The sequence below is a fragment of the Bradyrhizobium semiaridum genome (assembly GCF_020329505.1).
Taxonomy (GTDB): Bacteria; Pseudomonadota; Alphaproteobacteria; order Rhizobiales; family Xanthobacteraceae; genus Bradyrhizobium; species Bradyrhizobium semiaridum.
In genome coordinates this window covers 1-107,613 of sequence record NZ_JAGKJJ010000022.1, presented here as the reverse complement: position 1 = coordinate 107,613, position 107,613 = coordinate 1, and the positions used below count along the sequence as shown (strand labels likewise).

Annotated in this window: 93 protein-coding genes; 58 read left to right on the top strand and 35 right to left on the bottom strand. The window is 65.5% G+C overall.

Features of this window, described 5'->3' with window-relative positions; all coding sequences use genetic code 11:
* Positions 1 to 2,280 (bottom strand): glycogen/starch/alpha-glucan phosphorylase (locus J6500_RS23305; protein WP_225715035.1); only part of this gene is annotated, 2,280 nt, incomplete at its 3' end.
* Positions 2,281 to 2,568: 288 nt separating this feature from the next.
* Here J6500_RS23305 and J6500_RS23300 point away from each other — a divergent pair.
* Entirely contained in the window at positions 2,569 to 2,802 is a 234-nt protein-coding gene (locus J6500_RS23300) for a hypothetical protein (protein ID WP_225715034.1), read from the top strand.
* 267 nt (positions 2,803 to 3,069) lie between these two features.
* Here J6500_RS23300 and J6500_RS23295 read toward each other — a convergent pair whose 3' ends face one another.
* Positions 3,070 to 3,363, bottom strand: coding sequence for a GIY-YIG nuclease family protein (locus J6500_RS23295; protein ID WP_225715033.1), 294 nt, complete (start codon positions 3,361 to 3,363; stop codon positions 3,070 to 3,072).
* A 194-nt stretch (positions 3,364 to 3,557) separates the two neighbouring features.
* On the opposite strand from J6500_RS23295, the gene J6500_RS23290 reads away from it, so the two are divergent.
* A complete protein-coding gene (locus tag J6500_RS23290; protein ID WP_225715032.1) occupies positions 3,558 to 3,989 on the top strand; it encodes a hypothetical protein in 432 nt (143 codons plus the stop codon).
* Here J6500_RS23290 and J6500_RS23285 read toward each other — a convergent pair whose 3' ends face one another.
* Complete coding sequence (locus J6500_RS23285) at positions 3,990 to 4,760, bottom strand: DUF2865 domain-containing protein (RefSeq protein ID WP_225715031.1); 771 nt, start codon at positions 4,758 to 4,760, stop codon at positions 3,990 to 3,992. It abuts the gene before it with no gap.
* A 580-nt stretch (positions 4,761 to 5,340) separates the two neighbouring features.
* Positions 5,341 to 5,904, bottom strand: coding sequence for an orotate phosphoribosyltransferase (pyrE, locus tag J6500_RS23280; RefSeq protein ID WP_225715030.1), 564 nt, complete (start codon positions 5,902 to 5,904; stop codon positions 5,341 to 5,343).
* Between the two features lie 212 nt (positions 5,905 to 6,116).
* On the opposite strand from pyrE, the gene J6500_RS23275 reads away from it, so the two are divergent.
* Together J6500_RS23275 and dapD are read left to right on the top strand one after the other, a co-directional pair.
* A complete protein-coding gene (locus J6500_RS23275; RefSeq protein WP_225715029.1) occupies positions 6,117 to 6,743 on the top strand; it encodes a glutathione S-transferase family protein in 627 nt (208 codons plus the stop codon).
* 263 nt (positions 6,744 to 7,006) lie between these two features.
* Positions 7,007 to 7,978 carry a 2,3,4,5-tetrahydropyridine-2,6-dicarboxylate N-succinyltransferase gene (gene dapD, locus J6500_RS23270; RefSeq protein ID WP_225715028.1) on the top strand — a complete coding sequence of 324 codons (972 nt, stop codon included), beginning with the start codon at positions 7,007 to 7,009 and terminating at the stop codon, positions 7,976 to 7,978.
* A gap of 52 nt (positions 7,979 to 8,030) precedes the next feature.
* On the opposite strand, the gene J6500_RS23265 is transcribed toward dapD, so the two are convergent.
* The 6 genes from J6500_RS23265 to J6500_RS23240 form a co-directional block, all read right to left on the bottom strand.
* Positions 8,031 to 8,666 carry a LysE family translocator gene (locus tag J6500_RS23265; RefSeq protein ID WP_225715027.1) on the bottom strand — a complete coding sequence of 212 codons (636 nt, stop codon included), beginning with the start codon at positions 8,664 to 8,666 and terminating at the stop codon, positions 8,031 to 8,033.
* 255 nt (positions 8,667 to 8,921) lie between these two features.
* Positions 8,922 to 11,972, bottom strand: coding sequence for a DNA polymerase I (gene polA / locus J6500_RS23260; RefSeq protein WP_225715026.1), 3,051 nt, complete (start codon positions 11,970 to 11,972; stop codon positions 8,922 to 8,924).
* A gap of 217 nt (positions 11,973 to 12,189) precedes the next feature.
* Positions 12,190 to 12,927 carry a response regulator gene (locus J6500_RS23255; RefSeq protein WP_225715025.1) on the bottom strand — a complete coding sequence of 246 codons (738 nt, stop codon included), beginning with the start codon at positions 12,925 to 12,927 and terminating at the stop codon, positions 12,190 to 12,192.
* Entirely contained in the window at positions 12,924 to 14,672 is a 1,749-nt protein-coding gene (locus J6500_RS23250) for an ATP-binding response regulator (protein WP_225715024.1), read from the bottom strand. The genes J6500_RS23255 and J6500_RS23250 overlap by 4 nt, the downstream gene beginning before the upstream one ends.
* Complete coding sequence (locus J6500_RS23245; protein ID WP_225715039.1) at positions 14,642 to 16,645, bottom strand: sensor histidine kinase; 2,004 nt, start codon at positions 16,643 to 16,645, stop codon at positions 14,642 to 14,644. The genes J6500_RS23250 and J6500_RS23245 overlap by 31 nt, the downstream gene beginning before the upstream one ends.
* Positions 16,646 to 16,742: 97 nt before the next feature.
* Positions 16,743 to 17,702, bottom strand: coding sequence for a TRAP transporter substrate-binding protein (locus J6500_RS23240; protein WP_225715038.1), 960 nt, complete (start codon positions 17,700 to 17,702; stop codon positions 16,743 to 16,745).
* Positions 17,703 to 17,914: 212 nt separating this feature from the next.
* Here J6500_RS23240 and ugpB point away from each other — a divergent pair, with 212 nt between their 5' ends.
* From ugpB to J6500_RS23190, 10 genes are all read left to right on the top strand, one after another.
* On the top strand, positions 17,915 to 19,234 hold the full coding sequence (gene ugpB, locus J6500_RS23235; RefSeq protein ID WP_225715023.1) for a sn-glycerol-3-phosphate ABC transporter substrate-binding protein UgpB: 1,320 nt from the start codon (positions 17,915 to 17,917) through the stop codon (positions 19,232 to 19,234).
* 416 nt (positions 19,235 to 19,650) lie between these two features.
* Positions 19,651 to 20,601, top strand: a complete 951-nt coding sequence (locus tag J6500_RS23230) for an aminoglycoside phosphotransferase family protein (RefSeq protein WP_225715022.1) — start codon at positions 19,651 to 19,653, stop codon at positions 20,599 to 20,601.
* Positions 20,602 to 20,845: 244 nt separating this feature from the next.
* Positions 20,846 to 22,468, top strand: a complete 1,623-nt coding sequence (locus J6500_RS23225) for an ABC transporter substrate-binding protein (RefSeq protein ID WP_225715021.1) — start codon at positions 20,846 to 20,848, stop codon at positions 22,466 to 22,468.
* Between the two features lie 113 nt (positions 22,469 to 22,581).
* Positions 22,582 to 23,595, top strand: a complete 1,014-nt coding sequence (locus J6500_RS23220; RefSeq protein WP_225715020.1) for an ABC transporter permease — start codon at positions 22,582 to 22,584, stop codon at positions 23,593 to 23,595.
* A 56-nt stretch (positions 23,596 to 23,651) separates the two neighbouring features.
* Entirely contained in the window at positions 23,652 to 24,551 is a 900-nt protein-coding gene (locus J6500_RS23215) for an ABC transporter permease (protein ID WP_225715019.1), read from the top strand.
* A 295-nt stretch (positions 24,552 to 24,846) separates the two neighbouring features.
* Complete coding sequence (locus J6500_RS23210) at positions 24,847 to 26,640, top strand: dipeptide ABC transporter ATP-binding protein (RefSeq protein ID WP_225715018.1); 1,794 nt, start codon at positions 24,847 to 24,849, stop codon at positions 26,638 to 26,640.
* A gap of 74 nt (positions 26,641 to 26,714) precedes the next feature.
* The gene (locus tag J6500_RS23205) at positions 26,715 to 26,894 is read left to right on the top strand and encodes a DUF4089 domain-containing protein (protein WP_225715017.1); all 180 of its coding nucleotides are present in this window, start codon (positions 26,715 to 26,717) and stop codon (positions 26,892 to 26,894) included.
* Positions 26,895 to 26,901: 7 nt separating this feature from the next.
* Positions 26,902 to 28,299, top strand: a complete 1,398-nt coding sequence (locus J6500_RS23200) for an AtzE family amidohydrolase (protein ID WP_225715016.1) — start codon at positions 26,902 to 26,904, stop codon at positions 28,297 to 28,299.
* Between the two features lie 2 nt (positions 28,300 to 28,301).
* Entirely contained in the window at positions 28,302 to 28,694 is a 393-nt protein-coding gene (gene hpxZ, locus J6500_RS23195) for an oxalurate catabolism protein HpxZ (protein WP_225715015.1), read from the top strand.
* 15 nt (positions 28,695 to 28,709) lie between these two features.
* Complete coding sequence (locus J6500_RS23190; protein WP_225715014.1) at positions 28,710 to 29,447, top strand: GntR family transcriptional regulator; 738 nt, start codon at positions 28,710 to 28,712, stop codon at positions 29,445 to 29,447.
* Between the two features lie 161 nt (positions 29,448 to 29,608).
* Here J6500_RS23190 and atzF read toward each other — a convergent pair whose 3' ends face one another.
* Positions 29,609 to 31,396 (bottom strand): allophanate hydrolase, encoded by a 1,788-nt coding sequence (atzF, locus tag J6500_RS23185; protein ID WP_225715013.1) that lies wholly within the window; start codon positions 31,394 to 31,396, stop codon positions 29,609 to 29,611.
* Between the two features lie 341 nt (positions 31,397 to 31,737).
* Here atzF and J6500_RS23180 point away from each other — a divergent pair, with 341 nt between their 5' ends.
* Positions 31,738 to 33,666 (top strand): feruloyl-CoA synthase, encoded by a 1,929-nt coding sequence (locus J6500_RS23180; RefSeq protein WP_225715012.1) that lies wholly within the window; start codon positions 31,738 to 31,740, stop codon positions 33,664 to 33,666.
* 458 nt (positions 33,667 to 34,124) lie between these two features.
* Here J6500_RS23180 and J6500_RS23175 read toward each other — a convergent pair whose 3' ends face one another.
* Positions 34,125 to 34,649: a MarR family winged helix-turn-helix transcriptional regulator gene (locus J6500_RS23175; RefSeq protein WP_225715011.1), complete on the bottom strand. Its 525-nt coding sequence runs from the start codon at positions 34,647 to 34,649 to the stop codon at positions 34,125 to 34,127.
* 82 nt (positions 34,650 to 34,731) lie between these two features.
* Between J6500_RS23175 and J6500_RS23170 the strand changes: the two genes are divergently transcribed.
* Both J6500_RS23170 and J6500_RS23165 read left to right on the top strand, forming a co-directional pair.
* Positions 34,732 to 35,934 (top strand): cytochrome P450, encoded by a 1,203-nt coding sequence (locus tag J6500_RS23170; RefSeq protein WP_225715010.1) that lies wholly within the window; start codon positions 34,732 to 34,734, stop codon positions 35,932 to 35,934.
* Positions 35,935 to 35,993: 59 nt separating this feature from the next.
* Positions 35,994 to 37,205, top strand: a complete 1,212-nt coding sequence (locus J6500_RS23165; protein WP_225715009.1) for an ABC transporter substrate-binding protein — start codon at positions 35,994 to 35,996, stop codon at positions 37,203 to 37,205.
* Positions 37,206 to 37,362: 157 nt separating this feature from the next.
* Here the strand turns inward: J6500_RS23165 and J6500_RS23160 are convergent, their stop codons facing one another.
* Positions 37,363 to 38,637: an NAD(P)/FAD-dependent oxidoreductase gene (locus tag J6500_RS23160; RefSeq protein WP_225715008.1), complete on the bottom strand. Its 1,275-nt coding sequence runs from the start codon at positions 38,635 to 38,637 to the stop codon at positions 37,363 to 37,365.
* Positions 38,638 to 38,670: 33 nt separating this feature from the next.
* Between J6500_RS23160 and J6500_RS23155 the strand changes: the two genes are divergently transcribed.
* Together J6500_RS23155 and J6500_RS23150 are read left to right on the top strand one after the other, a co-directional pair.
* The gene (locus J6500_RS23155) at positions 38,671 to 38,994 is read left to right on the top strand and encodes a hypothetical protein (RefSeq protein WP_225715007.1); all 324 of its coding nucleotides are present in this window, start codon (positions 38,671 to 38,673) and stop codon (positions 38,992 to 38,994) included.
* A 20-nt stretch (positions 38,995 to 39,014) separates the two neighbouring features.
* Positions 39,015 to 39,899, top strand: coding sequence for a sigma-70 family RNA polymerase sigma factor (locus tag J6500_RS23150; RefSeq protein WP_225715006.1), 885 nt, complete (start codon positions 39,015 to 39,017; stop codon positions 39,897 to 39,899).
* A gap of 79 nt (positions 39,900 to 39,978) precedes the next feature.
* On the opposite strand, the gene J6500_RS23145 is transcribed toward J6500_RS23150, so the two are convergent.
* Together J6500_RS23145 and J6500_RS23140 are read right to left on the bottom strand one after the other, a co-directional pair.
* Entirely contained in the window at positions 39,979 to 40,572 is a 594-nt protein-coding gene (locus J6500_RS23145) for a hypothetical protein (RefSeq protein WP_225715005.1), read from the bottom strand.
* A gap of 78 nt (positions 40,573 to 40,650) precedes the next feature.
* Positions 40,651 to 41,361 (bottom strand): GntR family transcriptional regulator, encoded by a 711-nt coding sequence (locus tag J6500_RS23140; protein ID WP_225715004.1) that lies wholly within the window; start codon positions 41,359 to 41,361, stop codon positions 40,651 to 40,653.
* Between the two features lie 119 nt (positions 41,362 to 41,480).
* On the opposite strand from J6500_RS23140, the gene J6500_RS23135 reads away from it, so the two are divergent.
* The 8 genes from J6500_RS23135 (at position 41,481) to J6500_RS23100 (ending at position 49,230) form a co-directional block, all read left to right on the top strand.
* Positions 41,481 to 42,608: a cupin domain-containing protein gene (locus tag J6500_RS23135; protein ID WP_225715003.1), complete on the top strand. Its 1,128-nt coding sequence runs from the start codon at positions 41,481 to 41,483 to the stop codon at positions 42,606 to 42,608.
* Between the two features lie 13 nt (positions 42,609 to 42,621).
* On the top strand, positions 42,622 to 43,533 hold the full coding sequence (locus tag J6500_RS23130; protein ID WP_225715002.1) for a fumarylacetoacetate hydrolase family protein: 912 nt from the start codon (positions 42,622 to 42,624) through the stop codon (positions 43,531 to 43,533).
* A gap of 11 nt (positions 43,534 to 43,544) precedes the next feature.
* On the top strand, positions 43,545 to 44,213 hold the full coding sequence (locus J6500_RS23125; protein WP_225715001.1) for a flavin reductase family protein: 669 nt from the start codon (positions 43,545 to 43,547) through the stop codon (positions 44,211 to 44,213).
* A 275-nt stretch (positions 44,214 to 44,488) separates the two neighbouring features.
* On the top strand, positions 44,489 to 45,661 hold the full coding sequence (locus tag J6500_RS23120; protein ID WP_225715000.1) for an ABC transporter substrate-binding protein: 1,173 nt from the start codon (positions 44,489 to 44,491) through the stop codon (positions 45,659 to 45,661).
* A gap of 223 nt (positions 45,662 to 45,884) precedes the next feature.
* On the top strand, positions 45,885 to 46,802 hold the full coding sequence (locus J6500_RS23115) for a branched-chain amino acid ABC transporter permease (RefSeq protein ID WP_225714999.1): 918 nt from the start codon (positions 45,885 to 45,887) through the stop codon (positions 46,800 to 46,802).
* Between the two features lie 2 nt (positions 46,803 to 46,804).
* Positions 46,805 to 47,749, top strand: a complete 945-nt coding sequence (locus J6500_RS23110; protein ID WP_376707847.1) for a branched-chain amino acid ABC transporter permease — start codon at positions 46,805 to 46,807, stop codon at positions 47,747 to 47,749.
* Positions 47,742 to 48,509, top strand: a complete 768-nt coding sequence (locus J6500_RS23105; protein WP_225714997.1) for an ABC transporter ATP-binding protein — start codon at positions 47,742 to 47,744, stop codon at positions 48,507 to 48,509. The genes J6500_RS23110 and J6500_RS23105 overlap by 8 nt, the downstream gene beginning before the upstream one ends.
* Positions 48,502 to 49,230, top strand: coding sequence for an ABC transporter ATP-binding protein (locus J6500_RS23100; protein WP_225714996.1), 729 nt, complete (start codon positions 48,502 to 48,504; stop codon positions 49,228 to 49,230). Before J6500_RS23105 ends, J6500_RS23100 begins: the two co-directional genes overlap by 8 nt.
* A 282-nt stretch (positions 49,231 to 49,512) precedes the next feature.
* Here J6500_RS23100 and J6500_RS23095 read toward each other — a convergent pair whose 3' ends face one another.
* Both J6500_RS23095 and J6500_RS23090 read right to left on the bottom strand, forming a co-directional pair.
* Positions 49,513 to 50,949: a glutamine synthetase family protein gene (locus J6500_RS23095; RefSeq protein ID WP_225714995.1), complete on the bottom strand. Its 1,437-nt coding sequence runs from the start codon at positions 50,947 to 50,949 to the stop codon at positions 49,513 to 49,515.
* A 184-nt stretch (positions 50,950 to 51,133) separates the two neighbouring features.
* Positions 51,134 to 52,492: an aromatic ring-hydroxylating dioxygenase subunit alpha gene (locus tag J6500_RS23090; protein WP_225714994.1), complete on the bottom strand. Its 1,359-nt coding sequence runs from the start codon at positions 52,490 to 52,492 to the stop codon at positions 51,134 to 51,136.
* Between the two features lie 110 nt (positions 52,493 to 52,602).
* Here J6500_RS23090 and J6500_RS23085 point away from each other — a divergent pair, with 110 nt between their 5' ends.
* Positions 52,603 to 53,388: an IclR family transcriptional regulator domain-containing protein gene (locus tag J6500_RS23085; RefSeq protein ID WP_225714993.1), complete on the top strand. Its 786-nt coding sequence runs from the start codon at positions 52,603 to 52,605 to the stop codon at positions 53,386 to 53,388.
* A gap of 113 nt (positions 53,389 to 53,501) precedes the next feature.
* On the opposite strand, the gene J6500_RS23080 is transcribed toward J6500_RS23085, so the two are convergent.
* Positions 53,502 to 54,410 (bottom strand): helix-turn-helix transcriptional regulator, encoded by a 909-nt coding sequence (locus tag J6500_RS23080; RefSeq protein ID WP_225714992.1) that lies wholly within the window; start codon positions 54,408 to 54,410, stop codon positions 53,502 to 53,504.
* A 135-nt stretch (positions 54,411 to 54,545) separates the two neighbouring features.
* Between J6500_RS23080 and J6500_RS23075 the strand changes: the two genes are divergently transcribed.
* From J6500_RS23075 to boxB, 4 genes are all read left to right on the top strand, one after another.
* Positions 54,546 to 56,093: a benzoate-CoA ligase family protein gene (locus J6500_RS23075; protein ID WP_225714991.1), complete on the top strand. Its 1,548-nt coding sequence runs from the start codon at positions 54,546 to 54,548 to the stop codon at positions 56,091 to 56,093.
* Positions 56,094 to 56,255: 162 nt separating this feature from the next.
* The gene (locus J6500_RS23070) at positions 56,256 to 57,065 is read left to right on the top strand and encodes an alpha/beta fold hydrolase (RefSeq protein ID WP_225714990.1); all 810 of its coding nucleotides are present in this window, start codon (positions 56,256 to 56,258) and stop codon (positions 57,063 to 57,065) included.
* Positions 57,066 to 57,217: 152 nt separating this feature from the next.
* The gene (gene boxC / locus J6500_RS23065; RefSeq protein WP_225714989.1) at positions 57,218 to 58,906 is read left to right on the top strand and encodes a 2,3-epoxybenzoyl-CoA dihydrolase; all 1,689 of its coding nucleotides are present in this window, start codon (positions 57,218 to 57,220) and stop codon (positions 58,904 to 58,906) included.
* Between the two features lie 96 nt (positions 58,907 to 59,002).
* Positions 59,003 to 60,454, top strand: coding sequence for a benzoyl-CoA 2,3-epoxidase subunit BoxB (gene boxB / locus J6500_RS23060; protein ID WP_225714988.1), 1,452 nt, complete (start codon positions 59,003 to 59,005; stop codon positions 60,452 to 60,454).
* A 269-nt stretch (positions 60,455 to 60,723) separates the two neighbouring features.
* Here the strand turns inward: boxB and J6500_RS23055 are convergent, their stop codons facing one another.
* A complete protein-coding gene (locus tag J6500_RS23055) occupies positions 60,724 to 61,524 on the bottom strand; it encodes an SDR family NAD(P)-dependent oxidoreductase (protein ID WP_225714987.1) in 801 nt (266 codons plus the stop codon).
* 193 nt (positions 61,525 to 61,717) lie between these two features.
* Positions 61,718 to 62,776, bottom strand: coding sequence for a polysaccharide deacetylase family protein (locus tag J6500_RS23050; protein ID WP_225714986.1), 1,059 nt, complete (start codon positions 62,774 to 62,776; stop codon positions 61,718 to 61,720).
* A 168-nt stretch (positions 62,777 to 62,944) separates the two neighbouring features.
* Between J6500_RS23050 and J6500_RS23045 the strand changes: the two genes are divergently transcribed.
* The 10 genes from J6500_RS23045 (at position 62,945) to phoB (ending at position 73,011) form a co-directional block, all read left to right on the top strand.
* On the top strand, positions 62,945 to 64,342 hold the full coding sequence (locus tag J6500_RS23045) for an OmpA family protein (protein ID WP_225714985.1): 1,398 nt from the start codon (positions 62,945 to 62,947) through the stop codon (positions 64,340 to 64,342).
* The gene (locus J6500_RS23040) at positions 64,342 to 64,638 is read left to right on the top strand and encodes a hypothetical protein (RefSeq protein ID WP_225714984.1); all 297 of its coding nucleotides are present in this window, start codon (positions 64,342 to 64,344) and stop codon (positions 64,636 to 64,638) included. The genes J6500_RS23045 and J6500_RS23040 overlap by 1 nt, the downstream gene beginning before the upstream one ends.
* Before the next feature lie 297 nt (positions 64,639 to 64,935).
* A complete protein-coding gene (locus J6500_RS23035) occupies positions 64,936 to 65,991 on the top strand; it encodes a lysylphosphatidylglycerol synthase domain-containing protein (RefSeq protein WP_225714983.1) in 1,056 nt (351 codons plus the stop codon).
* An 82-nt stretch (positions 65,992 to 66,073) separates the two neighbouring features.
* On the top strand, positions 66,074 to 67,378 hold the full coding sequence (locus tag J6500_RS23030; protein WP_225714982.1) for an ATP-binding protein: 1,305 nt from the start codon (positions 66,074 to 66,076) through the stop codon (positions 67,376 to 67,378).
* Positions 67,379 to 67,514: 136 nt separating this feature from the next.
* Positions 67,515 to 68,525 carry a phosphate ABC transporter substrate-binding protein PstS gene (gene pstS, locus J6500_RS23025; RefSeq protein WP_225714981.1) on the top strand — a complete coding sequence of 337 codons (1,011 nt, stop codon included), beginning with the start codon at positions 67,515 to 67,517 and terminating at the stop codon, positions 68,523 to 68,525.
* A 224-nt stretch (positions 68,526 to 68,749) separates the two neighbouring features.
* Positions 68,750 to 69,739, top strand: coding sequence for a phosphate ABC transporter permease subunit PstC (gene pstC, locus J6500_RS23020; RefSeq protein ID WP_225714980.1), 990 nt, complete (start codon positions 68,750 to 68,752; stop codon positions 69,737 to 69,739).
* A gap of 4 nt (positions 69,740 to 69,743) precedes the next feature.
* Complete coding sequence (gene pstA, locus J6500_RS23015) at positions 69,744 to 70,589, top strand: phosphate ABC transporter permease PstA (protein ID WP_225714979.1); 846 nt, start codon at positions 69,744 to 69,746, stop codon at positions 70,587 to 70,589.
* On the top strand, positions 70,586 to 71,404 hold the full coding sequence (pstB, locus tag J6500_RS23010) for a phosphate ABC transporter ATP-binding protein PstB (RefSeq protein WP_139480341.1): 819 nt from the start codon (positions 70,586 to 70,588) through the stop codon (positions 71,402 to 71,404). The genes pstA and pstB overlap by 4 nt, the downstream gene beginning before the upstream one ends.
* Positions 71,405 to 71,468: 64 nt before the next feature.
* On the top strand, positions 71,469 to 72,185 hold the full coding sequence (gene phoU, locus J6500_RS23005; protein ID WP_225714978.1) for a phosphate signaling complex protein PhoU: 717 nt from the start codon (positions 71,469 to 71,471) through the stop codon (positions 72,183 to 72,185).
* A 115-nt stretch (positions 72,186 to 72,300) separates the two neighbouring features.
* Positions 72,301 to 73,011 carry a phosphate regulon transcriptional regulator PhoB gene (phoB, locus tag J6500_RS23000; RefSeq protein ID WP_139480339.1) on the top strand — a complete coding sequence of 237 codons (711 nt, stop codon included), beginning with the start codon at positions 72,301 to 72,303 and terminating at the stop codon, positions 73,009 to 73,011.
* An 80-nt stretch (positions 73,012 to 73,091) separates the two neighbouring features.
* On the opposite strand, the gene J6500_RS22995 is transcribed toward phoB, so the two are convergent.
* Entirely contained in the window at positions 73,092 to 73,604 is a 513-nt protein-coding gene (locus J6500_RS22995) for a GcrA family cell cycle regulator (protein WP_225714977.1), read from the bottom strand.
* Between the two features lie 483 nt (positions 73,605 to 74,087).
* On the opposite strand from J6500_RS22995, the gene J6500_RS22990 reads away from it, so the two are divergent.
* The 3 genes from J6500_RS22990 to J6500_RS22980 all read left to right on the top strand — a co-directional run bounded on the left by J6500_RS22990 (position 74,088) and on the right by J6500_RS22980 (position 77,403).
* The gene (locus J6500_RS22990) at positions 74,088 to 75,293 is read left to right on the top strand and encodes an aspartate aminotransferase family protein (RefSeq protein ID WP_225714976.1); all 1,206 of its coding nucleotides are present in this window, start codon (positions 74,088 to 74,090) and stop codon (positions 75,291 to 75,293) included.
* Positions 75,293 to 76,219, top strand: a complete 927-nt coding sequence (gene argF, locus J6500_RS22985; RefSeq protein WP_225714975.1) for an ornithine carbamoyltransferase — start codon at positions 75,293 to 75,295, stop codon at positions 76,217 to 76,219. The genes J6500_RS22990 and argF overlap by 1 nt, the downstream gene beginning before the upstream one ends.
* Before the next feature lie 182 nt (positions 76,220 to 76,401).
* Entirely contained in the window at positions 76,402 to 77,403 is a 1,002-nt protein-coding gene (locus tag J6500_RS22980) for an Hsp33 family molecular chaperone (protein WP_225714974.1), read from the top strand.
* 131 nt (positions 77,404 to 77,534) lie between these two features.
* On the opposite strand, the gene apaG is transcribed toward J6500_RS22980, so the two are convergent.
* Complete coding sequence (gene apaG, locus J6500_RS22975; RefSeq protein WP_225715037.1) at positions 77,535 to 77,933, bottom strand: Co2+/Mg2+ efflux facilitator ApaG/CorD; 399 nt, start codon at positions 77,931 to 77,933, stop codon at positions 77,535 to 77,537.
* A gap of 287 nt (positions 77,934 to 78,220) precedes the next feature.
* Here apaG and J6500_RS22970 point away from each other — a divergent pair, with 287 nt between their 5' ends.
* The 11 genes from J6500_RS22970 (at position 78,221) to J6500_RS22920 (ending at position 90,190) form a co-directional block, all read left to right on the top strand.
* Entirely contained in the window at positions 78,221 to 79,480 is a 1,260-nt protein-coding gene (locus J6500_RS22970; RefSeq protein ID WP_225714973.1) for an OpgC domain-containing protein, read from the top strand.
* Positions 79,477 to 80,253: an SGNH/GDSL hydrolase family protein gene (locus tag J6500_RS22965; protein WP_225714972.1), complete on the top strand. Its 777-nt coding sequence runs from the start codon at positions 79,477 to 79,479 to the stop codon at positions 80,251 to 80,253. Before J6500_RS22970 ends, J6500_RS22965 begins: the two co-directional genes overlap by 4 nt.
* A gap of 178 nt (positions 80,254 to 80,431) precedes the next feature.
* Positions 80,432 to 81,448 carry an SGNH/GDSL hydrolase family protein gene (locus J6500_RS22960; RefSeq protein ID WP_225714971.1) on the top strand — a complete coding sequence of 339 codons (1,017 nt, stop codon included), beginning with the start codon at positions 80,432 to 80,434 and terminating at the stop codon, positions 81,446 to 81,448.
* Between the two features lie 247 nt (positions 81,449 to 81,695).
* Complete coding sequence (glpK, locus tag J6500_RS22955) at positions 81,696 to 83,198, top strand: glycerol kinase GlpK (protein ID WP_225714970.1); 1,503 nt, start codon at positions 81,696 to 81,698, stop codon at positions 83,196 to 83,198.
* 7 nt (positions 83,199 to 83,205) lie between these two features.
* Positions 83,206 to 83,799: a GNAT family N-acetyltransferase gene (locus J6500_RS22950; protein WP_225714969.1), complete on the top strand. Its 594-nt coding sequence runs from the start codon at positions 83,206 to 83,208 to the stop codon at positions 83,797 to 83,799.
* 180 nt (positions 83,800 to 83,979) lie between these two features.
* Positions 83,980 to 84,606 (top strand): glutathione S-transferase family protein, encoded by a 627-nt coding sequence (locus J6500_RS22945; RefSeq protein ID WP_225714968.1) that lies wholly within the window; start codon positions 83,980 to 83,982, stop codon positions 84,604 to 84,606.
* 359 nt (positions 84,607 to 84,965) lie between these two features.
* Entirely contained in the window at positions 84,966 to 85,754 is a 789-nt protein-coding gene (locus tag J6500_RS22940) for a crotonase/enoyl-CoA hydratase family protein (protein WP_225714967.1), read from the top strand.
* Positions 85,751 to 87,625, top strand: a complete 1,875-nt coding sequence (locus tag J6500_RS22935) for a feruloyl-CoA synthase (protein WP_225714966.1) — start codon at positions 85,751 to 85,753, stop codon at positions 87,623 to 87,625. Before J6500_RS22940 ends, J6500_RS22935 begins: the two co-directional genes overlap by 4 nt.
* 20 nt (positions 87,626 to 87,645) lie before the next feature.
* Positions 87,646 to 88,407, top strand: coding sequence for an SDR family NAD(P)-dependent oxidoreductase (locus tag J6500_RS22930; protein WP_225714965.1), 762 nt, complete (start codon positions 87,646 to 87,648; stop codon positions 88,405 to 88,407).
* Positions 88,408 to 88,512: 105 nt separating this feature from the next.
* Entirely contained in the window at positions 88,513 to 88,932 is a 420-nt protein-coding gene (locus tag J6500_RS22925) for an acyl-CoA thioesterase (RefSeq protein WP_225714964.1), read from the top strand.
* Between the two features lie 106 nt (positions 88,933 to 89,038).
* On the top strand, positions 89,039 to 90,190 hold the full coding sequence (locus tag J6500_RS22920) for an ABC transporter substrate-binding protein (protein ID WP_225714963.1): 1,152 nt from the start codon (positions 89,039 to 89,041) through the stop codon (positions 90,188 to 90,190).
* A gap of 121 nt (positions 90,191 to 90,311) precedes the next feature.
* Here J6500_RS22920 and J6500_RS22915 read toward each other — a convergent pair whose 3' ends face one another.
* From J6500_RS22915 to J6500_RS22905, 3 genes are read right to left on the bottom strand one after another with little or no spacing between them, the layout of a single operon-like run.
* Positions 90,312 to 91,043, bottom strand: coding sequence for an ABC transporter ATP-binding protein (locus J6500_RS22915; protein ID WP_225714962.1), 732 nt, complete (start codon positions 91,041 to 91,043; stop codon positions 90,312 to 90,314).
* A complete protein-coding gene (locus J6500_RS22910; protein WP_225714961.1) occupies positions 91,040 to 92,809 on the bottom strand; it encodes a branched-chain amino acid ABC transporter ATP-binding protein/permease in 1,770 nt (589 codons plus the stop codon). The genes J6500_RS22915 and J6500_RS22910 overlap by 4 nt, the downstream gene beginning before the upstream one ends.
* A 5-nt stretch (positions 92,810 to 92,814) precedes the next feature.
* Positions 92,815 to 93,855: a branched-chain amino acid ABC transporter permease gene (locus J6500_RS22905; protein ID WP_225714960.1), complete on the bottom strand. Its 1,041-nt coding sequence runs from the start codon at positions 93,853 to 93,855 to the stop codon at positions 92,815 to 92,817.
* 181 nt (positions 93,856 to 94,036) lie between these two features.
* On the opposite strand from J6500_RS22905, the gene J6500_RS22900 reads away from it, so the two are divergent.
* The gene (locus J6500_RS22900; protein ID WP_225714959.1) at positions 94,037 to 94,555 is read left to right on the top strand and encodes a MarR family winged helix-turn-helix transcriptional regulator; all 519 of its coding nucleotides are present in this window, start codon (positions 94,037 to 94,039) and stop codon (positions 94,553 to 94,555) included.
* Positions 94,556 to 94,665: 110 nt separating this feature from the next.
* Here the strand turns inward: J6500_RS22900 and J6500_RS22895 are convergent, their stop codons facing one another.
* The 10 genes from J6500_RS22895 to J6500_RS22850 all read right to left on the bottom strand — a co-directional run bounded on the left by J6500_RS22895 (position 94,666) and on the right by J6500_RS22850 (position 105,964).
* Positions 94,666 to 95,949, bottom strand: a complete 1,284-nt coding sequence (locus J6500_RS22895; RefSeq protein WP_225714958.1) for a glycerate kinase type-2 family protein — start codon at positions 95,947 to 95,949, stop codon at positions 94,666 to 94,668.
* A 130-nt stretch (positions 95,950 to 96,079) separates the two neighbouring features.
* A complete protein-coding gene (locus tag J6500_RS22890) occupies positions 96,080 to 97,312 on the bottom strand; it encodes an ABC transporter substrate-binding protein (protein WP_225714957.1) in 1,233 nt (410 codons plus the stop codon).
* Between the two features lie 202 nt (positions 97,313 to 97,514).
* Positions 97,515 to 98,741, bottom strand: a complete 1,227-nt coding sequence (locus J6500_RS22885; protein ID WP_225714956.1) for an ABC transporter substrate-binding protein — start codon at positions 98,739 to 98,741, stop codon at positions 97,515 to 97,517.
* 262 nt (positions 98,742 to 99,003) lie between these two features.
* On the bottom strand, positions 99,004 to 100,230 hold the full coding sequence (locus tag J6500_RS22880; protein ID WP_225714955.1) for an ABC transporter substrate-binding protein: 1,227 nt from the start codon (positions 100,228 to 100,230) through the stop codon (positions 99,004 to 99,006).
* Between the two features lie 121 nt (positions 100,231 to 100,351).
* Positions 100,352 to 101,581: an ABC transporter substrate-binding protein gene (locus J6500_RS22875; RefSeq protein ID WP_225714954.1), complete on the bottom strand. Its 1,230-nt coding sequence runs from the start codon at positions 101,579 to 101,581 to the stop codon at positions 100,352 to 100,354.
* 29 nt (positions 101,582 to 101,610) lie between these two features.
* Entirely contained in the window at positions 101,611 to 102,627 is a 1,017-nt protein-coding gene (locus tag J6500_RS22870; RefSeq protein WP_225714953.1) for a branched-chain amino acid ABC transporter permease, read from the bottom strand.
* 2 nt (positions 102,628 to 102,629) lie between these two features.
* Complete coding sequence (locus J6500_RS22865) at positions 102,630 to 103,508, bottom strand: branched-chain amino acid ABC transporter permease (RefSeq protein WP_225714952.1); 879 nt, start codon at positions 103,506 to 103,508, stop codon at positions 102,630 to 102,632.
* 12 nt (positions 103,509 to 103,520) lie between these two features.
* Complete coding sequence (locus tag J6500_RS22860; protein WP_225714951.1) at positions 103,521 to 104,234, bottom strand: ABC transporter ATP-binding protein; 714 nt, start codon at positions 104,232 to 104,234, stop codon at positions 103,521 to 103,523.
* Positions 104,231 to 105,028 (bottom strand): ABC transporter ATP-binding protein, encoded by a 798-nt coding sequence (locus J6500_RS22855; protein ID WP_225714950.1) that lies wholly within the window; start codon positions 105,026 to 105,028, stop codon positions 104,231 to 104,233. The genes J6500_RS22860 and J6500_RS22855 overlap by 4 nt, the downstream gene beginning before the upstream one ends.
* 72 nt (positions 105,029 to 105,100) lie before the next feature.
* Positions 105,101 to 105,964 (bottom strand): IclR family transcriptional regulator, encoded by an 864-nt coding sequence (locus tag J6500_RS22850; protein WP_225715036.1) that lies wholly within the window; start codon positions 105,962 to 105,964, stop codon positions 105,101 to 105,103.
* 184 nt (positions 105,965 to 106,148) lie between these two features.
* Here J6500_RS22850 and J6500_RS22845 point away from each other — a divergent pair.
* On the top strand, positions 106,149 to 107,613 hold a 1,465-nt coding region (locus J6500_RS22845; protein WP_225714949.1), incomplete at its 3' end, for a 3-hydroxyacyl-CoA dehydrogenase NAD-binding domain-containing protein.

Sequence of the window (107,613 nt, the reverse complement as noted above, 5' to 3'; positions counted from 1 at the left end):
GCGCAGCGCGTGGCCGATGGAGGCGAAGCGGGCGGGATCGCCGGGCGAGAACTCGCCGCTTTCGATGGCGCGGATCGCGCGCTCCAGCCGCGGCGATTTGCGGATGACGTCGCTGGCATCCAGCCCCTGCTTGCGGCGGACCATGACGTCGCCGGCCTCGAGGCCGAAGATCGCGATGTTCTCGGGGCCGACGGCATCGCGGATTTCGATATTGGCGCCGTCGAGCGTGCCGATGGTCAGCGCGCCGTTGAGCGCGAGCTTCATATTACCGGTGCCGGAGGCCTCCATGCCGGCGGTCGAGATCTGCTCGGAGAGATCGGCGGCCGGGATGATCACCTCGGCAAGGCTGACATTGTAGTCGGCCAGGAAGGCGATCTTCAGCTTGCCATTGAGGGAAGCATCGTTGTTGACGATCTCGGCGACGTCGCTGATCAGCTTGATGATCAGCTTGGCATAGCGATAGCTCGCCGCCGCCTTGCCGGCAAAGATCTTCACGCGAGGCACCCAGTCGCGTTGCGGCTCTTGCTTCATCGCGTGGTAGAGCGCGATCGTCTCCAGGATGTTGAGCAGCTGCCGCTTGTATTCGTGGATGCGCTTGATCTGCACGTCGAACAGCGCCGACGGATCGACCTTGATGTTGTTGCGCTCGCCGATCAGCCGCGCCAGCGCCAGCTTGTTGTGGTGCTTGACGTCGCGGAAACGCTTCTGGAATTCGAGGTCGCTCGAATGGGCCTCGAGCCGCTCGAGCTGCGAGAAATCGTCGAGCACGGCCTCGCCGCAGACCTCCCGCAGCAGCGCGGTGAGGCGCGGATTGGCCAGCATCAGCCAGCGCCGGAAGGTGATGCCGTTGGTCTTGTTGGTGATGCGTCCGGGATAGAGATGATGCAGGTCGTGGAACACGGTCTCCTTCATCAGGTCGGAATGCATCGCCGAGACGCCGTTGATGCGGTGCGAGCCGACGAAGGCGAGCTGGCCCATCCGCACCCGGCGGCCGCTTTTCTCGTCGATCAGCGAGACCGAGGCGCGATATTCGATGTCGCCGGGGAAGCGTTCCTCGGCGAGCGCGAGATGCGCGACGTTGATGCGGTAGATGATCTCGAGATGCCGCGGCAGCAGCCGCTCGAACAATTCGACCGGCCAGGTCTCCAGCGCTTCCGGCAGCAGCGTGTGGTTGGTGTAGGACAGCGTCGCGACCGTGATCTTCCAGGCCTCGTCCCAGCGGTAGGAGTGCAGGTCAACTAGGATGCGCATCAGCTCGGTGACGGCGAGGCTCGGATGGGTGTCGTTGAGCTGCACCGCGGCCTTCTGCGCCAGGTTGCGCAGGCCGCCGTCGGAGGAGAGGTGCCGCTTCACCAGGTCCTGCAGCGAGGCCGAGACGAAGAAATATTCCTGGCGCAGCCGCAGTTCGCGGCCGGCGGCGCTCTCGTCGTTCGGATAGAGGAATTTGCAGATCGCTTCGGCGCGCGCCTGCTCGGCGCTGGCCGAGACGTAGTCGCCGGTGTTGAAGACGTCGAGCCTGAGCGGATCGGGCGCATGCGCCGACCACAGCCGCAGCGCATTGACGTGCTGGCCGCGCCAGCCGACGATCGGCGTGTCGTAGGCCATCGCCTCGACGGTCTCCGCCGGATGCCAGGTGGCGCGGTCGCGGCCGCGGTCGTCGACATGCTCGACATGGCCGCCGAAATGGACGTTGTAGACCACCTCGGGCCGCTGGAATTCCCAGGGGTTGCCGAAGGCGAGCCACTCGTCCGGATATTCCTGCTGCCAGCCCTGATTCATGATCTGGCGGAACAGGCCGAAATCGTAGCGGATGCCGTAGCCGGTCGCGGGGATCGCGAGCGTCGCCATGCTCTCCATGAAGCAGGCTGCGAGCCGTCCGAGGCCGCCATTGCCGAGCGCGGCATCCGGCTCGCATTTGCGCAGGTCGGAGAGGTCGACGCCGAGATCGCCGAGCGCGGCCTCGAACACCGGCAGCAGCCCCATATTGTTCAGCGCGTCGGTGAACAGGCGGCCGATCAGGAACTCGAGCGAGAGATAATAGACGCGCTTGGCGCCGGCGTCGTAGCTCTGCTTCTCCGCCGTCAGCCAGTGATGCACGATGCGGTCGCGTAGCGCGAGCGCTGCCGCCTTGTACCAGTCGCGCCGCGTCGCCACCGTCGCGTCCTTGCCGATCGCGAGCCTGAGCTTGGCGAGGATCGCGCTCTTGATCTCGCTCAGCGCCAGTTCGTCGATCGGCTGGTTCGATGCCGGGTATTTTGATTGGTCTTGCAACGCGCCCATCCTGCCATTCGGACTATTGGACCATGATGCGAGCCACCTCGCTGCATCACAGTCTCATCTGCTTGTTCGGGCACGATCCCAAAACCGGTTCCCACGTTTCCGGCCCAACGCCCATCGCAATGATACGCGCCTTGCACCACAATCGAAACCGCCGAAAGCCGTCATGCACCGCGCTGCCGTGATTTTATGCAAGGACCGGGCCGATTTGCGGGCGTTCGGATCTGCCGCCAGCGGTGCTACTATCGCCGCGAAAGGCGGGAATTACGTCTATTTGGCGGAGGATGCGTGATGAGATTGCTGATCGAGATCGCTGCCGCAACATTGCTCGTCGTCTGCATCACCGCAACCAGCGCCGCACAGGCGGCCGGCAAGCTCGGCCGCAGCGCCGACGGCCTGAGCTGCGGCTTCAGCGTGCCGCAGAACGCCACCCCAGCCGCGCGCTGCGCCGCCATCAAGCGGCAATGCGGCGGCAAATTCCACGCCAGCGCCTGCGGCGACAAACTGCTGTCGGCTGCGAACTAGCTCGCCGCGCATTGATTCCGACCGCCGGTAGTTCCCGGCGGGAACACCGTGGTGATACGGATTCCCAGAACTTAACAACTGCTTTACGAACGATCTGCCAGGCATGGGGCAGGGCACATTTCATTCCCAAAGCCATTTTGCATCGGGCCGCTGACATCACTCAGCGGCCCGTATTGCTTTTGGGGGATGAGTGCTGTTGAAGCATTGTTGGGCGGGTCCCGCAGATTCGTCGCCCCGGCGAAAGGCCGGGGCCCATAACCACAGCTGTCAGAGAAGGGGCGAGAGGTCGGCCCACTCTGGATTGTCTTGTTCAATCAGGCGGATTTTCCAGTCACGGCGCCACTCCTTCAACGCCTTTTCGCGCGCAATCGCCTCCTGCGGAGACGCATATTCCTCCACATAAACCAGCCGCGTGACACCGTATTTTTTGACGAATTGCGAGCCTCGCCCCGAGCGATGGAGCGCAAGCCGATTGCCAATGTCATTGCAGACGCCGACGTAGAGTGTTCCGTGGCGACGGCTCGCGAGAATATAGACGTAGTACGTCTTGGGGGCATTCATCGCTGGGCGCCTGTCGCGCAAGACAATCTGAAGTGGTGGTTATGGGTCCCGGCCTTCGCCGGGACGACGGTGATAAAGCATCATAAACCAATCGGAACGAATTAAGAACACTTTAGCAAGCCTTTGATATATCATTGTGATTCGGTGCGCTCGCCGACGCAATATCTATGGCCTTCCCTCTCCGCGAGGACTACATGTCCACCATCGCCTTCGATCAGTTCGCCCTCACCCGGATTGCCGATTTCGCCCGCTCGCTGACACGGCTGCATCAGGCGTCGCGGCGGCAGGCGATCGACGATGACCAGATCGACCGCGAGTTCAACGCGGTCTGCATGTCGATCTGGGGTTACACCACGGATGATTTCAGCGACGAGCTGTTCTCGCTGGAGGATCACGCCTGGCTCGATTCGCTCGACGAGGCGCACGCGCGCATTTTCGCCGCCGAGCAGGGCTACGATCTTGTCGACGATCACGGCATGCTGACGGACTGGTGGGGCTATTGCTGGATGATCCTTGCCGAGAAGCGCGGCATCCTCAATCCGGAGAACCGTGCCGCCGCGCGCGCCGCGATCGAGGACAAGTATCTGGCCGCGCCGAACGTGATCGGCGTGATCGTCGGACGTTGATCAGTTCACTTCGGCCCGCTTGGCGGGCTTCGGCGCCGACGCCTTCGGAACCGCCGTGGTGTGGCTTGCCGGCGCGACGTCGCTTCGCGTCTCCGGCAGCGGCGCGTCGCCCGCGATCTCCGCGGTGACGGGCGCGACCTTCATCTCCCCGAGCCGCGCGCGGAGCTCCGACGTCAGTCCCGGATAGGAGGCGACCGGCGTGAAGTCGAACGCCTGGTCGTTGCCGAGACGGATGCCGGTATAGGCGACGAGGCCGTCGGTGGTGGCGATCACGTCGCCGGCACGCAGCGAGGTGTCGAGCGCAAGATCGACCGGCGCGAGGCCGGCCGGATCGCGGCCATTGCAGGTGCAGTCGGCGCGCAGCGCCTTGCGATAGGCGTAGGCGTTCTCGCCGTCGGCATAGCGCTCACCGGTGTTCGACGCGGCGCCGTCGATATTGCTGCCATAATAGACCTTGGTCGGGCTCGCCGGGCAGAACGCCTGGCACATCTGCACCGGCGTGGCGTTGCCGCGCATGGTCAGCGGAAAATATTTGCCGTCGCAGCTGCGCACGCAGAACGCCGGGCCGGAGCCGGCGACACGCGGCGCCGAGATCGGCGCGGACGGCCGCTCCTGTCGTTCCGGCTGGTTGAGGCCGAACGGATCGGCGAAGAAATTGGCTTGCGGCGGGGCCTGCCGTGATTGCTGCTTCTGCGCGCCACCGAAGAAGAAATCGAACAGCCCTTCGGCCGAGACCGGCGCGGGCGCGAGCATCGCGGAACCCGCAAGCATTGCGGCAACATGCACCGTGCGGCGCCGTATGCGCCGATGCCAGAACTCTGTACGCAACGCCAACTCCACCCGACGCATCACACGCCGCGGCGACACGATGCCCCGGCCGATTCACCGTAATGCAGGATGGTAAACGAGCGATTGATTAGGTGTGGTCAAGCGAGGAAGACGAAGCGAGCGTACTCGCTTCCCTTCACCTCGCCCCCGCTTGCGGGGAGAGGTCGGAACGCATCGCAAGATGCGTTCCGGGTGAGGGGGTACAGGTCTCACCACGTGCAGAACTCGCGGAGAGAGCCCCTCACCCCAACCCTCTCCCCGTAAGAGCCAGGGCAATCGCATATGAAGGGCGCTGGATGAGCGGCTGGCTCGCTTCGCCTCTCCCGCTTGCGGGGGAGGCCGGATCGCATCGCAGATGAGATCCGGGTGGGGGCTATTTCCACAGTATGATTCGTGGAGAGACCCCCACCCCAACCCTCCGCCGCAAGCGGGAGAGGGAGCCGTCCGCCGATGCTGGCGCCACCAGAGTTTTCATATGCGATTGCGCTGCCGTAAGAGCGGGGCGAGGGAGAACTAAGACCGCCTAGCCCTTCAAAAACTCGCCCGCCTTGTACAGCGCGCGGAACGGCAGGCCGGCCTCGGCGAACGTCTCCGTCGCGCCTTCCTCGCGGTCGATCATGGTGAAGACCAGCGCGATCTCGCCGCCGGCCTCGCGCACCGCCTCCACCGCCTTGAGCGCCGAGCCGCCGGTCGTGGTGACGTCCTCGACGATCACGATGCGCTTGCCGGCGAGCGTCTCGCCCTTGGCGAGGCCTTCGACCGCGAGCCGCGCGCCGTGCTCCTTCGGCTTCTTGCGCACGAAGAACGCCGCGATCGGGTGGCCCTTCAGCCAGGACAGTTGCGCGATCGCGCCGGCCAGCGGCACCGCGCCCATCTCGAGCCCGCCGACGAAATCGAGCTTGTCGTCCTTCAGCGCCTCATAGGTGAGCTCGGCGAGCAGGGCGGCGCCCTCGGGATCGAGCATCGTCGGTTTCAGGTTGAAATAGAAATCGCTCTTGCGCCCCGACGCCAATGTGATTTCGCCGCGGCCGAACGAGCGCTTGCGGATGATCTCGGCGAGGCGGGCACGGGAGGCTGATTTGGACAAGGCGCTTTCCTTGGGGGTTCGAGACGGGCGGCAATCTATCGATGCCCCCAACGACATTCCAGCGCGGAAATCCGGCCGTCAACAGCGCCCGCGCCGTGATTCCGGCGGGCGAGCTTGCGGAAAGTGCGGCTTGTGCGGCCGCCCCGATGCCCTTAAGCAGGCGCCCAACGCCTGGTCAAGCATTTGGCCAAGCACTTGGAGGGGATCAGGAAATGACCATCGAGCTGCACACCTGGAACACGCCGAACGGCCGCAAGATCTCGGTGGCGCTGGAGGAGATGGGGCTGTCCTACAAGGTGATCCCGGTGAACATCTCGAAGGGCGAACAGATGGCGCCTGCCTTCCTCGCGATCAGCCCGAACAACAAGATCCCGGCGATCGTCGATCCCGACGGCCCCGGCGGCAAGCCGGTCAGCATCTTCGAATCCGGCGCGATCCTGCTCTATCTCGGTGAGAAGACCGGCAAGTTCCTGCCGAAGCCGCTGGCCGAGCGGATTCCCGTCTATGAATGGCTGATGTGGCAGATGGGCGGCTTCGGTCCGATGCCCGGCCAGGTGCACCACTTCATCGCGCTGGAGAACGAGCAGGACCGTGCCTACGGCCTGAAGCGCTACATGGCGGAGACGCGTCGGCTGTACGGCGTGCTGGATCGCCGCCTCGCAGAACGCGAATTCGTCGCCGGCGAACTCTCGGTGGCCGATTTCGCCATTCTCGGCTGGGCCTGGCGCCATCCGCGCCACAAGGTGGATCTCGCCGACTTCCCCAACGTCAAGCGGTGGTACGACGCGCTGATGGCCCGCCCGGCGACGAAGCGCGGCATGGAAGCAAAGCTTGATTGACGGGCGTTCTCTTCCCTTCTCCCCTTGTGGGAGAAGGCGGCGCGAAGCGCCGGATGAGGGATACGCCTCCGCAGATGAACTCGCGGAGAGATACCCCTCACCCGGCTTCGATGCTTTGCATCGAAGCCACCCCCTCCCACATTCGCCTTCGCCTGAGGGCTTCGGCGGACAAGAGGGGAGAGGGTTTGAGCGTGCAAGTGTTGCCAGTTCCTGGCTAACTCGCGTATGCACCATGTGCAGGATCGAAAAGGTGAGAAATTGAGATGACGATGGAGCTGAAGGGCGCGAGCGGCGAGGGGTTTGCGACGATTGCCGCCGACGGCCGCGTGCTGGATTCCTGGTTTCTTCAGCTGCGTCTGGTCGAGGGCGCAGGCAAATCGGCAACGGCGCGGCTGACGAAGGACGAGACCACCGGATCGCTGGGCGAGTCGGCGGACGGATATGCGCGACACGACGATATTCGCAATGTCGACATCGTTGCGGTCCGGACGGAAATCGCCTCGCTTGCATCTGCGCCGGCTGACGTGCACGACGCATATCTTCGCCTCCATCTGCTGAGCCACCGGCTCGTCCAGCCGAATTGCCTGAACCTTGATGGAATTTTCGGCCTGTTGCCCAACGTCGCCTGGACGACCTTCGGTCCCTGTGAACCCTCTCGTGTCGCTGAAGCGCGAATGGCAGCGCGCAAGCGTGCCGTCGCATTCGAGGTGACCGGCGTGGACAAGTTTCCGCGCATGACCGACTACGTGACGCATGCGGATGTGAGAATTGCCGATGCGGATCGCGTCAGGCTCGGCGCGCATTTGGCGCCGGGCACGACCGTGATGCATGAAGGCTTCTGCAATTTCAATGCAGGCACGCTCGGCCCCTGCATGGTCGAGGGACGGATCAGCGCCGGCGTGGTTGTGGCAAGTGGCAGCGACATCGGCGGCGGCGCGTCGATCATGGGCACGCTGTCCGGAGGAGGCAAAGAGCGGATCACGGTCGGTGAGCGCTGTCTGATCGGAGCCAACGCCGGTATCGGCATTTCGCTGGGTGACGACTGCATCGTCGAAGCCGGCTGTTACATCACGGCAGGCGCGCGCATCCTTTTGCAGGATGGCCGCGTGCTGAAAGCCAAGGAGCTTTCAGGCCAGAAGGGCCTTCTGTTCCGTCGCAATTCCCAGAGCGGCGCGCTCGAGGCCATCAGACGCGCAGCAAGCTGGGACGGCCTCAACGCGCAACTTCACGGCTAGGCGGAAGTCGCCGTCGCCGCCGCATGACGGCGCCGGCTCATAGGCGCACGGCCTAGGCGCGTCGCGCCTCGAGCGCCATCTTCACCGCCAGCCCCGCCAGCACGGTACCCATCAGCCAGCGCTGCACCAGCAGCCAGCTCGGGCGGGTGCCGAGGAACAGCGCGATCGAGCCGGCGGCGAGCGCGATCATCGCATTGACACTGACGCTGATCGCGATCTGGATCGAGCCGAGCGCGAGCGACTGCGTCAGCACGCTGCCGCCGGCGGGATCGATGAACTGCGGCAGCAGCGCAAGATAGAGCATCGCGATCTTCGGGTTGAGCAGATTGGTGACGAAGCCCATCGCGAACAGCTTGCGCGGACCGTCGACCTTGAGCGTCTTGACCTGGAACGGCGAGCGGCCGCCGGGCTTCAGCGCCTGCCATGCCAGCCACAGCAGATAGGCCGCGCCGGCGAAGCGCAGCGCGTCGTAGGCATACGGAATCGCGAACAGCAGCGCGGTGATGCCGAACGCCGCGCACAGCATGTAGAACACGAAGCCGAGCGCCACGCCGCCGAGCGAAACGATCCCCGCCGCCGGTCCCTGCGTGATCGAGCGCGAGATCAGATAGATCATGTTCGGCCCCGGCGTCAGCACCATGCCGAGCGACACGAGGGCAAAGCCGAGCAAAGCGGATGTGTGGGGCATGACGGATCTCGCGAGGGGATGCACGCATGTTTAGCGTGTGAACCGGCGCGCGGCCATGTTTGAATTGTTCTCGGAGCAATGTAGCTGCTACGGCGGTGGAAGGGCTTCCTCGCCCCGCTCTAGCGGGGAGAGGGTGGGTGAGGGGCTCTCTCCGCAGGAATGGTAAGAGTGAGTTCGCGGAGGTTTCCCCTCACCGGATCGCATCTGCGATGCGACCCGACCTCTCCCCGCAGGCGGGGAGAGGTGAAGCAAGCCTTAATGCGCCTCGTCCCAATTGGTCGCCGCGCGCGCGTCGACCTGCAGCGGCAGCGACAGGATCACGGCGGGGAACGGGGCGTCCTGCATCACCTTCTGCACCACCGGCAAGGTCGCCGCGACTTCATCGTCCGGCACCTCGAAGATCAGCTCGTCATGCACCTGCAGCAGCATCTGGGCCGAGAGCTTCTTCTCGGCGAGCGCGTCCTCGACGCGGATCATGGCGCGGCGGATGATGTCGGCGGCGGTGCCTTGCAGGCGGGCGTTGATCGCGGCGCGTTCGTTGAAGGCGCGCACCGAGGCGTTGGAGGCCTTGATGTCCGGATAGTACATCTTTCGGCCGAACAGCGTGGTGACGTAGCCGTTCCTGCGGCAGGCATCCTTGGTCTCGTCCATATAGGCGCGGATGCCGGGGAAGCGCTCGAAGTATTTCTTGATGTAGGCCGAGGCTTCCTCGCGGGCGATGCCGAGCTGGTTGGCGAGGCCGAACGCCGAGATGCCGTAGATGATGCCGAAGTTGATCGCTTTCGCCCGGCGCCGCACCTCGCTCGGCATGTCCTTGATCGGCACGCCGAACATTTCGGAGGCCGTCATCGCGTGGATGTCGAGTCCATCGCGGAACGCCTGGCGCAGCACCGGCACGTCGGCGATCTCGGCGAGCAGCCGCAGCTCGATCTGCGAGTAGTCCGCCGACACCAGCTTGTGACCCGGCGTCGCGATGAAGGCGCGGCGGATTTTCCGGCCGTCCTCGGTGCGGACCGGGATGTTCTGCAAATTCGGCTCGTTCGACGACAGCCGGCCCGTCGTGGTCGCGGCCAGCGCGTAGGTCGTATGCACGCGATGGGTCTGCGGGTTGACGTAGGTCGGCAGCGCATCGGTGTAGGTCGATTTCAGCTTGGAGACCTGGCGCCACTCCAGAATCCGCTTCGGGAATTCGTGGCCCTGCTCGGCGAGATCGTCCAGCACCTGGGCGGTGGTCGACCACGCGCCGGTCTTGGTCTTGGTGCCGCCGGGCAATCCCATCTTGCCGAAGATGATGTCGCCGATCTGCTTGGGGCTGCCGACATTGACCGGCTCGCCGGCGATCTCCTGAATCTCGGCCTCGACCCGCGCCGCGGTCTGGGCGAATTCGCCCGACAGCCGCGACAGCACCTGACGGTCGATCGAAATGCCGCGCCGTTCCATCCGCGCCAGCACCGCGACCAGCGGCCGCTCCAGCGTCTCGTAGACCGTCAGCATCCGCTCGGAGACGAGGCGCGGCTTCAGCACGCGCCACAGCCGCAGAATCACGTCGGCGCTTTCGGCGGCGTATTCTGTGGCCTTGTCGATCGTGACCTGATCAAAGGTCAGCTTGCCCTTGCCGCTGCCGACGAGACCGCCATAGCTGACGACGGCATGGCCGAACCAGCGCTCGGCGAGCTGCTCCAGCGCATGCGAGCCGCGGCCGGCGTCGAGCGCATAGGACATCAGCTGAGCATCGTCGGTGTTGGCAAGGGTGATGCCGTGCTGCGCCAGCAGCACCGCGGTGAATTTGGTGTTGAAGCCGACCTTCTGGATGCCTGTGGACTCAAGCAGCGGCTTCAGCGCGGCGAGCGCATCGGCCGGCTTGATCTGGCCGGGCGCCAGGCCGGCGTCGAACAGACCGGCGCCGCCGCCGGGCTGCTTGTGGCCGAGCGGCACGTAGCAGGCGTCGTTCGGCGCAACCGCGAGCGCGAGCCCGGACAGCTCGGCCTGCATCGGGTCGATCGATTCGCTCATCGCCTCGATCGCGAGATAGCCAGTGTCCTGCGCGCGTGCGAGGAAGGCGTTGAGCTGGTCGAGGCTGCCGATCGCCTGATACTTGCTGCGCTCGAAGCCGATCTTGCGAATGGCTTCGCCGCGGCTTTCCGCCAGTGCTGCCGGCGTGCCTTTCAGGCTCGAGGCCTTGTCGTCGCGGGCGCCGGTGGGTTTTGTGCGCTCCTTGACGGCCGATGCCGCAGGTGCCGCGGCCGTCGTTCCGTCGCCGGGCACAGGCTTCACATCCGACGGCGGCAGCGGTGAGAATACACTGGCGCCGCTCTTGTTGCCGGGGTCGGCGTCGACACTGGCCGGGTCGATCTGCGAGTATTCGGCGACGCGCCGGGTGAGGGTGGAGAACTCCATCGCCTTGAGGAAGGCGATCAGCCGGCGCGGGTCGGGCTCATGCACGGCGAGATCGTCGAGCGGCACTTCGAGCTCGACCTTGTCGTCGAGCAGAACCAGCTGCCGCGAGATGCGCGCCTTCTCGGCGTTCTCCAGCAACGCCTCGCGCCGCTTCGGCTGCTTGATCTCGGTGGCGCGGAACAAGAGCTGGTCGAGATCGCCGTATTCGATGATCAGCTGCGCCGCGGTCTTGACGCCGATGCCTGGCACGCCGGGCACGTTATCGGTGGAGTCGCCCGCCAGCGCCTGCACCTCGACCACCTTCTCCGGCGGCACGCCGAACTTCTCGATCACCTCGTCGCGGCCGATGCGGCGGTCCTTCATGGTGTCGAACATCACCACCTTGTCGGTGACGAGCTGCATCAGGTCCTTGTCCGACGACACGATCGTCGTGGTCGAGCCGCGCTCTGAGGCAAGGCGGGCATAGGTCGCGATCAGGTCGTCGGCCTCGAAGCCGACCTGCTCGAGGCAGGGCAGGTCGAAGGCGCGCACCGCCTCGCGGATCAGCGCGAATTGCGGGATCAGATCGTCGGGCGCCGGCGGCCGGTGCGCCTTGTAGTCGGGATAGATCTTGTTGCGGAAGGTGATCTCCGACTTGTCGAACACGATCGCCAGATGCGTCGGCTTGTTGTCGTCGGGCATTTCGCGCAGCAGCTTCCACAGCATGTTGCAGAAGCCGAGCACGGCGTTGACCTGCAGCCCGTCGGACTTGCGGTTCAGCGGCGGCAGCGCGTGATAGGCGCGGAAGATGTAGGAGGAGCCGTCGACCAGAAAGACGTGGTCGCCCTTCCCCGCGGCCTTGGCTGCGACGGGCTTTGCTGGGGTCTTGTCGGCTGATTTGGCGGGGGCTTTGGAGGCTGTCTTCGGCATGGCGGAAACTTAGGGATTTTCGCGCGAATTGACAGCCTTGACGGTGTGGATTTCGGGGTGCCGCACAGCGATTTCGCCTAGCTCAGACCCGTCATCCCGAGGTGCGAGCCTCTTCGGCGAGCCTCGAAGGATGCACGGCCCGGCTGGTGGCCGATTCATCCTTCGAGGCTCGCCGAAGAGGCGAGCGCCTCAGGATGACGGATCAGCAGCGCAACGCCTAAGCCTTATCCCCGGTCGGCGAGAACAGATAGCCGCCGCCGCGGATGGTGCGGATCACCGACGGCTTGCTCGGGTCGAACTCGATCTTGCGGCGGATGCGCATGATGCGGAGGTCGACGGCGCGGTCAAAGGCCTCGGCGTCGCGGGCATTGGCGAGTTCCAGGAGCCGCTCGCGCGACAAAACGCGTTTGGGATTGGCCGCGAACACCTTGAGCAGGCCGAATTCGGAGGCGGTCAGCGGGTGCTCGTTGCCCTCGTCGTCGCGCAGCGCCTGGGCCTCGAGGTCGAGCCATTTGGTGCCGAACCGCACCAATTGCTCCTTCTCGGCCTTGGCGGCCGAAGGTTCGGGCGCCGCCGCCTTGGCGGGACCGCTGCGCCGCAGCACCGAGCGGATGCGGGCCATCAGCTCGCGCAATTCGCAGGGTTTTGCGACGTAATCGTCGGCGCCGAGCTCGAGTCCGACCACGCGGTCGATCGGGCTGGCAGTAGCTGTCAGCATGATGACGGGGACGTTGATCTTGCTCTTGAGGTCGCGGATGATCGACAGCCCGTCTTCCTCGGGCATGTTGAGATCCAGCACCACGAGATCGGGCGTGCTGCTCTCGATCTCCTTGCGCAGGCTCTTGCCGCCATCGCACAGGGTCACGCCGAAGCCGTGCATCTTGAGGTAATCGCCGACCATCTCGCGGGCCGGCGCCTCGTCGTCGACGATGAAGATATGCGGTGTCTGGCTCATGATGGCTCTGTCGCGGGCAGTGTAACCGTAAAGGTCGAGCCCTGTCCGGGACCCGGGCTTTCCGCGGTCACATGGCCGCCATGCATGTCGATGATGCGCTTGACAATGGACAGGCCGAGGCCGGTCGAGCTCTCGCCCGCGGTCGGCTTGGCCGACAGCCGCTGGAACCGGCCGAACAGCCGCCCGAGATCCTCCGGGCTGAGGCCGGGGCCCTGATCGGCGATCCGGATCACGGTGTTCTCGCCCTCATGGCTGACGGTCACCGTGATCTTGCCGCCGATCGGCGAGTATTTGATGGCGTTGCTGAGCAGGTTGTCGATCGCCTCGCGGATCCGGTCGGCGTCGCACATCGTGACGAAATGCTGCGGTCCCGAGACCGCGATGCTCTGCTGCTTGTTGATCGCCGAGGGCAAATTGGCCTCGGAGACCTCGTTGACGAGAGCCGCGACGTCGACCGGCTCGCGGCGGATGGTGATGTCGAAAGCGTCGGCCATCGCATCCGAGATCAAATGGTCGACCATCGAGGTCAGCCGTTTGGTCGCATCCCTGATGTGATCGACCTGCGCGGTGATGCTCTCCTTCGACGAGCCGGCGCCGATCAATTCGGTCAGCATCTCGGTGCGGCCGAGGATGACGCCGAGCGGGTTCTTCAAATCGTGGGCGACGGTGCCGAGGATCTCGTTCTTGAAGCCGTTGGCGCGCTGCAGCCGCAGCCATTGCGCCGACAGCCGCCGGTTGGCCTGCATCAGCGCACGGGTGCGCTGCGCGACGCGGTCTTCGAGCTGGGTGTTGGCCTCGTGCAGCTGCCGGTACAGGATCACGTTGTCGAACGCGATCGACAGCCGGCTCGAGAAGATCTCGACCAGCGCACGGTCGGTGTCGGAGAGCGGGCGCTCGGCCTGCAGCAGCACCACGACCTCGCGGCCGGAGCCGGTGCGCAGATAGAGCACGCTGCGATGGTCGGCGAACTCGTTCTTGCGGCGCTGGAACGCGGCCTCCACCATCTGCCGCAGATCGGGATCGAGCGACTTCGACGAGGTGGTGCCGATGAAGCGGCTGTAGCAGCCGGAACAGGCCAGCACGGAGAAATCGGCCGCGGCCGCATTGCCGTTGTCGCGCAGCACCAGGATGCCGGCGCAGTCGACGTTGAGCAGCGAGGCGAGCTGGGTCAGCACGCCCTCGGCCAGCCGCTGCATCGACTTGAAGTCGTACAGCGTCGAGGCGGCGTCGATGATGATCTCGAGCCCGCGCCGCGTCTGCACCATCCGCTCGAGCTGCTGGTAGCTGCGCAGCGCCGCGGTCAGCGAGGTGAACAGCTTGTCGGCGGTGAGCTCGGTCTTCGCCTTGTAGTCGTTGATGTCGTACTGGACGATCACCCGCCGCTCCGGCGCCTGGCCCGGCTGGCCGGTGCGCAGGATGATGCGGACGGTCTCGTTCTTGATCTCGTTGCGGATGTATTCGACGAGCTCGAGTCCGGCGACGTCGGTCTCCATGATGACGTCGAGCAGCACGGCTGCGATGTCGGGGTTGTCCCGCATCAGCGTGCGACCTTCGGCCGCGGAATAGGCCGACAGGATCTCCAGCGTCGAGCCGTTCAGATTGTAGTCGCTCAGCGCGAAGCGGGTGCCCTCATGCACCGCATGATCGTCGTCGATGACTGCGATCTTCCATTTGCGGGCCGACGAGTCCTCCGGGGGGCTCTCGGTATCGTCGATCAGTTGGAGGACATCGTCCTGTTCGGCCATTGACTGGTTCCGTCGGCTGCTGCGTCAGCGATCGTGGGCTGCCCCATGGGGTGTCCTTTGGCGATCCTGGGCATGATAATGCGAAAAGTGGTGCCTTGTCCTAGTCTTGACTCCAGCATCATGCGTCCACCGAGCTGCTGGGTGACGAGGTTATAGACGATATGCAGGCCGAGGCCCGTACCACCTTCGTTGCGGCGCGTCGTAAAGAAGGGGTCGAACGCCTGCCGCTGCACGTCCGGCGTCATGCCGGCTCCGTCGTCGGCGAAAATGATCTCGACATCGTCGGGGCCGCGCCCGCGCGCCGAGATCGTGATGGTGCCGGAGCGGCCGTCGGCAAAGGCATGATTGACGGCGTTGAGGAAAAGATTGGTTAAGATCTGGCCATACGCCCCGGGATAACCGTCGATCAGCAGCCCGTCGGGCACGTCGACCGACAGCGCGATGGCCGCCTTCTTCAGCACCGGGCGCAGGCTGGCCACGATCTGGTCGGTCGATTCGCTCAAGGCGAACTGGCGCCGCTCGGCATGCGAGCGGTCGACCGCGACCTGCTTGAACGACTGGATCAGTTCACCGGCGCGCTGCAGATTGGCGACCAGCTGCTGGGCGGCATCGCGCGAGGTGCGGACGAACTCGTCGAGCTTGGAGCGGCGCAACTGCTCGGTCTTCAGATCGTTCTCGAAGATCTCGGTACGCCGCGCGAAGCTCGAGGCGACCGTGAGGCTGATGCCGATCGGGTTGTTGACCTCGTGCGCGACGCCGGCGACGAGGCCGCCGAGCGCTGCGAGGCGCTCGGCATCGATCAGGTTCTGCTGCGCGGTGTTGAGCTCGAGCAGCGCGGACTCGGCCTTCTCCTTGGCGGTGCGCAGCTCGTCCTCGGTCTTGCGCTTGGCGATCGCGTTCTCGCGGAACACCTCGACCGCGCGCGCCATCGCGCCGACCTCGTCCTTGGCCGAGGTGCCCTGCACCGGCCGGTCGAGATCGCCCGAGGTGATGGTGCGCATCGCGGCCATGATCTGCGCCAGCGGCAGCCGGATCGACAGCGCGATCATGACGCCGGCGGCCATGATGATGCCGAGGAAGATCACCGCGATCGACAGCACCCGGCGCGAGATCGCGGACAGCGTCTTGTCGAACGTCTCCTGCGCTTTCTGCTCGCGCTGGCGCATCTTGGTCGAGAGGTCGTCGATCGCGCCGATCGCGTCGGCCTGGCTGGCGTCGATGGTGTTGCGCAATAGCTCGGTGCGGCCGGCGAGCTGCTCGCTCAGCTTGGCGAGCCCGTCGCGCAGCTCCGCGGTCTTCACCTTCAGCCGCGCCAGCGCCATGCGCTGCAGGTCGTTGTCGGCAAGATCGGCCATGACCGGGATGGTCTTCTCGATCGTATCGGTGTTGCGGCGGGCTTCCTCGGCGGACGCCGAGGCGAGCGACAGGTAATAGGCGTTGGCGGCGACCAGCAACGAGGTGAAGGCCTCGCGGGACTTGCCGAGCGCCGGCCAGATCAGCGCGTCGCGATGGCCGGTCGCGCCCTCGATGATCGAATACAGCCCGGCCATGTCCCTGGTCGGCGCCAGCACCTGCTCGTCATAGGTCTTGGTGATGGCGGTCTGCAGGGTGCGCAGCTCGCCGAAGCCGTCGAGGAAGCGGCTGGTGGTGCGCTCCAGCTCCTCCACCGAGCCCGACAGCATCGGATCGGTCGAGGCCCGGTTGGTCAGCGTGCCGAGCACCGCCTCGCGCAGCAGCAGGATCTCCGCGAACAGGTCCGGGCTCGGCTGGTTGATGTAGCGGTGGATCAGGTTCTGCAGCCTGGAGGTCTCGCTTTCCAGCTTGGCGAGAATCTTGTCGGACTCCCGCACCTGGCGGACATCGTCCCAGGCCGAGCCGAGCACCTTGGCGCCGTTCCAGATCAGGAAGGCGAGCGCGATCACGACCGCCGAATTGAGCAGGGCGATCGACAGGATGCGCCAGCGGATCGGCACCGCACGCAGCAGCTGGACAACGCGGAAGCGGCCCTGCGGCCCGAACGCCGCCGGCGATTTCGTCACATTGTCCTGGTTGGTCGCGGCCAAGCTCCGGTTACTCCACGTTGCGGATGCGTTCGATCAGCGCCGAGATCGCGGGATCGCGCTCGGCCCTGGCGTAGATGCCGGCCATCGCCGCCTCGAACGGCTTGCGGTCGATCTCCGTGACGATCCTGACGCCGGCGTCCTGCGCCTGCTTCTGCGAGCGCTCCTCGAGCTCCTTCCATTTCTCGCGCATGTAGATGCTGGAGCGCTGCGCGGCCTCGCGGAAGGTCGCCTGCTCGCCCGGCGACAGGCTGGCCCAGGCTTTTTGCGACATCACCAGCACCTCCGGGCTCACCGTGTGCATGGTCAGGGAATAGTTGCCGGCATATTTGTAGTGGCCGGTGGTGACGAAGGATGGCCAGTTGTTCTCGGCACCGTCGATCAGCCTGTTGGCGAGCCCGGTCAGGACCTGGCCGTAGGGCATCTCGACTGGCTCGGCGCCGAGCGCGCGGATCATGTCCGACATCTGCTGCGACTGCTGCACCCGCAACCGCAGGCCCTTGAGATCCTCGAGCGACCGCACCGGCCGGACGCTGTTGTAGATCGAGCGGGCGCCGGAATCGTAGAACGCCAGCCCGACGAAGCCGTGCGCTTCGAAGCTGTTCAGGATCTCGGCGCCGATCGGCCCGTCCAGCACCTTTCGCAGGTGCTCAAGCGACCGAAACAGGAACGGCATCGCCAGCACGTTCACGGACGGCACCATCGTCCCGATCAGCGCGACGTTGGTCCGGTTGAGGTCGATGGCCCCGGCCCGGGTCTGCTCCAGCGTCTCCTTTTCCTCGCCGAGCTGGCGGGAATGGAAGACCACCATCCGATGCCGGCCATTGCTGCGTTCGGCGATCAGATGGCCCATGTAATTCAGCGCCTGGACCGTCGGATAATCCTCATTCTGAGTATCGGCCGTGCGGAATTCGCGCGCAGGGGCGCTCGCCGAAACCGCCGTGCACAGCAGCGTCGCGACGAGCGTCATGGTCCGCGAAAGGCCGGCGCGGCGATACACAGGCTACAATTCCCCTTGTGGATTGTGTCTGGGGCGGGAAGAAAAGGTTCATCGCTTTTTTAGCAGAATGCCGCTGCTTCGCCCATCAGCCAAACGTTAAATCGCAGGCAACCGGCCCAGCCGATTGCAACCGCTGATGTTGCGCCTTATGACGGCGTGTTGCCACCGGGAATCGGCCCATCGTGAACTTTGTCTTGAAAGTCCTGCAGCTTGCCGCCGCGGCTGTTCTGCTCCTGTCGCCGGCGCACGCTGCAACCGAGATCATGTGGTGGCATGCGATGTCGGGCGAGCTAGGCAAGCAGGTCGAGAAGCTCGCCGCCGATTTCAACGCCACGCAATCCGACTACCGGATCGTGCCCGCCTACAAGGGCAATTACACCGAGACCGTCACCGCGGCGATCTTCGCCTTCCGCTCGCGCAGCCAGCCGGCGATCGTGCAGGTCAACGAGATCGCCACCGCGACCATGATGGCGGCGCGGGGTGCGATCTATCCGGTGTTCGAGCTGATGCGCGATCAGTCGGAGGCGTTCACGCCGTCGGCCTATCTGCCGGCAGTGGTCGGCTACTACGCCGACGTCCACGGCAACATGCTGTCGTTCCCTTTCAATGCGTCGACGCCGATCCTCTACTACAACAAGGACATGTTCCGCTCGGCCGGGCTCGATCCGAACGTGGCGCCCAGGACCTGGCCCGACGTCGGCGCTGCGGCAAAGCGGCTGCGCGCGGCGGGCATGATGTGCGGGCTCACCACGTCATGGCCGTCCTGGATCAATGTCGAGAATTTTTCCGCGTTCCACAATCTGCCGCTGGCGACCAAGGCCAACGGCTTCGGCGGGCTCGACGCGCAGCTGATCTTCAACAATCCGATTGTGGTGCGCCACATCGCGCAGCTGGCGGACTGGCAGAGCAGCAAGGCCTTCGACTTCAGCGGCCGCGGCCAGGCGGCCGAGCCGCGATTCCAGAAGGGTGAATGCGGCATCTTCATCGGCTCCTCCGGCACGCGCGCCGACATCAGGGCCAATTCGAAGTTCGAGGTCGGCTACGGCATGATGCCGTACGATCCCGACGTGCAGGGCGCGCCGCAAAACTCGATCATCGGCGGCGCCACGCTGTGGGTGCTGCGCGACCGGCCGCGCGCCGAATATGCCGGTGTCGCAAAGTTCTTTTCCTACCTCTCGCGGCCCGAGGTGCAGGCCGCCTGGCACCAGAACACCGGCTATCTGCCGATCACCCGCGCCGCGTTCGACCTCAGCCGCACCCAGGGCTTCTATGACCGCAATCCCGGCGCCTCGATCTCGATCGAGGAGGTGACGCTGAAGCCGCCGACCGACAATTCCAGGGGCATCCGGCTCGGCTCGTTCGTCCTGATCCGCGACGTGATCGAGGACGAGCTCGAGCAGGTGTTCGCCGGCAAGCGCTCGGCGCAGGCCGCGATGGACAACGCCGTCGAGCGCGGCAACCGCCTGCTGCGCCAGTTCGAGCGCGCCAATCCGGACCGGTGAGGGTTGCTGTAGCATCGGTGGAGCGAAGCGATACCCATCACTTCACCGCGCGCGTTGCGCTGGGCGAGACGTGAGGTGAGCACGTTGCACGGGCTCCCTCCCCCCTTGCGGGGGAGGGTCGGGGAGAGGGGTGCCACACGGCGCGCTCTCTCCATCTGTATATCGACGACATGCGACCGATGTCGCGAGGCCGCGGCCAGCGTCGATCATCTCGCCCGCGGCTACCCCTCTCCCCACCCTCTCCCGCAAGGGGAGAGGGAGCCTGACAGGTGTGCTCACCTCACTTGGATCAACCGATGCCATCCAAAGCTGCGTAGCCCGGATGCAGCGAAGCGAAATCCGGGGCCGCCGTTTCGAGTGATGCAGAATCCCGGATTGCGCTTCGCTGCATCCGGGCTACAGGATCGCGTCTCGCAATGATCATCCTTCCTCCGATCTCCGACTACGACACTTATCGCAGCTGGCGGGGCGATCCCGCGCGCTGGCTGCCGGTCGTGCGCGAGATCGCCGATCGGCATAGCCTCGCCTGCACCGCGCCGCATGTGTTTGCGACCGGCACCAACCTGGTCGTCGGCCTCGATGGCGAGCTGATCCTGAAGATATTCCCGCCGCTCCTGCGTCCGCAATTCGTCTCCGAGCGCATGACGCTCGGCCAGCTCCGCGAGCGGCTCGCTATTCCGATCCCCGAGATCGTCGCGGAGGGCGAGCGCGACGGCTGGCCGTATCTCGTCATCACCCGCCTCGAAGGCGTGGTCGGATCGGAGGTGTGGCCATCGCTCGCGGAAGCCGAGCGCGAGCGCGTGCTCGGCGAGATCGGCGCCGTCATCGCGGCGGTGCAGCGGGTGCCGGTGGGCCCCCTGCTTGCGATCGAGCCGCGCTGGGATGTCTTCATGCGCGGACAGATCGCGCAGTGCCGGACCCGCCACGTGCGGCTCGGCCTGCCGGCAAAATTCCTCGCCGGCCTCGACGATCTCTTGCGCGCCGCCGCCGAATTGATCCCGATGGATGCGCCGCCGGTGATCCTGACCGGCGAGTACATCCCGGAAAACTTTCTGCTGGCGCGCCGGACCGATGGCTGGCACGTCACCGGCCTGTTCGACTTCGGCGACATGCAGACCGGGTGGGGCGAGTACGACCTGCTCGGCCCCAGTGCCTTCATGGCCGCCGGCCATCCGCGCCGCGTGCGCAGCCTGCTCGACGGCTTCGGCATCGCGCGCGAGGACGTGACGTTCGGGTTGAAGCGCCGGCTGATGGCGCTGCTGCTGCTGCACCGGCACAGCGATCCGCTCCGGCACATCTGCATTTCCGATTGGCCGGATAAGGCCAGCGACCTCGTCCAGCTGCAGGAGCTGATCTGGCCTGACTAGGCGCGTCGGGCCGACCGGTTCTGGGTTAAGCCAAAAAGGAGGGCATCGTTAGATCGTGCCCTCATATTAGGCAGGTAATCGGGCTTTGTATGCAATTTGGCTTCGCCCGAACTAAATACCGATACTGCGTTACTTCACATATTTCATAGACTTACCTGGAAATAAGCTTTCATTAAGGGTTGGCACGAACCTTGCGAACCCCTGTTCCAAAGGCCGTTTTGTTTAAGGGCATTTGGAGCACCCCATGAAGCGTCGCGATTTCCTCAAATCGGTATCCGGATTGGCGGCGGGCGTGCTGGCGCCGACGGCGCCCGCGATTTTCTCCCCGGCCAGGGCCGACGCGCGATCCGAGACGCTGCTGATCGTTTCCGAAGGCGGACCCAACAATCTCGACATCCACGGCATCGGCACCAACGTGCCCGGCTATGAGGTGTCGTGGAATTGCTATGACCGGCTGATCAGCCACGAAATGAAGAGCGGTCCGGGCGGCGTCCCCTATTACGACCGCGACAAGTTCAAGGGCGAACTCGCCGAGGACATGAACATCGGCGACATGTCGGTCACCTTCAAGCTGCGCAAGAACGCCAAATTCCACGACGGTGCGCCGGTCACCGCCAAGGACGTCAAATGGTCGCTCGACCGCGCCGTCAGCGTCGGCGGATTCCCGACCTTCCAGATGAGCGCGGGCTCGCTGACCAAGCCGGAGCAGTTCGTCGTCGTCGATGACTACACGGTGCGTGTCGACTTCCTGAAGAAGGACAGGCTGACGATCCCCGATCTCGCGGTCATCGTGCCCTGCGTCGTCAACTCCGAGCTGGTGAAGAAGAACGCCAGTGAGAAGGATCCCTGGGGCCTCGAGTTTACGAAGCAGCAGACCGCGGGCTCCGGCGCCTACAAGGTGACGAAGTGGACGGCGGGCACCGAAGTCGTGATGGAGCGCAATGACGATTGGGCGTGCGGTCCGGCCCCGAAGATTCGGCGCGTGATCTGGCGCATGGTGCCGCAGGCCGGCAACCGCCGCGCGCTGCTCGAGCGCGGCGATGCCGACATCTCCTATGAGCTGCCGTTCAAGGACTTCCAGGAGATGAAGGCGAACGGCAAGCTCAACGTGGTGTCGCTGCCGTTCTCCAACGGCATCCAGTATATCGGCATGAACGTGACCAGGCCGCCGTTCGACAATCCCAAGGTGCGGCAGGCGATGGCTTATGCGATGCCGTACCAGAAGATCATGGATGCGGTGCTGTTCGGCCTCGCCAATCCGATGTTCGGCGCGGCCAAGGACAAGCCGACCGAGGTCGCCTGGCCGCAGCCGACCAAATATGTCACCGACATGGAGAAGGCGAAGGCGCTGCTCACTGAGGCCGGCTACGCCAACGGCTTCGAGACCACGATCTCGTTCGACCTGAATTTCGCCGGCGTCAACGAGCCGCTCTGCGTGCTGGTGCAGGAGAGCCTCGCGCAGCTCGGCATCAAGGCCACGATCAACAAGGTGCCCGGCGCCAACTGGCGCACGGAGCTCACCAAGAAGGAGATGCCGCTGTTCACCAACGTGTTCTCGGGCTGGCTCGATTATCCCGAGTACTTCTTCTACTGGTGCTATCACGGCAACAATTCGATCTTCAACACGATGAGCTACAAGTCGCCCGAGATGGACAAGCTCATCGACGGCGCGCGCATCGCCGCCGCGACCGGCGATACCGCGGCCTACGACGCCGACGTCAAAGGCTTCGTCGATCTCGCCTACGCCGACATCCCGCGCATCCCGCTCTATCAGCCCTTCGTCAACGTCGCGATGCAGAAGAACGTGACCGGCTACCAATACTGGTTCCACCGCCGCCTGGATTATCGCGCGATGGCGAAGGGTTAGGTGGCGAATGGTGAATGGCGAATAGCGAATAGGGAGTAGCGAAAAATGGACGGCTGCGACGGGCAACTATTCGCCATTCGCCATTCAATATTCGCGCGAGCGGAGCGCGCCTCATGCTGACCATGATCGGCAAGCGGCTTCTGTTCGCGATCCCGTCGCTGATCGGGGTCGTGATCGTCACCTTTCTGCTGACGCGCGCGTTGCCGGGCGATCCGGCGGCGTATTTCGCCGGGCCGGCGGCGACCAAGGAGGCGATCGACCAGATCAGGAAGAAGCTCGGCTTCGATAAGCCGTTGATCGAGCAGTTCGTGCGCTACACCTATGATCTTGCCCATGGCGATCTCGGCACGTCGCTGACCACGGGGCAGCCGGTGGCGGCCGAGCTGCGCAATCGGCTGCCGGCGTCGGCCGAGCTGACGCTGCTCGGCCTCGTCGTCTCGATCGTGATCGCGATTCCGCTTGGCGTGCTGGCGGCGACGCGGCCGGGCTCCTGGATCGACCATCTCTGTCGCGTCACCACGACGGCGGGCGTGTCGCTGCCGGTGTTCTTCACCGGGCTCGTACTGGTCTACGTGTTCTATTTTCGCCTCGGCTGGTCGCCGGCGCCGCTCGGCCGGCTCGACGTGTTCTATAGCGCGCCGCCCACAGTCACCGGCTTCTATTTGATCGACACGCTGATCGCCCGCGACGTCGAGGCGTTCCGCTCGGCGCTCGGCCAATTGATCCTGCCGGCGGTGACGCTTGCGGTCTTCTCGCTGGCGCCGATCGCCCGCATGACGCGCGCCTCGATGCTGGCGGTGCTGGCCTCAGACTTCGTCCGCACCGCGCGCGCCAGCGGCCTGTCGCCCGGCAAGGTGATCGTTACCTACGCGTTCCGCAATGCGATGCTGCCGGTGGTCACCACGCTCAGCATGGTGTTCTCCTTCCTGCTCGGGGCCAACGTGCTGGTCGAAAAAGTGTTCGCCTGGCCCGGCATCGGCTCCTATGCCGTCGAGGCGCTGATCGCCTCCGACTTCGCCCCGGTGCAGGGTTTTGTCCTCACCATGGCAGTCATGTACGTGCTGCTCAATCTCATCATCGACATTCTCTATGGCGTCATCGATCCACGCGTCAGGCTGGAGGGCTAGGGCATGATGCCGAAAAGCGAGTCTTCCGAAAGAGATCATGCTCGGGGGAGAGAGCCATGAGCACAGTTGCGCCGGCAGTCGAACCGGTCGGCCCGGCGCGAACGTCCGGGCTCGCCGCGATCATCGAGCAGACCCGCTACGTGCTCGGCGAGAACAAGGTCACCGGCTTTGCCTTCGCGCTGCTGCTCATGATCCTGTTTGCGGCGCTGTTCGGCCCCTACGTCGTGCCCTACGATCCGCTTGCGTCCGACACCGCCGCTGCATTGAAGCCGCCGTCCGCCGTGCACTGGTTCGGCACCGACCAGCTCGGCCGCGACATCTTCAGCCGTGTCATCGACGCGACGAGGCTCGATACTTTCATCGCGGTCGCCTCCGTCGTGCTGGTGTTCCTGATGGGCGGCCTCGCCGGCATCGCCGCCGGCTATTTCGGCGGATGGACCGACCGCATCGTCGGCCGCATCGCCGACACCATCATGGCGTTCCCACTGTTCGTGCTGGCGATGGGCATCGTCGCGGCGCTCGGCAACACCGTGCAGAACATCATCATCGCGACCGCGATCGTGAACTTTCCGCTCTATGCGCGGGTCGCGCGGGCCGAAGCCAATGTCCGCCGCAGTGCCGGCTTCGTGCAGGCGGCGCGGCTCTCCGGCAACGGCGAGTACCGCATCCTCCTGGTGCACATCCTGCCGAACATCATGCCGATCATGATCGTGCAGATGTCGCTGACCATGGGATACGCGATCCTCAACGCCGCGGGCCTGTCCTTCATCGGCCTCGGCGTCCGGCCGCCGACCGCGGAGTGGGGCATCATGGTGGCCGAGGGCGCCGGCTTCATGGTGTCGGGCGAATGGTGGATCGCGCTGTTCCCCGGCCTTGCGCTGATGATCGCGGTGTTCTGCTTCAACCTGCTCGGCGACGGCCTGCGCGACATCGTCGACCCGCAGCGGAGGACGTGATGAGGGAATCTTTCGTGCGGCGCGGACTTGTTCGCCTCTCCCTGCACGCGGGGAGAGGCCGAGCCGCGCTAGCGGACCGGGTGAGGGGGAGTTTCCGCGCACTCCTCAGCCAGTTGTGTCCGCTGATAGATGCCCCTTATCCCAGCCTTCTCCCGGTAAGAACGGGGAGAAAGGGGCACGCCGCCGCAGCGGAGGACGTGATGGCTGTCATATTGCGGTTTCCAAATACCGCTCCGCTCCTTTGCATGGGGTTGTTTTTCGCAATATTGGTTGACCGCCCGCCGGAGAGGCGCGCATGACCGCCCACCCGCTGCTCGACGTCAGGGACCTCACCGTCGAATTCACCACCCGCCGCGGCATCGTTAAGGCGGTGCAGCATGTCGACATCGCCGTCGGCAAGGGCGAGACCGTCGGCATCGTCGGCGAGTCCGGCTCCGGCAAGTCGGTGACGTCGTATGCCGTGATGCGCATCCTCGACCGCGCCGGCAAGATCGCCGAAGGCTCGGTGATGTTCTCCGGCATCGACGTCAAGGCAGCGACCGAGAGCCAGATGCGCGACCTGCGCGGCCGCGAGGTCTCGATGATCTTCCAGAACCCGCGCGCCGCGCTCAATCCGATCCGGAAAGTCGGCGATCAGATCGAGGACGTGCTGCGCCAGCACGTGCAGCAGGCGCAGGTCGGCGATCGCGGCGAGAAGGCGATCGAGGCGCTGGAGCAGGTCAAGATCGCGCGTCCCCGCGAACGCTACCACGCCTATCCGTTCGAACTGTCCGGCGGCATGTGCCAGCGCGTCGTGATCGCGCTGGCGCTGGCCTGCAATCCGCAGCTCTTGATCGCCGACGAGCCGACCACCGGGCTCGACGTCACCACCCAGAAGGCGGTGATGGATCTGATCGTCGAGCTGACCAGGCGGCGCTCGATGTCGACCATCCTGATCACGCACGATCTCGGCCTCGCCGCAGCCTATTGCAACCGCGTCGTGGTGATGGAGAAGGGCCGCGTGGTCGAGACCGCCAAATCGGCCGACATCTTCGCCGCGCCTCAGCATCCCTACACCAAGAAGCTGATGCGCGCGACGCCGCGGCTCGGCGTCTCGCTGCGCGACCTGCTGCCGGAGGATGACTCTCTTGCCTCTCCCCGCTCGCGGGGAGAGGCCGACCCGCGTAGCGGAGCGGGTGAGGGGGACTCTCCAAGCACCGTGCTCGCGGAGAGTCCCCCTCACCCCAACCCTCTCCCCGCAAGCGGGGAGAGGGGGATGCCCCTCCTCTCCGTCGAGAACCTGATCAAGGAATACCCGCGCCAGGGCGCGACCTCGGTGCTGCGGAAGCTGTTCGGCCGCAAGCCGCCGGTGGAGGAAGCGATCTTCCGCGCCGTCGACGGCATCAGCTTTTCGGTCGGCCGCGGCGAGAGCGTCGGGCTGGTCGGCGAATCCGGCTGCGGCAAGTCGACGACGTCGATGATGGTGATGCGGCTGCTCGACCAGACCTCGGGCCGTATCCTGTTCGACGGCGAGGACATCGGCAGCATCGTCCCGCAATCGTTCGCGCGGCTGCCGCAGCGCAGCCAGATCCAGATGGTGTTCCAGGATCCGACCGACAGCCTCAACCCGCGCTTCACCGCGGCGCGCGCGATCGCCGATCCGATCCTGCAACTCGGCGATGTCAGGGGGCGCGATGCGCTGCGTGCCCGCTGCGAGGAGCTGGCGCGGCTGGTCGGCCTGCCGGTCAATTTACTGGACCGCTTTCCGCATCAGCTCTCCGGCGGCCAGAAGGCGCGCGTCGGCATTGCGCGCGCGATTGCGCTGCATCCGAGGCTGGTGATTCTCGACGAGCCGACCGCCGCGCTCGACGTCTCGGTGCAGGCGGTCGTGCTCAACCTGCTGCAGGATCTCAAGCAGTCGATGGGCATGAGCTATCTGTTCGTGTCGCACGATCTCAATGTGGTGCGGCTGCTCTGCGACCGCGTCATCGTGATGCGCGCCGGTCGCATCGTCGAGCAGGGCGCGTCCGAACAGGTCTTGGGCAATCCGCAGGATGCCTATACAAGGGAGCTGCTGACGGCGATCCCGCATCCGCCGTTGCCGGTTTGACGACGCATGATCCGGAAAAGTGGGAACCGGTTTTCCGAATAGATCATGCGCAAAGAGTATTGAACGGGAGCGAAATGGCCGATCATCTCGACGACTATATCGACGCCGTCGCGCGTGCGATGGCGCTGCCGGTGGAGGACGCCTGGCGTCCCGCGGTGCGCGCCAATCTCGAAGTCTCGCTACGGCTGGCGCTGCTGGTCGATGATTTCCCGCTGCCGGACGAAGCCGAGTCCGCCGCGATCTATACGGCTTGAAATCGCGATGCCCGAGACTCCCGCCCACATGTCCGCAGCCGCGATCGCGCAGGCCGTCTCGACCCGGAAGCTGACCGCGCTTGCGGCGACCGAGGCCGCGCTCGCGCGCATCGCCGCGCATGACAAGACGCTCAATTCCTTCACCGACGTCACCGCCGATCGCGCCCGTGCCAAAGCGAAGGCCGTCGACGCGGCGATCGCCGACGGCAAACCGGTCGGTCCGCTGGCCGGCGTTCCCTTCGCGGTGAAGAACCTGTTCGACGTGCAGGGGCTCTCGACCCGCGCCGGTTCGAAGATCAATCGCGACTTGCCGCCGTCGCCGCGCGACGCGACATTGATCGAGCGGATGGAGGCGGCCGGCGCCGTGCTGGTCGGCGCGCTCAACATGGGCGAATACGCCTACGACTTCACCGGCGAGAACGTGCATGATGGCCCGTCGCGCAATCCGCACGATCCGACGCGGATGACGGGCGGCTCCTCTGGCGGCTCCGGCAGCGCGGTCGGCGGCGCGCTGGTGCCGATCGCGCTCGGCTCTGACACCAACGGCTCGATCCGCGTGCCGGCCTCGTTCTGCGGCATCTTCGGCCTGAAGCCAACCTTCGGCCGGCTGTCGCGGGCGCGGACCTATCCGTTCGTGGCGAGCCTCGATCACCTCGGCCCGCTCGCGCGCAGCGTGACCGATCTTGCGCTCGCCTATGATGCGATGCAGGGGCCGGATGCCGATGACGCTGGTTGTGCCGGCCGATCATTCGAGCCGACATTGCCTCTGCTGACCCATGATATCGGCGGGCTGCGCATTGCGATCGCCGGCGGCTATTTTCAGAAGAATGTCTTCCCTGAAGCAGTGGAGGCCGTCGCGCGCGTGGCGAAGGCGCTCGGCGCCACGCAGACTGTCGAATTACCTGAAGCCGCGCGCGCTCGCGCCGCGGCCTATATCATCACCACCACCGAGGGCGCCTCGCTGCATCTCGATCGCTTGCGCAAGCGCCCCAACGATTTCGATCCGGCGGTGCGCGACCGCTTCCTCGCCGGTGCGATGGTCCCCGCCGTCTATGTCGACAAGGCACAGAAATTCCGCCGCTGGTACCGGGCGAAGGTGCTGGAGCTGTTCAACTCGGTCGACGTCATCCTGGCGCCGGCCACCCCCGGCACCGCGCCGAAGCTCGGACAAGTCAATTTCGTGCTCGATGGCGTCGAGCTGCCGGTCCGCGCCAACATCGGCATCCACACCCAGCCGATCTCCTACATCGGCCTGCCCGTCGTCGCCGTGCCGGTGCCGCTGGAGCCGATGCCGATCGGCGTGCAAATCATCGCCGCGCCGTGGCGCGAGGATATCGCGCTGCGCGTGGCCTATGCGCTGGAAAAGATGGGTGTCGCCGCCGCGCCGGCGCCGAGAGGAATTTGAAAATGGACATCGATCTTCCCGACGTGCTCGCCGAGGTCACCGCGCAGTTCGCGCGCTACGAGCAGGCACTGGTCACCAACGACGTCGCCGTGCTCGACGAACTGTTTCGCGACGACAAGCGCACGCTGCGCTACGGCATCGGCGAGAACCTCTACGGCTACGCCGAGATCATGGCGTTCCGCGCCGCGCGCTCGCCGGTCGGGCTGATGCGCAAGATCGACCGCACCGTGATCACGACGTACGGGCGTGACACCGCTGTTGCCTCGACGTTGTTCTATCGCGAGTCGACGCCGGGCAAGGTCGGGCGGCAGATGCAGACGTGGATACGCTTTCCCGAGGGCTGGAGAATCGTCGCTGCCCATGTCAGCGTCATCGACCAACCCGAGGCGGTTTGAAGGGGCGCTTACGGCATGAGCCTCGACGATTTTCCGTCACGCGTCACGCAGCCGGCCGGCGCCGAGCCGGAGCCTGCCGTGCGCCGCGTCGACCGTCCGTCGCAGCTCGCCGACAAGATCACCCGCGCCGAGGAACTGCGACTGCAACTCGCCGACGAGATCGTGCGCGGCACGCTGCCGCCGGGCGCAGCGCTCGACGAAACCGACATCGCCCGCCGCTTCAACGTCTCGCGCACCCCGGTGCGGGAGGCGCTGCGGCAGCTGGTCGCCAGCGGTCTGGTCGACGCCCGGGCGCATCGCGGCGCGGTGGTGGCGCGGCCCTCGCTGGACCGCCTCACCGGCATGTTCGAGGCGATGGCCGAGCTGGAGGCGATCTGCGCCGGCCTTGCCGCCGAGCGGATGACGCCGGCGGAGCGCCATACGCTCGAGGCGATCCATGAGGAATTGCGGGCGCTAAGCTACACCGGCAATCCCGAACGCTTCCACGAGGTCAACGAGCGCTTCCACAATGCGATCTATGCCGGATCGCAGAACACCTATATCGCGGAGATGACGCTGGCGACGCGGGTACGCGTGCAGCCGTTCCGCCGTGCCCAGTTCCGCAATCTCGGACGTCTCGCAAAATCCCACGCCGAGCACGACCGCGTCGTCGTCGCCATCCTGCGCGGTGACAAGACAGGCGCTGCGGCTGCGATGCGCGCCCATATCGAGCAGGTGCGCGGGGAGTACGAGACCTACGCGGTGTCGGTGTAGCTTCTCTTACCTCGCCCCGCTTGCGGGGAGAGGTCGGATCGCATCGACAGATGCGATCCGGCTGAGGGGGTACAGGTCTGTCCAAGCGTAGTGCTCGCGGAGAGATGCCCTCACCCCAGCCCTCTCCAAGAGCGGGGCGAGGCAGCACACCGCTGCAGCGGTTACGCTTTCGCCCGCTCCGCCATGAACGCGCGCCAGCCGCCATAGGCCGAAATATCCTTCGCGTCGCCGATCGCGGCAGGCTCGACGATGAACCCCTTGGCCTGCCGTCCATCCACCAGCCTGATCGTTCCGATCGACAGCGGCGGCGGGATTGCGGCGACGAATCTGCCGAACGCGGCCGGCGACATCGCCCACAGCTCGAGCTTGATCGATGCGCCCGCGCCGGCCTCGATGCGCAGCATGCCGGGCTTCGGCGGCGTGGTGTCGAGTGCGTAGAGCCTGTAGTCGGGCGCCGTCGCTGTCTCTTCCAGCAGCCGCGCCTCGAGCGCCGTCAATTCATGGTTCAGCGCCATGCCGGAGAGATGCGCGCCGACCACCGCGATCGTGATCTCGTTGGGATGGGCCTGCGCCGGCACGGTGGCGAGCGGCGGTTGCGGAAGCGATTTGGCGCCCAGGGTGAGCCCGGTGTCGGCGTGGAAGATGCGGCCGATGCTGGCCAGCGCCGCGTCGCAGCCGGCGGGCGCCAGCAGCGTGATGCCGAATGGCGTGCCGTCGGGTCGCATCGCTGCCGGCAGCGCCAATCCGCAGAGGTCGAGCAGGTTGACGAAATTGGTGTAGGTGCCGAGCCGGGAGTTGAGCTCGATCGGGTTGGCCAGCACGTCGGCGGTGGAATAGACCGTCGGCGCGGTCGGCAGTACGATCGCATCGAGTTGGGCAAATGTCCGCTCGGAGACACGACGCAACGCTTCCAGCCGGTAAAGCGCGGCGAATGTATCGGCTGCGGTCGGCCGCGCACCGCCGGTCGTGATCTCGCGCGTCACCGGATGCACGGCCTCGGGCGACGAGGCCAGCAGGTCGCGGATCACGAGATAGCGCTCGGCGACCCATGGCCCCTCATAGAGCAGCCGCGCGGTTTCGTAGAACGGCTCGAGGTCGAATTCGACGAGTTGGGCGCCGAGCGTCTGCCAGCGCTTGCAGGCCTCGCCATAGGCTTGCTCGGCTGCGCGGTCGCCGAAGAACTTCAATTGGCCGCTCTCGGGGACGCCGAGCCTCAGCTTTGACGGAAACGCTGCGAGGCCACCCAGCGGCCGGTCGCGCGAGAACGGATCGGCATCGTCAGGCCCCGCCATCACGGCGAGCGCCGCCGCGGCGTCATCGACCGTCAGCGAGAACACCGAGATGCAGTCGAGCGTGCGGCACGCCGGCACGACGCCCGCGGTCGAGATCAGCCCGAGGCTCGGTTTCAGGCCGACGATGTTGTTGAGCATCGCCGGCACACGGCCGCTGCCTGCGGTGTCGGTGCCGAGCGCGAGCGGCACGAGGCCGGCGGAAACCGCGACCGCCGAGCCCGAGCTCGATCCACCCGGCACGAGATCGTCGTGCACCGGATTTTTCGGAATGCCATAGGGCGAGCGCACGCCGACGAGGCCGGTGGCGAACTGGTCGAGATTGGTCTTGCCGATGATGATGGCGCCGGCCGCACGCAGTTTTGCAACCGCGGTCGCATCGCGCGCCGGCATGTAGGAGAAGGCCGGGCAGGCAGCGGTGGTCGGCAGGCCCGCGACGTCGATATTGTCCTTCACCGCGACCGGCACGCCGTAGAGCGGCAGCGCCTTGTCGGTGAGCCGCTCGGCCTCGGCGATCGCGTCCTTCTCGTCGCACAGACTGATGAAGATGGCGGGATCATTGTGCTCGCGGATGCGCTGATAGCAGCGCGTCACGGTTTGGGCCGGGGTCATGGTGCCGGCGCGGTGCGCGGCGAGGATCGCGGCGACGGTTTCAGTCACGTGTTCGGCCCCATCGGTTGAACGGCAAGGCGCAGCGGCCTTGCGAAGGAATCGTCGCCTCAGCGAAGCAAGCAGTGTGCCATTGTGTACAATTGGTGCGCGCTCCTCTGTTAGGCGATTATGCCATTATTTCAGTATCTTGAAGTAAACACTCGGAATCGGGGCTGACTTGCGCGCAAGAGCGGCTGCCTAATTATTGGGCCGGGGCCGTCCGTCAAACGCACGCGCGCAAAATTGTTGTTGACGACAACAATTCGGGATGCGCAACACTGTGATCAAAGAGCCTGGCCGGGTGCTGCGCGTTGCGCATGGTCCCGCAAGACACGGGCGAGGAGGAAATCATGACGATTGCCGCCAGCCGCGGTAACGATCCGCAAAGCCTGTTCGCGACGCCCGCGATCATCGCCGACCGCCGTGCGGACGGCAGCATCCTTGTCCGCTCCACCGTGCCCTTAAAGGCGAGCGCCCGCTGCGTCGGCGACTGGCTGGAGCAGTGGGCGCGGCAGGCGCCGGACCGCATCTTCCTCGGCGAGCGCGCCAAGACAGATCTACCCTGGACCACCGTCAGCTATCGCGATGCGCTGCGGATCGTCCGTGCGGCAGCATCCTGGATCCTGGCGCAGGGGCTGAGCGCGGAGCGGCCGCTCGTCATCCTCTCCGACAACAGCATCGATCACGCGCTGTTCGCGCTGGCGGCCCAGCATGTCGGCGTGCCCTCGGCGGCGATCTCGCCGGCCTATTCGCTGATGTCGAAAGATTTCGACAAGCTGAAGGGCATGATCGGATTGCTCGAACCCGGAGCGATCTATGTGGCGGGTACCAGGCCGTTCGCGGCGGCGCTGGCCGCGATCAGGCCGCTGCATCGGGCCACCATCGTCAGCGGCAATCCTGACGACACGGATGCGCTGCCGTTCCCTAAGGTTGCCGCGACACCCGAGACGCCGGACGTCGCAAGCGCGTTCGCTGCGGTGACGCCGGACACAATCGCAAAATTCCTGTTCACCTCGGGCTCGACAGGCACGCCGAAGGCCGTGATCAACACCCAGCGCATGCTGACCTCGAGCCAGCAGGCCAGGGCGCAGACTTGGACCTTCCTCGAGCAATCCGGCGACGAGTTCGTCATTCCGGATCACCTCGTGATCCTGGATTGGCTGCCGTGGAGCCACACCTTCGGCGCCAACCACAATTTCAACCTGGTGCTGCGCAACGGCGGCACGCTCTATATCGACGGCGGCAAGCCGGCGCCCGGCCTGTTCGCGACCTCGCTCGCCAATTTGCGCAGCGTGGTGCCGACGGTCTATTTCAACGTGCCGCGCGGTTTCGACATGCTGATCGCGGCGCTGCGCAGCGACGAGGAGTTGCGCCACAAATTCTTCGAAGGCACCAAGTTCGCCTTCTATGCCGGCGCGGCGCTGCCGCAGAATCTCTGGGATGCGCTGGAGGAATTGTCGCTGAAAGCGGTCGGCAGCCGCCTGCCGATGGTCTCGGCCTGGGGCTCGACCGAGACCTCGCCGCTCGCGACCGATTGCCATTTCCTCGCCGAACGCTCGGGCAATATCGGTGTGCCGATTCCCGGCACCGAGCTGAAGCTGGTGCCGTCGGGCGACAAGCTCGAGGTCCGCGTGCGCGGGCCGAACGTCACGCCCGGCTACTGGAAGGCACCCGAGCTGACGGCGCAGGCGTTCGACGCGGACGGCTTTTACCGGATCGGTGATGCCGTCACCTTCGCCGATCCTGAGAGGCCCGAGCTTGGCCTGTTCTTCGACGGCCGCGTCGCCGAGGATTTCAAACTCAATTCTGGCACCTGGGTCAGCGTCGGCACGCTGCGCATCGCCGGCATCACGGCGCTGGCGCCGTTGGCGCAGGACATCGTCGTGGCCGGCCACGGCCGCGACGAGGTGCGCTTCCTGGTGTTCCCGAATCTTGCCGCCTGCCGTGCACTGGCTGGCCTCGCCGAGACCGCGGATGCCGGTGAGGTGATCGGCCACGCGGCGATCCGCGCCGCGATTGCGCAGGGTCTGGCCAAGCTGAAAGCGCAGGCCGGCCATTCCTCCGGCCACGCCACGCGCGCGCTGCTGCTGGCCGAGCCGGCCTCGGTCGACGGCGGCGAGATCACCGACAAGGGCTACATCAACCAGCGCGCCGTACTGACCCGCCGCGCCGCTGCGGTGGCGGTACTGGAGGATGACTCGTCGGCTGAGCCGATTGCGTGCACGAGCGCCGATGGATGGGTTCCCTCCCCCTTTGCGAGGGAGGGCAATCGCATATGAAAACTCTGGTGGCGCCAGTATCGGCAGTCGGTTCCCTCTCCCGCTTGCGGGGGAGGGTTGGGGTGGGGGTCTCTCCACGAATCATACTGTGGAAATAGCCCCCACCCGGATCGCATCTGCATGCGATCGGCCTCCCCGCGCAAGCGGGAGACGCGAAGCGAGCACCGGCTCATCCAGCGCCCTTCATATGCGATTGCCCTGCCCGCAAGGGGGGAGGGAGCCTGATCCGCGTGCTCACCTTACACTCCCCTTTTGGGACGTGACGCAGCGCGTCACGGTTTTTAGTTGCTAAGGCAACTAAGCTGTGCGAGTTTCCGCGGCAATGAGCAGGGCCGGTCAACGGCCACGCGCTATCGGAGGAAACAATATTGCGCGGTGTGGCGCGAACAGCACGGACGGTCGAGAGCTTAGACAATGCCGCGGCACCGCAGGGTCCCGAGCGCGGCCCGGCTGTGCCGTCAGGTCGTGCTTTGTCCGGTCACGGCGCCGAGATTCTCGTGCAGCCGGCGCAGCAGGTCGATCAGCACCTCGCGTTCGTCCTTCTTCAGGCAGGACAGCAGCCGTCGTTCGCGCTCCAGCGCCGCGACGATGACCTTGTCGTGCACCGCGCGTCCCCGCGCCGTCAGCGTGATCGAATGGGTGCGGCCGTCGTCCGGCGCGGTGCGGATCGTCAAGAGGCCGCGCTTTTGCATCGCCGCGAGGTTGCGGCTCACCGGTCCCTTGTCGAAGCCGATCACCTGGCAGATCCGGGAGGCCGGAATGCCAGGCTCGATCGCAAGCTGCGAGATGATCCGCCACTCGGTGACGTTGACACCGAAATTCTTCTGATAATAGGCAGTGGCGCTGTTCGACAGCTTGTTGCCGATGAAGGTGATGAACGCCGGCACATAACGGTTGAGGTCGAGCAGCAGGCCGTCCGCGGCATCGGCGGGATCGGCCGGTCTCGGCCGGCGGGGCTTTCGGGGGAGGGGCTGGCTGCTCATCTCTCAAATCATCGCTGCGAAACTGCCCGCGAGCAATAGACATGCGGCGCATGTTGACAAGATCAAACCTCCGGAGGTCCCGATGACTGCAGCAACCGGCGCGTCCGTCCCGCATCTCGACGTCGATCCGTTCGCACTCGAGTTCTTTGCCGATCCGTTCCCGACCCATGAGCGGCTGCGCGAGGCCGGGCCGGTGGTCTATCTCGACAAGTGGAACGTCTATGGCGTGGCGCGCTATGCCGAGGTCCATGCCGTCCTGAACGACCCCGCGACCTTCTGCTCCAGCCGCGGCGTCGGCCTCAGCGATTTCGCCAAGGAGACGCCGTGGCGGCCGCCGAGCCTGATCCTGGAAGCCGATCCGCCGGCCCACACCCGCACCCGCGCGGTGCTGAGCACCGTGCTGTCCGCGACCGTGATGAAGCAGCTTCGCGGGCGATTTGCCGCCGCTGCGGAGGCCTGTATCGACGCGCTGCTGGAGAAGCGCCGCTTCGACGCGATCGAGGATCTCGCGGAAGCCTATCCGCTGTCGATCTTCCCGGATGCGCTGGGCCTGAAGCCGGAGGGCCGCGAGCACCTGCTGCCCTATGCGAGCCTGGTATTCAACGCCTTCGGTCCGCCGAATGAGCTGCGCAAGGAGGCGATCGAACGCTCGGCGCCGCACCAGGCCTATATTGCCGAGCAGTGCCAGCGCGACAACCTCACCCCGGGCGGCATCGGCGCCTGCATCCACGCCCATGTCGATGACGGCGCCATCACCGCCACCGAGGCGCCGCTGTTGGTGCGCTCGCTGCTGTCGGCCGGCCTCGACACCACCGTCAACGGCATCGGCGCCGCGGTCTATTGCCTCGCGCGGTTCCCTGACCAGTTCGAGAAGCTGCGCAGCGATCCGACGCTGGCGCGCAATGCCTTCGAGGAGGCCGTGCGGTTCGAAAGCCCGGTCCAGACCTTCTTCCGCACCACCACCCGCGAGGTCGAGCTCAGCGGTACCACCATCCCCGAAGGCGAGAAGGTGCTGATGTTCCTCGCCGCCGCCAACCGCGACCCGCGCCGCTGGGATCAGCCCGACACCTACGACATCACCCGCCGCACGTCGGGCCATGTCGGTTATGGCTCGGGCATCCACATGTGCGTCGGCCAGCTCGTCGCCCGTCTCGAAGGTGAAGTGATGATGGCGGCGCTGGCGCGGCGCGTCGCCAGCATCGAGATCTCTGGCGAGCCGAAGCGCCTTTTCAACAACACGCTGCGCGGGCTCACGAGCCTGCCGGTCGAGATCACGCCGGCCTGACGACAAAGTTGTTACCGGCAACGGACTGGCCCAGGAACGACACAAGGGAGGGGGACACGATGAAGGGCTTTGGAATGGGATTGGCGCTGGCATTGGCTTTCGCTGCGGGGAGTGCGCGCGCTGAAATTTCCGGCGACGTGGTGCGCGTCGGCGTGCTGAACGATATTTCCGGCATCTTCCAGGACACCAACGGCATGGGCTCGGTGGAAGCCGCGCGCATGGCGGCGGAAGATTTTGCCGGCGGCGGCAAGGGCATCAAGGTCGAGATCGTCTACGCCGATCACCAGAACAAGGCGGACGTCGGCTCGGCCATCGCGCGCAAATGGCTCGACGTCGAAGGCGTCGATGCCATCGTCGACGTGCCGAACTCGGCCGTCGGTCTCGCCATCAACACCATCCTGCGCGACACCAGGATGACGTTCCTGGCGTCGTCGACCGCAAGCTCCGACCTCACCGGCAAGGCCTGCTCGCCGAACACCATTCAATGGGTCAATGACGCCTGGGCCACCGGAAACACCACCGCGGCCGCGATGATGCAGCGTGGCGGCAACGACTGGTACTTCGTCACGGTCGACTATGCACTCGGCAAGGGCATCGAGGCTGAAGCCACCAATTATATCGAGAAGCACGGTGGTAAGGTCTTGGGATCGAGCAAGCATCCGCTCGGCACGTCGGACTTCGCCTCGTTCCTGCTGCAGGCGCAGAACTCGAAAGCAAAAGTGATCGGCCTCGCCAATGCCGGCGGCGACACCATCAACGCGGTGAAGCAGGCCGCCGAGTTCGGCATCCAGCAGGGCGGCCAGACCATGGTGGCGTTCTTGCTGTTCGTGAACGACATCCACGGCATGGGCCTGAAGGTCGCGCAGGGCCTACAGCTGCTCGAAGCGTTTTATTGGGACATGAACGAGGACACCCGCGCGTTTGCAAAACGCTTCGCCGCGCGTCCCGGCATGAACGGCAAGATGCCGAGCGGCAACCAGGCCGGCGTCTACGCCTCGACGCTCGCCTACCTCAACGCGGTGGCCGCCACCGGCAGCGACGACGCCAAGATGGTGGTGCCGCAGATGAAGACGTTCAAGGGCAAGGACAAACTGTTCGGCGACACCACGATCCGCCAGGACGGCCGCGTCATCCATCCGATGTATCTGTTCGAGGTGAAGAAGCCGGAGGAGTCGAAATACCCCTACGACTACTACAAGCAGATCGCGACCATCCCGGCCGAGCAGGCGTTCCGTCCGCTGGCCGACGGCGGGTGCTCGTTGGTGAAATGATGCGATAGCCGCTTTGCCTCGCCTCGCTTGCGGGGAGAAGCCGGATCGCATCGTAGATGCGATCCGGGTGAGGAGCCTTCGCGACTCCCGCTCAGCGTCCTCCCGGAAACTCCCCCTCATCCCGACCTTCTCCCCGCAAGCGGGGAGAAGGAGAAGATCACGGCGCCACCTTGCTGCTGCCCTGGGTGATCAGCCGTGCCGCGCGCTGGTTGCGGGCGTGGATCCAGAGCCAGCTCAGCGCGACGCTGAGGCGGTTGCGCAGGCCGATCAGGAAGTAGATGTGGGCGATGCCCCAGATCCACCACGCGATGGTGCCGCGCAGCTTGAACTTGCCGAAGTCGATTACCGCGAGCCGCTTGCCGATCTGCGCCAGGCTGCCGGCATGCTTGTAGCGGAACGGCGGCAGCGTCTCGCCCTTGAGCCGCGCCTTGATCAGGGCTGCGGCATAGCGGCCCTCCTGTTTGGCGGCCGGCGCGATGCCGGGCACCGGATTGCCGTCGGCATCCTTGATGGTGACGGTATCGCCGACCGCGAAAATGTCGGGATGGCCAGGTACGGTCAGATCAGGCTCGACCTGCAGCCGCTGCGCGCGGTCGGCCGGCGCGTTCAGCCATTCGGCGGCGCGCGAGGCTCGCACGCCGGCGGCCCACACGATGGTGCGTGCGGCGAGTTTCTTGCCGCCATAGACCACGCCCTCGGCCGAACATTCGGTGACCGCTTCACCCAGCACCACCTCGACGCCGAGGCTCTCCAGCGCGCGGTGCGCGTAGGCCGAGAGATCGTCGGGAAAACCGGCGAGCACGCGCGGTCCCGCCTCGATCAGCACCACGCGCGCCATTCGCGTGTCGATATGGCGGAAGTCGCGCGGCAGCGTGTCCTTGGCGAGGTCGGCGATGGTGCCGGCCATCTCGACGCCGGTCGGACCGGCGCCGACCACGACAAAGGTCAACAGCGCCGCGCGGACCTGTGGATCGGTCTCGCGCTCGGCGCGCTCGAACGCCACCAGGATGCGCCGCCGCAGCGTGGTGGCATCCTCCAGCGTCTTCAGGCCGGGCGCGAACGGCTCCCATTCGTCATGGCCGAAATAGGCGTGGCGCGCGCCGGTGGCGAGGATCAGCGTGTCGTAGGCGATGCTGTCGCCGTCATCCAGCAGCACGCGCTTGTTGGCGGCGTCGACGCCGCCGACATTGGCGAACAGCGTCGTCACCTCGGGCCGGTCGCGCAAAAGGTAACGGATCGGCCAAGCGATCTCGCTGGTGGCGAGCGAAGCGGTCGCGACCTGGTAGAGCAGCGGCTGGAACAGATGATGGTTGCGGCGGTCGATCAGCGTGATCTCGACCGGGGCGCCCGACAGCCCGAAGGCGGCCTCCAGGCCGCCGAAACCGGCGCCGACGATCACCACACGATGAGGTTTGGCCGGCGCTTGCGTCATGACAGGTGACCTTGGGTCTGATGTCTCCACCTCTTGATTATGTGGTCATTCGGGCGTTCCTTCCAAGCGCCGATTGCCTATCGGGCGATAACCAACCGCTATCACGCGCTGGTTTCGGCGGTTTTCGCCGAGCTGAAGGCCGCAAGCCCGGACGGCGTGCGCTATCTGACGCTGCGGCTGGAAGACGACACCTTCGTGCATATCATCGAGAGCGCCGCCGAGGATGGCTCGAGCCCGATCCCGAAGCTGAGGGCATTCCAGGCGTTCCAGGACGGCATTCGCGACCGCTGCGTCGAGCCGCCGTTGCGGAGCGGCGCCACTGTCGTCGGCAACTATCGTATGCTGGACGAGTCCTGACCCGCCCCCGGAGCGCCATGATGCCGGCATCCTCTGCCGTCGAGCTCGACCAGCATCTCGCGGCGATGCGGCCAAGGCTGCATCGCTACTGCGCACGCATGGTCGGTTCGGTGCTCGACGGCGAGGACGTGCTGCAGGATGCGCTGATCAAGGCGGTGGAAGCGTTCGCTTCCGCCGCGCCGGTCGAGAACGTCGAGGCGTGGCTGTTCCGGATCGCGCACAACACCGCGCTCGATTTCCTCAGGCGGCGCAATCGCCAGGAGGCGCTGCATTCGGCCGAGGAGGTGGAGATGATTGCCGATCGGCTCGACGAGCTGGAACGCCGCCAGATCGCGGCGAGCAGTCTGCGCACCTTCATGCGCCTGCCGGTGGCGCAGCGCGCCAGCGTGATCCTGATGGATGTGCTCGGCTGCTCGCTTGCGGAGGTCTGCGGCATCATGGATTTCAGCCTGCCCGCGGTGAAGGCGGCGCTGCATCGCGGACGCACCCAGCTGCGCGCCTTCGCCTGCGAGGCAGACGATGCGCCGCGGCCCGGCCTGAAGGAGGCCGATCGCATCAGGCTGAATGCCTATGTCAGCCGCTTCAACGCCCGCGACTTCGACGCCATCCGCGCCATGATCGCCGACGATATCAGGCTCGATCTCGTCAATCGCACGCGGCTGAATGGCAAGGCCGAGGTGTCGCGCTACTTCACCAATTATGCGAAGGTTAGCGACTGGCACCTCGTTGTGGGCCAGGTCGAGCGACGTCCCGCGATACTGGCGTTCGACCCGCGCGAGCCGGATGCGCCGCCGAAGTCCTTCATGCTGCTGGACTGGTCGGCCGGCGAGGTCGCCGCGATTAGGGATTTCCGCCACGCGCCGTATGCGATCGACGGTGCGGAGTGGGCGGTGGATGGAGGGTGAGGGCCTTGCGGCCGGGCAAACCGGTCGAGCAAACTCGATGTCGTCCCTGCGAAAGCAGGGACGACGGTTGTGGGTAGGTTTATCGCGCCCGCCCGCCGAATTCGCCGCCGGCGACGCGGGCAATGCGGCTGGTGGCTGCCGCCGGCGTGCTGCTGCGGCGCCAAGAGCTTTCGTCGCCCGCTTCGTGCGGCAGCGGCGGCGGTTCCTCTTCAACGCTGGCGCCAGGCCAGAACAGCAGCGCGAGATTCAGCGCCGCATTGGCGAGCGCGCCGACCAGCGTGCCGGTCTGCTGGTAGGTCAGCGCATATTCCGGATATTTCTGCCCAACGATCCGGTCGATGATCATGAGCGCGACCCAGCCCGCCATCACGCAGACCGGATCCCATCCGATGTCACGCACCCGCATCGACTGGAGCATGAAGCAGATGGCGAGCAGGACATAGAAGGCGATCAAGAGTGGGGGGCTGTTCGATGCCTGCGCCAGCAGCACATCCCACCGGCCGCTCGACGGCACGTTGCCCGTGACGCCATAGGTGAGCATCATGAAGCCGAGGCCCGCCACGAAAGAGCAGAAGAAGAATGCCAAGCGGCCCATTCGGGCGTTGAAGCCGAAAATGTAATTCAACATGCGACCCGTCCCTTTGGGCGGAGCCTCACTCGGCGATGCTTTCAAGACCGTGAACCACGGGGTGCCGTGCCGCTGCGTGGTTTCGGATGGTTTTACCGATTGCGTAAAATTGCGCGGTCGTCATCAGGCCGGCGGCGACCCTGCCATCGCGGCTTCGATCGCGGCGGCGGTCCGCCGGTAATGCTCGGCCAGATGGCCGGCCGCATCGTCGCTGCGGCGGAGCGCGGCGTCCATGATCTGCTGATGCTCGGCGGTGACGTCGCGCGGCGGCGTGCCCGCGACCTGGCCGACCAGGCTCGGCAGCCGGTAGCGCTGGGTTTCGATATAGAGCTGGTCGGCCATGTCGAGCAGCCGCGGCGAGCCGCAATGCGCGATCAGCGCGTGGTGGAACTGGCGATGCCGCTCCTCCAGCGCCGCGACGTCGGCAGGGTCGGCCGTGCCTGAATTCCGCGCCATCCGTTCGACCTGGCGGCCCAGCGCATGGAAGGCGGCGACGATGCCGGCTTCCCAATCGTCGTCGCCGACGCGCATCGAGCGGCGCAGCGCCTCGCATTCGATCAGGATCCGCGTCTCGGTCGCGTCCCTGATCTCCTCGCGTGACAGCGGTGCGACCGAAAAGCCGCGCAGCGCGGTCGACAGCACCAGCCGCTCGGACTGCAGCCGCATCAGCGCTTCGCGCAGCGGGGAAAAACTCAGGCCGTAACGCTGCCGCAGCGCCTCGAGCCGCAGCGGCTTTCCCGCCTCCAGCACGCCCGCGACGATATCGGCGCGCAGGCGCTGATACGCCGCCTCGCCGAGCGTCGCAGGCTCGCCGGCCGCGTCGCCGCCGGCCATGTCCTTTGCGTCTACGGCCTTTCGGGCCGTTTTGGGAGGGAGTGCCATTCTTTCGAAAATTCTTGGTTGCGTCGAACAAAAAACTGATTTTATATGATTGCTATACCTAGGAGGTCGAAATGGCAACAGGATCTCGTGAGAACCACCGGGAGAACGTCGCCGGGCGAGCCAATGTCGAGGGCACGCCCGAGCTGCTTGCCTATTACGACCAGCTGGACAACCTCGATGCCGGCGCGCTGTGGACCGTCGCCAACAAGATCGAGCCATGGCAGCCCAAATCGTCATCTGTCCCGGTGCTCTGGCGCTACCAGGATCTGCGCCAGCACGTGCTGCGCTCGGCCGAACTGGTGTCGCCGGAGAAGGCCGGCCGCCGCGTCATCTATCTGAACAATCCCGGGCGCCGCGAGCATGCCGCCGCGGTCGGCTGGCTTTATTCCGGGCTGCAGGTGATGCATCCGGGCGAGGTGGCCTCGGCCCATGCGCACTCCGCCTCGGCGCTGCGCTTCATCATGGAAGGCAAGGGCGCCTACACCATCGTCGACGGCCACAAGCTGACGCTCGGCGCCAATGATTTCGTGCTGACGCCGAACGGCACCTGGCACGAACACGGCGTCGACAGCGACGGCACCGCCTGCATCTGGCAGGACGGGCTCGACATTCCCCTGGTGAATACGCTCGAGGCGAATTTCTACGCCGTGCATCCGAAGCTGCAGCAGGACATCGGCTATCCCGTCGACGACATGACCCACACGTGGGGCAATCCGGGCCTGCGGCCGGCGGGCGCCGAATGGAGCAAGGGCTATTCGCCGCTGCTGAAATATGAGTGGGGCCCGACCTACGAGGCGCTGCAGCGCTACGGCAAGGCGAGCGACGGCTCGCCCTACGACGGCATCCTGATGAACTACGTGAACCCGGTCACCGGCGGATCTGTGATGCAGACGATCGGCGCGTCGATGCAGCTGCTGCGGCCCGGCGAGGCGACGCGGGCGCATCGCCATACCGGCGGCGTGATCTACCAGGTGGCGAAGGGCAGCGGCCACTCGATCATCGACGGCAAGCGTTTCGACTGGATAGAGCGCGATATCTTCTGCGTGCCGTCATGGGCCTGGCATGAGCATGCCAATGCCTCACCAAGCGACGATGCCTGCCTGTTCGCCTTCAATGACCTGCCTGTGATGCACGCCCTCGGTTTGTACCGCGAGGAAGCGTTCGGCGACAATGAGGGCCGCCAGAAGCCGGCCTCGTAGGGAAAGCAACCAAATGCGTCTTGTGACCTATCGCGCCGATGTCGAGGCCGCCGCACGTCTCGGTGCCGTCGTCGACGATCTCGTCGTCGACGTCGAACGTCTCGGCGCGCATGCCGACCTGCCGCTGCCGGCCGCGATGCTCGATCTGATCGATCTCGGACCTGTCGCGTGGAGGGCGCTGAAGACGCTGCTTGCCGAACACGCCGGCAAGTGGCCGGTGGGATCAGCGCTGCCCCTGGTGAACGCACGGCTACTGGCGCCGATCCCGCGGCCGCGGAAAAACATCTTCGGCATCGGGCTGAACTATGTCGAGCACGTCGCGGAATCCTCGCGCGCGCTCGACACCGCGAAGGAATTGCCGAAGCAGCCGGTGATCTTCTCGAAGCCCCCGACCTCCGTGATCGGTCCCGATGAGGCGATCGAGCACAACAAGGCGATCACGCAGCAGCTCGATTGGGAAGTCGAGCTCGCCGTGGTGATGGGCCGCACTGCGCGCCGCGTCGCGGAGGCCGACGCGCTCGGCTTCGTGTTCGGCTACAGCGTGCTGATCGACGTCAGCGCCCGCGACAACCGCCGCGCCGGCCAGTGGATCTACTCCAAGGGGCAGGACACCTATGCGCCGTTCGGGCCCTGCATCGTGACCGCGGACGAGATATCGGATCCGCACGCGCTCGATCTCTGGCTCACCGTGAACGGCGTCGAGAAGCAGCGCTCCAATACCCGCCACATGCTGTTCAAGGTGCCGCATCTGATCTCAGACATCTCCGCCGCCATCACGCTGGAGCCGGGCGACATCATCGCGACCGGCACGCCGGATGGCGTCGGTGCTGGGCGCTCGCCGCAGGAATGGCTGTGGCCCGGCGATGTGGTCGAGGCCGGCGTCGCCGGCATCGGCCGGCTGCGTCATCCGGTGGTCGCGGTCTGAGCGGGTGCAACATGCTGTTCGACATGGAGACCCTGGAAGCCGCGAGCCGCTACAAGATCCTCACCGCCACCGTGACGCCGCGGCCGATCGCCTGGGTGACGACGCTGTCCGAAGACGGCGTCGTCAATGCGGCGCCCTACAGCTTCTTCAACGTGCTGGGTCACGAGCCGCCGACGCTGGCGATCGGGCTGCTCGCCGGGCCGGGACGTTTCAAGGACACCGCGACGAATATTCTGGCAACCGGCGAGTTCGTGGTGAACCTGGTGTCCGAGGCCAACGCCGCGGCGATGAATGTCACCTGCATCGATGCTCCGCCCGAGATCGACGAGCTGGCGCTCGCCGGCCTCACTGCGGCTGCCTCCCACAAGGTGCGGCCGCCGCGCATCGAGCAGTCGCCGGTGTCGTTCGAGTGCCGTGTGCTATCGTCGATGGTCACGGGGCCCCGGCAGACCGCTGTCATCGGCCGCATCGTTAGCGCCCATGTTGACGATTCGGTGGTGCAGGATCGCGAGCGCTGCCACATCGACACGCCAGCCCTGCAGTTGATCGGCCGCATGCATGGCAGCGGCTGGTACGCCCGCTGCACCGATCTGTTTCAGATGGACCGGCCGAGCTGGGCCGAATGGCAGCGCCGCGGCGATGCCCAGCCGGTGGAATCGCAGCCGCGTCTCGTGCCGTGATGGCGGTCGGCGCAGGCGCGGGAGGCGTGGCACCTGCGACAATCGTTGCCCCCGCAACCGGCATTATATTTCTTGCCACGGCCGAATTAGACGAATTATGATGCAAGGTGCTGGAGTATGCGCCGAAGGTTCTAAAGCAGCGCCGTCGGTTCGTGCTTGCTGCATACTTGCGATATCGCGCACAAAACAGATCACGAGAACCGCGCGAACAAGCATGGCGCCAGGCCGGCTTCCAAGGGCCTGGCGGGAAATTTTGGTTCAGGAGGGGAGTGAATATGAAGAAGGCATTTTGGCTGGCAGGCGCCATGGCACTGGCGCTGGCGCAGCCCGCGTCGGCGGCTGACAGCATCAAGATCGGCTTTGTCTCGACCTTCAGCGGCCCGACTGCCGTTATCGGCAACGACATGCGCAATTCCTTCGAGCTCGCGCTCGACCATCTCGGCCGCAAGATGGGCGGCAAGCCGGTCGAGGTGATCTACGAGGACGACCAGCAGAAGCCCGACGTCGGCAAGCAGAAGACCGAGAAGCTGGTGCAGTCCGACAAGGTGGATTTCATCGTCGGCTACATCTGGTCGAACGTGCTGCTGGCTTCGCTGAAGACTGCGGTCGACAGCAAGACCTTCCTGATCTCGGCCAACGCCGGTCCGTCGCAGCTCGCCGGCGAACTGTGCTCACCCTACGTGTTCTCGACCTCCTGGCAGAACGACCAGACGCCCGCCGCGATGGGCCTCTACATGAACCAGAAGGGCGTCAAGTCGGTGTTTTTGATCGGCCCGAACTATGCCGCCGGCAAGGACATGCTCGCGGGCCTCAAGAGCACCTTCAAGGGCGAGGTGGTCGGCGAGGAATATACGGTGTGGCCGAGCCAGCTCGACTTCTCCGCCGAGCTTTCCAAGGCGCGCAACTCCAAGGCCGAGTCGATCTTCGTGTTCTATCCGGGGGCCGCCGGCGTCCAGTTCCTCAACCAGTATGCGCAGGCCGGCATCAAGCAGCAGATCCCGCTGTACACCGCGTTCACGATCGACGAATTGTCGCTGCCGCTGCAGAAGGACAATGCGATCGGCATTCCCGGCGCGCAGGAATGGGTCAACGACCTCCCCAACGCCGAGAACAAGAAATTCGTCGAGGACTACCGCAAGAAATACACCAATCTGCGCCCGACCTATTACGGCGCCCAGGCCTATGACGCCGCGCAATTGATCAACAGCGCCGTCGTCGCGGTCAAGGGCGACCTCAGCAAGAAGGACGCGATGAAGGCCGAGATGGAGAAGGCCAACTTCAAGTCGCTGCGCGGCCCGTTCAAATACGGCAACAACCACATCCCGATCCAGAATTTCTATTTGCAGGACGTGGTCAAGGACGCCGACGGCCAGCTCTCGCTGAAGACGGTCGCCACCATCGTCAAGGACGACCAGGACCGCTTCCACGACAAGTGCCCGATGAAGTGAGCTTTCTTGGCGCGCCGATTGCTTCTTAGTCAACTTGCCCCGCCTGCGGGGAGAGGTCGATCGCGAAGCGATCGGGTGAGGGAGACTCTCCACGAATCTGGTCGCGGAACAGCCCCTCACCCCAATCTCTCCCCGCGAAGAGCGGGGAGAGGGAGAACGCGCAGCGTGCAATGCGTCGGCGCGCGACCATCCCTGCTTCGCCTAAGGATGACATAGCCTCACGATGTATCTCGTCGTCGAACAACTGTTGAACGGCCTGCAATTCGGGCTCCTGCTGTTCCTGCTGGCAGCCGGCCTGACGCTGGTGTTCGGCATCATGGATTTCGTCAATCTGGCGCATGGCTCGCTCTACATGATGGGCGCCTATTTCGCGGCGACCTTCGTGGGATGGACCGGCAGCTTCGTCCTCGGCGCGCTGATGGCGCTCGGCGCCACGCTGCTGCTCGGCATCGTGCTGGAATTTGTCGCGCTGAGACATCTCTACGGCCGCGATCATCTCGACCAGGTGCTGGCAACCTTCGGCCTGATCCTGTTCTTCAACGACGCCGTCCGGCTGATCTGGGGCCCGGCCGGCCTCGCGCTGCCGCTGCCGGCCTGGCTGACCGTGCCGGTGCAGATCATCCCCGGCGTATACTACCCGGCCTACCGGCTCATGATCATCGTCGTCGCGCTCCTGGTCGCCGCGCTGCTCTATCTCGTCGTGATGCGCACCCGCATCGGCATGCTGATCCGCGCCGGCGCCTCCAACCGCGAGATGATCGGGGCGCTCGGCATCAACATCAAGCTGCTGTTCACCTTGGTGTTCGGCTTAGGGGCCGCGCTCGCCGGCCTTGCCGGGCTGATGCAGGCGCCGATCCTCACCGTGCAGATCGGCATGGGCGAGAACATCCTGATCCTGGCCTTCGTGATCATCGTGATCGGCGGCATCGGCTCGATCCGCGGCGCGTTCATGGCAGCGATCTTCGTCGGCATCATCGACACGATGGGCCGCGCCTTCCTGCCGGACCTGCTGCGCAAGGTGCTGAGCGGGGCTGCGGCCTCGACCGCGGCGCCGGCGCTGTCCTCGATGCTGATCTATCTCCTGATGGCGATCGTGCTCATCGTGCGGCCGGAAGGGCTGTTTCCGGCGGCCAAACGATGAAGATGCCCAAGCTCAGCGCCTCCACCGCCGTCGCGGCGGCCGTCTGCGCCGCCCTGGTGCTGCTGCCGGTCTATTCGGCCGTCACCGGCAACATCTTCATTCTCACGATGTTCACCCGCATCGTGATCCTGGCGCTGGCCGCGGCGAGCCTGAACCTGATCATGGGATATGGCGGCATGATGAGCTTCGGCCATGCCGCCTATCTCGGCATCGGCGGCTATGCGGTCGGCATCCTCGCCGCCGAGGGCTTCGGTTCCGGCTTCATCCAGTGGCCGGTGGCGCTCGTCGTCTCCGCGCTGTTTGCCCTCGTGGTCGGCGCGCTCTCGCTGCGCACTCGCGGCGTCTACTTCATCATGATCACGCTGGCCTTCGCGCAGATGGCTTACTACATCGCCTCCGCGCTGTCGCGCTACGGCGGCGACGACGGGCTCACGGTCTACAAGCGCAGCGATTTCGCCGGCCTGATCAACCTGTCCAACCGCACCCAGTTCTATTATCTCTGCCTCGCCTGCCTGTTCGGCGGCCTCTATCTGATCTGGCGCATCGTCAATTCGCGGTTCGGCCTGGTGGTGCAGGGCGTCCGCTCCAACGAGCAGCGCATGCAGGCGATCGGCTTTCACGCCAACCGCTACCGGCTGGTCTGCTTCGTCATCGCGGGCACGATCTGCGGCCTGGCCGGTGCGCTGCTCGCCAACAACACCGACTTCGTCAGCCCGGCCGTGATGTACTGGACCCGCTCCGGCGACCTCATGGTGATGGTGATCCTCGGCGGCATGGGCTCGCTGTTCGGCCCGGTGATCGGCGCCATCGTCTTCCTGGTGCTGGAGGAGCTGCTGTCGCAGTTCACCGAATACTGGGCGTTGATCATGGGTCCGCTGCTGCTGCTGATCGTGCTGTTCGCGCGCGGCGGCATCATGGGCCTGCTCGGGAGGATGAGCCGTGGCTGATCCCTTGCTCCGCGTCGACAAACTGGTGCGCCGGTTCGGCGGCATCACCGCGACTGACAATTTGTCGATGGACGTCATGCCGGGAGAGCTGCACGCCATCATCGGCCCCAACGGCGCCGGCAAGACCACGCTGATCAGCCAGCTCACCGGGCAGCTGATGCCGAATTCCGGCAGCATCCATTTCGGCGGCCGCGACGTCACCGGCCTGCCGTCCTACAAGCGCAGCCGGCTCGGGCTGGCGCGCTCGTTCCAGATCACCTCGCTGCTGAAGGATTTTTCCGCGATCGACAACGTCGCGCTGGCGGCGCAAGCGCATGACGGGCACTCGTTCCGCTTCTGGGGCAATGCGCGCAAGGAGCGCCATCTGCGCGATGCCGCCCGCGCGGCACTGGAGCGCGTCGGGCTCGGCAAGCGCGCCGACATCGTGGTGTCGCAGCTCAGCCATGGCGAGCAGCGCGAGCTGGAGCTCGCGGTCGCGCTTGCGACCAGGCCGCAGCTCCTGCTGCTGGACGAGCCGATGGCCGGCCTCGGCGTCACCGAGTCCGCGCGGATGGTGGCGCTGCTCAAGGAGCTGCGCAAGGAAGTCACCATCGTGCTGGTCGAGCACGACATGGAGGCGGTGTTCGCGCTCGCCGACCGCATCACGGTGCTGGTCTATGGCCGCGTCATCGCCTGCGACGTGCCCGATGCGATCCGCAAGCATGAGGAGGTCAAGCGCGCCTATCTCGGCGACCAGCATGCGGTGACCCGCCATGACTGAAGCTAATTCGGCTGACACGCTGCTTGAAGTCGACGCGATCGAGACCTGCTACGGGCTGAGCCAGGTGCTGTTCGGCCTGTCGCTGCAGATCAAGGCCGGCGAGATGGTCGCGCTGATGGGCCGCAACGGCATGGGCAAGACCACGACCGTCCGCTCGATCATGGGCCTGACGCCGGCTCGCGCCGGCGCCATCCGCTTCGCCGGCGAGGCGGTGCGCGGCCTGCCGTCCTACAAGATCGCCAAGCTTGGCATCGGGCTGGTGCCCGAGGGGCGGCAGATCTTCCCGAACCTCACCGTGCGCGAAAACCTTATCGCCGCCTCGGGCAATCGGCTCGGTGTATCCGATCCATGGACGATCGAGAAGATCCACGCCCTGTTTCCGCGGCTCGCCGAGCGCACGAGCAACATGGGCGTCACGCTGTCCGGCGGCGAGCAGCAGATGCTGGCGATCGGCCGCGCGCTGATGACCAATCCGAAGCTGCTGATCCTCGACGAGGCCACCGAAGGCCTCGCGCCGCTGATCCGCGACGAGATCTGGAGCTGCCTGTCGATGCTCAAGGGCCGCGGTCAGTCGGTGCTGGTGATCGACAAGAACGTCGGAAACCTCGCCCGCATCGCCGACCGCCACTACATCATCGAGCGCGGCAAGACGGTGTGGAGCGGCACCAGCGAGCAGCTGGTCGCCGAGCCGGATCTGCAGCACCGGTATCTGGGGATTTGAGATTAAGGCGAAGTCTATCCCCGTCATCCTGAGGTGCGAGCCTCTTCGGCGAGCCTCGAAGGATGAGTCGGCCCGGCTGGTGGCCGTGCATCCTTCGAGGCTCGCAATGGCTCGCACCTCAGGATGACGGGCTTAACAGCGCAACATATCCGGCGTCGTCCCTGCGAAAGCAGGGACCCGTAACCACAGGTTGGATTGTTGGAGAACGCTGTAGCCCCAGCGCCGCGTAACCATCACCTTCGGTGGTTATGGGTCCCGGTCTTCGCCGGGACGACGAGAAGCTCAAAACATCTCGAAATATTCGCGGTGCTCCCAGTCCGACACTTCGGCCTGGAAGCGCTCGATCTCCGCGTTCTTGATGAAGACATAGTAGTCCACGAACTCTGGCCCCAGCGCTTCGCGGAAGAACGGGTCGTCGTTGAGCGCGAACACGGCTTCGCGCAGCGACTTCGGCAGCAGCGCGGCCTTGGTCTCGTAGGGCGTGTCGGCCGACGGGCCGGGATCGAGCGTGCGGTCGACGCCGTCGAGGCCGGAGAGGATCTGCGAGGCCATGTAGAGATAGGGATTGGCGGCCGGTTCGCCGATCCGGTTCTCCAGCCGCGTCGCCGGATCGCCGGCAGCCCCGAGCACGCGGATCATCACGCCGCGGTTGTCGCGGCCCCAGATCGCGCGATCCGGCGCCAGCGAATAGGAGCGGTAGCGCTTGTAGCCGTTGATGGTCGGCGTGGTGAACACGGTCGAAGCGCGCGCGTGCTCGATCAGGCCGGCAAGCCAGGCGCGGCCGAGCGCGCTCAAGGGTTCGCCGCCTTCCTCGGCCATGAAGACGTTCTCGCCGTTCGCGCGCGACACCAGCGATTGATGCAGGTGCCAGCCGCTGGCGAACACGTTCGGCAGCTTCGGCCGGCACATGAACGTGGCGTGATAGCCGTGGCGGCGCGCGATCTGCTTCACCGCGGAGCGAAACAGCACCATCGTGTCGGCCGGTGCGAGGCCTGTGGTCGGCGCAAAGGTGAACTCGCACTGGCTCGGGCCGAACTCGACCTCGACCGAGCGCAATGGCAGGCCGAGCGCGATGATGTCGCGGCGGATGATCTCCAGCGCCGGCTCCATCAAATCGTAGCGCTGCTCGGTGAGGTATTGGTAGCCTTGCGATAGCAGGCTCACCGACGGCGGCCGTCCCGGCTGGCCGGCATCCTCCGGCGCCATGTGCGCGTTGTCGAGCTCGAACAGATGGAATTCGACCTCGAGCCCGGCGACGAAGTCGTAGCCGCGGCTGCCGAGTTGATCGAGCACCCTGCGATAAAGGTTGCGCGTTGCGAACGGCACCGGCCGGCCGTCGCTGAAATAAAGGTCGCAGAGCACCCAGCCGGTGTTGTGCGCCCAGGGCAGTACGCGGAACGTGGTGGGGTCGGCGACCATCAGCACGTCGGCGGCGCCCTCCATCTCCTTCATGCCGAACCCACCGCCGGCAGTGAACACCGGAAACACCGTCTTGTGCGAGGTGTCCTTGGCCAGCATCGTCGTCGTGATCGAGCAGCCGCCCTCGAGCGCGCGCACCGCCTCGGACGCGATCAGCGTCTTGCCGCGCAGGATGCCGTGCTGGTCCGGGAACGACAGCCTGACGACTTCGAGGTTCTGCTCTTCGACGATGCGGCGCAGGCGCGCGGCTGCGTCCTTCTGCTCGTCCGACCAAAGCCCATGACGCTCGACGAAACTCACGGCATGGCTCCTTCTTCTCCCTCGCCCCGCTCTTGCGGGGAGAGGGTCGGGGTGAGGGGCTCTCTCCGCGAGTGGGACGTATCGATGGGCCTGTACCCCCTCACCCGGATCGCTGACGCGATCCGACCTCTCCCCACAGGCGGGGAGAGGCGAAGGGAGCCCTGCCGCGGGGCTGGAGCCGACATCACTCAGCCGCCGTCAGATGCTGCACCTTGCCTGCGATCTCGCGCGGCACGGGGGCGGCCCATGGCGCGCCGCGGCGGCGCTTGACGTCGACTTCCATCCAGTAGAGCTCCCAGCCCTGGGTCGGCCCGATACCGTCCATCGTCGCCGGGCCTTGGATGCTGCGCGCGGAGGCCTCGTCGAGGAACAGCATCGGCTTCTCGCCGCCGGCGACCTTCTCGATCTCCTGCCGCAGCAGGCGGCGATACTGCACGATCGCCTTGTCGCTCTGGCCGAGATGCTCGTTGGTGCGGTCCTGGATCGCGCCCATCGATTCCACCGCCCACTGGTCGTGGACGTTGATGTCGCTTCCCATGCCGGTGTAGGTCTCGGTCGCCTGCTCATGCGGATCGAAGCCGTAATCGTTGCTCTTGTTCTTGCGCGATTTGTAGTCCGGCAGCGTATAGAGCTCGAGCCGCTGGTCCCGCATCTTCTTCTTGTCGACTGGATTGGTGTAGCTGGTGAAGATCGCGTACCAGTAGCAGTTCTCGTCATCGACCGGCACGTGCCACTGCGTGATCGTCATCTCCGTCGACATCGGAATCACGAAGCCGTGCGGGAACAGCTGATTGGTGACGCGTACATGGGTGCGCTCGGCGTCGAGCTCGCGCAGCGCGATCAGGCGCAGGCCATATTCAGTGTGCTCGACATTGATGATCGGACGATCGTATTCGCGCAGGATTTTCGTCATCGGCATGTCGCTGCCGGCCGAGGCGCCGCGGAACTGCTTGCCGTAGGCCGCCGAGGTGTCCTCGTCCTCGAAGAAACGATGCAGATAGGACGCATGCGCCGGATCGATGCCGACCTCGAGCGCCTGCAGCCAGTTGCAGTTCATGTGACCCTTGAACGCGAACGTATGGCTGCCGGGCGCGACGAAGCAGTCGAGCTCCGGAAACGCCGGCGGTTCGCCTTCGCCGAGCCACGCCCAGAGGATGCCGCTCTTCTCGACCACCGAATAGGAGCGCTGGCGGATGCCCTTGCAAAGCTGCGATCCGGCTGGCTCGGCCGGCGTCTCGATGCACTGGCCGTTGGCGTCGAATAGCCAGCCATGGAAGGCGCAGCGCAGCCCGCCATTCTCCAGCCGGCCGAAGGCGAGGTCGGCGCCGCGATGCGCGCAGTGCCGATCGATCAGCCCGTAACGGCCGTCCCCGCTGCGAAACAGCACCAGGTTTTCGCCGAGCAGTTTGACGGGCCGCACCGGGCGCGGGCCGTCCAGCTCGTCGACCAGCGCCGCCGGCTGCCAGTAACTCCGCATCAGCTTGCCGCAGGGGTCCTTAGCCCCGGTGCGGGTGATCAGATCGTTCGCTTCCTGGCTCATCATGGCGGCGTCTCCTGATTTGGATTTGTTCGCCTATTGAACGAATGTGCGAATTATGCCATGTCCGTTAGGGACAGCAAGCGCAATTTTTGAACCGTTCAAAGCCGGAAGCCATGCCCAAGCTGAAGCGGACCGATCAGGACGAGCGCGCCACCGATTTCGTCGAGAGCCTCGATCGCGGCCTGCGTCTGCTCCAAGTGTTCGGCACCGTGACGGGGCCTGCGACCTTGAGCGATCTCGCCCGCGCCGCCGATTTGCCGCGCGCCACCGCGCGCCGCATCCTGTTCACGCTCGCGCATGGCGGCTTCGTCGCGACCGACGGCAAGCTGTTCACGCTGACGTCGCATGTGTTGACGCTGGCAGGTTCCTTCCTGCAATCCAACCAGGTGGTGACGGTGCTGCAGCCGGTGCTCGACCGCATCGCCACTGCAGCGCAGGAGATCGCCTCGCTGGCGCTGCTCGACGGCGACGACGTCGTGTTCGTCGCGCGTTCGAGTCCGACGCGGGTGTACTCCGGCGGTCTCGACATCGGTTATCGCCTGCCGGCGTTCTGCACCTCGGTCGGCCGCGCCATGCTCGGACGGCTTGACGATGAAGAATTGGCCGCGCGGCTGAAGGCGATGCGCCGCGAAGCCGTGACGCCGCAGACCGTCACCGATCCAAACAAACTCCTCACCACCATCATCGCTGATCGCGCGCAGGGCTACTCGCTGGTCGATCGCGAGGCCGAGCCGCATTTTCGATCGATCTCGGTCCCGGTGCGCCGCTACGACGGCACCATCGTCGCCGCGATCAACATGGGCGCGCACGTCGACCGCGTGCCGAAGCAGGAACTGATCGACCGCTTCCTGCCGCTGCTGCGCGAGGGCGCGGCGGATGTGAGGAGCCGGTTGCTGTAAACGGTTCGCCTCTGAGCCGCGTCGTCATTGCGAGCGAAGCGAAGCAATCCATGCATCCGTACGCGCGGAAAAGATGGATTGCTTCGCTTCGCTCGCAATGACGGGGATAGAGACTACAGCGCCACGCTGCGCAGCCCGAAACTGCGCGCTTCGTTCTGCAGCACCGGCCGCACCGAATCGATCAGCCGCGCCGCGGCCGCATCCACGCTGAGCCCGGCGGTATCCACCACCGCCGACGCCCGTGCGTAGAGCGGCTCGCGGCTGACCAGGATGTTGCGCAGCTCGGCCATCGCCGAGCGGTCGTCGGCCATTGGGCGGAGGTCGCCCTGACGCCGCACGCGGGCCATGTGCTCTTCGGGCTCGGCCTTCAGCCAGATCGTGTAGAACGACGACAGGATCAGGTCGAACGTCAGCGCCTCCGAGACGATGCCGCCGCCGGTCGCCAGCACCATCAATTCCTTCCGTGCCAGAAGCTGCGTCAGCGCGGCCTGCTCCATGCGGCGGAAGCCTTCCTGGCCGTACAGCGCGATGATCTCGGCGACGGAGAGGCCGTTCTGCGCCTCGATCTCCTTGTTGAGCTCAACAAAACTCCAGCCGATCTTCTTCGCCAGCATCCGGCCGAGCGTGGTCTTGCCGGCGCCGCGCAGGCCGATCAGCGCAATGCCGGAGAACGAGGCGCGCCGCGGCGCGAGCGGACTGCTGCCGGCGAGGATGTCCTTGGCCTGCGCGATCTGGCCCGGCGATGCCTTGCGCAGCAGGTCGCGGATCACCGACCAGTCTGGGATCGGTTCGCTCGACGGAATGAGATCCTCGAGATGCGCGCCCATCGCGCCTGCGACACGGCGCAGCAGCACGATCGAGACATTGCCTTTGCCGCTTTCGAGCTGGGCGATGTAGCGTTCGGAAATGCCGGAGACTTTTGCGAGCACCTTGCGCGACATGCCGCGCAGGGCGCGCATCGTGCGCACGCGCTGGCCAAGCTGCTCCAGGAAGCCGGATTCGGGATCGTTATCTGCGGTCATGATCCACGTTGCGAAGCGCCATTTCAGGAAACATAGTGCCGATGAGGATTGACAGCAAGCCGATGTAGTGGCTTTGTATGAATTATAATTCTTATATCCACGGGAGAGAGCGGTGACGCGTCTGAGGAGCGGGGCATGACGTACAACGCAGTGCCTTACAACGCAGTCACTTGGCTGCTCGACCGCAACGTCGACGAAGGCCGCGGCGGCAAGGTCGTGTTCGACGACACAGTCTCCCAGCTCACCTACGGCCAGCTGCAGCAGCAGACCCGCCGGGTCGGCAACATGCTGCGCCGGCTCGGCGTCCGCCGCGAGGAGCGGGTCGCCATGATCATGCTGGATACGGTCGATTTCCCGACCGTGTTCCTCGGCGCGATCCGCGCCGGCGTGGTGCCGGTGCCGCTCAACACGCTGCTGACCGCGGAGCAATACGCCTACATCCTCGGCGATTGCCGCGCCCGCGTGCTGTTCGTCTCCGAGGCGCTGCTATCGGTGGTCAAGGACGTCATCGGCCGCATGCCCGACCTCGAGCATGTCGTCGTCTCCGGCAAGGAGGCGCACGGCCACAAGAGGCTGTCCGACGAGATCGCGCGCGAGGGCGACGTGTTCGCGACCGCGCCGACCCATGCCGATGAGCCGGCGTTCTGGCTCTACTCATCGGGTTCGACAGGCATGCCGAAGGGCGTGCGCCATCTGCACTCCAACCTGGCCGCGACCGCGGAGACCTATGCCAAGCAGGTGCTCGGCATCCGCGAGGACGATGTCGGCCTGTCGGCGGCCAAGCTGTTCTTCGCCTACGGCCTCGGCAATGCGCTGACCTTCCCGATGTCGGTCGGCGCCACCACGGTGCTGAATGCCGAGCGTCCGACGCCGGCGGTGATGTTCGCGCTGCTGAACAAGTATCACCCCAGCATCTTCTTCGGCGTGCCGACCCTGTTCGCGGCGATGCTGAACGACGAGGCGATGAAGGGGCAGGGCGGCGGCAAACGGCTGCGCATCTGCACCTCTGCCGGCGAGGCGCTGCCGGAATCGGTCGGCAATGCCTGGAAGGCGCGGTTCGGCGTCGACATTCTCGACGGCGTCGGCTCGACCGAGTTGCTGCACATCTTCCTGTCGAACGCGCCGGGCGACATCAAATACGGCTCATCCGGCCGTCCGGTGCCCGGCTACAAGGTGCGGCTGGTCAATGAGCTAGGGGCCGAGGTGGCCGATGGCGAAGTCGGCGAGCTGCTGGTCGATGCGCCCTCGGCGGGCGAGAGCTACTGGAACCAGCGGGCCAAGAGCCGCGCCACGTTCGAAGGCGCGTGGACCCGTACCGGCGACAAATACATCCGCGACACCGATGGCCGTTACACCTTCTGCGGCCGGGCCGACGACATGTTCAAAGTCTCGGGCATCTGGGTCTCGCCGTTCGAGGTCGAGAGCGCGCTGATCACCCATCCCGCGGTGCTGGAAGCCGCCGTGGTGCCGGAAGCCGACTCAGAAGGGCTGCTGAAGCCGAAGGCATTCGTGGTGCTGCGGCCGGAGAGCACGAAGGACGGCCTGCATGAGGCGCTGAAAGAGCACGTCAAGCAGAAGATCGGCCCGTGGAAATATCCGCGCTGGATCGATGTGGTGGAGAGCCTGCCGAAGACGGCGACCGGCAAGATCCAGCGGTTCAAGTTGCGCGACGGTGCGCAGTAGGTTCTATCCGTCGTCCTGGCGCAAGCCAGGACCCATTACCCCAAGAGCCAGTTGTGGCGTGATGCCCGATCAACCAGTGCCATTCACAATACCTGCTGCGGCGTATGAGTCCTGGCTTTCGCCAGGACGACGGGGCGTGGATAACCTTCGGAAAGCCAGCTCATGCAGAACCTAGACCCATCAGGCTTCCTCAGCATCGACGGCGCCGAGCTCGAATACCGCATGCTCGGCCCATCACCCGATGCGGCACCGACCATCGTGATGCTGCATGAGGGCCTCGGCTCGGTCGGGCTGTGGGGCGATTTCCCCGAGAAGCTTCAGGCGGCGACCGGCGCCGGCGTGTTCGTCTATTCGCGTGCCGGCTACGGGGCCTCGTCGCCGGCAAGGCTGCCGCGCCCGGTCGACTACATGCACCGCGAGGCGCTCGACGTGCTGCCAAAACTGCTCGACCGGATCGGCTTCCGCCGTGGCCTCTTGGTCGGCCATTCCGACGGCGCGTCGATCGCGGCGATCTATACCGGCGCGCATCAGGATCATCGCCTGCAGGGCATCGCGCTGATCGCGCCGCATTTCATCGTCGAGGACATCTCGGTGAAATCGATCGCCGAGATCAAGACGGCATATGAGACCACCAGCCTGAAAGAGAAGTTGGCGCGCTGGCACAAGAACGTCGACGGCACATTCTATGGCTGGAACGACGCCTGGCTCGATCCGGCCTTCCGCGATTGGGACATCTCCGAGTACCTCGCCTATATCCGCGTGCCGGTGCTGATCGTGCAGGGCGTTGACGACCAATACGGCACGATGCGCCAGGTCGAGATCGCGAAAGACGAGTGCTACTGCCCGGTCGATGTCGCGGTGATTTCCGGCGCCGGCCACTCGCCGCACCGCGAGGCGCCGGCGGTGACGCTGGAAGCGATCACCGATTTCGCCAAAGCGGCGCTACGCGACGACCAGACGCTCGCGGCCTGACCCTTAGTGCCGCTCCAGGCCATTGACCGAGTGGATGATTTCCTAGCATGAAACAAAATGCATGTTTTTGCATTCCGAGCTAGACAGCATCAAAAACATGCATTATTGTGCATATCAGGCAGAAACGAACAACGGATATAAAGGGTGGCCCAATGGCTGGCGACGATCGCGTCCTTGCAGGCGGGGCGAAGTACATCGATTTCCAGACCGAGCCACAGCGCTACCGGCACTGGAAGCTGGACGTCGCTGGCGACGTCGCGACGCTGACGATGGACGTCGACGAGAATGCCGGCCTATTCGAGGGCTATCAGCTCAAGCTCAATTCCTACGACCTCGGCGTCGACATCGAGCTGGCGGACGCCGTGCAGCGGCTGCGCTTCGAGCATCCCGAGGTGAAAGTCGTGGTGATGCGCTCGGGCAAGAACCGGGTGTTCTGCGCCGGCGCCAACATCCGCATGCTGGCCGGCGCGACCCACGCCCACAAGGTCAACTTCTGCAAGTTCACCAACGAGACCCGCAACGGCCTGGAAGACTCCAGCGAGAATTCCGGCCAGAGCTTCATCTGCGTGGTCAACGGCACCGCGGCCGGCGGCGGCTATGAGCTGGCGCTCGCGACCGACCACATCATGATGGCCGACGACGGCGCGGCTGCGGTTGCGCTGCCGGAAGTGCCGCTGCTCGCGGTGCTGCCCGGCACCGGCGGCCTCACCCGCGTGGTCGACAAGCGCAAGGTGCGCCGCGACCACGCCGACTACTTCTGCACCATCGAGGAAGGCATCAAGGGCAAGCGCGCCGTGCAGTGGCGGCTGGTCGACGAGATCGCGCCGAACTCCAAACTCGAGAGCAAGGTCGCCGAGCGCGTCAAGGAATTCGCGGCGAAGTCGAAGCGCAATGGCGCCGGCAAGGGCATTGCGCTGACCAGACTCAACCGCACCGTCGACGACAGCGCGATCCGCTACGATTTCGTCAGCGTCGATATCGACCGCAACGCCCGCATCGCCACCATCTCGATCAAGGCGCCAGAGGCTGCGGCGCCCGCCGATATCGAGGGCATGATCGCGCAGGGCGCCGCGTTCTGGCCGCTGCAGGTCGCGCGCGAGCTCGACGACGCGATCCTGCATCTGCGCCTCAACGAACTCGGCATCGCGATGCTGGTGTTCAAGAGCCACGGCGACCGCGCCAACGTCGTGTCCTACGATGCGTTCCTCGACGCCAACAAGACGCACTGGCTGGTCAACGAGATCAGGCATTACTGGAAGCGCGTGCTCAAGCGCATCGACGTCACCTCGCGCACGCTGGTGACGCTGGTCGAGCCCGGCTCCTGCTTCGTCGGTACGCTGGCCGAACTCGTGTTCGCCGCCGACCGCTCCTACATGCTGATCGGCCAGAAGCAGGGCGACAACCGTCCGCCGCCGGCGATCGAGCTCACCGCGATGAATTTCGGTCCGTATCCGATGAGCCATGGCCTGACCCGGCTGCAGTCGCGCTTCCAGGCCGACCCGTCTGATCTGGAGCGGGCGCGGGCTGCGATCGGCAAGGCGCTCGACGCGGAGGAGGCCGAAGAGCTCGGCCTCGTCACCTTCGCACTCGACGACATCGACTGGGACGACGAGGTCCGCGTGTTCTTCGAGGAACGCACATCGTTCTCGCCCGACGGCCTCACCGGCATGGAAGCCAATCTGCGCTTCGTCGGTCCGGAAACCATGGAATCGAAGATCTTCTCGCGCCTCACCGCGTGGCAGAACTGGATATTCCAGCGGCCGAACGCGGTCGGCGAGGAGGGCGCGCTGCGCCGCTACGGCACCGGTCAGAAGGCGCAATTCGACATGACGCGAGTGTAAGAGGCGAATAGCGAATGGCGAATAGCCGGCCCTGCTCGATTCGCTACTCGCCATTCGCGACCACAACGCAAATCGCTCCAACACGCGAGGCCCGCCATGAACGTCAACATCATGAACGTCGATTACTCGACCAAGATCCCGAACAACGTGAACCTCGCCGAGGACCGCCAGGTGCTCAAGGCGCTGGAAGGCTGGCACCCCGGCTACATGGACTGGTGGAGCGACATGGGCCCGGACGGCTTCCAGGAATCGCTGGTCTATCTGCGCACCGCCTACTCGGTCGATCCGCGCGGCTGGGCCAAGTTCGACTACGTGCGGATGCCGGAATATCGCTGGGGCATCCTGCTTGCGCCGCAGGAAGAAAATCGCGTCATCCCGTTCGGCGAGGATTACGGCAAGCCGGCGTGGCAGGAAGTCCCCGGCGAGCATCGCGCGATGCTGCGCCGCCTGATCGTGATCCAGGGCGATACCGAGCCGGCCTCGGTCGAGCAGCAGCGCCATCTCGGCAAGACCGCGCCCTCGCTCTACGACATGCGCAATCTGTTCCAGGTCAATGTCGAGGAAGGCCGCCATCTCTGGGCGATGGTCTATCTCTTGCAGAAGTACTTCGGCCGCGACGGCCGCGAGGAAGCCGACGATCTGCTGCGCCGCCGCTCCGGCGATGCGGACTCGCCGCGCATGCTCGGCGCGTTCAACGAGGCGACGCCGGATTGGCTGTCGTTCTTCATGTTCACCTACTTCACCGACCGGGACGGCAAGATGCAGCTGCACTCGCTGGCGCAGTCGGGCTTCGATCCGCTGTCGCGCACCTGCCGCTTCATGCTGACGGAGGAAGCGCACCACATGTTCGTCGGCGAGACCGGCATCACCCGCGTCGTGCAGCGCACCTGTGATGCGATGCGTGAAGCCGGCATCACCGATCCGACCGACATTGCCAAGGTCCGCGCGCTCGGGGTGATCGACCTGCCGACCATCCAGAAGAAGCTGAACCTGCACTACTCGCTGTCGCTCGACCTGTTCGGCTCGGAAGTGTCGACCAATGCGGCCAACGCCTTCAATGCGGGCATCAAGGGCCGCTACAAGGAAACCACGATCGACGACGATCACCAGCTGAAGAATTCGACCTATCCGGTGATGAAGCTGATCGACGGCCGGATCAAGATGGTCGACGAGCCGGCGCTGACCGCGCTCAACATGCGCCTGCGCGACGACTACACGCAGGACTGCGTCAAGGGCATGCTGCGCTGGAACAAGGTGATCTCGACCGCGGGCTACGACTACAAGCTCGCGGTGCCGAACACCGTCTTCCATCGCCAGATCGGCGAGTTCAAGGACGTCCACGCGACGCCCGACGGCATCCTGATCGACGACGCCACCTGGGCCAAGCGCAAGAACGAGTGGCTGCCCTCGACCGAGGACGGCGAGTTCATCGCCTCGCTGATGAAGCCGGTGACCGAGCCCGGCCAGTTCGCCTCCTGGATCTCGGCGCCCAAGGTCGGCATCGACAACAAGCCCGGCGACTTCGAATATGTGAGGATCGAGAGCTGAAGCATGGTCCGGAAACGTGCGAAGCGTTTCCGGAAAGATCATGCTCAAACAAGGAGCAAAAGGGCGGTGACGATCCAACGAAATCTCATCGCACTTCAGTGGGTCGAGCACCGTCCGGACAAAGGCGATCGTGCGCAAGGACACCGATTAGATCGTGATGCATTCCGGCCTCACGATCTAACGCTCCTCTCCCTCCCGGAGAGGCCACGAAAGGGGCGAGCCGAACAGGTCCCTGGCTCGCTCCTTTCTTTTTGCCGGCGTGAGGCTGCCTATCCCGCGATCTCGAGCCCTGCCGTCGCATAGACCACGCCGCCGTCAACTGCGATGGTGTTGCCGACCACATAGTCGCCGGCGCGCGAGGCGAGGTAGATCGCGACACCCGCCATGTCCTCGTCGGTACCGATCCGTCGCGCCGGGACGCGTTTCGCGACCGCGTCGGCCTGGTCGCGCGCGGCGCGGTTCATGTCGGAGGCGAAGGCGCCGGGCGCGACCGCGGTGACGTTGATGTTGTCCTTGATCAGCCGCGTCGCCATCCGCCGCGTCAAATGGATCACCGCGGCCTTGCTGGCGGCGTACGAATAGGTCTCCATCGGATTGACGAAGATGCCGTCGATCGAGGCGATGTTGATCACCTTGCCCGGCTTCTCATGCGATGCCGCGGCGCGCAACGGCTTGGCCAGCGCCTTGGTCAGGAAGAAGATCGACTTGACGTTGAGGTTCATCACCTTGTCCCAGCCGCTCTCCGGGAATTCGTCGAAATCCGCGCCCCACGCCGCGCCGGCATTGTTGACGAGGATGTCGAGCTTCGGTTCGCGCTTGATGATCTCGGCGGCGAGCTTGTTGCAGCCCTCGACCGTTGAGATGTCGATCGGCAGCGCGATGCATTCGCCGCCATAGGCGGCGGTGAGCTCCTGGGCCGTGGCCTCGCACGGCCCCGCCTTGCGCGCCGTGATGTAGACCCGGGCCGCGCCCTGCGCGAGGAAGCCGGATGCGATCATCTTGCCGATGCCGCGCGAGCCGCCGGTCACCAGCGCGACGCGGCCGTTGAGTGAGAACAGATCCTTGAACATGCGTTCCTCCATTTGCATTGCCTGCGGTTCTGGGCGCGGCCGGGGAGCGTGTCAAGCAAGCTGAGGGCAGGCGAGGAGCTTGTAGCCCGGATGGAGCCGAGCGTAATCCGGGGGCAAACTATTCGCGGCGGTTTTCCCGGATTGCGCTTCGCTGCATTCGGGCTTCTGAGCTTGTGAGCGGATAGAGGGACGCCTACGCCGCGTCGATGCGGCGGAAGCCGTTCCAGACCGCGGTGGCGGCGCCTGAGGTCAGCACCGGCAACAGCCGCGCTTCCTGGAAGTTACCGTTCAGCGAGACGCGTTGCAGCGCGGTCAGATGGTCGGCGCTCTCGGGAAACAGCATGCCCGGCCGCGTCGTCACCGCGGTCCGGAAGCCGATCGACCTGGCGAGCGCGAATTCGCGCTGCCCGGCGGCGGCCCGGTCGCCATAGGGATAGGCGAGATGCAGCGCCGGACGCTGCAATGCGTCCTCGATCCGGGCGCGGCTGGTCGCCAGCTCGAACGATGCCATGGTCTCGCTCTGCTTGGCGAGGTTGCAATGCGTGACGGTGTGCGCGCCGATCGTGACCAGCGGATCCTTGGCGAACGCGCGCAGCTCGTCCCAGGACATGCAGAGCTCGCGCGCGATGCCGCCTTCGTCGACGCAGTAGCGGGCGCAGAGCGCCGAGATCTCGGCCTGCATCTCCCGCTCACCCGGCAGCGCGCGCAGCCAGCCATGCATGCGGTTGAAGGCTGCCTGCTTGGCTGGCGCGGTCGACGTGTCGAGCCGAGTCATGGTGCCGTCGATCGGCGCCTCGATTGTGGGGGCTGCGGCGATCACCCGCTCCAGCGCGACCCACCAGAGCCGGCCGCAGCCTTCGGCGAAATCGCTGGTGATGTAGACGGTCAGCGGCGCGCCGAATTCGCGCATCACCGGCAGCGCGAAGTCGCGGTTGTCGCGATAGCCGTCGTCGGCGGTGAAGCAGGCGAATCGGCGGGTGAAATTCCGTTCGGTGAGGCGGCGATGCGCCTCGTCCATGCTGATGATATCGATGTCAAGAGCACGAAGATGCATCAGCATCGCGCGCAGGAAGTCCGGCGTGACCGCGAGATGCCGGTTGGGCTGGAACGCCTCACAGCGTGCCGGGCCGACGTGGTGCAGCATGAAGACGGCGCCGATGCCGGCGAAGATCGGCCGCAGCAGCAGATGCGCGCCGGAGAAGTACAGCGCTTCCAGCCCCGCGCGGATCACCGTGGTGCGGAATTGTTTCATGAGGGCGCGGGTTGGCCGGTTTGCATTCCGCGGCAAAGCTAGCAAAAGACCACTGAACAAACGGTTAGCCCGCTCCGGCACGGTGCTTCCGCCCGATCGCATCAATTGGGGTTTGACAGCCAGCCAAGGGTTTGTTTTCTCTCTGCTTCCCGAGCCGCAGGATGCTGAATGCACGGACTTTTCAAGTGGAGTAGCAAATGGTGGCCGGGCGTCATTCCGCTGGTCGTCTTTTGGGGGATCGCGGCCTGGACCAGCACGACGGCGGTCGAGGGCGAGCTCGCTGCGCGCGCTAATGCCGCACTGAAAGACAGCGTGCTCGACAAGCGCCGCATCAGCGTCGACGGCCGCGATGTGACGTTTGCGGCCAATGCCTTCTCCGAAGAGGGCCGCGTCAGCGCGGTGGCCTCGGTCGAGGCCGTGCCGGGTGTCCGGCTGGTGAATGACGATACCCGCCTGGTTCCCGAAGCCAAGCCGTTCGTCTGGTCCGCCGAGCGCGACGTCGTCCGGGTGACGCTGGGCGGCAGCGCGCCGTTGCCGTCGAGCAAGGGCAAGCTGATGGAAGCGGCAAAGGCCAGCCTCGGCGGTGTCGAGGTGGTGGACCAGATGGGTCTTGCCCGTGGCGCGCCGCCGCGGTTCGACGCGGTCGCGCTGCTGCTGCTCGACCAGATCAGCAAGCTGAAGGACGGCAAGATCACGCTGACCGACGGCAAGATCAATCTGTCGGGGATGGCGCGCGACCTCGGCGGCCGCGAGGCGGTCGTGGCGGCACTGAAGAACCTGCCGGAGGGCTATTCGGTTGCCGCCAACGACATCAAGGCGCCGCCGTACATCTTCCAGGCCTACAAGGATCCGGTCGCGCTGACGCTGACGCTGACCGGCTATGTGCCCGACAACAACGCCCACGCGGCGCTGGTCGCCGCCGCCGGCCGCAAGTTCTTCAGCGAGAAGGTGGTCGACAATCTCAAGGCCAGCGTCGGCGCGCCCTCGGGCTTCGCCGCGGCGGTGGTGCCGGCGCTCGGTGCGCTGTCGCGGCTGTCGACCGGCACGCTCGTGGTGTCGGACCGCGAGGTGAAGCTGTCGGGGGACGCGCTCTACGATGCCGCCGCCGGCCAGATCCGCGATGGGCTCGGCAAGGATTTTCCGCAAGGCTGGCAGTACAAGGCCGAGATTTCGGTGAAGCCGGCCGCGGCGCCGGTCGACGCCACGGTGTGCCAGCAATTGTTCGCCGAGACGCTGACGAAGGGGCGTATCCGGTTCGAGTCGGCGAAGGCCGATATCGTGCCCGATTCAGCCGGCCTGCTCGATCGCCTGGTCGAGACCGCGATGCGCTGCCCGACCACAAATATCGAGATCACCGGTCATACCGACAGCGACGGCGACGAAGCCGCCAACCAGGCATTGTCGGAAAAGCGCGCGCAGGCGGTGATGGACTATCTGGTGCGGGCCGGCCTGCCGGCGAGCCGCTTCACGCCGATCGGCTATGGCAGCACCCAGCCGGTGGCGGCCAATGACGGCGAAGACGGCAAGGCGCAGAACCGGCGCATCGAATTCGTGGTGAAGCAGTGATGACGGCGCTCACGACATTCTTCTGGGGCTGGCTGCTGGCGGCGCTGCTGCTCGGCTTCGGCATGGGCTGGATCGCCGTGGTGCATCGGGCAAAGGGGGTGCCGAGGCTGTGGATGCGCTGGCTCGCGGTGCTGGCGGTCGCGCTGGTCGCGGCGTCGTTCGCGCACATCGTGCCCGGCCGCTTCGGCTATTGGCTCGACCTGTTGTTGGTGATGTTCGCGCTCTATCTGGTTGGCTGCGCCATCGGCTCCTGGCTGCGCGACTGGGTGGTCTCGCGCGGCAAGCCCGCAAGTTGACGCCCCGGCCGCGGCGCGGCGACGCGTCGCCACCGTATTTTTCCGGTATGGCCCGCGGCCGGTTTCGCTGGCCATCTGCCGCACCCCACCGAAGGTCTTGGCCGAAGGTGGCGGGAAACGCTCAAATTTGTGCATCCGCTGTCATGAATCGTCCCTAATATCTTGAAGACGCGCGTTTTATTGTCCTTTGGCGAATTCCACTCCGGCACAAAACGCGCTACACGAGGCAGGGAACAGCGGAGCGTCGGCGGAGTTCGCCCGGGAGCCGTCGTCGCGAGATCGCAATTCGAGGTCTAGATGCTGCAAGCAATAAGCAGGGCGATGGCGCTGCTGCGCCAGAAGCAAATCCTGCACAAGCTGGGTGTTGTCATCAGCATCGCCGTCATCGGCATCGCCTGCTACGTCCTCTATCATATGCTGCGCGGCATCGACACCAACGAGGTGCTCGAGGCCATCAAGAGCACCGAGCCGCGGCAGATCGCGCTGGCCGCGCTGTTCGTCGCGGCGGGCTACTTCACGTTGACGTTCTACGATCTGTTCGCCGTGCGCGCGATCGGCCACGCCCATGTGCCCTATCGCATCAATGCGCTCGCGGCCTTCACCTCCTACTCCATCGGCCACAATGTCGGCGCCAGCGTCTTCACCGGCGGCGCGGTGCGCTACCGGATCTATTCGGCCTGGGGCCTGAACGCGATCGACGTCGCCAAGATCTGCTTTCTCGCCGGCCTCACCTTCTGGCTCGGCAATGCCGCGGTGCTCGGGCTCGGCATCGCCTATCATCCGGAGGCCGCCGCCAACATCGACCAGCTGCCGCCCTGGCTCAATCGCGCCCTGGCGTTTGCGATCATCACCGCGCTGGTCGCCTATGTGGTCTGGGTCTGGACCCAGCCGCGGGTGGTCGGGCGCGGTCCGTGGACGGTGACGCTGCCGGGCGGGCCGCTGACGCTGTTGCAGATCGCGATCGGCATCGTCGACCTCGGCTTCTGCGCGCTTGCGATGTATGTGCTGGTGCCGGACGAGCCCAATCTCGGCTTCGTCGTGGTCGCGGTGATCTTCGTGTCGGCGACGCTGCTCGGCTTCGCCAGCCATTCTCCCGGCGGCCTCGGGGTGTTCGATGCCGCCATGCTGGTCGGCCTCTGGCAGATGGACCGCGAGGACCTGCTCGGCGGTATGCTGCTGTTCCGCCTGCTCTACTATATTGCCCCCTTCATCATATCTGTAATCTTGCTGACGTTTCGGGAGGTTATCGTCGGCGCCCGATTCAAACGGCTGCCCCAGGCTGATTCGGGTCCCCGCGCCGAGCCGCATCACGAAGCGGTTCTGGTCCGCAAGCGCGGTGACTCCGGCGTCTGATTCATGCGGCCGGACGGCTCCTGCGAGGCGGGTCATTTGACCTTGCCAGCGAGCTGCGAACCGAAGGAAGAAAGTCGCCGCGATGGCAATTGACGATTCACCTTCCTCCATCTTCGCGCCGTGGCCGGACCGGCTGCGTCACGCTGCCCTGATCCTGCTCGCCGCCGCCCTTGCGCTCAGCGTGATCGTCGCGCTCGGCGAGTTGTCGCCGGTGCGCGCCTGCGCGGTGTTCGCCTGCATCGCGGCCGCGGCGCTGGTGCCGTGGCGGCTGCACGATGCATCGACTTCGCGCGAGGATGTTCGCGGCGTCAACCCGGTCGAGACTTCTGCCGTGAGCGCCGTGGTCGCCGGCATGCCGGATCCGGCGGTGCTGCTCGATCGCGCCGGCCGCGTCATCCATCTCAACACCGCCGCCGCGCAGCTCGCGCCGGCGCTGCGCAAGAACGAATTGGCGCAGTTCGCGCTGCGTTCGCCGGAGATCATCACCGCGCTGCGCGAGGCGATCGCGACCGCCGAGCCGCGCCGTGCCACCTACACCGACCACGTCCCGGTCGATCGCTGGATGGAACTGGTGATCACGCCGGTCCCGGTGCCAACGCCATTCGGCGGCACCGACAAATGCATGCTGATGACCTTCCACGATTTGACGCCGCTGCGCCGGGTCGAGGAGATGCGGGCCGACTTCGTCGCCAATGCCAGCCACGAGTTGCGCACGCCGCTCGCCGCGCTGTCCGGTTTCATCGACACCTTGCAGGGGCCCGCCCGCGACGATGCGCGGGCGCGCGAGCGCTTCCTCGGCATCATGCATACCCAGGCCACCCGCATGGCGCGGCTGATCGACGATCTGCTGTCGCTGTCGCGGGTCGAGCTCTCGGCCCATGTCCGGCCCGAGGCGCTGATCGACATCGTGCCGATCATCCGCCAAGTGGTCGACGGATTGGAGGCGCTGGCCGCCGAGCGCCAGGTCGAGATCGAGGTCGACCTGCCCGAGCAGCCGGTCACGATCGCCGGCGACCGCGAGGAGCTGCTGCGGCTGTTCGAGAACCTGATCGAGAACGCGCTGAAATACGGCGCCTCCGGCGGCCGCGTCACAGTGTCGCTCAGCCAGGCCGCCGCGGGCGAGTCGAGCCCCGAAATACGCATCATGGTGCGCGATTTCGGCCCTGGCATCGCGCCGGAGCATCTGCCAAGGCTGACCGAGCGGTTCTACCGGGTCGACGTCGGCGACAGCCGCAACCAGGGTGGAACCGGCCTCGGATTATCCTTGGTGAAACATATTCTTAACCGTCATCGCGGGCGTCTTCTGATCGAAAGCGTGCCCCGCAACGGGGCCACTTTTACCGCCTGTTTTCCCCGCCCGAAGACCCAGGTACCGGCCCAAAGCTGAGTATTTCCAATGGCTTGGGTCTGTCATCCAACTGTCATCTAACCTTTATAAAACCGGCACCGACCGCTCCTAGATGGACCGGCGTGGGCGCGATCGGGCGCATTCGGCGCTTCGCTCACAAGATGGAGACCACCCCATGAATTTCATCAAAGCCATCGTCGCTGCCGGCATGGTCGCCGCTTCGACGTCCGCCTTCGCTGCCGATATTACCGGCGCAGGCGCGACGTTCCCCTTCCCGATCTATTCGAAGTGGGCTGACGCCTACAAGAAGGAGACCGGCAACGGTCTGAACTACCAGTCGATCGGCTCCGGCGCCGGCATCAAGCAGATTCAGGCCAAGACCGTGACCTTCGGCGCTACCGACGCGCCGCTCAAGGCCGAGCAGCTCGAGAAGGACGGCCTCGTCCAGTGGCCGATGGTGATGGGCGCGATCGTGCCGGTCGTGAACCTCGAAGGCATCAAGCCGGGCGAGCTGATCCTGTCGGGCGAGGTGCTCGGCAACATCTATCTCGGCAAGATCACCAAGTGGAACGACGAGGCGATCGCCAAGCTGAACCCGAAGCTGAAGCTGCCGGCGGACGCCATCACCGTCGTGCGCCGTTCGGACGGTTCGGGCACCACCTTCAACTTCACCGACTATCTCTCCAAGTCGAATGCCGACTGGAAGTCCAAGGTCGGTTCGGGCACTGCGGTCGAGTGGCCGGTTGGCGTCGGCGCCAAGGGCAACGAAGGCGTTGCCGGCAACATCAGCCAGACCAAGAACGCGATCGGCTATGTCGAATACGCCTACGCCAAGCAGAACAAGCTGACCTACACCGCCCTGGTCAACAAGGCCGGCAAGACCGTGCAGCCGACCATGGAAGCCTTCCAGGCCGCTGCGTCGAACGCCGACTGGGCCAAGGCTCCCGGTTACTACGTGATCCTGACCGACCAGCCGGGCGATGCCTCCTGGCCGATCACCGCCGCGACCTTCATCCTGATGCACAAGGACTCGACTGACAAGGCGGCCTCGCAGGAAGCGCTCAAGTTCTTCAAGTACGCTTTCGAGAAGGGCGACAAGGCGGCCGAGGAGCTCGACTACATCCCGATGCCGGACTCGGTCGTCAAGCTGATCGAGAAGACCTGGGCCTCTGACATCAAGAGCTGAGTCCGAAGCGTTGCGAATGCGACCTGCGCCGCCCTGCGGCGGCACAGGTTGAAGTGCCAGAGCCTGCTCCGTCATGACCCATAAAAACCATGGAGCTCGGGCTCACGTGTCCTGCAGGGCGCAGCCGGAATGACGCCCGGTCGAACAGCGTCGGTGAAGATCGCTTCGGGGCGTAGCGGTTTGCGTTCTTTTCAAATACTAAAGAGGGGATAGGCGTGGCAGACATGGCTGTTCAGGGCGATGTGATGGAAGCCGCCGGTCCGTATGATCGCGCCAAGGCTCTCAGTGCCTTCAAGCTCGGTGACGCCACCTTCTACTGGATCACCCGCGTTTCGGCGATCTCGGTCCTCCTGATCCTCGGCGGCATCATCCTGTCGCTGATCATCGGTGCCTGGCCCGCGATGCGGGAATACGGGTTCTCCTTCCTGTTCACGCAGCGCTGGGCGCCCTCGGCCGATCCGCCGGTGCTCGGCGCGCTCGGCCCGATCTACGGCACCCTGATCACGTCGGTGATCGCAATGCTGATCGCGATCCCCGTCGGCATCGGCATTGCCGTGTTCCTCACCGAGCTGTGCCCGCAATGGCTGCGCCGTCCGATCGGCATCGCGGTCGAACTGCTCGCCGGCATTCCGTCGATCATCTACGGCATGTGGGGCTTCTTCGTGCTGGGACCGTTCCTCGCCAACACGTTCCAGCCGTTCATGATCCGGATTTTCGACGGCGTGCCGGTGCTGGGCGCGATCTTCGCCGGTCCGCCATCCTATCTCAGCCTGTTCAACGCCTCGCTGATCCTCGCCATCATGGTGCTGCCGTTCATCACCGCGATCTCGGTCGACGTGTTCAAGACCGTGCCGCCGGTGCTGAAGGAAGCCGCCTACGGCATGGGCTGCACCACCTGGGAAGTCGTCCGCAGCGTCGTGATCCCCTATACGCGGGTCGGCGTGATCGGTGGCATCATGCTGGCGCTCGGCCGCGCGCTCGGCGAGACCATGGCGGTGACCTTCATCATCGGCAACTCGTTCCGCATCTCCTCGTCGATCTTCGCGCCCGGCACCACGATCTCGGCGGCGATCGCCTCCGAATTCGCCGAGAGCGACGGGCTGCATCAGTCCGGCCTGATCCTGCTCGGCCTGCTGCTGTTCGTCTTGACCTTCTTCGTGCTCGCCGCGGCGCGTCTGATGCTGATGCGGCTCGAGATGAAGGCGGGGAAGTAACGCCATGAACCCGATCTACAAATCCCGCCGCCGCAACGACATCATCATCCGCGCGCTCTGCTACGGCGCCGCAGCGTTCGGCGTCACCTGGCTGGCCCTGATCCTGCTGACGCTGCTCTACAACGGCATTGCCGGCCTGAGCGTGCAGCTGTTCACCCAGAACACACCGCCGCCCGGCTCGACCGAGGGCGGCCTGCTGAACGCGATCGTCGGCTCGATCATCATGACCGTGATCGGGGTCGGCATCGGCGCGCCGCTTGGCCTGTTCGCCGGCACCTATCTTGCCGAATATGGCAAGCATGACCGGCTCACCTCGGTGATCCGCTTCATCAACGACATCCTGCTCAGCGCGCCCTCGATCATCATCGGCCTGTTCATCTACGGCGCGGTGGTGGTGCCGATGCGCGGTTTCTCGGCGATCGCCGGCGCGCTGGCGCTCGCCGTCATCGTCATCCCGGTCGTGCTGCGCACCACCGAGGACATGCTGCTGCTGGTGCCCAACCCGCTGCGTGAGGCGGCCTCCGCGCTCGGCCTGCCGCGCTCGCTGGTGATCAAGCGGATCGCCTACCGTGCGGCCCGCTCGGGCCTGATCACCGGCGTGCTGCTGGCCACCGCCCGCGTCGCCGGCGAGACCGCGCCGCTGCTGTTCACGGCGCTGTCGAACCAGTTCTTCAGCCTCAGCCTGAACAAGACGATGGCCAATCTGCCGGTGACCATCAACAACTTCGTGCAAAGCCCCTACGCCTACTGGAAGGAGTTGGCTTGGAGCGGCGCATTGCTCATCACCTTCACCGTGCTCGCGCTCAATATCGGCGCGCGCATCCTTGGTGCCGAAAGGGCCGCAAAATGACCGAGCTTTCGATTTCGACGACCGCTGCTGGCCACGTTCCGCAGGCGCCGCTTCCTGAAGCCGCGCCGAAGGTCACGGCACGCAACCTCAACTTCTATTACGGCGAGCACCACGCGCTGAAGAACATCAACCTGACGCTCGGCACCAACCGCGTCACGGCGTTCATCGGCCCGTCGGGCTGCGGCAAGTCGACCCTGCTGCGGATCTTCAACCGGATGTACGACCTCTATCCGGGCCAGCGCGCGGTCGGCCAGCTGATGCTGGACCAGACCAACATTCTCGATCCCAAGCTCGACCTCAACCTGCTGCGGGCGCGGGTCGGCATGGTGTTCCAGAAGCCGACGCCGTTCCCGATGACAATCTACGAGAACATCGCCTTCGGCATCCGCCTCTATGAGAAGATCTCGAAGTCCGAGATGGACGGCCGCGTCGAGAAGGCGCTGCGCGGCGGCGCGCTGTGGAACGAGGTCAAGGACAAGCTGAACGCATCCGGCCTGTCGCTTTCCGGCGGCCAACAGCAGCGCCTGTGCATCGCCCGCACGGTGGCGGTGCGGCCCGAAGTGATCCTGTTCGACGAGCCGTGCTCGGCGCTCGATCCGATCTCGACCGCCAAGGTCGAGGAGCTGATCCAGGAGCTCTCCGAGGACTACACGATCGCCATCGTCACTCACAACATGCAGCAGGCGGCGCGCGTCTCCGACAAGACCGCCTTCATGTATCTCGGCGAGTTGATCGAGTTCGACGACACCAACAAGATCTTCACCTCGCCGAGCGATCGGCGCACCCAGGACTACATCACCGGCCGGTTCGGCTAGAGCACGATGCTCAAGGGGACATGAGATCATGATCCTTCGGGACCATGGTTGAAGGAGACAAGCAATGGCTTCTGAACATACCGCCAAGGCATTCGACAGCGACCTGCAGGAATTGACCCGCCTGGTCGCCGAGATGGGCGGCCTCGTCGAGCGCATGATCACCGAGTCCGTAGAGGCGCTGATTCGCCGCGACGTCGCGCTCGGCAAGCGCGTGGTCGCCGCCGACATCGAGATCGACAGCCTGCAGCGCGTCATCGAGGAGCGCGCGGTGCTGACCATCGCCCGTCGCCAGCCGATGGCGATCGACCTGCGCGAGATCGTCGGTGCGATGCGGGTGGCGACCGACCTCGAGCGGATCGGCGACCTCGCCAAGAACATGGGCAAGCGCGTCGCGGCGCTGGAGAGCGATTTCCAGCCGCTGAAGCTGATCCGCGGCCTCGAGCACATGACCGACCTCGTGCTCTCGCAGGTGAAGTCGGTGCTCGACGCCTACGCCGCGCACGACCTGCCGGCGGCGATGAACGTCTGGAAGGGCGACGAGGAGGTCGACGCGATCTGCACCTCGCTGTTCCGCGAGCTTTTGACCTACATGATGGAAGACCCGCGCAACATCTCGTTCTGCATCCATCTGATGTTCTGCGCCAAGAACATCGAGCGGATCGGCGACCACGCCACCAATATCGCCGAGACCGTGTTCTACATGATCGAAGGCCAGCAGATCACCGACCAGCGCCCGAAGGGCGACATGACGACGTTCGCCACCACGGTGCCGGGCAACTAGAGCACGATCCGGAAAAGTATGTAGCGGTTTTCCGACAAGATCGTGCTCATCAGGAAGATGAGCGTTTCGGTTCGCGTCTGGGCAACGGATCAAGACAGAGAGAGAACTTAGACCGATGAGCGCACGCATTCTGGTAGTCGAAGACGAGGAAGCGCTGACGACGCTGTTGCGCTACAACCTCGATGCCGAAGGCTACGATGTCGAGACGGTCGGGCGCGGCGACGACGCCGATACCCGCCTGAAGGAGCGCGTTCCCGACCTCGTGGTGCTCGACTGGATGCTGCCGGGCCTGTCCGGCATCGAGCTGTGCCGCCGCCTGCGGGCACGTCCCGAGACCAAGCAGCTTCCGATCATCATGCTGACCGCGCGCGGCGAGGAGAGCGAGCGCGTGCGCGGGCTCGCCACCGGCGCCGACGACTACATCGTCAAGCCGTTCTCGGTGCCGGAGCTGCTGGCGCGGGTGAAGGGCCTGCTCCGCCGCGCCAGCCCCGAGCGGCTCGCCACGGTGCTGACCTATGGCGACATCGAGCTCGACCGCGAGAAGCGCCGCGTCGCGCGCTCCGGCCGCCCGATCGACCTCGGCCCGACCGAGTACCGCCTGCTCGAATTCTTCCTCGAGCATCCCGGCCGCGTGTTCAGCCGCGAACAGCTGCTCGACAGCGTCTGGGGCCGCGACATCTATATCGACGAGCGCACCGTCGACGTGCATATCGGCCGCCTGCGCAAGCTGCTCAATCCGGGCCGCGAGCAGGACCCGATCCGCACCGTCCGCGGCGCCGGCTACGCGCTCGACGACCGTTTTGCGAAGGCCGAGCCGCAGCAGTAAGGCGTAAGGGCACGCGGCGCGCACCGAGATCACGTCGTCCTGGCCTTCACCGGGACGACGTTGCAGATAATACTTTAGCCTTACTTGATCTGCGGCTTGTTCGACGGCCGGCGGCGATCGGCGGCGGGCTGGTAGGCGACGCGCGAGTGATGGGCGCAATAGGGCAGGCCGCTGAGCGCCTTGCCGCCGCAGAAAAAGAATTCCGGGCTCGAGGGATCGCCGACCGGCCAGTGGCAGGTGGCCTCGTTCAATTCGAGCAGCGACAGCCGCTGGCTCATCGGCACCACATTGTCGTAGGCGATCGGATCCGGCTCCAGCTCGACCTCGAAGGCGTGCGCCAGAGCGGTGTTGCCGCGTGATACCGGACGCGACACCCGCATCATGTGCTGGGCGGGCCGCGCCTTGCGCGGCCGCGGCGCGGCGGTGGAGGGCGCCTTGGCGCGGCCGGACAGGCCGAGCCGGTGCACTTTGCCGATCACGGCGTTCCGCGTCACATTGCCAAGTTCCGCCGCGATCTGGCTGGCCGACAGGCCACTCTCCCAGAGCTTCTTCAGCTGTTCGACGCGATCGTCAGACCAGGTCAATGTCGTCATCGCTTCTTCCCTTCGCAGAGCGCCGGCCAGGCAATGGCGGCGCTGCGGGCCAATTCCGTCCAAAAATCCCTGCGGTCAGAATCCCTTAACCCTCGCCGGGCGCGGTGTTGCGCTCGAACGTTTACGCAGAACTAAAGGCTACTTAGAGGGTCCAGTACCGCCGCACGAGATGTCGTACCCGACAGGCCAAACGCTACAATATGGCGTGACTCTGGCGCAAGAGTCCGCGGCTGCGCGTCCACATGTTCCGACACTTAAGCATTGCAATCGGCCTTTTCCACCGCGCCGGAATAATCCGGATTGCGCGCGTTTCGCCGCGCAGAAAGCCCCTTTCGGGGCGATTGACACTTACCGGGCGCAGCATAGAATGCCTGTTACGTGCCGCCCGAAAGCGGCACGTTTTGTTTTTTCGAAGCTGGCCGTTGCTGCGCTGGCATTAAGGCGCGCGGCAGTTGTCGGCTTCAAAACCCGTCAGTGATCGCCATGACCAACAGCGCCGCCTCGCATCTGCTCCCCGTCTTCGCCAGGGTCGACCTCGGCTTCGAGCGCGGTGAGGGCGCCTGGCTGATCGCAACCAACGGCGAGCGCTATCTCGACTTCACCTCCGGTGTCGCGGTGAACGCGCTCGGGCACGCCCATCCGCATCTGGTCAAGGCGCTGCAGGAACAGGCGACCAAGCTCTGGCACATGTCGAACCTGTTCAAGAGCCCGGACGGCGAGGTGCTGGCTGCGCGGCTGTGCGAGCAGAGCTTTGCCGACTTCGTGTTTTTCTGCAATTCCGGCGCCGAGGCAATGGAAGGCGTGATCAAGCTGGTCCGCCACTATCACTTCTCCAAGGGGCATTCCGAGCGTTATCGCATCATCACCTTCGAGGGCGCCTTCCACGGCCGCACGCTCGCCACGCTCGCTGCCACCGGCTCGGCCAAATATCTCGAAGGCTTCGGCCCGCCGATGGATGGCTTCGACCAGGTGCCGCATGGCGACATCGAGGCGGTGAAAAAGGCGATCGGCCCGCAAACCGCCGGCATCCTGATCGAGCCGGTGCAGGGCGAGGGCGGCGTGCGCGGCGCCCCACAGGCCTTCTTCAAGGCGCTGCGCCAGCTCTGCGACGAGCACGGCCTGCTGCTCGCCTTCGACGAGGTGCAGACCGGCATGGGCCGCACCGGCGAACTGTTTGCCTACAAGCGCACCGGCGTCACGCCGGACGTGATGTCGCTGGCCAAGGCGCTCGGCGGCGGTTTCCCGATCGGCGCGGTGCTGGCGAGCGCCAAGGCCGCGGAGGGCATGGCGCCCGGTTCGCACGGCTCGACTTTCGGCGGCAATCCGCTGGCGGTGGCCGCGGCCAATGCCGTGCTCGACGTCATGCTCAAGCCCGGCTTCTTCGAGCACGTGCAGAAGATGTCGCTGCTGCTCAAGCAGAAGCTCGCGTCCGTGGTCGACCGCTATCCGTCCGTGCTCTCTGAAGTGCGCGGCGAGGGCCTCCTGATCGGCGTCAAGGCCGTGGTGCCCTCGAGCGACCTGATCGTCGCGCTGCGCAACGAGAAGCTGCTCACCGTCGGCGCCGGCGACAATGTGGTGCGCTTCCTGGCGCCGCTGATCGTCACCGAGGCCGAGATCGACCAGTCGATCACAGCGCTCGAGCGCGCCTGCGCCGCATTGTCGGCGCAGCCGAAGAAGGCGGCAGGGTGATGAGCAAGCCCGTGCGTCACTTCCTCGATATCAACGAGCTGCCGCTCGCCGAGTTGCGCAACATGCTCTCAGCCGGCGCTGCCATGAAGGCCAAGCTGAAGGCCCATGAGAAGGGCAGGAAGCCGCTGGAGGGCAAGACCCTGGCGATGATCTTCGAGCGCCCCTCGACCCGCACGCGGGTGTCGTTCGACGTCGGCATGCGCCAGCTCGGCGGCGAATCGATCATGCTGACTGGCGCCGAGATGCAGCTCGGCCGCGGCGAGACCATCGCCGACACCGCGCGCGTGCTGTCGCGCTATGTCGATGCGATCATGATCCGCATCCTCAACCACGATGCGCTGCTCGAGCTCGCTGCCCACGCCACCGTGCCCGTCATCAACGGGCTGACCCGGCGTTCGCACCCCTGCCAGGTGATGGCCGACCTCATGACCTATGAGGAGAACCGCGGCTCGATCGAGGGCAAGACGGTGGCCTGGACCGGCGACGACAACAACGTGCTGGCCTCCTGGGCGCACGCCGCCGAACGCTTCAAGTTCCAGCTCAATGTCGCGACCCCGCCGGAGCTCGCGCCGAAGAAGCCGATGCGCGACTGGATCAAGGCGACCAATGCGCCGATCGTGCTCGGCACCGATCCGGAGGCCGCGGTGCGCGGCGCCGACTGCGTCGTCACCGATACCTGGGTGTCGATGGGCGACAAGGAGGGCGAGCACCGCCACAACGTGCTGCGGCCCTATCAGGTCAATGCCAAGCTGATGTCGCTGGCCAAGCCCGACGCGCTGTTCATGCACTGCCTGCCCGCACATCGCGGCGAGGAGGTCACCGACGAGGTGATCGACGGCCCGCAGTCGGTGGTGTTCGACGAGGCAGAAAACCGCCTGCATGCGCAGAAGGGCATTCTGGCCTGGTGCTTTAACGAGGTCGCGTAGGCGTTCTTGCGTTCCCCGGATGCTGCACAGCGCGCCGCCCTTGCGGCGCGGTGCGCTGCTGTTCCGGACCTATGCCGCGACAAAGAAGTGGGTCCCGGCTCTGCGAAGCGGCTTTGCACGCTGCTCCGCGTCCGGGACACAGCCCCTTTCGATTTCCGACTTGAGACCCCAGATAGAGCGCCATGGTTTCACAATCCCCCGACATCAAAATCCAGGCCGAGGCGCCGGTTCGCGCGCCTTCGGCGGTTCCTGTTGACGATGCCGTGCTGGCCTTCGAGGTCGGCGCGCTGGACCTGCGCGGACGGCTGACCCGGCTCGGCCCCGCGCTCGACGAGATCCTGCACAAGCACGATTATCCGGCCGCGGTGGGCAAGCTGCTCGGCGAGGCCATCGTGCTGACGACGCTGCTCGGCTCTTCCGTGAAGTTCGAGGGCCGCTTCATCCTGCAGACCCGGACCGAAGGACCGGTCTCGCTGCTGATCGTCGATTTCCAGGCACCGGACCGACTGCGCGCCTATGCGCGCTACGATAAGGCGCGTTTGCAGGACGGCCAGAGTTCGGGCGAGCTGCTCGGCAAGGGCCATCTGGCGATGACCATCGACCAGGGCTCGAACACCAGCCGCTACCAGGGGCTGGTCGCGCTCGACGGCGGCAGCCTGGAAGACGCCGCCCATGAGTATTTCCTGCGCTCCGAGCAGATTCCGACCCGGGTGCGGCTTGCGGTCGGCGAGGAGATGCGCGGCGGCGAGCGCGGCAAGCTGCACTGGCGCGCCGGTGGCATCCTGCTCCAGTTCCTGCCGAAGTCGCCCGAACGCGCCAAGCAGGCCGATCTGCATCCCGGCGACGCGCCGGAGGGCACCGTCACCCACTCGGTGCCGGACGACGATGCCTGGGTCGAGGGCCAGTCGCTGATCTCGACGGTGGAAGATGTTGAGCTGATCGATCCGGATCTATCCGGCGAGCGGCTGCTGTACCGCCTGTTCCACGAACGCGGCGTCCGCGTCTTCGCCCCGCAATCGCTCCGGGCGCAGTGCTCCTGCTCGCGCGATGCGGTGTCCTCGATGCTGAAGAGCTTTGCGCCCAAGGATCGCGCCGACATGGTCAAGGACGGCAAGGTCGTCGTGACCTGCGAGTTCTGCTCGTCGGTGTATGAATTCACGCCGGACGAAGCGGGCGTGGAGTAGACACGCCGTCACCGTAGCCCGGATGCAGCGTAGCGAAATCCGGGGCGGTCCAACCGCGGACAGCTCCTGCCCCGGATGGCGCTGCGCTGCATCCGGGCTACGCAGCTACAGTACCGCCGTCGCAGCAGGCCTCAGTTCAACACCCGCTTGCCGCCCGGGCTGGGGCTGTCCAGCGAGAATGTCGGCACTGCGATGTCGAAACGCTCGCCGCTTTCCGAGACCATCTGGTAGCTGCCGGTCATGAAGCCGGAGGCGGTCGGCAGCGGTACGCCGGAGGTGTATTCGAAGCGCTCGCCGGGCGCGAGCGTCGGCTGCTCGCCGACCACGCCCTCGCCGCGCACTTCCTGGCGGCGGCCGGTGGCGTCGGTGATGATCCAGTGCCGCGTGCGCAACTGCACCGTCTCCGTTCCCGAATTGGTGATGGCGATCTTGTATGACCAGAAATATTCGCGCCGCTCGACCGACGAGCGATCCGGCATGAAGTTCGGCTCGACGGTGACTTCGATCTGGCGGGTGACGGCGCGGTACATCAGGCTCAAATCCGGTGATCTCAAGCGCATGATCCGGCGCGGCGCGGCCGCCCGATTCGATTATGCTCAACAAGTCGCCATCATAGCGAATTGATGCGGCGGAACCAATCGCCTGCCAGGCGGCGAAACGCCGGCCCGAACGGGCCCTCGGCATCGCGGTTTCAACATAGTTCCGTTCTAAAGCGCGCCCGATTCCGCCGAACTCGGCGCTTTGTCCGCAAGTCGCGGGCCGATATTATGTTTTCTGCGAGCGCGCGGATTTTCCTCGAGCCGCTTTGGTGTGTGTGATGAGCTCGATTGCCGATCCCATAGCCGGCGCGCCGGCGGCTGAGGCCAAGGTGGCAAAGGCCGAGGTGAGCAAGGCCGCGGCGGCCGCGCCGGCGATCACGCTGCCGGCGGCCGGCGAGCGCGAGCTCAGGCTCGACCTGTTCCGCGGTCTCGCGCTGTGGCTGATCTTCATCGATCATCTGCCGACCAACCTGCTCACCTGGCTCACCATCCGCAACTACGGCTTCTCCGACGCCACCGAGATCTTCATCTTCATCTCCGGCTACACCGCGGCCTTCGTCTATGGCCGCGCGATGCTGGAGGCCGGCTTCGTGGTGGCGAGCGCGCGCGTGCTGCGCCGGGTCTGGCAGATCTACGTCGCGCATGTCTTCCTGTTCACGATCTTCCTCGCCGAGATCTCCTATGTCGCGACCTCGTTCGAGAACCCGTTGTACTCGGAAGAAATGGGGATCATGGACTTCCTCAAGCAGCCCGATGTCACCATTGTGCAGGCGCTGCTGCTGCGCTTCCGTCCGGTCAACATGGACGTGCTGCCGCTCTATATCGTCCTGATGCTGTTCCTGCCGCTGATCCTGTGGCTGATGAAGTGGAAGCCGGACGTCGCGCTCGGCCTGTCGGTCTTGCTCTACGCCGTGACCTGGCAGTTCGATCTCTATCTGTCGGCCTATCCGAACGGCGTCTGGGCGTTCAATCCGTTCGCCTGGCAATTGCTATTCGTGTTCGGCGCCTGGTGCGCGCTCGGCGGCGCGCGGCGGATGTCGCGCATCCTGTCGTCGAACGTCACGATGTGGCTCTGCATCGCCTATCTCGTCGCGTCGTTCTTCGTGACGCTGACCTGGCACGTGCCGCAGCTCGGCCACATCATGCCCAAGGTGATCGAGCAGTGGATGTACCCGATCAACAAGACCGACCTTGACGTGCTGCGCTTTGCGCACTTCCTGGCGCTCGCCGCGCTCACCGTGCGCTTCCTGCCCAAGGACTGGCCGGGACTGAAATCGTGCTGGCTGCGACCTTTGATCCTGTGTGGCCAGCATTCCCTTGAGATATTCTGCCTCGGCGTCTTCCTCGCCTTTGCCGGTCATTTCGTGCTCGCCGAGGTGGCGGGCGGTGCCGCACTGCACGCCTTGATCAGCGTCAGCGGCATCCTCATCATGTCGGGCATGGCGTGGATCATTTCGTGGTACAAGCACTCTGCCGACAAGGGCGCCGCGCGAAAGGGCGCCGGCGGCAACGCCGATCTGGCGGGAGGGGGAGCATGAAGTCCGCGCGGACGATGCTGGTCCTGACGCTGTCCGCCGCCGGCCTGGCGGCCGTTCTGGCGGCGGCGCCTGCGCGCGCCGGCGAGACCGCCGAGCCGCCCGCGCCGTGCGAGGTGCCGGCCTATCTGATGACCACCGAAAGCAAGTTGCCGAGGGTCGCCGACGCCGTGAAGGCAAACCAGCCGCTGAACGTGCTCGTGGTGGGCAGCCGCTCCTCCACCATTGCCGGCAACGAAGCGAGCGCCTATCCGGCCAAGCTGCAGGCGGCCCTGAAGGAAGCGCTGCCGTCGACGACCATCGATCTATCCGTAGAACTACAGGGGAAGAGCATCGCCGAGGAGACCGCGAGCACGCTCGTTAAGCTTGTTGAGGCAAAAAAGCCTACTTTGGTGATCTGGCAGACCGGAACCGTTGATGCTATGCGAGCGGTCGATCCCGACGATTTTCGCACTGCCATCGACGACGGCGTCGTTGCGCTGCAGAAGTCCGGGACCGACGTGGTGCTGGTCAATCTGCAATACAGCCCGCGGACCGAGACGATGATTTCCGCGCCGCCCTATCTCGACAACATGAAGGTGGTGGCGCAGCAGCACGACGTGCCGCTGTTCGACCGCTTCGCGATCATGAAGCAGTGGAGCGATGCGGGTTATTTCGACCTGTTCAGCACCTCGCACGGTGTCGATCTCGCCAAGAAGGTTCATGGCTGCCTCGGCCGCGCCCTGGCGAAGTTCGTGATCGATGCGGCCCATCTCGGCCCGGCGCAGCAGAATTAGAGCATGATCGGGAAAAGTGTGCAGCGGTTTTCCGGACAGATCATGCTTAACGAAGAGAGCATGATCCGGAATAGTGCGGAGCCGTTTTCCGGAAAGGTCATGCTAAAATAGGAGAGCCAGAGCGCGATGACGGCTCAAGCTCATCGCGCTCTGGAGTGTATCAGAGGAAGCAGAGTAGATGCGTTTCGACTTCCCTTTTCATGCAGCCACATGGCGACGCGCCTGCGCCGTCGCGGCGCTCGCACTGCTGACGCCGATCGCGGCCGCGCCGTCGCACGCGCAGACCGCGTCGTCAGGCCAGCACGCGGCGCTGGCGCCGGGCGCGAAAGCCGAGGCCGCCAAGCCTGATGCCAGCACTGCTGCAGCCACCGACACCGCCGCTGCACAACAGCCGGGCATCGCCGCCAAGACAATCGACAGGACCATCGACAAGGTGAAGCAGGTCGCGAAATCCGCCGGCGACATCTTCCACCGCGTGCCGTGCCAGCAGCCCAAGGGCGTGCCGAACACCACCGGCTCGCTGCCGCACGTCGCGGCCAAGCTCGCGGCCGGCAAACCGGTCGTCATCATCGCGTTCGGCTCGTCGTCGACCGAGGGCTACGGCTCGTCGTCGCCGGAATTCACCTATCCGAACCGGCTCGCCGCACAGCTGAAGCGGCAGTATCCCTCCGCCGACATCACCGTGGTCAACCGCGGGAAGGGCGGCGAGGACGCGCCCGAGATGATGAAGCGGCTGCAGACCGAAGTGATCGATGCGCGCCCCGACATGGTGATCTGGCAGGTCGGCACCAACGCGCTGCTGCGCGGCCTCGATCCGGCCGAAACCGAGAAGCAGGTCGAGGACGGCGTGGCGCGCATCCAGGCCGCCGGCGCCGACGTCGTGCTGGTCGATCCGCAATATTCGCCGCGCGTCACCGAACGCCCCGAGAGCGCGCGCGGCATGGTGAAGCTGCTCGGCCGCATCGCCGCGCTGCGCCACGTCGGCCTGTTCCCGCGCTTCGAGGTGATGCGCGACTGGCACGAGCGGCAGGCGATCCCGATCAACGATTTCGTCACCGCCGACGGCCTGCACATGAACGACTGGGGCTACGCCTGCTTCGCCCAGCTGCTCGGCGACGACATCATCCGCTCGGTCGGCCAGATCAAGCTCGGCGTCAACGTGCCGGCGGATGTACGGACGTATCGGCCGATGTGAGAGGCTTTTGCCCGCTCCATCGCCGCCATCCTGAGGTGCGAGCCTCTTCGGCGAGCCTCGAAGGATGAATCGGCCCGGCTGGTGGCCGTGCATCCTTCGAGGCTCGCAAGAGCTTGCACCTCAGGATGACGGATTTGGCAAGTCGGGATGACGTAGCGCCACCGCGCATCACCCAGCTTGACCTCGCCGCGCCAATCCGCTCCCTTGGCGCCAGAGCAATCCCCGTCGAGCCCAAGGGAAACCGCCCATGTCATTCGTGCTGGCCATCGATCAGGGCACCACATCGTCGCGCGCCATGGTGTTTCGCGGCGACATCTCCATCGCTGCCGTTGCGCAGCAGGAGTTTCCGCAGCATTTTCCGGCCTCCGGCTGGGTCGAGCACGAGCCGGAGGACATCTGGACCTCGACCGTGATGGTGTGCCGCGACGCGCTGGAGAAGGCCGGCCTGAAGGCAAAGGACATCGCTGCGATCGGCATCACCAACCAGCGCGAGACCACCGTGGTATGGGACCGCGCCACCGGCCAGGCCGTGCACCGCGCCATCGTCTGGCAGGACCGCCGCACCGCCGACATCTGCGCCAGGCTGAAAGCCGAAGGCCACGAGCCGGCGATCTCGGCCAAGACCGGCCTGATCATCGATCCCTATTTCTCCGGCACCAAAGTCGCCTGGATCCTCGACCACGTGCCGGGCGCGCGCGAGCGCGCCGAGCGCGGCGAGCTGTTGTTCGGCACCGTCGATTGCTATCTGCTGTGGCGGCTCACCGGCGGCAAGGTGCACGCCACCGACGCCACCAACGCCTCGCGCACGCTGCTGTTCAACATCCACACCGGCGCGTGGGATGATGACCTGATCAAGCTGCTGCGCGTACCGCGTTCGATGCTCCCGGAGGTGAAGGATTCCTCCGCCCGCTTCGGCGAGAGCACCGCTGATCTTTTTGGGGGCCCGATCGCGATCTCGGGCATCGCCGGCGACCAGCAGGCCGCCACCATCGGCCAGGCCTGCTTCGAGCCCGGCATGATGAAGTCGACCTACGGCACCGGTTGCTTCGCGCTGCTCAACACCGGCACCACGCCGGTCGCCTCGAAGAACAAGCTGCTCACCACCATCGCCTATCAGCTCGCGGGACGGCGCACCTACGCGCTCGAGGGCTCGATCTTCGTCGCCGGCAGCGCCGTGCAGTGGCTGCGCGACGGTATCAGACTCATCAAGCAGGCCGCCGAGACCGGGCCGCTCGCCGACAAGGCCGACAGCACGCAGAGCGTCTACCTGGTGCCGGCCTTCGTCGGCATGGGCGCGCCGTACTGGAATCCGCGCGTGCGCGGCGCGCTGATCGGGCTGACCCGCAACACCGGCCCGGCCGAGATCGCACACGCGACGCTGGAGAGCGTCTGCTACCAGACCTTCGATCTGTGGGCCGCGATGCGCACCGACTGGCCGGAGGCCAATGCCGCCAACACCGTGCTGCGCGTCGACGGCGGCATGACCGCCTCCGACTGGACCATGCAGCGGCTCGCCGATCTGCTCAACGCGCCGGTCGACCGCCCGATGATCCAGGAGACCACGGCACTCGGCGCGGCCTACCTCGCCGGCCTCGACGCCGGCGTCTATCCGGAGCCGGCAAGATTCGCCGACAATTGGCGTCTCGAGCACCGCTTCAAGCCGGCGATGAGCCAGGCCACCCGCGAGCGCAAGCTGGCGGGGTGGGCCCGCGCGGTGAAGGGCGTGCTGGCGAGCGACGAGGGGGAGTAGGCGCGCGATGCCGCTGCCCGACGGTTACTCCGACGTCCCATCAGGCAAGATCGCCGCCGTCGTCACGCATCTGGAGATGACGCAGCCGCCGCCCCGGCGCGACGATCCGCCCGGCGCATGGCGCCTGGGCCGTGTCGAGCAGCCCGCGCTCGATTGGTACCGCGACCTCTACCGCCGCGTCGGCGAGGAGTGGCTGTGGTTCACCCGCACGCGGCTCGGCGACGGGGCGCTCGCCGCGACCATCCGGGCGCCCGGCATCGAAGTCTACGCGCTGGTCGTGGACGGCCGCGACGAGGGTCTGCTCGAACTGGATTTCCGCGAGCGCGGCCATTGCGAGCTGGTCTATTTCGGCGTCACCGCAAAGTTCATCGGCACCGGCGCCGCCCGCTTCCTCATGAACCGCGCGCTGGAGCTCGCGTGGCGCAACGGCGTGCAGCGTATCTGGGTGCACACCTGCACCTTCGACCATCCGTCCGCCGTCGCCTTCTACCAGCGCTCCGGCTTTCGTCCGTTCCGGCGGCAGATCGAGGTGGCGGATGATCCGCGGCTCAACGGCACGGCGCCGCGCGATGTGGCGCGACACGTGCCGGTGATCGGGTAGCCGGCGCCACAGACTCAGCGGTCGTCCCTGCTTGGTGTCTCACGTCACGATCCGGTTGCAATGCAGCGCACCCGATCTAGACTGCTGCAAAGCGCAACCTTTGTCCCCGGCGTGGCCGTGATCTGCGAAAGCTCTGCTTTCGCAGATCACCTCGCCGCGGCATGACCGACGAGATGACAGATGTTCCTGATCGGCCAGTACGACTCGCCCTTCGTCCGCCGCACCGCGATCGCGCTGCAGCTCTACGGAATCCCGTTCGAGCACAAGCCATGGTCGACCTTCGGCGACGCCGAGCAGGTCGCGGTCTACAACCCGCTGCGGCGAGTGCCGACGCTGGTGCTCGATGACGGCGAGGCGCTGATCGAGAGCGGCGCGATCCTGGATCATCTCGACGAGTTGGTCGGGCCGGAGCGGGCGATGATCGCGCGTTCGGGCGCGGAGCGGCGCCGGCATCTGCGCATCACTGCGCTGGCGACCGGGCTGGCCGACAAGGCGGTGAGCCTGATCTATGAGCGGGTGCTGCGCAAGGAGCAGCTCAAACTCTGGGTCGAGCGCTGCGAGGCGCAGATTTCAGGCGTGCTCGGCGTGCTGGAAGAGGAGCGCGCCCAGGTCACAGCACCGTATTGGCTCGGTGACCGGATCGGCCACGCCGACATCGCGGTCGCCTGCGCGCTGCGCTTCACCGGCGAAGCCCATCCGCATCTGTTCGATGCGCGCTACGCCGCGCTGCAGGCCCACGCCGCCCGCTGCGAAGCACTGCCGCCGTTCCAGCAGATCGTCCAGCTGCTGGCGCCGCCGAGCGGCTAGCGCGTCGCGCTGCCTCTTCGCTCATCCGCTGCATCGAGCTTCGCATGTCAAGGGACGCTCCAGCGGAAGGGTTCCCTCCCCTTTGCGGGCGAGGGTCAGGGAGAGGGCTATCACACGACTGCTCTCTCCGTTTGCGTTCGACAGCGCTTGAATTGCGAGAAGCTCGCTTCCTTCGATCATCTCGCCCGGGAGCACCCCCAACCCTCCCCTGCAAGGGGGAGGGAGCCTGAACGGCTCGCCTCACTTTGGCGAGGCAACGCGCATGGTCCGCGGATCATCACGGCGTCCCCGACATCCCTGTTGACTCCACCTCAGATCGTTATAAAACATAACTATTCTGAACAGGACACAATAAGGCCATGGGAAACGCCGCCGCGAGTGAGGCTCTGCTCCAGATCGAGACGCGGGGCGCGGTGCTGACCGTGGGGCTCAACCGGCCCGCCAAGCGCAATGCGCTGAACGACGGCATCATCCTGGCGCTGCAGGACTGCTTCTCCGGGATTCCCGACGACGCCGGCGCGGTGGTGATCCACGGCATCGGCGATCACTTCTCCTCCGGCCTCGACCTTTCCGAACTGACCGAACGCGACGCCACCGAGGGGCTCGTGCATTCCCAGATGTGGCACCGCGTGTTCGACCGCGTGCAATATTGCCGGGTGCCTGTCATCGCGGCGCTGAAGGGCGCGGTGATCGGCGGCGGGTTGGAGCTCGCCTGCGCTGCGCATATCCGCGTCGCCGAACCGTCGGCCTATTTCGCGCTGCCCGAGGGTCAGCGCGGCATCTTCGTCGGCGGCGGTGGCTCGGTGCGGCTGCCGCGCCTGATCGGCGTGCCGCGGATGATGGACATGATGCTGACCGGGCGGGTCTATTCCGCAACCGAAGGCTCGGCCTACGGCTTTTCGCAATATCTCACCAGGGACGGCGGCGCGCTGCCGAAGGCGCTGGAACTGGCCGAACGGGTCGCCGCCAACGCGCCGCTGACCAATTTCGCCGTGCTGCAGGCGCTGCCGATGATCGCCGAGGCCAATCCGCAGACCGGGCTGCTGATGGAATCGCTGATGGCGACCGTCGCGCAGAGCGACAAGGAAGCCAAGAAGCGGATCCGCGCCTTCCTCGACCGCAAGACCGCCAAGGTGAAGCCGACATGAGTGCAAAGCCGGACACCTCAGCGCCCGCGGCCGCCGCGCATCCGCTGCGCCCGATCTCGTTCGGCAATCCTGATGTCACGGTCGAGCGCCACGACGACGGCACCATCTATCTGCGGCCAAAACTGGCGCTCGCAGACTATCCCGTCCGCATCACCGACCGCCTGCATCACTGGGCGAAAACCGAGCCGAACCGCGTGTTCATGGCCGAGCGCGCGCCCGGCGGCTGGCGGCAGATCACTTACGCGCAATTGCTGGAAACGACGCGGCGCATCGGCTCGGCGCTGATCGCGCGCGGACTGTCGGCGGAGCGGCCGATCGTGATCCTATCGGGCAATTCGATCGACCACGCGCTAGTCGCCTTCGGCGCGCTCTATGCCGGCATTCCGTTCTGCCCGGTGTCGCCGGCCTATTCGCTGGTGTCGCGCGACTACAGCAAGCTCAATTTTGTCATCAAGCTGCTAACGCCGGGGCTCGTCTTCGTCGACGACGTCGGCAAGTTCGCCGATGCGCTGCGCGCCAATGTCGCCCGCGATGTCGAGATCGCTGCGACGCGCGGCGAGCTGGACGGCCGCAAGGTGACGCGGCTCGCCGACCTCATGGCGGCGCCCGAGGACCCGCGGCTCGATGCTGTCCATGACGGCATCGGGCCTGACACGATCGCAAAATTCCTGCTGACCTCGGGGTCAACAGGCAATCCCAAAGCTGTCATCAACACCCAGCGCATGATCTGCGCAAACCAGGTGATGCTGCGCGAGACGCTGGCTTTCCTGAAGGACGAGCCGCCGGTGATCGTCGACTGGCTGCCGTGGAATCACACCTTCGGCGGCAACCACAATATCGGGCTGACGCTCTACAATGGCGGCTCGATGTATCTCGACGAGGGCAAGCCGACGCCCGACGGCATCGAGGAAACGGTGCGAAACCTGCGCGAGATCTCGCCGACGGTCTATTTCAACGTGCCCAAAGGTTATGAGGCGCTGCTGCCGTATCTGCGCGACGATGCCGGGCTGCGCGAAAAATTCTTCGGCCGGCTGCATGCGATGTTTTTCTCGGGCGCGGCGCTGTCGCCGTTCGTCTGGAACAGCCTCGACGAGCTCGCGGTAGCGGAGAAGGGCTATCGCGTGCCCATGCTGACCGGGCTCGGCGCCACCGAGACCTCGCCGTTCTTCATGTCGGTGCGTCCCGACACCAGCCGCTCCGGCCATGTCGGGCTTCCGGTGTCGGGCAACGACGCCAAGCTGGTGCCGAACAACGGCAAGCTCGAGGTGCGCGCCAAGGGCCCGAACGTCACGCCGGGCTACTGGCGCCAGCCCGAGCTGACCGCCAAGGCGTTCGACGAAGAAGGCTTCTACAAGTTCGGCGATGCGCTGAAGCCCGCCGATCCCGGTGATTTCGATGCCGGCTTCGATTTTGACGGCCGCATTGCCGAGGATTTCAAGCTGGCAAGCGGCACCTGGGTCAGCGTCGGTCCGCTGCGCGCGCGGTTCGTCGGCGCCTGTGCGCCGCTGGTGCGCGACGTCGTGATCGCCGGCATCAACCGCGACGAGCTCGCGGCGATCGTGATCCTCGATCTGGACGGCTGCCGCCTGATCAACCCGAGCCTCGCCGCCAATGACATCGCGGCGGCGGCGAACGATCCGGCGGTGCGCGCGGCGTTCCGCGAGCGCTTCGCGCGCGTGCTCGCCGGCGCCACCGGCTCGTCCAACCGCATCCGCCGCGCCATCCTGCTCGACACCCCGCTGTCGATCGATCGCGGCGAGGTCACCGATAAGGGTTCGATCAACCAGCGCGCGGTGCTGGAGCATCGCACCGCGCTGATCGAGACGCTCTATGCGCCGGTGCCGCCGGCATCCGTGATCACACTGACCTGATTTCGCGAGAGGAGAACGCCATGCAGTTGAAGGACCAGGCCGCCATCGTCACCGGAGGTGCATCGGGATTGGGCGCCGCCACCGCGCGCCTGCTGGCCGCGCAGGGCGCCAGGGTTGCGGTCTGCGACCTCAACGCCAAGCTCGCCGAAACCGTCGCGGCCGAGATCGGTGGCATTGCGCTGGTCTGCGACGTCGCCGATGCCGCCGCCGCGGAAGCCGCGGTCGCGCAGGCCGCCAAGGCGCACGGCCCGGCGCGCGTGCTGGTGAACTGCGCCGGCATCGGCGTCGCCAAGCGCGTGATCGGCCGCGAGGGGCCGATGGCGCTCGCCGATTTCGACAAGGTGATCAAGGTCAACCTGATCGGTTCCTTCAACATGCTGCGGCTTGCGACCGCAGACATGTCGAAGCTGGAGCCGCTGGCGACCGGCGAGCGCGGCGTCGTGATCTGCACCGCCTCGGTCGCGGCCTATGACGGCCAGATTGGGCAGGCGGCCTATTCGGCCTCGAAGGGCGGCATCGTCGCGATGACGCTGCCGATCGCGCGCGAGCTCGCGCAGTTCGGCATCCGCGTGCTGACTATCGCGCCGGGCCTGTTCATGACGCCGCTGCTCGCGGGCTTGCCGCAGGAGGCGCAGGACTCGCTCGCCGCCGCGATTCCGTTCCCGCGCCGGCTCGGCCAGGCCGACGAGTTCGCCTCGCTGGCGCTGCACATGATCGACAATCCCTATCTGAACGGCGAAGTGGTGCGGCTCGATGCCGCGCTTCGAATGGCGCCGCGCTAGAGCATGATCCGGAAAAGTGCGAAGCGGTTTTCCGACAAGATCATGCTCAAGACAAAGAGGCGTCATCGTGCGATCTTTGAGATCGCATCCTGATCGAGGTCAATCATGTTCGTCAATCGCCGCGACGTGCAGATCCAGTGGGGCGACTGCGATCCCGCCAACATCGTCTACTATCCGCGCTACTTCGCGATGTTCGACGACTCGACATCGATCATGTTCGAAGCTGCCGGCTTCTCGAAGCAGGACCTCGTGCACAAATACGGCCTGGTCGGCATTCCCATGGTCGACACGCGGGCGAAATTCCACATCCCGTCGACCCATGGCGACTGGATTACCATCGAGACGCGGATCGAGAGCATCAAGCGCTCGAGCTTCGAGGTGACGCATCGCGTGTTCAAGGGCGAGCGGCTTGCCATCGAGGCCTTCGAGACACGGGTGCTGGTCGGCCGCCATCCCGACGATCCCGACAAGTTGAAATCGGCACCATTTCCGCCGGAGATGGTCGATCGCTTCACGAGTAGCTGACGTGTTCATCATGGGCGACTTGCAGCCGCTCATGACCTAAAGAAGGGGCTGAATTGGCCCATAGAACCGGTTTAAACCGAAAAAACTTATCCGCAGGGAGGAATGAATGAAGAAGGCCTATTTTGCCGCAGCGGCGCTCACGGCGATCACGGCGCTCGCAGCTTCGCCGGTTCGGGCGCAGACCAACGAGATCACCATCGGTATCTCGATCTCGACCACCGGGCCGGCCGCGGCGCTCGGCATTCCCGAGCGCAACGCGCTCGATTTCGTGCCGAAGGAAATCGGCGGCGTGCCACTGAAGCTGATCGTGCTCGATGACGGCGGCGATCCGACCGCGGCGACCACCAACGCGCGGCGCTTCGTCACCGAGTCCAAGGCCGATATCATCATGGGCTCCTGCACCACGCCGCCGACGATCGCGGTGTCGACCGTCGCCAACGAAGCCGGCATTCCGCATTTCGGCCTGGCGCCGTTTCCGATCAACGAAGCGCGCATGAAGTGGTCGGTCGACCTGCCGCAGTCGATCCCGATCATGGGCAAGGTGCTGTACGATCACATGAAGGCGCACAACATCAAGACCGTCGGCTATATCGGCTATTCGGATTCCTACGGCGACCTCTGGGTCAACGACTTCAAGGCGCAGGCGGTGCCGATGGGCCTCACCATGGTCGACGAGGAGCGTTATGCGCGTCCCGATACCTCGGTCGCGGGCCAGGTGCTCAAGCTGGTCGCCGCCAATCCCGACGCCATCCTGGTCGGCGCCTCCGGTACCGCCGCCGCACTGCCGCAGACCGCGCTGCGCGAGCGCGGCTATAAGGGTCTGATCTACCAGACCCACGGCGCCGCCAGCATGGACTTCATCCGCATCGCCGGCGCGGCCGCGGAGGGCGTCATCATGGCCTCGGGCCCGGTGATGTCGCCGGAGACCCAGCCGGACACCGCGCTGACCAAGAAGCCGGGCCTCGCGCTGAACACCGCCTATGAAGCCAAGTACGGCGCCAACAGCCGCAGCCAGTTCGCCGGCCATTCCTACGACGCGTTCGAGGTAATGAAGCGCGTCATCCCGACCGCGCTGAAGACCGCCAAGCCCGGCACCCCGGAATTCCGCGAGGCGATCCGCCAGGCCTTCATCACGGAAAAGGAAATCGTCGCCACCCAAGGCGTCTACAACTGGACCGAAAAAGACCGCTACGGCCTCGACGAGCGCTCGCGCATCCTGCTGACGGTCAAGAACGGCAAGTACGTCCCGGCGAATTGAGGCGTTCGCCGGAATTGCGAATCTTTCGACCCTTCCCTGGAGGGGGAGGGTCGCTTCGCATCGCGTGCGCGATGTGAAGCGGGGTGGGGTGACCGTCTATCGGCGTCCGAGCTTCAATAGCTCAAACCGCGCTCTCGCCCTCGTGCTGGAAGCCGAGATAGCTCGCCGCGACGCGCTTGTTGGAGGCAATATCCTTCGCCGAGCCTTCGAGCACGAACTCGCCGAGCTCCATCACATAGGCGCGATCGGCGATCTGCAGCGCGGCCTGCGCGTTCTGCTCGACCAGCAGCACCGAGACACCGGCGGCGCGGAGTTCGCCGACGGTGCGGAAGATGTCGGCGACGATGATCGGGGCGAGGCCGAGGCTCGGCTCGTCCAGCATCAGCAGTTTTGGCGCGCCCATTAGCGCGCGGCCCATCGCCAGCATCTGCTGCTCGCCGCCGGAGAGCGTGCCGGCGAGCTGCTTGCGCCGCTCCTTCAGCCGCGGAAACAGTGCGTAAACTCGCTCCAGCGAGTTCGCCGCGACAGACTTCGCGATCCGGAATGCGCCGAGCTCGAGATTGTCCTCGACATTCATGGTGCCGAACAGCTCGCGATGTTCAGGCACCAGGCTGAGCCCGGTGGCGACGCGGTCCTCGATATCGAGCGGCGCCATGTCGGTGCCGGCAAAGCTGGTGCGGCCCTTCAGCGGCAGCACGCCCATGATGGCGTTGAGCAGCGTGGTCTTGCCGGCACCGTTGGCGCCGATGATGGTGACGATCTCGTTGGTGGCGACCTCGAGCGACACGCCGCGCACGGCCTCGACCTTGCCGTAGGAGATGTGGACGTCGGCGACCGACAACAGCGCGCTCATGCGGCGGCTCCGAGATAGGCCTTGATGACGTCGGGGTTGCGCTTGATCGCGGCCGGAGTGCCCTCCGCGATCTTGGTGCCGAAGTCGAGCACCACGATGCGGTCGGCGAGATCCATCACGAAGCCCATGTCGTGCTCGACCAGCAGCACCGACATGCCGCCGTCGCGCAGCTGCCGCAGCAGCGCGGCGAGCCGCTGCTTCTCCATGTGGCGCAGGCCGGCGGCCGGTTCGTCGAGCAGCAGCAGCTGAGGGTCGACGCACAGCGCGCGGGCGATTTCGACGATGCGCTGCTGGCCCAGCGAGAGCGAGCCGGCGAGCTGGTCGATCTGGTCCGACAGGCCGACGCGCGCGATCTGCCGCGCCGCTTCCGCCAGCAAACGCGCTTCCTCGGCGCGGTCGAGCCGCAGCATGCTGGAGATCGCACCCGACGAGCCGCGCAGATGGGCGCCGATCGCGACGTTCTCGAGCACGGTCATGTCGGGCACCAGCTTGACGTGCTGAAACGTCCTGCTGACGCCGAGCTTAACCACCTCCTGCGGCGGCGCGTTCTCGACCTCCTTGCCGAGCACCGAGATCTTGCCGCTAGTCGCGGTGAGCACGCCGGTGATCAGGTTGAAGGTCGTGCTCTTGCCGGCGCCGTTCGGACCGATCAGCGCCACGATCTCGCGCGCATTGACGTCGAACGAGACGTCGTTGACCGCGGTGACGCCCCCGAACTGCTTGCGCGCCTTCTCGATCTTGAGCAGCACCGGGGACGACCCTGATGCCCGTGCGGGATGCTGGAGTTGCAGCGACGTATCAGGCGTCCTGCGGGCGGGCTTGAACGGCAGCAGCGACATCAGCCACGGCCAGACGCCTGATGGCGCCAGTTGCAGCAGGAGCACCAGCATGATGCCGAACACGATGGTCTCGAGCTGGCTCTGGCCGCCGAAGATGTAGGGCAGGTAGCTCTGCAGCACTTCCTTGAGGACCACGACGATCCCCGCGCCAAGCACCGCGCCCCAGACATAGCCGGCACCGCCGACCACGGCGATGAACAGATACTCGATGCCGGCCTGGGCGCCGAACGGCGTCGGGTTGGCGGCGCGCTGGAAGTGGGCGTAGAGCCAGCCGGACAGGCCGGCCAGCACGGCGGCATAGATGAACACCAGCAGCTTGGCGCGCGGCGTCTGCACGCCGAACGCTTCGGCCGCGATATGGCCGCGACGCAGGGCGCGGATGGCGCGGCCGGTGCGGGAATCCAGGAGGTTCATGGTGAGCAGCGCCGACAGCAGCACAGCGATCCAGATCGCGTAATAGATCGTGTCCGGGCTCAGCATCCTGAACGAGCCGATCGAGAGCGGCGGGATGCCGGAGATGCCGTCATTGCGGCCGAGGAATTCGAGCTTGCTGAACAGATAGAACAGCCCGATACCCCAGGCGATGGTGCCGAGCGGCAGATAGTGGCCGGACAATCGCACCGTGACGATGCCGAGCAGCACGGCGGCGATGCCACTGACCATAAGCGAGGCCGGCAGCGTCAGCCAGGGCGAGACGCCGTAGGCGGTGGTCAGCACCGCCGTGGTGTAGGCGCCGAAGCCGCAGAACGCGGCCTGGCCGAATGAGGTGAGGCCGCCGACGCCGGTGAGCAGCACGAGGCCCATCGCGACCAGCGCGGCGAGGCCGATATTGTCGAGCAGCACGATCCAGAATGGCGGGACGCCCGGGATCAGCGGGATCAGCGCCATCACAACTGCGAAGACGATGAGAGGAAACCGCTGCGCCATCGCGCTCAATCCTTCTCTTCTTCGACGGCGGGCGCCGCGAGCGAACGCAGCACCAGCACGGGGAGGATCAGCGTGAACACGATGACTTCCTTGAAATTGCTGGCGTAGAACGAGGAGAACGCCTCGACGATGCCGACCAGGATGGCGGCGACGGCGGTGAGGGGATAGCTGACGAGGCCGCCGATGATTGCGGCGATGAAACCCTTCAGGCCGATCAGGAAGCCGGTGTCGTAATAGAGCGTCGTGATCGGCACGATCAGGATGCCGGAGATCGCGCCGATCACGGAGGCGAGCAGGAACGCGATCTGGCCCGACAGCGTGGTGCGGATGCCGACGAGGCGGGCACCGAGCCGGTTGACGGCGGTGGCGCGCAGCGCCTTGCCCATCCTGGTGTAGCCGAAGAACAGCCAGAGCCCGACGATGAACGCCACCGTCAGACCGTACACCGCGAGGCTCTGGCCGGTGAAGCGCAGCGGGCCCGCGGTCACCGCCGCATTCGACAGGGCCGGGCCGCGCAGGCCTTCGGCGCCGAAGAACACGAGGCCAAGGCCCTGCAGCGCAAGATGGCAGCCGACCGACGCGATCAACAGCACCAGCACCGAGGTGTGCGCGATCGGCTGGAAGGCGATGCGGTAAAGGAACAGGCCGATCGCGGCGACGATCAGGAGCGCCAGCGCGATGTTGACCGCCATCGGCGTCGCCGGCCCCGCCACCTTGTAGGTGACGGCGAGCAGCGCGACCGGGAACACGATGTTGAGCGCGGCGGAGCGCAGCGCCAGCCGCACATGCAGCGCCTTGCGGGCGAAGAACAGGTCGAGGCCGAAGGCGGCCAGCCCCATCGCGACCGCGAGCTGTGCCGTGCCGGGCACCTGGCCGGTCGCCAGCATCGCGTAGCTCAGCGCGCCGTAGGTGACGAATTCGCCCTGCGGGATCAGGATCACCCGCGTCACCGCGAACACCAGCACCAGGGCCAGTCCGAGCAGCGCATAGACCGCGCCATTGGTGATGCCATCCTGCAGCAGGAACAGCAAGATCGTTGTATTCAAGGCCGAGCGCTCCCCCTCAAGCGTCGGACCGCCGCCACCGTTTTTGCTGGTGGGGTCGGCCGATATCGGCTGTTGAAAGCGGCCGATATTTGATATACTCGATAACAATTATCAAATATAATCTCAAGGCCCTCAAAGAGTCGTGCAGGGCTTTTTGTATCGGGAATGCGAGCCTGGAGCGATGACTGTTTCCAAGACCGCCTCCGACGCCGTCAAATCGCCGCGTACCCTGCGAAGGGAACCGGGCGATCCTGCCGGGGACGATGCCATGCTGCAACTGGGCGAACTGTCCGGATTGCTCGGTTATTCGCTGAAGCGCGCGCAGCTCAAGGTGTTCGAGGACTTCCTGCGCTGCGTCGCGCCGCTGCAGCTGACGCCGGCGCAGTTCTCGGTGCTGCTGCTGCTCGACAAGAATCCAGGCCGCAACCAGACCGAGATCGCCAGCACGCTCGGCATTCTCAGGCCGAACTTCGTCGCCATGCTCGACGCGCTGGAGAGCCGCGACCTTTGCGCGCGGATGCGATCGGCCAACGACCGCCGCTCGCATATCCTCGTCCTGACCGAGAAGGGCCGCGCGGTGCTGGCGCGTGCCAAGAAATTGGTTGCCAACAAGCACGAGGCGCGGCTGATCGAAGTGCTCGGCCCCGCCAACCACGCCGCGCTGCTGGAGATGCTGGCGAAGCTTGCGTACGAGTTTTGACACGTTGTCCTTCCGGGGCTCGCGAAGCGAGAGCCCGGAATCCATTGCGCGGCAAACTCCGCGGCTGAATGGATTCCGGGCTCAGCCATTCGGGCTGCCCCGAAATGACATCAATCCACCAGGATTACCCTGACATCGTTGACGTTGGTCAGCGTCGGTCCCGTCAGCAGCAAATCGCCGGTCCGGGCGAAGAAGCCCGTGGCGTCGTTGTTCTCCAGATAGGCCCTGGGATCGAGCTTCATCGCCTGCATCTTCGCGAAGGTCGCCTGGTCGATGATAGCGCCGGCGGGATCGGTGGCGCTGCCGGCGCCGCCGTCGGCGCCGTCGGTGTCGGCGGCGATTGCCGAAATATCCCGCATGTCCTTGAGCAGGTCGGCGAGCGCCAGTGCGTATTCCTGGTTCGGGCCGCCGCGGCCGTTGCCCCGGACGGTGACGGTGAGCTCGCCGCCGGACAAAATCGCGACGCGCCGGCCTTCACTGCGGGCCTTCAGCGCAAGCCGTGCGTGCGCGGCGGCGACCTCGCGGGCCTCGCCTTCGAGATCGGCGCCGAGCGCGATGGTCTCGTAGCCGGCGTCCTGCGCAACCTTCACCGCGGCCTCGATCGAGGCCTTCGGCTTCGCCAGCAGATCGAATGTCGCGTGAGCAAAGGCGGGATCGCCGGGCTTGCAGCTCTCGTTGCTGGGATCGTCGAGCGCGCGGCGGACCGCGTCGTCGATGGAAAGATTGTATTTCGCGACCAGCGCGCGGGCATCCGCCAGCGTGGTCGGATCAGGCACGGTTGGCCCCGACGCGATCGCGGAGGGGTCGTCATGCGGCACGTCCGAGATCGCGAGCGTGACGATCTCGGCGGCGCGCTGGCCGGCGCGGGCCAGCCGGCCGCCCTTGATGCGCGAGAGATGCTTGCGCACCGTGTTCATCTCGCCGATCGGCGCGCCGGAGCGCAGCAGTGCGCGGTTGACCTGCTGCTTCTGCGCGAACGTCACGCCCTCCACCGGCGCGATCCAGTTCGCCGAGCCGCCGCCGGTCAGCAGCACCAGCAAGAGATCGTCCGGCGTCGCTTCGGCGGCGAGCCGCAGCGTGTCGTCGGCGGCGCGCAGGCCGGCTTCGTCGGGGACCGGGTGGCCGGCCTCGACCACCTTGATGCGCCGGGTCGGCACGCCGTGGCCATGGCGGGTAGTGGCAATGCCGACCAGCCGCGACGGCTCGAGGCCGAGCGTATCGAGATAGTGCCGCTCGGCCGCCGCGGCCATCGCGCCGGCGCCCTTGCCGGCGGCGAGGCAGATGATCCGCCCCTTCGGCACCGGCCGCAGCCGCGCCGCCAGTACGACATCGGGATGCGCCGCTGCGACCGCGGCATCGAAGATTGAACGCAGCAGAGGACGTCGGTCGGTCATGGCTGTACTTTCACGAGAAGCAGAGTGCGACGAGTTTGCATGTCGCGAACGGACTGCATTCCCTCTCCCTCGCAAGCGGGAGAGGCGATGCGAGACTGCGGCGACACTATTCTATCCAACCTGAAGTGTCCTAGTTGCCGACGATCTCGGCGGAGATGACGTCGCCGAACAGCTGCCAGCGCTCGCCCTTGAACTGCATCAGTTGCAGCTGCTCGATCGGCTGGAAGTCGCTCGGTCCGGTGCTCAGCGTCACGCCCGGCAGCAGGCCGCCCTGCGCGAACTGCTTCAGGCTCGCCGCCTGCTTCATCACGTTGGCGCGGGTGAGGTCGTCGCCGCAGCGGCGCAGCACCTCGACCATGGTGGTGGCCATGTTGTAGCCGGTCATCGCCGAGGAATCGACGCGGTTGGTGTCGGGCATGTATTTGGCGAGCAGCTCGTCGAACGCCTTCATGCCGGCATCATCCTTCCACTGCGGATCGCTGGCGTCCTTGGCATAAGCCGCGGAGATCACGCCCTGCGCGTTGTCGAGGCCGGCAGGGCGCATCACGGTCGCGGTGGAGGCCGAGACGTTGGAGACGATGGTCACCGGCTTCCAACTCATTTCGCCGAGCTTCTTGATCGCCTGCGCGCCGAACTTCGGCGTGGTGAAGAAGATGATGACGTCGGGGTTGGCGGATTTCAGCCGCACCACATGCGAATCGATCGTCGGCTCGGCGACCTCGTAGCTCTCCTTGCCGACGATGCGCGCGGGATCGCTGGCGAAGCCGTCTTCGAGGCCCTTGAGATAGTCCTTGCCCATGTCGTCGTTCTGGTAGAGCACCGCGACCTTGGCGGCCGGCTTCTCCTTGAGCAGATATTTGGCGTAGATGCGCGACTCGCTCTGGTAGCTGGGCAGCCAGCCCATGGTCCACGGGAAGGTCTTCGGGTCGTTCCACTTGGTGGCGCCGGTGGCGACGAACAGCTGCGGCACCTTCTTGGCGTTGAGATATTTCTGGATCGCGGTATTGGAGGCGGTGCCGAGCGTGCCGAACAGCAGCAGCACCTCGTCGCTCTCGACCAGCTTGCGGGCCTGCTCGACCGCCTTCGGCGGCGAGTAGGCGTCGTCATAGGAGATGAAATTGATCTTGCGGCCGTTGATGCCGCCCTCGTCGTTGACCTTCCTGAACACGGCGGCCATCGCCTTGCCGACCACGCCATAGGCCGAGGCCGGGCCGCTGTAGGGTACGATGTTGCCGATCTTGATCTCGGTGTCGCTCGCTCCGGTATCGTATTTCTTCTGCGCCGAGGCGCTGCTGCCGGTCGCTGCGGCGACGGCGAGGCCGAGCAGGGCGGTTGCGATGCGGCGTCGGTTCGGCGTGGGCATTTCCCGGAAACTCCTCGTTCGTGCCCCTTAGGGGCATCGATGTCTTCTTGATCTCAGGCGCGGCAAACTAGCCCATCGCCCGCCAAAGTGTAAGCGCGGGGCGCGATTGCCGCTCCGCCGAACGCGCCGGTGCCATGGCCAACAAAAAGCCTCTGCGGCGTGGCCGCAGGGGCTTCCGTAACCGGCCAGGCGATGGTCTGCGTCAGCCGCCGACGTCGCCGCTCAGGACTTCACCGAAGCGCTCCCAGGTCTCGCCCTTGAAGCGGATCAGTTGCAACTGCGAGAGCGGTGCGAAATCGGTCGCCGAGGTGTTGACTTTGACGCCGGGCAACAGGCCGGCAGGTTCGTAGTCGCGAATGCTGGCGGCCTGCTTCATGACGTTCTCGCGGGTCAGGTTGTCGCCGCAGGCCTTGAGGACGTGCACCAGGCCCTGCGAGACGATGTAGGCGTACATCACGGAGGCGTCGCTGCGGTTGGCTTCCGGATAGTACTTATCCAGGAACTCGTTCCACGCGATCATGGCCTTGTCGGTTTTCCACTGCGCGTCGGTCGGATCCTTGAAATATTGCGAGGAGATGATGTCCTGCGCGTTCTCGAATCCCGCCGGCTTGATCACGCTGCCGATCGAGCCCGAGACGTTGTTGAGGAAGTGCAGCGGCTTCCAGCCGAGCTCGGCGTTCTTCTTGATCGCCTGCGCCGCGAATTTCGGCGTGGTGATGTTCATGAAGACGTCGGCGCCCGAGGCCTTCAGCCGCACGATGTGGGAATCGATGGTCGGCTCGGAGACCTCGTAGCTGTCCTCGGCGACGATCATCGAGGCGGCCTTTGCGCCCAGCCCGTCCTTGAGGCCCTTCAGGTAATCCTTGCCGTAATCGTCGTTCTGGTAGAGCACCGCGATCTTGGCGTTCGGATGATTCTTCAGAATGTATTTGGCGTAGATGACGGTTTCGCTCTGGTAGTTGGGCTGCCAGCCCATCGTCCAGGGAAAATTCTGCGGGTCGTTCCACTTGGTGGCGCCGGTGGCGACGAACAGCTGCGGCACCTTCTTCTGGTTCATGTACTTCTGGATCGCAGAGTTCGGCGGCGTGCCGAGCGAATTGAAGATCAGCAGCACCTCGTCGCTTTCGACCAGCTTGCGGGCCTGCTCCACCGTCTTCGGTGGCGAATAATTGTCGTCATAGGAGATGAAGTTGATCTTGCGGCCGTTGATGCCGCCCTGATCGTTGATCATCTTGAAATAGGCGGCCTCAGTACGGCCGATCACGCCGTAGGCGGAGGCGGGACCGCTGTAGGGCATGATGTTGCCGATCTTGATCTCGGTGTCGGTGGCGCCGGTGTCGTATTTCTTCTGGGCCAGCGCCGCACTGCCCGAGGCGGTGACGAGCGCGAACGCGGCCGCAACGACCGCAAGTTGTCGTGTCGGGGACATGACGTTTCTCTCCCTGTTGTTGCCGATGACGTGTCGCGGCCTTCTGTGCCGAAGGCTCTTTGTTGTCGGTTCTGATTATCATTTTACCTGGCCCGCCTCAATGAAAAGCCCCAGCGGCATCGCTGCAGGGGCTGCATCTTTAGTCGACCGGGTCAGGGCGGACCGCCAAGGGCCGCTAAAGACCAGGGCTGCTCAAGATTTCGCCAAGTCTCGTGTACAAGTCCCCCTTACAAGTCTCCCGTATCTGTACGGGGCGCACGGCTCAATGGCCGAGGCTGGCCGACATGATGTCGCCGAACAGCTCCCACTTCTCGCCCTTGAAGCGCATCAGCTGCAGCTGCTTGATCGGTGCGAAATCGGTGGGGGAGGTGTTGATGGTGATGCCGGGCAGCAGCGTGTCGGGAGCAAAGTCCTTCAGGCTCGCCGCCTGTTTCATGACATTGGCATGGGTGAGGTCGTCGCCGCACATCTCCAGCACCTTCGCCATGGTCTGCGCGGCGGCATAACCGAACACGGTGGCGCCGTCGAACCGGTTGCCTTCGGGGTAATGCGTCCTGAGGAAGCTCAGGAATTTCTGCATGCCGGGATCCTTGTCCCATTGCGGATCGGCGGCATCCTTGAGATAGGCGGCGGACAGCACGCCCTGCGAGTTCTCGAAGCCGGCCGGCTGCATCACGCCGCCGACCGAAGCCGACACGTCGGTGAGGATCTGCAGCGGCGTCCAGGCGATCTCGGCCGCCTTCTTGATTGCCTGCGCGGCAAATTTCGGCGTGGTGATGCTGATGAGAGTGTCGGCGCCGGAGGCCTTCAGCTTGACGATGCGATTGTCGATGGTGGGCTCGCTAGTCTCGTAGGCTTCCTCGGCGACGATCATAACCGCCTTATCGGCAAAGGCGGCTTTCAGCCCCTTCAGGTAGTCCTTGCCGAAATCATCATTCTGGTAGAGCACGCCGACCTTGGCATCCGGCTTGTGCTTCATGATGTATTTCGCGTAGACGCGTGCCTCGTCCTGGTAGGACGGCTGCCAGCCCATGGTCCATGGATAGTCCTTGGGATCGTTCCATTTCGAGGAGCCGGAGGCGACGAACAGCTGCGGCACCTGCTTCTCGTTCATGTATTTGCGGATCGCGGCGTTGGTCGAGGTGCCGAGCGAATTGAAGATCAGCAGCACGTTGTCGCTCTCGACCAGCTTGCGGGCCTGCTCCACCGTCTTCGCCGGCGAATAGCCGTCGTCATAGGAGATGAAGGTGACCTTGCGGCCGTTGATGCCGCCCTGCTCGTTGAGCATCTTGAAATAGGCGGCCTCGGTCCGGCCGATCACGCCATAGGCCGAGGCGGGACCGCTGTAGGGCATGATGTTGCCGATCCGGATCTCGGTGTCGCTGGCGCCGGCGTCGTAGGCTTTCTGGGCCATCGCGACGGTGCAGGTCGCCGCTGATATCACGAGCGCCGACGAGAGCGCGGTCAGCAACTGGCGTGCCGCAATCATGGTTTCCCCACCTCGTGTTTCTTGGTGCGCGTATTCAATACGATCGGCACCAAGCGTCAACAAAAAGCCCCCGCGACATTGGTCGCGGAGGCGAGGCCGTTCTTGTTTCCGCAGTGCAGCGTTACTCGGACGGGACGTCGCCCGAGATGATCTCGCCGAACAGCTCCCATTTCTGGCCCTTGAAGCGCTGCATCTGCAGCTGCGCGATCGGGGCGAAGTCGGTGGCCGAGGTGTTGATCTTGACGCCGGGCAGCAGCGTGTCCGGCGCAAAATCCTTCAGGCTCGCCGCCTGCTTCATGACGTTGGCGCGGGTGAGGTCGTCGCCGCACATTTCGAGCACCTTGGCCAGGGTCTGGGCCGCGCCGTAGCCGTAGACGACGCCGTTGTCGGTCTTGTCGACACCAGGCATGTACTTGTCGAGGAACGCATTCCACTTCTTCATGCCGGGATCGTTGGCCCATTGCGGGTCGGAACCGTCCTTGGCATAGGCGGCCGAGAGCACGTTCTGGGCGTTGTCGAAGCCGGCCGGCTGCATCACGCTGCCGACCGAGATCGACACGTTGGTGATGATCTGCAGCGGCTTCCAGCCGAGCTCGGCGGTCTTCTTGATGGTCTGCGCGCCGAACTTCGGCGTGGTGTAGATCAACAGCACGTCCGGATTGGCGGCCTTGATCTTGACGATGTGGCCGTCGATCGAGGGCTCGGACACCTCATAGCTCTCTTCCATGATGATGGCGGAGGAAGCCTTGGCGCCGAAGCCGTCCTTGGTGCCCTTGAGGTAGTCTTTGCCGAAATCGTCGTTCTGATAGAGGATCGCGATCTTGGCGTCGGGCTTCTCCTTCATCAGCCACTTGGCGTAGATTTGCGCTTCGCTCTGGTAGCTCGGCTGCCAGCCGATGGTCCACGGGAAGTTCTTCGGATCGTTCCACTTGGTGGCGCCGGTAGCAACGAACAGCTGCGGGATCTTCTTGGAGTTCAGGTATTTCTGGATCGCGGTGTTCGAGGGCGTGCCGAGCGGGTTGAAGACCGCCAGCACCTCGTCGCTCTCGACCAGCTTGCGCACCTGCTCGACCGCCTTGGGCGGGGAGTAGGCGTCGTCATAGCTGACGAAGTTGACCTTGCGGCCGTTGATGCCGCCCTGATCGTTGATCATCCTGAAATAGGCTTCTTCGGTCTTGCCGATCACGCCGTAGGCGGATGCCGGGCCCGAATACGGCATGATGTTGCCGATCTTGATCTCGGTATCGCTCGCGCCGGTGTCGTACTTCTTCTGGGCGAGCGCGGCAGACGACGTCGCAGCAACAGCGACGATCGCCGCGGAAATCGCGGCGATCCGTACAGTCAAAAGCATAATGTCTCCTGGTTTTGTTCTATCTAATCTCAGTTCTTCTTGAGCTTTGCGATCAGCTGCTGGGCAACGATCGCGACCTGCCTGGCGCCATGCGGCACGAGGAAGATGACGAGGAACAGGAGCACGCCGAACACCGCGCCGGAGAGGCCCTTGGAAATGCTTTCGGCGATGTTCGGCACGAAGATGATGAAGGCCGAGCCGACGATCGAGCCGGGCAGCCAGCCGACGCCGCCGACGACCATGCCGAGGAACAGCGAGATCGCGAGCGTGATGGTGTAGCCGTCGGGCGCGACGAACTGCACGGCGATGGCGCCGAGGCCGCCGGCGACGCCGGTGATGCCGGCCGAGACGCCGAACGCCAGCGTCTTGTACAGCGCGACGTCGACGCCCATCGCGGACGCCGCGATCTCGTTGTCGCGGATCGCCATGAAGGCGCGGCCGGATCGCGAGCGCAGCAGGTTCACCGAGGCGACGTAGATCGCGATCGAAACCGCCAGCGTGAAGTAGTACAGCCACATGTCCTGCCCCATCGGCAGGCCGAACGGCGCATCCGGCTTGGTGACGACGAGGCCTTGCACGCCGCCGGTCCAGTGCTCGAAATAGCCGAGCTTGAGCAACTGCGGCATCGCGGTGGCGAGCGCGAAGGTCGCCAGCGCGAGGTAAACGCCGGACAGCCGCAGCGCAGGCTGGCCGAACAGGAAGCCGAAGCCGAAGCAGATGAGGCCGGCGATCGGCAGCGTGAGGGCGTAGTTCATGCCCGCATGCTCCATCAGGATCGCCGACGTATAGGCGCCGACCGCGTAGAACGCGCTCTGGCCGAGCGAGAACTGGCCGCTGCCGCCGGTCAGGATGTTGAGTGCCAGCACAGCAAGGCCGTAGATCAGCAACATCGTCATCTGGAAGATGATGAAGTTCTTGACGAACAGCGGGATCAGGATCAGCGCGGCCAGCACCGCGAGCGAGGTGCCATAGCCGAGCGTCATGGCACGCTTGGGAACGGCCTCGACGGCCGGGGCTTCTGTGACGACTTCTTCAGCGGCGCTCATGATCAAACTCGCTTGACGATGGCCCGGCCGAACAGGCCTGCCGGTTTGACGACCAGGACGGTGACGATCAGCGCGAGCGCGATCGGAAGTTTCAGCTCATTGCCGACGCCGGGGATGTAGGTGCCGACGAGGTTCTCGAAGATGCCGACCAGGAAGCCGCCGACCACCGCGCCGAACGGGCTGGAGAGGCCGCCGAGCACCGCGGCGGCAAAGCCGTAGATCAGCACGCCGAGCATCATGTTGGGTTCGAGGAACACGACGGGAGCGATCATCATGCCGGCGATCGAGCCGATCGCGGCCGCCATGCCCCAGCCGAGCGCGATCATCCACGAGGTGTTGATGCCGACCAGCCGGGCCGATTCAGGCAGCGAGGCCGCCGCACGCATCGCAAGGCCGACCCGCGTGAAGCGGAAGAAGAAGAACAGCAGCACCAGCATCAACAGGGTGATGCCGATCATGCCGGCTTGGTGGGTCGAGATCAGCTGGCTGCCGAGGAACGGCGAGGAGCCGAACGGCGTCGGATACTGCTTGATGGTGAAGTCCCAGATCAGGCCGGCCACCGAGTTGATGATGGCGTAGAGCGCGATGAAGCCGGCGACGTTGGTCAGTACCGGCGCCTTGGCGAGCGGCTTGAACAGCAGCCGCTCGATCACGATGCCGGCCGCGAAGGAGAACGCCACGGTCAGCACGAAGGCGCCCCAGTACGGCACGCCCCACTGCATCAGCTGCCAGGAGATGAAGGTCGAGAACATCGCCATTTCGCCCTGGGCGAAATTGAGATGGTCGATCGCCTGATAGATCATGACCACGGCGAGCGCCATGCAGGCGTAGATCGCGCCGGTCGCGATGCCGGCCAGGACCTGGTTGGCAAAAAGCTCCATGGTGCCTGCTCCTCAGTAGCCGAGATAGGATTTGCGGACGTCTTCGTTGTTCGCGATGTCCTTGGCATTGCCCGACATCACGATCCGTCCGGTTTCGATCACATAGGCCTGGTCGGCGAGCTCGAGCGCCAGCTGGGCGTTCTGCTCGACCACCAGGATGGTCACCTTCTCCTCGCGATTGATCTTGCCGAGGATGCGGAACAGGTCGCGCACGATCAGCGGCGCGAGGCCAAACGACGGCTCGTCGAGCAGCATCAGCCGCGGCCGCAGCATCAGCGCGCGCGCCACCGCGAGCATCTGCTGCTCGCCGCCGGACAGCGTGCCGGCCTGCTGGGTGTAGCGCTGCTTCAGCACCGGGAAGTGCTCGTACATCCGCTCGATGTCGGCGACGATGGCCTTCTTGTCGGATCGGCTGATGGCGCCGAGCTGCAAATTCTCCTCCACCGTCATGTTGGTGAAGGTGCCGCGGCCCTGCGGCACATGGGCGATGCCGAGGCGGACCACGTTCTCGGTGGAACGGGCGCCGATCGGCTTGCCCTCGAACTCGATCGCGCCGGTCGAGCGCACCATGTTGCAGATCGCGCGCAGCGTGGTGGTCTTGCCGGCGCCGTTGGCGCCGAGCAGCGTGGTCAGCGAACCCTCGTTGAGCGAGAAGGTGAGGCCGTGCAGGGCCTGGACCTGGCCGTAATAGGCGCGCAGGTCCTTGACGTTGAGCATCGCGGTCATTGGTCCTTGCTCCCCAGATAGGCCTTGATCACATCCGGGTCGGCCTGGACCTGGGCCGGCGTGCCCTCGGCGAGCTTGCGGCCGAAGTTGAGCGCGACGACGTGGTCGGCGATCGACATCACGAGTCCCATGTGATGCTCGACCAGCAGCACGGTGATCTTGCGCTCGTCGCGGATTTTGCGGATCAGGTCGCCGAGCACGTAGACTTCCTCGTGGTTGAGGCCGCCGGCCGGCTCGTCGAGCAGCAGGATCTTCGGATCCGCGGCCAAGGCGCGCCCTAGCTCGACGCGCTTCTGGGTGCCGAACGGCAGGCCGGAGACCACGGTGTGCGCGACACTCTCGAGGTCGAGATAAGCGAGGATCTCGTGCACCTTCTTGTTCATGTCGGCTTCGCCGCGGCGGACCCAGGCGAGCTTCAGCGAGTCGCTGACGATGTCGCTCGAGGTGCGCGCATGCGCGCCGACGCGGACATTGTCGATGACAGACAGATTGGGAAACAGCGCGACGTTCTGGAAGGTGCGGCCGATGCCGATCTCCGCGATCCGGTGCGGCGGGCGCGACAGTATGCTCTTGCCTTCCATCAGGATGTCGCCGGAGGAGGGCTGGTAGAGCCGCGACAGGCAGTTGAACAGCGTGGTCTTGCCGGCGCCGTTCGGTCCGATCAGGCCGAGGATGTTTCCGCTGCGCATGTCGAACGACACGCCATTGAGCGCGATGATGCCGCCGAACACGACGCTGACGTCGCGAACCGCGAGCAGGGGATTATTCCCCTGCGCGAGCTGTGCCTGCGTCATCTCGTCTCGCCCGCCATCGTCACGCGGTGCGAGCGACCTTGCGATGTGCATCGCCGGTCATGATGGCGGCTGTCAGATCCCCTCGGCCAAACGTGCAACTTTCCCTCCTACTCTGGACTTCTTGCCGTCTTCTTTTTTGGATTGCGGCGCCATCCCACCAAGCGCCAGCTCAATGTTCCTTACCATCGCGACAAGGCGAGGTCCAATGTCGTTGAGCAATCGGTCTTCCGTGAAGCGGAATGCCGGGGCTCCGCAGTTGAAGGCATAGGGACCAGTTCCGTCGTTCAGCTTCAAGGCGACGCCGACCGCGGCAACATCGTCCTGCCAGTCGCCGGCGGACATCGCGAAGCCATGCTTCGCTACCGTCTCGCCGGAACGCTCGATGCCGTCGCGCATCTTGGCCCAGCGGCTGCCGTAGTGATCGCGCAGCTCGCGCAGTAAAGCGGCGCGTTCGTCGGGCGGCAATGCCCAAATATAGGCACGTCCCATCGCCGTGGTTGCGATCGGCACCCGCGAGCCGACGTCGAGTTGCACGCCGAGCGCAAGGCCGTTCCGGCTCTGCCCGAAATAGATCATGCTGTGACGGTCGCGGCCGCCGATCGCGACCGCGCCGCCGGTCGCGCGCATCACTTCTTCTCGATACGGCTCGGACAAATGCCGAACGCCGAGATTGGCGAGCGCCGCATACCCCAGCGCCATCGCCGACGGCGCCAACTGGTACTTCTCGAACCTTGGAACAGGTGTAAGGTATCCCAGCTTGGTCAACGTGTAGGTCAGGCGGGATATGGTCGGCTTCGGTAATTTGGTGCGGGCCGCGATTTCCTGATTGCCGAGCAGCCCGTCATTGGGCTGGAATGCGCGCAGCACATCGAGGCCGCGGGAAAGCGCGACGACGAAATTACGATCGGTCGCTGCCTTCTTAACTGGACGTTTCATTCCCTGCCGCTTTGTCATGCTCGTTGACAACGCACGTGCTTCAAAATAACCCTCGCTGTCAAGATGTGGAATTTAATTTCGCAGTGCGAAATTAGTATGAAGCAGCGGGAAATGTAGCGTCTCGACGCAAGTCGCGCAGCTACTCAACACAAGTTCAAGAACAAAGCATCCAGGGAGAGTCCCGGTGAGTGAAGTCGTCAAGCTCGAGCGTCGTGACAACATTGCCGTCATCACGGTTAACAGCCCCCCTGTGAATGCGCTGAGCGCAGCGGTGCGCGGCGGCATCTTCGATTGCGTGAAGAGCGCGATCGACGATCCGCAGGTGCAGGGCATCGTGCTGACCTGCGGCGGCCGCACCTTCATCGCCGGCGCCGACATCACCGAATTCGGTAAGCCGCCGAAGCCGCCCGGTCTCGGCGACGTGCTGACGCTGATGGACGACTCGCCGAAGCCGATCGTCGCCGCCATTCACGGCACCGCGCTCGGCGGCGGCCTCGAGGTCGCGCTGGCATGCCATTACCGGGTCGCCGTCAAGGACGCGCGGCTCGGCCTGCCCGAGGTGAAGCTCGGCCTGCTGCCGGGCGCCGGCGGCACCCAGCGGCTGCCGCGCGCGGTCGGACCTGAGCTTGCGGTCAAGATGATCGTCGGCGGCGATCCGATCGGTGCGTCGGAGGCGCTCAAGGCCGGCCTGATCGAGGAAATCGTGGAGGGGCCCGCGGAAGGCGGCATCGCCTTCGCCCGCAAGGTCGTGGCCGAGAAGCGCCCGCTGCGCCGGCTGCGCGACGACGACAGCAAGCTTGCGGCGGCCAAGGCCGATCGTTCCATCTTCACCAATGCGGTCGCTGCGCTGACCAAGAAGGCGCGCGGCCTCGAGGCGCCGTTCGCCGCCGCCGACGCAGTCGGCGCCGCGATCGACCTCCCGTTCGACGAGGGGCTGAAGAAGGAGCGCGAAGGCTTCCTCAAGCTGGTGAACGGCGAGCAGTCCAAGGCGCAGCGCTACGCCTTCTTCGCCGAGCGCGAGGCCAACAAGATCGCCGGCGTGCCCGAGGGCACCAAGCCGCGCAATGTCGCGCGCGTCGCCATCCTCGGCGCCGGCACCATGGGCGGCGGCATCGCGATGTCGTTCGCCAATGCCGGCATCCCGGTCACGCTGATCGAGACCGGCGAGGAGCAGCTGAAGCGCGGCATGGGCATCATGCAGAAGAACTACGAGGCCACCGCGGCGCGCGGCGGCATCCCGGCGGATGCGCCGGCCAAGCGCATGGCGCTGATCAACGGCGTCGTCGGCATCGAGAACGTCGGTGACGCCGATCTCGTCATCGAAGCCGTCTTCGAGACCATGGCGGTGAAGAAGGAAGTGTTCGGCAAGCTCGATCAATACGCCAAGCCCGGTGCGGTGCTCGCCTCCAATACCTCCTATCTCAACATCGACGAGATCGCGAAGGCGACCAACCGTCCGCAGGACGTGCTCGGCATGCACTTCTTCTCGCCGGCCAACGTCATGAAGCTGTGCGAGATCGTGCGCGCCGACAAGACCGCGCCGGACGCGCTGGTCACCGCGGTGTCGATCGCGCGCAAGATCGCCAAGGTGCCGGCGGTGGTCGGCGTCTGCGACGGTTTCGTCGGCAACCGCATGCTGGCGCAGCGCG

What these genes read in the sequence shown, in the direction of transcription:
- J6500_RS23300 (WP_225715034.1), top strand. Translation starts at nt 2,569, where the DNA reads ATGAGATTGCTGATCGAGATCGCTGCCGCAACATTGCTCGTCGTCTGC.
- J6500_RS23295 (WP_225715033.1), bottom strand. Translation starts at nt 3,363, where the DNA reads ATGAATGCCCCCAAGACGTACTACGTCTATATTCTCGCGAGCCGTCGC.
- J6500_RS23290 (WP_225715032.1), top strand. Translation starts at nt 3,558, where the DNA reads ATGTCCACCATCGCCTTCGATCAGTTCGCCCTCACCCGGATTGCCGAT.
- J6500_RS23285 (WP_225715031.1), bottom strand. Translation starts at nt 4,760, where the DNA reads ATGCTTGCGGGTTCCGCGATGCTCGCGCCCGCGCCGGTCTCGGCCGAA.
- J6500_RS23275 (WP_225715029.1), top strand. Translation starts at nt 6,117, where the DNA reads ATGACCATCGAGCTGCACACCTGGAACACGCCGAACGGCCGCAAGATC.
- dapD (WP_225715028.1), top strand. Translation starts at nt 7,007, where the DNA reads ATGACGATGGAGCTGAAGGGCGCGAGCGGCGAGGGGTTTGCGACGATT.
- J6500_RS23265 (WP_225715027.1), bottom strand. Translation starts at nt 8,666, where the DNA reads ATGCCCCACACATCCGCTTTGCTCGGCTTTGCCCTCGTGTCGCTCGGC.
- polA (WP_225715026.1), bottom strand. Translation starts at nt 11,972, where the DNA reads ATGCCGAAGACAGCCTCCAAAGCCCCCGCCAAATCAGCCGACAAGACC.
- J6500_RS23255 (WP_225715025.1), bottom strand. Translation starts at nt 12,927, where the DNA reads ATGAGCCAGACACCGCATATCTTCATCGTCGACGACGAGGCGCCGGCC.
- J6500_RS23250 (WP_225715024.1), bottom strand. Translation starts at nt 14,672, where the DNA reads ATGGCCGAACAGGACGATGTCCTCCAACTGATCGACGATACCGAGAGC.
- J6500_RS23240 (WP_225715038.1), bottom strand. Translation starts at nt 17,702, where the DNA reads ATGACGCTCGTCGCGACGCTGCTGTGCACGGCGGTTTCGGCGAGCGCC.
- J6500_RS23230 (WP_225715022.1), top strand. Translation starts at nt 19,651, where the DNA reads ATGATCATCCTTCCTCCGATCTCCGACTACGACACTTATCGCAGCTGG.
- J6500_RS23225 (WP_225715021.1), top strand. Translation starts at nt 20,846, where the DNA reads ATGAAGCGTCGCGATTTCCTCAAATCGGTATCCGGATTGGCGGCGGGC.
- J6500_RS23220 (WP_225715020.1), top strand. Translation starts at nt 22,582, where the DNA reads ATGCTGACCATGATCGGCAAGCGGCTTCTGTTCGCGATCCCGTCGCTG.
- J6500_RS23215 (WP_225715019.1), top strand. Translation starts at nt 23,652, where the DNA reads ATGAGCACAGTTGCGCCGGCAGTCGAACCGGTCGGCCCGGCGCGAACG.
- J6500_RS23210 (WP_225715018.1), top strand. Translation starts at nt 24,847, where the DNA reads ATGACCGCCCACCCGCTGCTCGACGTCAGGGACCTCACCGTCGAATTC.
- J6500_RS23205 (WP_225715017.1), top strand. Translation starts at nt 26,715, where the DNA reads ATGGCCGATCATCTCGACGACTATATCGACGCCGTCGCGCGTGCGATG.
- J6500_RS23200 (WP_225715016.1), top strand. Translation starts at nt 26,902, where the DNA reads ATGCCCGAGACTCCCGCCCACATGTCCGCAGCCGCGATCGCGCAGGCC.
- hpxZ (WP_225715015.1), top strand. Translation starts at nt 28,302, where the DNA reads ATGGACATCGATCTTCCCGACGTGCTCGCCGAGGTCACCGCGCAGTTC.
- J6500_RS23190 (WP_225715014.1), top strand. Translation starts at nt 28,710, where the DNA reads ATGAGCCTCGACGATTTTCCGTCACGCGTCACGCAGCCGGCCGGCGCC.
- J6500_RS23180 (WP_225715012.1), top strand. Translation starts at nt 31,738, where the DNA reads ATGACGATTGCCGCCAGCCGCGGTAACGATCCGCAAAGCCTGTTCGCG.
- J6500_RS23175 (WP_225715011.1), bottom strand. Translation starts at nt 34,649, where the DNA reads ATGAGCAGCCAGCCCCTCCCCCGAAAGCCCCGCCGGCCGAGACCGGCC.
- J6500_RS23170 (WP_225715010.1), top strand. Translation starts at nt 34,732, where the DNA reads ATGACTGCAGCAACCGGCGCGTCCGTCCCGCATCTCGACGTCGATCCG.
- J6500_RS23165 (WP_225715009.1), top strand. Translation starts at nt 35,994, where the DNA reads ATGAAGGGCTTTGGAATGGGATTGGCGCTGGCATTGGCTTTCGCTGCG.
- J6500_RS23160 (WP_225715008.1), bottom strand. Translation starts at nt 38,637, where the DNA reads ATGACGCAAGCGCCGGCCAAACCTCATCGTGTGGTGATCGTCGGCGCC.
- J6500_RS23150 (WP_225715006.1), top strand. Translation starts at nt 39,015, where the DNA reads ATGCCGGCATCCTCTGCCGTCGAGCTCGACCAGCATCTCGCGGCGATG.
- J6500_RS23140 (WP_225715004.1), bottom strand. Translation starts at nt 41,361, where the DNA reads ATGGCCGGCGGCGACGCGGCCGGCGAGCCTGCGACGCTCGGCGAGGCG.
- J6500_RS23135 (WP_225715003.1), top strand. Translation starts at nt 41,481, where the DNA reads ATGGCAACAGGATCTCGTGAGAACCACCGGGAGAACGTCGCCGGGCGA.
- J6500_RS23130 (WP_225715002.1), top strand. Translation starts at nt 42,622, where the DNA reads ATGCGTCTTGTGACCTATCGCGCCGATGTCGAGGCCGCCGCACGTCTC.
- J6500_RS23125 (WP_225715001.1), top strand. Translation starts at nt 43,545, where the DNA reads ATGCTGTTCGACATGGAGACCCTGGAAGCCGCGAGCCGCTACAAGATC.
- J6500_RS23120 (WP_225715000.1), top strand. Translation starts at nt 44,489, where the DNA reads ATGAAGAAGGCATTTTGGCTGGCAGGCGCCATGGCACTGGCGCTGGCG.
- J6500_RS23115 (WP_225714999.1), top strand. Translation starts at nt 45,885, where the DNA reads ATGTATCTCGTCGTCGAACAACTGTTGAACGGCCTGCAATTCGGGCTC.
- J6500_RS23110 (WP_376707847.1), top strand. Translation starts at nt 46,805, where the DNA reads ATGCCCAAGCTCAGCGCCTCCACCGCCGTCGCGGCGGCCGTCTGCGCC.
- J6500_RS23100 (WP_225714996.1), top strand. Translation starts at nt 48,502, where the DNA reads ATGACTGAAGCTAATTCGGCTGACACGCTGCTTGAAGTCGACGCGATC.
- J6500_RS23090 (WP_225714994.1), bottom strand. Translation starts at nt 52,492, where the DNA reads ATGATGAGCCAGGAAGCGAACGATCTGATCACCCGCACCGGGGCTAAG.
- J6500_RS23085 (WP_225714993.1), top strand. Translation starts at nt 52,603, where the DNA reads ATGCCCAAGCTGAAGCGGACCGATCAGGACGAGCGCGCCACCGATTTC.
- J6500_RS23080 (WP_225714992.1), bottom strand. Translation starts at nt 54,410, where the DNA reads ATGACCGCAGATAACGATCCCGAATCCGGCTTCCTGGAGCAGCTTGGC.
- J6500_RS23075 (WP_225714991.1), top strand. Translation starts at nt 54,546, where the DNA reads ATGACGTACAACGCAGTGCCTTACAACGCAGTCACTTGGCTGCTCGAC.
- J6500_RS23070 (WP_225714990.1), top strand. Translation starts at nt 56,256, where the DNA reads ATGCAGAACCTAGACCCATCAGGCTTCCTCAGCATCGACGGCGCCGAG.
- boxC (WP_225714989.1), top strand. Translation starts at nt 57,218, where the DNA reads ATGGCTGGCGACGATCGCGTCCTTGCAGGCGGGGCGAAGTACATCGAT.
- boxB (WP_225714988.1), top strand. Translation starts at nt 59,003, where the DNA reads ATGAACGTCAACATCATGAACGTCGATTACTCGACCAAGATCCCGAAC.
- J6500_RS23055 (WP_225714987.1), bottom strand. Translation starts at nt 61,524, where the DNA reads ATGTTCAAGGATCTGTTCTCACTCAACGGCCGCGTCGCGCTGGTGACC.
- J6500_RS23050 (WP_225714986.1), bottom strand. Translation starts at nt 62,776, where the DNA reads ATGAAACAATTCCGCACCACGGTGATCCGCGCGGGGCTGGAAGCGCTG.
- J6500_RS23045 (WP_225714985.1), top strand. Translation starts at nt 62,945, where the DNA reads ATGCACGGACTTTTCAAGTGGAGTAGCAAATGGTGGCCGGGCGTCATT.
- J6500_RS23040 (WP_225714984.1), top strand. Translation starts at nt 64,342, where the DNA reads ATGACGGCGCTCACGACATTCTTCTGGGGCTGGCTGCTGGCGGCGCTG.
- J6500_RS23035 (WP_225714983.1), top strand. Translation starts at nt 64,936, where the DNA reads ATGCTGCAAGCAATAAGCAGGGCGATGGCGCTGCTGCGCCAGAAGCAA.
- J6500_RS23030 (WP_225714982.1), top strand. Translation starts at nt 66,074, where the DNA reads ATGGCAATTGACGATTCACCTTCCTCCATCTTCGCGCCGTGGCCGGAC.
- pstS (WP_225714981.1), top strand. Translation starts at nt 67,515, where the DNA reads ATGAATTTCATCAAAGCCATCGTCGCTGCCGGCATGGTCGCCGCTTCG.
- pstC (WP_225714980.1), top strand. Translation starts at nt 68,750, where the DNA reads ATGGCTGTTCAGGGCGATGTGATGGAAGCCGCCGGTCCGTATGATCGC.
- pstA (WP_225714979.1), top strand. Translation starts at nt 69,744, where the DNA reads ATGAACCCGATCTACAAATCCCGCCGCCGCAACGACATCATCATCCGC.
- pstB (WP_139480341.1), top strand. Translation starts at nt 70,586, where the DNA reads ATGACCGAGCTTTCGATTTCGACGACCGCTGCTGGCCACGTTCCGCAG.
- phoU (WP_225714978.1), top strand. Translation starts at nt 71,469, where the DNA reads ATGGCTTCTGAACATACCGCCAAGGCATTCGACAGCGACCTGCAGGAA.
- phoB (WP_139480339.1), top strand. Translation starts at nt 72,301, where the DNA reads ATGAGCGCACGCATTCTGGTAGTCGAAGACGAGGAAGCGCTGACGACG.
- J6500_RS22995 (WP_225714977.1), bottom strand. Translation starts at nt 73,604, where the DNA reads ATGACGACATTGACCTGGTCTGACGATCGCGTCGAACAGCTGAAGAAG.
- J6500_RS22990 (WP_225714976.1), top strand. Translation starts at nt 74,088, where the DNA reads ATGACCAACAGCGCCGCCTCGCATCTGCTCCCCGTCTTCGCCAGGGTC.
- argF (WP_225714975.1), top strand. Translation starts at nt 75,293, where the DNA reads ATGAGCAAGCCCGTGCGTCACTTCCTCGATATCAACGAGCTGCCGCTC.
- J6500_RS22980 (WP_225714974.1), top strand. Translation starts at nt 76,402, where the DNA reads ATGGTTTCACAATCCCCCGACATCAAAATCCAGGCCGAGGCGCCGGTT.
- apaG (WP_225715037.1), bottom strand. Translation starts at nt 77,933, where the DNA reads ATGTACCGCGCCGTCACCCGCCAGATCGAAGTCACCGTCGAGCCGAAC.
- J6500_RS22970 (WP_225714973.1), top strand. Translation starts at nt 78,221, where the DNA reads ATGAGCTCGATTGCCGATCCCATAGCCGGCGCGCCGGCGGCTGAGGCC.
- J6500_RS22965 (WP_225714972.1), top strand. Translation starts at nt 79,477, where the DNA reads ATGAAGTCCGCGCGGACGATGCTGGTCCTGACGCTGTCCGCCGCCGGC.
- J6500_RS22960 (WP_225714971.1), top strand. Translation starts at nt 80,432, where the DNA reads ATGCGTTTCGACTTCCCTTTTCATGCAGCCACATGGCGACGCGCCTGC.
- glpK (WP_225714970.1), top strand. Translation starts at nt 81,696, where the DNA reads ATGTCATTCGTGCTGGCCATCGATCAGGGCACCACATCGTCGCGCGCC.
- J6500_RS22950 (WP_225714969.1), top strand. Translation starts at nt 83,206, where the DNA reads ATGCCGCTGCCCGACGGTTACTCCGACGTCCCATCAGGCAAGATCGCC.
- J6500_RS22945 (WP_225714968.1), top strand. Translation starts at nt 83,980, where the DNA reads ATGTTCCTGATCGGCCAGTACGACTCGCCCTTCGTCCGCCGCACCGCG.
- J6500_RS22940 (WP_225714967.1), top strand. Translation starts at nt 84,966, where the DNA reads ATGGGAAACGCCGCCGCGAGTGAGGCTCTGCTCCAGATCGAGACGCGG.
- J6500_RS22935 (WP_225714966.1), top strand. Translation starts at nt 85,751, where the DNA reads ATGAGTGCAAAGCCGGACACCTCAGCGCCCGCGGCCGCCGCGCATCCG.
- J6500_RS22930 (WP_225714965.1), top strand. Translation starts at nt 87,646, where the DNA reads ATGCAGTTGAAGGACCAGGCCGCCATCGTCACCGGAGGTGCATCGGGA.
- J6500_RS22925 (WP_225714964.1), top strand. Translation starts at nt 88,513, where the DNA reads ATGTTCGTCAATCGCCGCGACGTGCAGATCCAGTGGGGCGACTGCGAT.
- J6500_RS22920 (WP_225714963.1), top strand. Translation starts at nt 89,039, where the DNA reads ATGAAGAAGGCCTATTTTGCCGCAGCGGCGCTCACGGCGATCACGGCG.
- J6500_RS22915 (WP_225714962.1), bottom strand. Translation starts at nt 91,043, where the DNA reads ATGAGCGCGCTGTTGTCGGTCGCCGACGTCCACATCTCCTACGGCAAG.
- J6500_RS22910 (WP_225714961.1), bottom strand. Translation starts at nt 92,809, where the DNA reads ATGGCGCAGCGGTTTCCTCTCATCGTCTTCGCAGTTGTGATGGCGCTG.
- J6500_RS22900 (WP_225714959.1), top strand. Translation starts at nt 94,037, where the DNA reads ATGACTGTTTCCAAGACCGCCTCCGACGCCGTCAAATCGCCGCGTACC.
- J6500_RS22895 (WP_225714958.1), bottom strand. Translation starts at nt 95,949, where the DNA reads ATGACCGACCGACGTCCTCTGCTGCGTTCAATCTTCGATGCCGCGGTC.
- J6500_RS22890 (WP_225714957.1), bottom strand. Translation starts at nt 97,312, where the DNA reads ATGCCCACGCCGAACCGACGCCGCATCGCAACCGCCCTGCTCGGCCTC.
- J6500_RS22885 (WP_225714956.1), bottom strand. Translation starts at nt 98,741, where the DNA reads ATGTCCCCGACACGACAACTTGCGGTCGTTGCGGCCGCGTTCGCGCTC.
- J6500_RS22880 (WP_225714955.1), bottom strand. Translation starts at nt 100,230, where the DNA reads ATGATTGCGGCACGCCAGTTGCTGACCGCGCTCTCGTCGGCGCTCGTG.
- J6500_RS22875 (WP_225714954.1), bottom strand. Translation starts at nt 101,581, where the DNA reads ATGCTTTTGACTGTACGGATCGCCGCGATTTCCGCGGCGATCGTCGCT.
- J6500_RS22870 (WP_225714953.1), bottom strand. Translation starts at nt 102,627, where the DNA reads ATGAGCGCCGCTGAAGAAGTCGTCACAGAAGCCCCGGCCGTCGAGGCC.
- J6500_RS22865 (WP_225714952.1), bottom strand. Translation starts at nt 103,508, where the DNA reads ATGGAGCTTTTTGCCAACCAGGTCCTGGCCGGCATCGCGACCGGCGCG.
- J6500_RS22860 (WP_225714951.1), bottom strand. Translation starts at nt 104,234, where the DNA reads ATGACCGCGATGCTCAACGTCAAGGACCTGCGCGCCTATTACGGCCAG.
- J6500_RS22855 (WP_225714950.1), bottom strand. Translation starts at nt 105,028, where the DNA reads ATGACGCAGGCACAGCTCGCGCAGGGGAATAATCCCCTGCTCGCGGTT.
- J6500_RS22850 (WP_225715036.1), bottom strand. Translation starts at nt 105,964, where the DNA reads ATGAAACGTCCAGTTAAGAAGGCAGCGACCGATCGTAATTTCGTCGTC.